Annotated in this window: 84 protein-coding genes; 49 read left to right on the top strand and 35 right to left on the bottom strand. The window is 67.4% G+C overall.

Annotated features, from left to right (window positions below; translation table 11 throughout):
- The first annotated feature begins 455 nt into the window (after positions 1–455).
- The 13 genes from F0Q34_RS16855 (at position 456) to mnhG (ending at position 13,145) form a co-directional block, all read left to right on the top strand.
- Positions 456–1,268, top strand: coding sequence for an alpha/beta fold hydrolase (locus tag F0Q34_RS16855; protein ID WP_161600919.1), 813 nt, complete (start codon positions 456–458; stop codon positions 1,266–1,268).
- A gap of 394 nt (positions 1,269–1,662) precedes the next feature.
- Positions 1,663–2,235, top strand: a complete 573-nt coding sequence (locus tag F0Q34_RS16850) for a carboxymuconolactone decarboxylase family protein (protein ID WP_149813409.1) — start codon at positions 1,663–1,665, stop codon at positions 2,233–2,235.
- An 11-nt stretch (positions 2,236–2,246) separates the two neighbouring features.
- Complete coding sequence (locus F0Q34_RS16845) at positions 2,247–3,335, top strand: acyl-CoA dehydrogenase family protein (RefSeq protein WP_149813408.1); 1,089 nt, start codon at positions 2,247–2,249, stop codon at positions 3,333–3,335.
- Positions 3,332–4,096, top strand: a complete 765-nt coding sequence (locus tag F0Q34_RS16840) for an ABC transporter ATP-binding protein (RefSeq protein WP_149813407.1) — start codon at positions 3,332–3,334, stop codon at positions 4,094–4,096. Before F0Q34_RS16845 ends, F0Q34_RS16840 begins: the two co-directional genes overlap by 4 nt.
- 13 nt (positions 4,097–4,109) lie before the next feature.
- A complete protein-coding gene (locus F0Q34_RS16835) occupies positions 4,110–5,303 on the top strand; it encodes an ABC transporter substrate-binding protein (protein ID WP_149813406.1) in 1,194 nt (397 codons plus the stop codon).
- A complete protein-coding gene (locus F0Q34_RS16830; protein WP_149813405.1) occupies positions 5,300–6,127 on the top strand; it encodes an ABC transporter permease in 828 nt (275 codons plus the stop codon). The genes F0Q34_RS16835 and F0Q34_RS16830 overlap by 4 nt, the downstream gene beginning before the upstream one ends.
- Before the next feature lie 514 nt (positions 6,128–6,641).
- Positions 6,642–7,118, top strand: coding sequence for a PTS sugar transporter subunit IIA (locus F0Q34_RS16825; RefSeq protein WP_149813404.1), 477 nt, complete (start codon positions 6,642–6,644; stop codon positions 7,116–7,118).
- Between the two features lie 62 nt (positions 7,119–7,180).
- Entirely contained in the window at positions 7,181–10,069 is a 2,889-nt protein-coding gene (locus F0Q34_RS16820; RefSeq protein ID WP_149813403.1) for a monovalent cation/H+ antiporter subunit A, read from the top strand.
- Positions 10,069–10,413: a Na+/H+ antiporter subunit C gene (locus F0Q34_RS16815; protein ID WP_149813402.1), complete on the top strand. Its 345-nt coding sequence runs from the start codon at positions 10,069–10,071 to the stop codon at positions 10,411–10,413. Before F0Q34_RS16820 ends, F0Q34_RS16815 begins: the two co-directional genes overlap by 1 nt.
- 8 nt (positions 10,414–10,421) lie before the next feature.
- Positions 10,422–12,023 carry a monovalent cation/H+ antiporter subunit D gene (locus F0Q34_RS16810; RefSeq protein WP_149813401.1) on the top strand — a complete coding sequence of 534 codons (1,602 nt, stop codon included), beginning with the start codon at positions 10,422–10,424 and terminating at the stop codon, positions 12,021–12,023.
- Positions 12,020–12,505, top strand: coding sequence for a Na+/H+ antiporter subunit E (locus F0Q34_RS16805; RefSeq protein WP_149813400.1), 486 nt, complete (start codon positions 12,020–12,022; stop codon positions 12,503–12,505). The genes F0Q34_RS16810 and F0Q34_RS16805 overlap by 4 nt, the downstream gene beginning before the upstream one ends.
- Positions 12,502–12,783: a K+/H+ antiporter subunit F gene (locus F0Q34_RS16800; RefSeq protein ID WP_149813399.1), complete on the top strand. Its 282-nt coding sequence runs from the start codon at positions 12,502–12,504 to the stop codon at positions 12,781–12,783. Before F0Q34_RS16805 ends, F0Q34_RS16800 begins: the two co-directional genes overlap by 4 nt.
- Positions 12,780–13,145, top strand: a complete 366-nt coding sequence (gene mnhG, locus F0Q34_RS16795) for a monovalent cation/H(+) antiporter subunit G (protein WP_149813398.1) — start codon at positions 12,780–12,782, stop codon at positions 13,143–13,145. Before F0Q34_RS16800 ends, mnhG begins: the two co-directional genes overlap by 4 nt.
- Positions 13,146–13,179: 34 nt before the next feature.
- Here the strand turns inward: mnhG and F0Q34_RS16790 are convergent, their stop codons facing one another.
- From F0Q34_RS16790 to F0Q34_RS16755, 8 genes are all read right to left on the bottom strand, one after another.
- Entirely contained in the window at positions 13,180–13,830 is a 651-nt protein-coding gene (locus F0Q34_RS16790; RefSeq protein WP_149813397.1) for a 2-dehydro-3-deoxy-6-phosphogalactonate aldolase, read from the bottom strand.
- Positions 13,827–14,801 (bottom strand): 2-dehydro-3-deoxygalactonokinase, encoded by a 975-nt coding sequence (locus tag F0Q34_RS16785; protein ID WP_149813396.1) that lies wholly within the window; start codon positions 14,799–14,801, stop codon positions 13,827–13,829. Before F0Q34_RS16785 ends, F0Q34_RS16790 begins: the two co-directional genes overlap by 4 nt.
- Positions 14,802–14,841: 40 nt before the next feature.
- Complete coding sequence (gene ade, locus F0Q34_RS16780) at positions 14,842–16,590, bottom strand: adenine deaminase (protein WP_241665544.1); 1,749 nt, start codon at positions 16,588–16,590, stop codon at positions 14,842–14,844.
- Between the two features lie 265 nt (positions 16,591–16,855).
- The gene (locus F0Q34_RS16775) at positions 16,856–17,644 is read right to left on the bottom strand and encodes an ABC transporter ATP-binding protein (protein WP_149813395.1); all 789 of its coding nucleotides are present in this window, start codon (positions 17,642–17,644) and stop codon (positions 16,856–16,858) included.
- Positions 17,641–18,507, bottom strand: a complete 867-nt coding sequence (locus F0Q34_RS16770; protein WP_149813394.1) for an ABC transporter ATP-binding protein — start codon at positions 18,505–18,507, stop codon at positions 17,641–17,643. The genes F0Q34_RS16775 and F0Q34_RS16770 overlap by 4 nt, the downstream gene beginning before the upstream one ends.
- Positions 18,500–19,405 carry a nickel transporter permease gene (gene nikC, locus F0Q34_RS16765; RefSeq protein WP_149813393.1) on the bottom strand — a complete coding sequence of 302 codons (906 nt, stop codon included), beginning with the start codon at positions 19,403–19,405 and terminating at the stop codon, positions 18,500–18,502. Before nikC ends, F0Q34_RS16770 begins: the two co-directional genes overlap by 8 nt.
- Entirely contained in the window at positions 19,405–20,397 is a 993-nt protein-coding gene (locus F0Q34_RS16760; RefSeq protein WP_241665543.1) for an ABC transporter permease, read from the bottom strand. Before F0Q34_RS16760 ends, nikC begins: the two co-directional genes overlap by 1 nt.
- A gap of 85 nt (positions 20,398–20,482) precedes the next feature.
- Entirely contained in the window at positions 20,483–22,093 is a 1,611-nt protein-coding gene (locus F0Q34_RS16755) for an ABC transporter substrate-binding protein (RefSeq protein WP_149813391.1), read from the bottom strand.
- 176 nt (positions 22,094–22,269) lie between these two features.
- On the opposite strand from F0Q34_RS16755, the gene F0Q34_RS16750 reads away from it, so the two are divergent.
- From F0Q34_RS16750 to F0Q34_RS16740, 3 genes are all read left to right on the top strand, one after another.
- A complete protein-coding gene (locus F0Q34_RS16750; protein WP_149813390.1) occupies positions 22,270–23,295 on the top strand; it encodes a serine hydrolase domain-containing protein in 1,026 nt (341 codons plus the stop codon).
- Between the two features lie 105 nt (positions 23,296–23,400).
- Complete coding sequence (locus F0Q34_RS16745) at positions 23,401–23,859, top strand: hypothetical protein (RefSeq protein ID WP_149813389.1); 459 nt, start codon at positions 23,401–23,403, stop codon at positions 23,857–23,859.
- Positions 23,860–24,383: 524 nt separating this feature from the next.
- On the top strand, positions 24,384–27,932 hold the full coding sequence (locus tag F0Q34_RS16740; protein ID WP_149813418.1) for an indolepyruvate ferredoxin oxidoreductase family protein: 3,549 nt from the start codon (positions 24,384–24,386) through the stop codon (positions 27,930–27,932).
- A gap of 70 nt (positions 27,933–28,002) precedes the next feature.
- Here the strand turns inward: F0Q34_RS16740 and F0Q34_RS16735 are convergent, their stop codons facing one another.
- Positions 28,003–29,502, bottom strand: coding sequence for a serine hydrolase domain-containing protein (locus F0Q34_RS16735; RefSeq protein ID WP_149813388.1), 1,500 nt, complete (start codon positions 29,500–29,502; stop codon positions 28,003–28,005).
- A gap of 146 nt (positions 29,503–29,648) precedes the next feature.
- Between F0Q34_RS16735 and zwf the strand changes: the two genes are divergently transcribed.
- Positions 29,649–31,124: a glucose-6-phosphate dehydrogenase gene (gene zwf / locus F0Q34_RS16730; RefSeq protein ID WP_149813387.1), complete on the top strand. Its 1,476-nt coding sequence runs from the start codon at positions 29,649–29,651 to the stop codon at positions 31,122–31,124.
- A gap of 4 nt (positions 31,125–31,128) precedes the next feature.
- Here zwf and eutC read toward each other — a convergent pair whose 3' ends face one another.
- Complete coding sequence (eutC, locus tag F0Q34_RS16725; RefSeq protein WP_149813386.1) at positions 31,129–31,941, bottom strand: ethanolamine ammonia-lyase subunit EutC; 813 nt, start codon at positions 31,939–31,941, stop codon at positions 31,129–31,131.
- Positions 31,925–33,331 (bottom strand): ethanolamine ammonia-lyase subunit EutB, encoded by a 1,407-nt coding sequence (locus F0Q34_RS16720; protein ID WP_149813385.1) that lies wholly within the window; start codon positions 33,329–33,331, stop codon positions 31,925–31,927. The genes eutC and F0Q34_RS16720 overlap by 17 nt, the downstream gene beginning before the upstream one ends.
- Before the next feature lie 123 nt (positions 33,332–33,454).
- Between F0Q34_RS16720 and F0Q34_RS16715 the strand changes: the two genes are divergently transcribed.
- A complete protein-coding gene (locus F0Q34_RS16715) occupies positions 33,455–34,144 on the top strand; it encodes a fumarylacetoacetate hydrolase family protein (RefSeq protein WP_149813384.1) in 690 nt (229 codons plus the stop codon).
- A gap of 42 nt (positions 34,145–34,186) precedes the next feature.
- On the opposite strand, the gene F0Q34_RS16710 is transcribed toward F0Q34_RS16715, so the two are convergent.
- The 5 genes from F0Q34_RS16710 to F0Q34_RS16690 form a co-directional block, all read right to left on the bottom strand.
- Positions 34,187–35,491, bottom strand: a complete 1,305-nt coding sequence (locus tag F0Q34_RS16710) for a TRAP transporter large permease (protein ID WP_149813383.1) — start codon at positions 35,489–35,491, stop codon at positions 34,187–34,189.
- Entirely contained in the window at positions 35,488–36,072 is a 585-nt protein-coding gene (locus F0Q34_RS16705) for a TRAP transporter small permease (RefSeq protein WP_161600918.1), read from the bottom strand. Before F0Q34_RS16705 ends, F0Q34_RS16710 begins: the two co-directional genes overlap by 4 nt.
- Before the next feature lies 1 nt (position 36,073).
- Complete coding sequence (locus tag F0Q34_RS16700) at positions 36,074–37,072, bottom strand: TRAP transporter substrate-binding protein (protein ID WP_149813381.1); 999 nt, start codon at positions 37,070–37,072, stop codon at positions 36,074–36,076.
- A 68-nt stretch (positions 37,073–37,140) separates the two neighbouring features.
- A complete protein-coding gene (locus tag F0Q34_RS16695) occupies positions 37,141–38,823 on the bottom strand; it encodes a hydantoinase B/oxoprolinase family protein (protein WP_241665542.1) in 1,683 nt (560 codons plus the stop codon).
- Positions 38,820–40,907, bottom strand: a complete 2,088-nt coding sequence (locus F0Q34_RS16690) for a hydantoinase/oxoprolinase family protein (RefSeq protein ID WP_149813380.1) — start codon at positions 40,905–40,907, stop codon at positions 38,820–38,822. The genes F0Q34_RS16695 and F0Q34_RS16690 overlap by 4 nt, the downstream gene beginning before the upstream one ends.
- Positions 40,908–41,075: 168 nt before the next feature.
- Between F0Q34_RS16690 and F0Q34_RS16685 the strand changes: the two genes are divergently transcribed.
- The 9 genes from F0Q34_RS16685 to F0Q34_RS16645 all read left to right on the top strand — a co-directional run bounded on the left by F0Q34_RS16685 (position 41,076) and on the right by F0Q34_RS16645 (position 49,984).
- Positions 41,076–42,086 (top strand): 2-hydroxyacid dehydrogenase, encoded by a 1,011-nt coding sequence (locus F0Q34_RS16685; RefSeq protein ID WP_149813379.1) that lies wholly within the window; start codon positions 41,076–41,078, stop codon positions 42,084–42,086.
- 116 nt (positions 42,087–42,202) lie between these two features.
- Positions 42,203–42,580: a hypothetical protein gene (locus tag F0Q34_RS16680; protein ID WP_149813378.1), complete on the top strand. Its 378-nt coding sequence runs from the start codon at positions 42,203–42,205 to the stop codon at positions 42,578–42,580.
- 65 nt (positions 42,581–42,645) lie between these two features.
- Positions 42,646–42,897: a DUF3297 family protein gene (locus tag F0Q34_RS16675; protein WP_149813377.1), complete on the top strand. Its 252-nt coding sequence runs from the start codon at positions 42,646–42,648 to the stop codon at positions 42,895–42,897.
- 744 nt (positions 42,898–43,641) lie between these two features.
- Positions 43,642–44,085, top strand: a complete 444-nt coding sequence (locus F0Q34_RS16670; RefSeq protein ID WP_149813376.1) for a flagellar biosynthesis repressor FlbT — start codon at positions 43,642–43,644, stop codon at positions 44,083–44,085.
- A gap of 108 nt (positions 44,086–44,193) precedes the next feature.
- A complete protein-coding gene (locus F0Q34_RS16665; protein ID WP_149813375.1) occupies positions 44,194–44,970 on the top strand; it encodes a response regulator transcription factor in 777 nt (258 codons plus the stop codon).
- A gap of 328 nt (positions 44,971–45,298) precedes the next feature.
- On the top strand, positions 45,299–46,702 hold the full coding sequence (locus F0Q34_RS16660; protein WP_149813374.1) for a M20 family metallopeptidase: 1,404 nt from the start codon (positions 45,299–45,301) through the stop codon (positions 46,700–46,702).
- Positions 46,703–46,948: 246 nt separating this feature from the next.
- The gene (locus F0Q34_RS16655) at positions 46,949–47,218 is read left to right on the top strand and encodes a MoaD/ThiS family protein (protein WP_149813373.1); all 270 of its coding nucleotides are present in this window, start codon (positions 46,949–46,951) and stop codon (positions 47,216–47,218) included.
- 4 nt (positions 47,219–47,222) lie between these two features.
- Complete coding sequence (gene moeB / locus F0Q34_RS16650) at positions 47,223–48,428, top strand: molybdopterin-synthase adenylyltransferase MoeB (protein WP_149813372.1); 1,206 nt, start codon at positions 47,223–47,225, stop codon at positions 48,426–48,428.
- 59 nt (positions 48,429–48,487) lie between these two features.
- Complete coding sequence (locus tag F0Q34_RS16645; protein WP_149813371.1) at positions 48,488–49,984, top strand: polysaccharide biosynthesis protein; 1,497 nt, start codon at positions 48,488–48,490, stop codon at positions 49,982–49,984.
- 15 nt (positions 49,985–49,999) lie between these two features.
- Here F0Q34_RS16645 and F0Q34_RS16640 read toward each other — a convergent pair whose 3' ends face one another.
- The 4 genes from F0Q34_RS16640 to F0Q34_RS16625 form a co-directional block, all read right to left on the bottom strand.
- The gene (locus tag F0Q34_RS16640) at positions 50,000–50,980 is read right to left on the bottom strand and encodes a sterol desaturase family protein (RefSeq protein ID WP_149813370.1); all 981 of its coding nucleotides are present in this window, start codon (positions 50,978–50,980) and stop codon (positions 50,000–50,002) included.
- A gap of 13 nt (positions 50,981–50,993) precedes the next feature.
- The gene (locus F0Q34_RS16635) at positions 50,994–51,788 is read right to left on the bottom strand and encodes a polysaccharide deacetylase family protein (protein ID WP_149813369.1); all 795 of its coding nucleotides are present in this window, start codon (positions 51,786–51,788) and stop codon (positions 50,994–50,996) included.
- Positions 51,789–51,790: 2 nt separating this feature from the next.
- On the bottom strand, positions 51,791–52,774 hold the full coding sequence (locus F0Q34_RS16630) for a YncE family protein (protein WP_149813368.1): 984 nt from the start codon (positions 52,772–52,774) through the stop codon (positions 51,791–51,793).
- Between the two features lie 110 nt (positions 52,775–52,884).
- Positions 52,885–53,670 (bottom strand): SDR family NAD(P)-dependent oxidoreductase, encoded by a 786-nt coding sequence (locus F0Q34_RS16625; protein WP_149813367.1) that lies wholly within the window; start codon positions 53,668–53,670, stop codon positions 52,885–52,887.
- A 146-nt stretch (positions 53,671–53,816) separates the two neighbouring features.
- Between F0Q34_RS16625 and F0Q34_RS16620 the strand changes: the two genes are divergently transcribed.
- Entirely contained in the window at positions 53,817–54,947 is a 1,131-nt protein-coding gene (locus F0Q34_RS16620; protein WP_149813366.1) for an extracellular catalytic domain type 1 short-chain-length polyhydroxyalkanoate depolymerase, read from the top strand.
- 7 nt (positions 54,948–54,954) lie between these two features.
- On the opposite strand, the gene F0Q34_RS16615 is transcribed toward F0Q34_RS16620, so the two are convergent.
- From F0Q34_RS16615 to F0Q34_RS16600, 4 genes are all read right to left on the bottom strand, one after another.
- Positions 54,955–56,118, bottom strand: coding sequence for a M20 aminoacylase family protein (locus F0Q34_RS16615; RefSeq protein WP_149813365.1), 1,164 nt, complete (start codon positions 56,116–56,118; stop codon positions 54,955–54,957).
- A 14-nt stretch (positions 56,119–56,132) separates the two neighbouring features.
- Positions 56,133–57,713: an ABC transporter substrate-binding protein gene (locus tag F0Q34_RS16610; protein ID WP_149813364.1), complete on the bottom strand. Its 1,581-nt coding sequence runs from the start codon at positions 57,711–57,713 to the stop codon at positions 56,133–56,135.
- Between the two features lie 113 nt (positions 57,714–57,826).
- Positions 57,827–59,509, bottom strand: coding sequence for an alpha-glucosidase (locus F0Q34_RS16605; RefSeq protein ID WP_174242071.1), 1,683 nt, complete (start codon positions 59,507–59,509; stop codon positions 57,827–57,829).
- 79 nt (positions 59,510–59,588) lie between these two features.
- Positions 59,589–59,798 carry a hypothetical protein gene (locus tag F0Q34_RS16600; protein WP_149813363.1) on the bottom strand — a complete coding sequence of 70 codons (210 nt, stop codon included), beginning with the start codon at positions 59,796–59,798 and terminating at the stop codon, positions 59,589–59,591.
- 175 nt (positions 59,799–59,973) lie between these two features.
- Here F0Q34_RS16600 and F0Q34_RS16595 point away from each other — a divergent pair, with 175 nt between their 5' ends.
- Together F0Q34_RS16595 and F0Q34_RS16590 are read left to right on the top strand one after the other, a co-directional pair.
- Positions 59,974–61,071 carry a sensor histidine kinase gene (locus tag F0Q34_RS16595; protein ID WP_149813362.1) on the top strand — a complete coding sequence of 366 codons (1,098 nt, stop codon included), beginning with the start codon at positions 59,974–59,976 and terminating at the stop codon, positions 61,069–61,071.
- 205 nt (positions 61,072–61,276) lie between these two features.
- Positions 61,277–63,370, top strand: a complete 2,094-nt coding sequence (locus F0Q34_RS16590; RefSeq protein WP_161600916.1) for an amylo-alpha-1,6-glucosidase — start codon at positions 61,277–61,279, stop codon at positions 63,368–63,370.
- 4 nt (positions 63,371–63,374) lie between these two features.
- On the opposite strand, the gene F0Q34_RS16585 is transcribed toward F0Q34_RS16590, so the two are convergent.
- The 3 genes from F0Q34_RS16585 to F0Q34_RS16575 form a co-directional block, all read right to left on the bottom strand.
- Positions 63,375–63,887 carry a cupin domain-containing protein gene (locus F0Q34_RS16585; protein ID WP_149813360.1) on the bottom strand — a complete coding sequence of 171 codons (513 nt, stop codon included), beginning with the start codon at positions 63,885–63,887 and terminating at the stop codon, positions 63,375–63,377.
- Positions 63,888–63,975: 88 nt separating this feature from the next.
- The gene (locus F0Q34_RS16580) at positions 63,976–64,335 is read right to left on the bottom strand and encodes a hypothetical protein (RefSeq protein WP_241665541.1); all 360 of its coding nucleotides are present in this window, start codon (positions 64,333–64,335) and stop codon (positions 63,976–63,978) included.
- Between the two features lie 95 nt (positions 64,336–64,430).
- Complete coding sequence (locus F0Q34_RS16575; RefSeq protein ID WP_149813358.1) at positions 64,431–65,153, bottom strand: DUF7168 domain-containing protein; 723 nt, start codon at positions 65,151–65,153, stop codon at positions 64,431–64,433.
- 145 nt (positions 65,154–65,298) lie between these two features.
- On the opposite strand from F0Q34_RS16575, the gene F0Q34_RS16570 reads away from it, so the two are divergent.
- Both F0Q34_RS16570 and F0Q34_RS16565 read left to right on the top strand, forming a co-directional pair.
- Positions 65,299–66,486: an AAA family ATPase gene (locus F0Q34_RS16570; RefSeq protein WP_149813357.1), complete on the top strand. Its 1,188-nt coding sequence runs from the start codon at positions 65,299–65,301 to the stop codon at positions 66,484–66,486.
- Between the two features lie 134 nt (positions 66,487–66,620).
- Positions 66,621–67,559 (top strand): ParB/RepB/Spo0J family partition protein, encoded by a 939-nt coding sequence (locus F0Q34_RS16565; protein WP_241665540.1) that lies wholly within the window; start codon positions 66,621–66,623, stop codon positions 67,557–67,559.
- Positions 67,560–67,607: 48 nt separating this feature from the next.
- Here F0Q34_RS16565 and F0Q34_RS16560 read toward each other — a convergent pair whose 3' ends face one another.
- The gene (locus tag F0Q34_RS16560) at positions 67,608–68,648 is read right to left on the bottom strand and encodes a replication protein RepA (protein WP_149813355.1); all 1,041 of its coding nucleotides are present in this window, start codon (positions 68,646–68,648) and stop codon (positions 67,608–67,610) included.
- A 980-nt stretch (positions 68,649–69,628) separates the two neighbouring features.
- Between F0Q34_RS16560 and rpoD the strand changes: the two genes are divergently transcribed.
- On the top strand, positions 69,629–71,461 hold the full coding sequence (rpoD, locus tag F0Q34_RS16555; RefSeq protein WP_149813354.1) for an RNA polymerase sigma factor RpoD: 1,833 nt from the start codon (positions 69,629–69,631) through the stop codon (positions 71,459–71,461).
- Between the two features lie 44 nt (positions 71,462–71,505).
- Here rpoD and F0Q34_RS16550 read toward each other — a convergent pair whose 3' ends face one another.
- Entirely contained in the window at positions 71,506–72,258 is a 753-nt protein-coding gene (locus tag F0Q34_RS16550) for a 2-keto-4-pentenoate hydratase (RefSeq protein ID WP_149813353.1), read from the bottom strand.
- Between the two features lie 107 nt (positions 72,259–72,365).
- Between F0Q34_RS16550 and F0Q34_RS16545 the strand changes: the two genes are divergently transcribed.
- From F0Q34_RS16545 to F0Q34_RS16510, 8 genes are read left to right on the top strand one after another with little or no spacing between them, the layout of a single operon-like run.
- The gene (locus tag F0Q34_RS16545) at positions 72,366–72,914 is read left to right on the top strand and encodes a chemotaxis protein CheW (RefSeq protein WP_149813352.1); all 549 of its coding nucleotides are present in this window, start codon (positions 72,366–72,368) and stop codon (positions 72,912–72,914) included.
- 5 nt (positions 72,915–72,919) lie between these two features.
- On the top strand, positions 72,920–74,347 hold the full coding sequence (locus F0Q34_RS16540; RefSeq protein ID WP_241665539.1) for a CheR family methyltransferase: 1,428 nt from the start codon (positions 72,920–72,922) through the stop codon (positions 74,345–74,347).
- Positions 74,347–74,898, top strand: coding sequence for a chemotaxis protein CheW (locus F0Q34_RS16535; protein ID WP_149813351.1), 552 nt, complete (start codon positions 74,347–74,349; stop codon positions 74,896–74,898). The genes F0Q34_RS16540 and F0Q34_RS16535 overlap by 1 nt, the downstream gene beginning before the upstream one ends.
- A 4-nt stretch (positions 74,899–74,902) precedes the next feature.
- Positions 74,903–76,573, top strand: a complete 1,671-nt coding sequence (locus tag F0Q34_RS16530; protein ID WP_174242070.1) for a methyl-accepting chemotaxis protein — start codon at positions 74,903–74,905, stop codon at positions 76,571–76,573.
- Positions 76,574–76,588: 15 nt separating this feature from the next.
- The gene (locus F0Q34_RS16525; RefSeq protein ID WP_149813350.1) at positions 76,589–78,676 is read left to right on the top strand and encodes a hybrid sensor histidine kinase/response regulator; all 2,088 of its coding nucleotides are present in this window, start codon (positions 76,589–76,591) and stop codon (positions 78,674–78,676) included.
- 38 nt (positions 78,677–78,714) lie between these two features.
- Positions 78,715–79,746, top strand: a complete 1,032-nt coding sequence (cheB, locus tag F0Q34_RS16520; protein WP_149813413.1) for a chemotaxis-specific protein-glutamate methyltransferase CheB — start codon at positions 78,715–78,717, stop codon at positions 79,744–79,746.
- Positions 79,743–81,479, top strand: coding sequence for a response regulator (locus F0Q34_RS16515; RefSeq protein ID WP_149813349.1), 1,737 nt, complete (start codon positions 79,743–79,745; stop codon positions 81,477–81,479). Before cheB ends, F0Q34_RS16515 begins: the two co-directional genes overlap by 4 nt.
- Positions 81,480–83,336, top strand: a complete 1,857-nt coding sequence (locus tag F0Q34_RS16510; protein WP_149813348.1) for a response regulator — start codon at positions 81,480–81,482, stop codon at positions 83,334–83,336.
- 11 nt (positions 83,337–83,347) lie between these two features.
- On the opposite strand, the gene F0Q34_RS16505 is transcribed toward F0Q34_RS16510, so the two are convergent.
- The gene (locus F0Q34_RS16505; RefSeq protein ID WP_149813347.1) at positions 83,348–83,662 is read right to left on the bottom strand and encodes an HU family DNA-binding protein; all 315 of its coding nucleotides are present in this window, start codon (positions 83,660–83,662) and stop codon (positions 83,348–83,350) included.
- 282 nt (positions 83,663–83,944) lie between these two features.
- On the opposite strand from F0Q34_RS16505, the gene F0Q34_RS16500 reads away from it, so the two are divergent.
- The 6 genes from F0Q34_RS16500 (at position 83,945) to F0Q34_RS16475 (ending at position 89,031) form a co-directional block, all read left to right on the top strand.
- Positions 83,945–84,418: a PRC-barrel domain-containing protein gene (locus F0Q34_RS16500; RefSeq protein WP_149813346.1), complete on the top strand. Its 474-nt coding sequence runs from the start codon at positions 83,945–83,947 to the stop codon at positions 84,416–84,418.
- A gap of 7 nt (positions 84,419–84,425) precedes the next feature.
- On the top strand, positions 84,426–85,622 hold the full coding sequence (locus F0Q34_RS16495; RefSeq protein WP_149813345.1) for an MFS transporter: 1,197 nt from the start codon (positions 84,426–84,428) through the stop codon (positions 85,620–85,622).
- Between the two features lie 275 nt (positions 85,623–85,897).
- Positions 85,898–86,104, top strand: a complete 207-nt coding sequence (locus tag F0Q34_RS16490; protein WP_149813344.1) for a hypothetical protein — start codon at positions 85,898–85,900, stop codon at positions 86,102–86,104.
- An 11-nt stretch (positions 86,105–86,115) separates the two neighbouring features.
- Positions 86,116–87,114: a Bug family tripartite tricarboxylate transporter substrate binding protein gene (locus F0Q34_RS16485; protein ID WP_174242069.1), complete on the top strand. Its 999-nt coding sequence runs from the start codon at positions 86,116–86,118 to the stop codon at positions 87,112–87,114.
- Positions 87,115–87,334: 220 nt separating this feature from the next.
- Positions 87,335–87,802, top strand: a complete 468-nt coding sequence (locus tag F0Q34_RS16480; protein ID WP_149813343.1) for a YybH family protein — start codon at positions 87,335–87,337, stop codon at positions 87,800–87,802.
- 44 nt (positions 87,803–87,846) lie between these two features.
- Positions 87,847–89,031, top strand: coding sequence for a trans-sulfuration enzyme family protein (locus tag F0Q34_RS16475; protein ID WP_149813342.1), 1,185 nt, complete (start codon positions 87,847–87,849; stop codon positions 89,029–89,031).
- A gap of 52 nt (positions 89,032–89,083) precedes the next feature.
- Here F0Q34_RS16475 and F0Q34_RS16470 read toward each other — a convergent pair whose 3' ends face one another.
- Complete coding sequence (locus F0Q34_RS16470; RefSeq protein WP_149813341.1) at positions 89,084–90,031, bottom strand: alpha/beta hydrolase fold domain-containing protein; 948 nt, start codon at positions 90,029–90,031, stop codon at positions 89,084–89,086.
- A 36-nt stretch (positions 90,032–90,067) separates the two neighbouring features.
- Positions 90,068–91,018, bottom strand: coding sequence for a LysR family transcriptional regulator (locus F0Q34_RS16465; protein ID WP_149813340.1), 951 nt, complete (start codon positions 91,016–91,018; stop codon positions 90,068–90,070).
- Between the two features lie 112 nt (positions 91,019–91,130).
- Between F0Q34_RS16465 and wrbA the strand changes: the two genes are divergently transcribed.
- A complete protein-coding gene (gene wrbA, locus F0Q34_RS16460) occupies positions 91,131–91,742 on the top strand; it encodes an NAD(P)H:quinone oxidoreductase (RefSeq protein ID WP_149813339.1) in 612 nt (203 codons plus the stop codon).
- 81 nt (positions 91,743–91,823) lie between these two features.
- Positions 91,824–92,768, top strand: coding sequence for a ring-cleaving dioxygenase (locus F0Q34_RS16455; protein ID WP_149813338.1), 945 nt, complete (start codon positions 91,824–91,826; stop codon positions 92,766–92,768).
- Between the two features lie 75 nt (positions 92,769–92,843).
- Here F0Q34_RS16455 and F0Q34_RS16450 read toward each other — a convergent pair whose 3' ends face one another.
- The 3 genes from F0Q34_RS16450 to F0Q34_RS16440 all read right to left on the bottom strand — a co-directional run.
- Positions 92,844–94,814, bottom strand: a complete 1,971-nt coding sequence (locus F0Q34_RS16450) for an HWE histidine kinase domain-containing protein (RefSeq protein WP_149813337.1) — start codon at positions 94,812–94,814, stop codon at positions 92,844–92,846.
- Positions 94,815–95,136: 322 nt separating this feature from the next.
- Positions 95,137–95,883, bottom strand: coding sequence for a pyridoxine 5'-phosphate synthase (locus F0Q34_RS16445; protein ID WP_241665538.1), 747 nt, complete (start codon positions 95,881–95,883; stop codon positions 95,137–95,139).
- The coding region (locus F0Q34_RS16440; protein WP_174242068.1) for a 4-hydroxythreonine-4-phosphate dehydrogenase PdxA at positions 95,880–96,246 on the bottom strand (367 nt) is incomplete at its 5' end. The genes F0Q34_RS16445 and F0Q34_RS16440, both read right to left, overlap by 4 nt.

Here is a 96,246-nt window from a genome sequence, read left to right as displayed (position 1 = left end):
GGCCGAGGCCAGCGGAGAGCATTATGCCGACGGCACGCCCAAGACCCGGCTGGCCCTGGTTTACGAGGCCGCTTTCGACGCGAAGGGGCAGGAACTGGGCGTGACCTCGCCGGAACAGTTCCGGGACGGCTGACCCCGCAGCGCCCAACAAGGCGCCGCAACATTTCCGCGTCCCGCCGTTCATGTCTGAGTGGCGGAAAAGCGGAAGGAGCGGCGGAATGCGGGATGCCATGCGGCGGATGGAAGCACGCCCGGCCGGGGAGCACCTGCGCCATCCGGGCCTCCCGGAAATCGGCCCACCCTCCGCGGGCCGGATGCGGACCTTCCAAATGCTAGGCGCGTGCGGTGCCGCGCTGGGGCTTCTGGCATGGGCGAATGCGCGTGCGGCGCGGCGGGCGGAGCGGAATTGGCCGCCCCGAGGACATGTTCTTAAGGTTCATGGCGTACCGCTGCATGTGCTGGAGCAGGGCGGCGGCACGCGAAGCATCGTGCTGCTGCACGGCAATGGCGCGATGGCCGAGGACTTCGCCATCAGCGGGGTGATGGAACGACTGGCGCGGCGGCATCATGTCCTGGCCTTTGACCGGCCAGGCTTCGGCCATAGCGGCCGGCCCTCCCGGATGTGCTGGGATGCGCCGCATCAGGCGGCGTTGTTGTGGGAGGCCCTCGGGCGCCTCGGCCTGTCCCGGCCGGTTCTGGTGGGACATTCCTGGGGCGCGCTCGTGGCGCTGCACATGGCCCTGCAGGCACCGGAGGGAACCGGTGCGCTGGTTCTTCTGTCTGGGTATGTGCGGCCCGAGCGGCGCCTGGATGCCGCCATGGCGTCGATCCCCGCCTTGCCGGGGCTCGGGAAGCTGCTGCGCCATACCGTGCTGCCGCCCCTGGCGCATCTGCTGGGAGGGTGCCTTGTTCGCCGGATCTTCGCCCCGCAAGCCGTGCCGCCGCGCTTCCGCCACGCCTTTCCCTGGCCGCTGTCCTTGCGTCCCTCGGCCCTGGGAGCCAGCGCCGCCGAAACGGCCTGCATGCACGCCGATGCCGCCCGGCTGGTGGGGCGGGAGGAAGCATTGAACATGCCGGTCATGATCCTGGCCGGGCTCGCAGACCGCATGGTGGCCGCCAGGCGCCATGCGGTGCGGCTGCACCACGCCCTCCCCGGCAGCAGGCTGCGCCTGTTCCCCGGCGGCGGGCACATGCTGCATCACAGCCATCCCGATGCGGTTGTGGACGCCATCGAGGCCGTGCTGGCGGAAGCCGGATCGCACGCCTGAAGCCCTGGCCGATACCATCGCGGCGATCGCCACGCTGAAGTCGCGCCGCCTGCGGGCAAGGGAAGCACAGGGCAAGGCGCCGGCTTGGCCACTGAAGCGTAACACCGCCAAGGAGGCCCAATTCTTCCCAACGAAATCGTGAAAATCATCAATAGCGGGACGCGGTACCGTCACGCAGGCCGACTGCCATGCTCAAGAGCGAGACTTCCTGGCAAAGCCTCAATCACGATCTGATTTGCTAAATTATTATTGAATGGCGCAGATCCAGCGAAAAAGAAGAAACTTGCCGATGGGCCGGCAGGACGTTAGATCAGCCGGACCAAAAATGCGCCAGGAAAACGTGCAAATGGATGAGCCGCGTTTCTGGTGGTGATTTTTCCGAGGAGTTTGCGCCATGTCTCGCTTGCCGCTCCGCTCGCATGACGATGCCCCGGCCGAGGCCAGGCCGACCCTGGCCGCCGCCGAGAAGAACAATGGCTTCCTGCCGAACCTGTTGCGCGTGCTGGCCAATGCACCGGTCGCGCTGGAAACCTATCTGACCGTTTCCGGCATCAATGCGCGGGCAAGCCTCACCCTGGCGGAGCGTGAAGTGGTGCAGATCACGGCGGCCGCCACCCATGGCTGCGGCTTCTGCGTTGCCGGGCACACCGCCATCGCCACCAAGAAGGCCGGCCTGGATGCCGACACCATCGAGGCGCTGCGGCAGCGGCAGCCGGTGGGCGATGCACGCCTCGCAGCCGTGGCGGCCTTCACCAGCGCCGTGATCGCGATGCGTGGCCAAGTGGCCGATGCCGATCTCGCCGCCTTCAAATCCGCCGGCTTCAACGACCAGCAGGCGCTGGAAGTGGTGCTGGGCGTCAGCCTGGCGACCTTGTGCAACTTCGCGAACAATCTCGGCCAGCCACCGCTGAACCCGCAGCTTGAGGCATTCCGCTGGGACGGCCCGGCCAGCGTCGCTGCGGAATAAAGGCCCTCGACATGCCTGTCCCGATCGGAAGCGCCCTCAACGAATGGCTGGACGGCAATGCGGCCGGCCTTGATGATGGCCGGGCGGACCCTGCCTCGCTGCTGCCCCGGCTCGCCGCGGCGGGCTTGTTCGGCATCGGCGTTCCCGCGGCCTGGGGCGGGCAGGGCGGCGAGGTCGCCGAGGCGGTGGAGGCCATTGCCGCCATTTCCAGCAGGTCCCTGGCCGCCGGCTTCGTGTTCTGGAGCCAACGGACCTATATCGAGTTCCTGTTGCAAAGCCCGAATGAAGGGCTGCGGTCGCGGCTGCTGCCGGATCTCCTGACCGGCGCCCTGGCCGGCGCAACCGGCCTTTCCAACGCCATGAAGTTCCTGGCGGGGCTGGAAGCGCTGCAGATCACGGCCGCCCCGCAAGGGGCGGGATACAGCCTGGATGGCCGGATGCCGTGGGTGACCAATCTGCGGCCGCAGGGCTTCCACGTCGCCGCCGCCATCGCGCATGCGGATGGAAGCGGGGCCATGGTCGCGTCCCTGCCATCCGATGCGCCCGGATTGCGCCGCACTGAGGATTTGTCGCTGCTGGGCCTGCGCGGCACCAACACCGCCGCCATCGACCTGCATGGCGTGAAGCTTTCGCCGGACGACATCATCCATCCCCAGGCGGGCCTGTGGCTGCCCCAGGTGCGCCCGGCGTTTCTGGGCCTGCAATGCGGCATGTCCATTGGCCTGGCGCGGCGGGCGTTGCAGGAGGCGACGGAACGGGGCGGTGCCGCGCGGGAGGTGCTGCGCCTGCCGCTCGGAGAATTGTCCGCCCGCCTTGCCGCCGAGGAGAAGGCGCTGCGCGACGGCTTGCGGGCGCTGCATTTCCAGGCCCGGCCCGCGCCGCTTTTCGAGTTGCGCATCCGCCTCGCCGACATCGTCGCCGAAGCGGTGGGGCTGGAGTTGCAGGCATCCGGCGGCCGCGCCTATCTCCAGCCGCAGGGCGAGGATTTCGCCCGGCGCTGGCGGGAAGCCGCTTTTATCCCGGTGATCACGCCGAGCCTCGTGCAGTTGAAGGCGGTCCTGGCGGCGCGGCCCGAAGCTGTCGCCGGCTGCGCCGCATGAGCGCCAGCTTCTCCGCCCGTCACCTGACGCTGCGCTTCCCCGGGGCGGCGCAGCCGGTGCTGGCCGGTTTCGACATCGACCTGCATCCGGGGGAGGTCGTCGCGCTGCTGGGCCCGAGCGGCGTCGGCAAGTCCAGCCTGTTGCGGACGCTGGCCGGGCTGGAAACCCCCAGCGGCGGCGAGATCCGCATCCATGGCGCCCCGCTCAGCGGCACCCATCCCCGGATCGCGCTGGCCTTTCAGGACCCGGCGCTGCTGCCATGGCTGACCTTGGAAAAGAATGTCGGCTTTGGGCTGGATTTCCGCCATCAGCCGGCGCTGTCACCGGCGGAGCGGCAGGCGCGGGTGGATGATGCCATCGCCGCGGTCGGGTTGCGCCATGCGCGGCAACTGCATCCGGCCCAGCTTTCCGGCGGCATGGCCAGCCGGGCGGGGCTGGCGCGCTGTCTGGCACGGCGGCCCGAGGTGCTGCTGCTGGACGAGCCCTTCGGCGCGCTGGACGAGGTGACACGGGCCGAGATGCAGCGCCTGCTGCTGCAGGTGGTGGCGGAGCGCCGCCCGGCCACCCTGCTGATCACCCACGACATCGACGAGGCGCTGCTTCTGGCGCACCGCGTGGTTCTGCTCGGCGGCAGCCCCGCCGGACTGGTCGGGGACTGGCGCATCGACCTGCCGCATCCCCGCCACGACCTGCTGGCGGAACTGGGCGCGCTACGCGTCGAGATCCTGCAGGCCCTGCACGCCACCTTGCGCCGCCACTGACGGAGCCGTCCCCATGGACAGCGAGTTCTTCTCCCGCCGCGACACCTTGCGCCTGGCCGGCCTGTTCACAGCCGCCGGCGCGGCGCCGTTGCTGCGGGCCCGTGCCGCCCGCGCGCAACCCGGGCCGGATGCCCCCGTCCGCATCGGCTACCTGCCCATCACCGACGCCACGCCGCTGCTGGTGGCCCATGCGCGCGGCATGTTCGAGGCCGAGGGGCTGCGCGCGGAGAAGCCGGTGCTGCTGCGCTCCTGGGCGCAGGTGATCGAGGCCTTTCTGTCCGGCCAGGTGGATGTGGTGCATCTGCTTTCGCCGATGACCATCTGGGCCCGTTTCGGCGGCCAGGCGCCGCTGAAGGTCGTGGCGTGGAACCATCTCGACGGCTCGGGGCTGACGGTGCAGCCCGGGATCCAGGATGTGCGCGCGCTGGGCGGCCAGACCGTGGCCATTCCGTTCTGGTATTCCATCCACAACGTGGTGCTGGGCGCCCTGCTGCGGGCCAATGGGCTGAAGCCCGTGGTGACGCGCGGCGGCGCGGCGCCGGCGGCGGACGAGGTGGCGCTGGTGGTGATGCCGCCGGCCGACATGGTGCCCGCCCTCGCCACGAAGCGCATCGCCGGATACATCGTGGCCGAGCCCTTCAACGCCGCCGCCGAGGCGCAGGGCGTCGGCAAGGTCCTGCGCTTCACCGGCGATGTGTGGCGCGACCACGCCTGCTGCGTGGTGGCGATGCAGGAAAGCGATTTGCAGCGCCGCCCCGAATGGTCGCAGAAGGTGGTCAACGCGGTGGTCAAGGCACAGGCCTGGATCCGCGACAACCGCGCCGAAACGGCGCAGATCCTGTCCCGCGAGAACCCCAACCGCTACACGCCGCATCCGGCCGCCGTGCTGGCCAAGGTGCTGGCCCCCGCCGAGGCCGACCGCGCCACCTATCTGGCCTCGGGCGCCATCCGGCACGCGGAATGGAGCAATCGGCGCATCGACTTCCAGCCCTATCCCTTTCCTTCCTACACGGAGGAACTGGTGCGGCTGCTGAAGCACACGCTCATCGAGGGCAACCGCGCCTTCCTCGACGCGCTGGACCCGGCCCGGGCCGCGCGGGAACTGGTGGATGACCGCTTCGTGCGGGCCGCCATCGCATCCGCCGGCGGGCCTGGCATGTTCGGCATCCCCGACAGCTTTACCCGCAGCGAGGTGGTTTCGGCATGAGCATCACCACCAGCCCGCCTTCCCTGGCCGCCCACCTGGGGGCGCGGCCTGCCGCCGGGGGCTTCGGCTGGCAGCGTGGCGCGCTGGGGGCCGCCGGCCTGCTGCTGCTGCTGGCCTTGTGGTGGCTGGGCACAGGCCCGCTGGCCGAGCCGGATGGCTTCGCCCGCCGCTTCGCGCCCGGTGCGGCGCTGGGCAGCCTGGTGGAGCTGACGCGGCATGGCGACCTGTTCCTGCATGTCTGGCTCAGCCTGAAGCGCGTCCTGGTGGGGCTGGGCGCGGCATTGCTGGTGGGCGTGCCGCTGGGGCTGGCGGTCGGCGGCCTGCGGGTGGTGGAGGCCGCGACCTCCCCCGCCTTCCAGTTCCTGCGGATGATCTCGCCCCTGTCCTGGATGCCGCTGGCGGTGATGCTGTTCGGCGTCGGCGATGCGCCCATCTATTTCCTGCTGGCCTTCGCGGCGGTGTGGCCGGTGCTGCTCAGCACCGCCGAAGGCGTGCGGCGGCTGGACCGGCGCTGGCTGCTGCTGGCCCGTAGCCTCGCGGCGACGCGGTGGGAAACCCTCAGCCGCATCATCCTGCCCGGCATCCTGGCACCGGTCCTGACCGGCACGCGTCTGGCCATTGGCATCCTCTGGATCGTGCTGGTACCGGCCGAGATGCTGGGCGTTTCCGGGGGCCTTGGCTATCTGGTGCTCGATACACGCGACCGGCTGGCTTATTCCGAGCTGATGGGCGTCGTTGTGCTGATCGGGCTTCTGGGCTTCCTGCTCGATGCCCTGGCGCGTGCGCTGTATCGCTGGCACGCGGCGGAAGCGCCATCCCGCTGACAGGGGCGGAGGCGGAATGTCCGCCTCCACCGCCTGAAGGCGCGGCCCAGGAGCCATCGTCAGCTCGCTTCTTGCCGGTGTGAGCTTCCTTGCATCATGGAACCGCTTCAGGTTCTGGGCGCGACAAATGCTTCGGAAGCCTGAAGCCAGCAATGTGGCGCAAGAAGGCGGCTTTGATCGACTTGTCAGCCAAAAGAAGAAGAACAGGCCTTTGACAAGGGCGATTTGTACGATGTTTTGCCCAATCTCCGAGCCATTACATCCGAAACAATCTTTCTGGTTCGGGCCAGGATCAGTGTCCAGGAAGTCCGTTAATTTCCTTCCGCAGTGTTGGAAAGCAGGAAATATTAAAATATATACCCCGTGGTCCGGAAATGGCCCGGCAGGCGCCGCGGTGCCTCCAAAGCGCCTCTTCCGGCGTTGTGCTCGCATCCCGGACAGGGCAGGCATGGCGATCATCGGGGACGCTGCGCCCTGAGCAAGGCGTGCCCGGAGCAAATGGTTGGAGGAGCAGATGGCACTAGCGGACCTGTTTCCACGCGAGGAAGGCGTTCTCAGGCTTCATCCGGCGGACAAGGCCGAGCTGCTCGAAATGCTGGCCACGGAAGCGGCTGAGCGCCTCAACCATCCCGGCAAGGATATCCTGGAAGCGTTGCAAGGGCGGGAGAAACTCGGCTCCACCGCGCTGGGCCGGGGCATCGCCCTGCCGCATGCGCGGATGGCAGGGCTGGAGCAGCCCCTGGCCATCCTGGCCCGCCTGGAAACCCCCATCGAATTCGAGGCGCGGGACGGGGAAAGGGTCGACCTGGTCTTTCTGGTGCTTTGGCCGGAGGAAACCTCGGAAGGCTTCCTGCCCGCCTTGTCGGATATCTGCCGCTCCCTCCGTGGCAGCCAGCTTCCGCGCCGGCTCCGCAAGGCCGCTTCCGCCAGCGAGGCGCTGGCGCTGTTGCAGGGCGCCAATCAGGACAATGACGAGCCCGAAGAGTTCTGACACACGCGAGCGCCCCGCCGGGGTGCGGCCCCTTCACGACCTGACGGAGAGCACGGCGCCTGATGCCTGACGCCCTTTACCTCTCGGCCGCGATCCTTCTTCCCTATCTGGGTGCCGCCATTGCCGCGCTGTTGCCGAACAATGCCCGCCACCTGGAAGCCTGGCTGGCCGGCGGCGTTGCGCTGTTGTCGCTGTGCATGGTGTGGCTCTGCTACGCCTCCATCGCCAATGGCGCCGTGCCGCGCTTCGAAATTCCCTGGGTGCCGGAACTTGGCCTCAATCTGATCCTGCGGATGGACGGCTTCGCCTCCGTCTTCGCCGTGATGATCGCTGGCATCGGCTTCCTGGTGGTGCTCTACGCCCGCTACTACATGTCGCAGGAAGATCCGATCCCGCGGTTCTTCGCCTTTCTGTTGGCTTTCATGGGCTCGATGATGGGGTTGGTGCTGTCGGGCAACCTGATCCAGCTCGTTTTCTTCTGGGAACTGACCAGCCTCTTCTCTTTCCTGTTGATCGGTTATTGGCAGCATTCGGCGTCGGCGCGGGACGGCGCGCGCATGGCGTTGACCGTCACCTCGGCGGGCGGGCTCGCATTGCTGGCGGGCATGCTGCTGCTCGGCCACATCGTCGGTTCCTATGATCTGGAGCGGGTGCTGGCCTCGGGGGATGTCATCCGTTCGCATTCCCTCTACCTGCCGACGCTGATCCTGATCCTGATGGGCGCCCTGACGAAAAGTGCCCAGTTCCCTTTCCATTTCTGGCTGCCGCAGGCGATGGCGGCGCCGACGCCGGTTTCCGCTTATCTTCATTCGGCGACGCTGGTGAAGGCCGGAATCTTCCTGATGGCGCGGCTGTGGCCGGTGATGGCGGGCACGGAGGCGTGGTTCTGGATCCTGGGCGCCTCAGGGATGATCACGCTGCTGGTGGGCGCCTATGTTGCCATCTTCCAGCATGACCTGAAGGGATTGCTGGCCTACTCCACCATCAGCCATCTCGGGCTGATCACCTTGCTGCTCAGCCTGAGCAGCCCGTTGGCGATGGTGGCGGCCATCTTCCACACCATGAACCACGCCACCTTCAAGGCGTCGCTGTTCATGGCCGCCGGCATCATCGACCATGAAACGGGCACGCGCGACATCCGGCGCCTCAGCGGCCTCAACGAAAGCATGCCCTTCACCGCGCGCCTCGCCCTTGTGGCGGCGGCGGCCATGGCCGGCGTGCCGCTGCTCAACGGCTTCATCTCCAAGGAAATGTTCTTCACAGAGGCGCTGACCGCCGCCAGCGCCCCGACCCTGATGCACAGCATGCTGCCGCTGGTGGCCACCGTGGCCGGCATCTTCGCCGTGACCTATTCGCTCCGCTTCATCCATGGCGCCTTCTTCGGCCCGCCGACCGACGACCTGCCGCGCAAGCCGCATGAGCCACCGCAATGGATGCGCGTGCCGGTCGAGATCCTGGTGTTGGGCTGCATGGTGGTGGGCGTGCTGCCCGCGGCGACGATCGGCCCCTATCTCGATGTCGCCGTGCGCTCGGTGCTGGGCGACGCGACGCCGGAATACAGCCTGGCGGTGTGGCACGGCTTCAACCTGCCGCTGGTGATGAGCCTGTTCGCCCTGGCCGGCGGCGTGCTGCTCTACCATCTGCTGCAGCCCCATCTGAGGAGCGGTGTCGAGGGCACGCCCTTGCTGCGCGGCCTCGATGGTCGACGCATCTTCGATCAGGCGATGGTGTTCCTGTCCTGGCGCTTCGCCCGCACGCTGGAACGGCTGATGGGCACCAGCCGGCTGCAGATGCAGCTGCGCCTGATGGTGTGCGTGACCATTCTCGCCGCCACCCTGGCCCTGCTTCCTTATGGCCTTTCCCCCGGCGAGGTGGCCCTGACCAGCATCGACCCGGTGGTGGCGCTGATCTGGATCGTTGGCGGCGGCTGCGCCATCGGGGCCGCCTACCAAGCGAAATACCATCGTCTGGCGGCGCTGATCCTGCTGGGCGGCGCGGGCCTGGTCACCTGCATGACCTTTGTCTGGTTCTCCGCGCCGGACTTGGCATTGACGCAGCTCATGGTGGAGGTCGTGACCACCGTTCTGCTGCTGCTGGGCCTGCGCTGGCTGCCGAAGCGCATGGAGGAGCGTGGCTCGGGCAGCTTCAAGGCACGGGCGCGGCGCCTGCGCGACCTGGGCGTCGCGGTAGCTGCCGGCGCCGGGCTGACTGCCCTGTCCTACGCCACCATGACCCGCGTCTCACCCGACGGCATTTCCCGTCATTTCCTGGAGCGGGCCTATACGGAAGGCGGCGGAACCAATGTGGTGAACGTGATCCTGGTGGATTTCCGCGGCTTCGACACGATGGGCGAGATCGCCGTTCTCGGCATCGTGGCGCTGACGGTTTATGCCTTGCTGCGCCGCTTCCGCCCCGCGGCCGAGAGCATCGGCGTGCCGGAGCAGCAGCAGGGCGATGCCGGCGCCTGGCTGCTGGCCCCGGGCGTGCTGATGCGGCTGATGTTTCCGGTGATCGGCGTGGTTTCCATCTTCCTGCTGCTGCGCGGCCATGACCTGCCGGGCGGCGGCTTCGCGGCCGGCCTGATGATGTCCGTGGCCATCCTGCTGCAATACATGGTGGCCGGCACGCGCTGGGTGGAGGACCATCTGCGGGTCCGCCCGCTGCGCTGGATGGGCGGCGGGCTGCTTCTGGCCGCCGGAACCGGCCTTGGCGCCATGGTGGTGGGGCGGCCCTTCCTGACCTCCTACTTCGCCTATGCCGATCTTGGCTGGCTGGGGAAGCTGCCGATGGCCAGCGCGATGCTGTTCGACCTCGGCGTCTTCTGCCTGGTCTTCGGTGCCACGGTGCTGATGCTCATCGCCATTGCGCACCAGTCGGTGCGCAGCCAGCGCGCCGCGCCTCCACCCGTTGTGTCCCCCAGCCTTCCCGCCATGGCCGCCGGAGACGATTGATGGAACTGATCCTTGCCCTCGCCATCGGCGTGCTCGGCGGCTCCGGCGTATGGCTGCTGATGCGGCCGCGCACCTTCCAGGTCATCATCGGCCTGTCGCTGCTGTCCTATGCCGTCAACCTGTTCATCTTCAGCATGGGCCGCTTCCCCGTCGGCCGCCCGCCGGTGCTGGAGCCCGGCACCATGGGCGACCCGGCGGTGTTCGCCGATCCGCTGCCGCAGGCGCTGGTGCTGACCGCCATCGTGATCGGCTTCGCCACCACCGCCCTGTTCCTGGTGGTGATGATGGCGGCCCGCGGCCTGACCGGCGGCGACCATGTGGATGGCCGGGCGCGCGACCGGTGAGCGGGTTGATGCAACATCTGGCCATCCTGCCGATCCTGCTGCCGCTGCTGGCGGGCGCCGCGATGATCCCGCTGGAGGAGAAGCGGTCGCGCCTCCGCGCCACCATCGGCATCGGCTCCACCCTGCTGCTGCTGGCGATCGCCATTTCCCTCGCCGTCCAGGCGCATGCCGATGGCGGCGCCGGCGTTGTCACCGTGTACCGGCTGGGCGACTGGCCCGCGAGCTTCGGCATCGTGCTGGTGGCCGACCGGCTGGCGGCATTGATGCTGCTGGTGACGGCGCTGCTGGGGCTCGCCGCCCTGGTGTTCTCGCTCACGCGCTGGCAGCGGATGGGGGTGCACTTCCACGCCCTGTTCCAGTTCCAGCTGATGGGCCTGAACGGCGCCTTCCTGACCGGCGACCTGTTCAACCTGTTCGTCTTCTTCGAGGTCCTGCTGGCGGCCTCCTATGGCCTGGCGCTGCACGGCTCCGGGGTCGCGCGCGTCAAGGCGGGGCTGCACTACATCGCCATCAACCTGGCGGCCTCCCTTCTGTTCCTGATCGGCGTTTCCATGATCTATGGTGTCGCCGGAACGCTGAACATGGCCGACCTCGCCGAGCGGATCGCGGCGGTGCCGGCGGAGAACCGGTCGATCCTGGAGGCCGGGGCGGCGATCCTCGGCATGGCCTTCCTGGTGAAGGCGGCCATGTGGCCGGTCGGCTTCTGGCTGGCGCCGACCTATTCCGTGGTCAGCCCGCCAGCGGCGGCCATCTTCTCCATGATGAGCAAGGTCGGCATCTATGCCGTGATGCGGCTGTGGCTGCTTCTGTTCGGCGCGGAGGCGGGGATTTCGGAAGGCTTCGGTGGCGACTGGCTGCTGGCCGGAGGCATCGTCACCATCGCTTTCGGCGCCGTTTCGGTGCTGGCCACCCAGGATCTGGCGCGGCTGGCCGGTGCCAGCGTGCTTATCTCCTCCGGCACGCTGCTGGCGGCGGTGGGGGCGGGACAGTTGCCTGTCACCGGTGGAGCCCTGTTCTACCTGGCCAGCTCGGCACTCGGCATTGGCGCCCTGTTCCTGTTGATCGAGCTGATCGAGCGGGAGCGCGATGTTGGCGCCGACGTTCTGGCCGTGACCCTGGAAGCCTTCGGCGATGGCGAGGATGACGATGACCAGCTGGATGACGAGATCGGCGTGGCGATCCCCGCCACCATGGCGGTGCTGGGACTCTGCTTCCTGTGCTGTGCCCTTGTGCTGGCCGGGCTGCCGCCGCTTTCCGGTTTCATCGCCAAATTCGCCATGCTGACCGGCATCCTCAATCCGGCCGGGCTGGGGGAAGGACCGGTGGAGGTTTCCACGGCCGGCTGGGCACTGCTGGCCGCGCTGGTGCTGTCGGGCTTCGCGACCGTGCTGGCGATGACGCGCGCCGGCATCCGCAGCCTTTGGGCCACCACGGGCCGGACCGTGCCGCGGGTCGGAATCATCGAGATCGCCCCGGTGATCCTGCTGCTGGCCACCTGCCTTGCCATGACGGCGGCGGCGGGGCCGGTGATGCGCTACATGCAGGCCACGGCCGCTGAGCTGCATGCCCCGCAGGGCTACATGATGCAGGTTATCGGGCGCGCGCCATGAGCCGGATCCTGCCCCATCCCGTTGTTTCGGCCGCCCTGTTCATCATGTGGCTGCTGATGAACCAGACTGTTTCACCCGGTCCCGCGCTGGTGGGGGCGGTGCTGGCGCTGCTCGGTGGCTGGGCGCTGGCCTTGTTGCGGCCGGGCCGGCCCCGCCTGGGCCCGGCTCGGGCCGTGCTGCGCCTCACAGGCGTTGTGCTGGTTGACATTGCCCGGTCCAACCTCGCCGTGGCCAGGGTGATCCTGAGCCGGCAGAAGAGCCATTATTCCAGCTTTGTGCATGTTCAGCTGCGGCTTCGCAATCCGCAGGCTCTGGCCATCCTGGCCTGCATTCTGACGGCGGCGCCCGGCACGGCCTGGATCGAGTTCGACCCGGAGGAAGGCTGGCTGCTGTTGCATGTGCTTGACCTGCCCGACCAGGATAGCTGGGCCCACATCATCCAGAACCGGTACGAGAAGCCGCTGATGGAGATCTTTCCATGACGGAAGCCCTGCTGTCCTGGTCACTGCTGGCCGCGCAGATCCTTCTGGGTCTGGCGATGTTCTGCGCCGCCTGGCGGGTGCTGCGCGGCCCGCGCGCGCAGGACCGCGTCATTGGCCTGGATACGCTCTACGTCAACGGCATGATGCTGTTGCTGACCTTCGGTATGCGCTCAGGCACCGCCCTTTATTTCGAGGCGGCGCTGGTCATCGCGCTGCTGGGCTTTGTCAGCACTGCGGCGCTGGCCAAGTTCCTGATGCGTGGGGAAGTGATCGAATGAGCCATGCCGCCGACCTTCCGTTGTTTGTGGCCATTCCGGTCGCGCTGCTGGTGCTGGCCGGGGCGGTGCTGACGCTGATCGGCTCGCTTGGGCTGATCCGGCTGAAAAGCTTCTATGAGCGGCTGCATGCGCCCACCCTGGGCACCTCCTTCGGCATCGCCTGCACCTTGCTGGCCTCGATCCTGTTCTTTTCCGTGCAACAGTCGCGGCTGGTGGTGCATGAGGTGCTGATCGGCATCCTTGTGGTGATCACCACCCCGGTGACGCTGATGCTGGTCGGGCGGGCGGCGCTGCATCGCGACCGGCAGGAAGGCCAGCAGGAGGTGCCGCCCTCCGCTGCTCCAACCTCTCCGCCGGAATGAGTCGGGCCGTGGCCAAAGCCTTGCGGGGCAGGGATCAGCCTTGCGACAGGGCAGCCCAGGCGGCCGTGAAGTCGCGGGCGCGCCCGGCCACTTCCATGGCCGACATGCCAGGCTTGTAGAGGGCGGAGCCCAGGCCGAAGCCAGCGGCGCCCGCCGCCCGGAATGGTGCCATGCCGTCCGGCGCGATGCCGCCCACCGGCAGCAGCCGCGTGCCGCGCGGCAGCACGGCGAGAAGCGCCTTGACCACCGGCGGCCCCACCATCTCGGCCGGAAAGATCTTCAGCGCAGCGGCGCCGGCCGCCAGTGCAGCGAATGCCTCGGTTGGCGTCGCGACACCGGGCACGCAAAGCAGCCCCGCCTGCGCGGCCGCCCGGATCACGGCGGCATCGGCATGCGGCATGACCACCAGCTCGGCACCGATGGCGGCGAGGCGGTCCACATCCTCCGGACGCAGCACCGTGCCGGCGCCCACAAGCGCATCCTGCGGCAACAGGCGCCGGATGGCGGCGATGCTTTGGAAAGGCTCCGGCGAGTTCAGCGGCACCTCGATCAGCCGGAACCCGGCCTCGTACAGCGCCGAAGCGATCGGTTCCGCATCGCCGGGCGGCAGGCCGCGCAGAATGGCCACCAGCGGCAAGCGGGCGAAGGCGGCTTCGAGCCGTGGCGCATGGGAAGACGAAGTCATCGGGGAAACTCCTGTGGCGGGGCGAGCAGTCCCGCCTCGACCGCGAAATGAAACAGCCCGGGCGGCGCCGTGTTGCCCAGTTGCAGAAAGGCAGCATGGCCCAGGGCCTGCAGGACGCCGGCATAGCGGCGGCACAGGCCTTCTTCCCCGATCAGCGCCAGGCGCGCGCCATCGGCGGCACCATCCAGTGCGGAAATCACCTCCTGCCCGATCAGCAGGCCGGACAGGAAATCCTGCAGCGCAGAACCAGGCACTTCCCCGGTCAGGCCCAGTGTCCGGGCGGCAAAAATCCGGTGCGCCAGATCGCCGGCCCGGGCCTCCTGCGCCATGGCGACGCCGCGCGCGAAGCCGGCCTCCGCCTGATCCGGCGCGGCGGCTGGGTCGGTCATCAGCCGGCCCAGCAGTGAGTGGCGGCTGAGCACGGCAAACAACTCGCCGGTCATGTAGGTGCGGAAGCCGATGATGCAGCCTTCCCGCACCTCGACCCATTTGGAATGCGTCCCCGGCATCAGGAACAGACTGCGGACGGACAGTTCGGGATGCAGGATCAGGGCGCCGGCGATCTGGATCTCCTCGCCACGCATCACGTCCGGCGCGGCGCCGGGAGGCCTGGACAGGACGCCGGGCGCGATCAGGACTCGCACGCCCCGCCGCGTCACCACCTCCACCGCTGCGGCCGCAAGCCGGCGCGCATCGGCGGGACATGGCGCATAGGGTGCCTCGCGCCAGCCCTGGGCACTGCCGACCATGCCGCCGGCCACCACCGGCAGTTCCTGCCACTGCTCGAGCCAGGCGCCGCAGAGTGCCTCAAAGGCGGCCTCGAATCCGGCCGGGCCCGGCTCGGGCAGGTTGGTGATGCCCTGCCTGCTGCCGCGCTGTTCCAGCACCCGTCCCGCGGCATCCATCAGGAAGCCCCGGAGGCTCGACGTTCCCCAGTCCAGGGCGATCAGGGCAGGCTTCACGCCGTTCATTCCTCCATTCGCATCACATGATGCCCGCGCCCCTATTGCCCTACAGGAGCGGAGTGGCGCCGGCCCCGAAACCCGGGGCACCGCCAGGATTCGGCAGGAGGGCCATGCGGTCCACATCCAGCATGCCGCGGTCGGTGATCTTCAGATGGGGTATCACCGGCAATGGCAGGAAAGCCAGCTGAAGGAAGGGGTCCGCGAGCGCGCTGCCAAGGGCCAGCGCCGCATCGCGAAGATCCTGCAGCCCGTCGGCCACCTCCTCGAAGGAGCGGTCGCTCATCAAGCCGGCGATCGGCAAGGGAAGCTCGGCGAGGACCGCTCCCTCCGCGACCACGGCGAAGCCGCCGCCGATGGCGCCGAGCCGGTTGACGGCCAGCGCCATGTCGTCATCGTTCTGCCCCACGACGCAGATGTTGTGGCTGTCATGACCGACCGAGGACGCGATCGCTCCCCGCGTCATGCCGAAGCCCCGTACGAAGCCGCGGCCGATGTTGTTGTTCCTGCCATGCCGCGCGACGACGCAGACCTTGCAAACATCCTGGGCCGGATCGGCGAGAACCTCGCCGGCGCGGCAAGGCAGGGTGAGGTTCAGGTGGTCGGTGATGATCTTGCCGGGAATGACGCCGATCACCGGCTGCTCGGCCCCGCCCCGCACGGCCATGTCGCCGCCTTGCACCCTTGCCGCCTTCATGCTGTCCAGGCCCACGGCCGGAACCAAGCTGCGCGCGGCGAACAGCGCTTCGTTCACCGGCCTTCCGCCCACCATCACCTGCGCAACGGCACAGCGTTCCAGATCATCCAGCAGCACGATATCCGCCCGCCTGCCCGGCGCGATCATGCCCCTGTCCCGGAGCCCGAAGGCCTGGGCCGCGCTGAGGGAGGCCGCGCGATAGGCCGCCAGCGGCTCCACGCCCTGTGCGATGGCGCTGCGGATCATGAAATCAAGATGCCCCTCATGCGCGATCTCCAGCGGATTCCGGTCATCGGTGCAGAAGGCCAGGAAGGATGATGCCGCGGGCGTCAGCAGGGGCGCCAGCGCCGCCAGGTCCTTGCACACGGAGCCCTCGCGGATCAGCACGGTGACGCCCTTCCGGATCTTCTCCAGGGCCTCCTCCGCGCTTGTCGCCTCATGCTCGGTGGCAATCCCGGCGGAAAGATAGCCGTTCAGCGCCTTGCCGCGCAGCAATGGGGCATGGCCGTCGATGTGGCGGCCGGCAAAGGCTTCCAGCTTGTCCAGGCAGTGCGGATCATTGGCCAGCACGCCCGGGAAGTTCATGAACTCGGCCAGGCCGATCACCTTGGGATGGCCGGCATAGGGAAGAAGGTCGGCCGCCGAAAGCCGCGCCCCCGCTGTTTCGAGATCGGTCGCGGGCACGCAGGAGGACAGGTTGACGCGGAGATCCATCACCATGTTCCCGGCCGAGGCCAGAAAATAATCGAAGGCCTCCGTGCCCAGCACATTGGCCATTTCGTGCGGATCGCAAATGGCCGTGGTGACGCCGTGCGGCAGCACGCAGCGTTCGAATTCCTGCGGCGAGATCAGGGAGGATTCCACGTGCAGATGCGTGTCGATGAAGCCGGGCACCGCGATGCGCCCTTGTCCGTCCAGGATCTCGGCGCCCTCATATCGCCCATAGGTGCCGACGACGCGGCTCCCGCAGATGGCGATATCCGTCCGCTCCAGGGCGCCGGTCACAAGGTCCAGCAGCCTGACGTCGCGCAGCACGAGATCCGCCGCCTCGGCGCCCTGGCCCTGCGCCACGCTCCGCTCGATCTGGCGTCTGGTCATCATGGCCGGCTGTCCTGCTTGCCCAAGCCGCCAGATTGCGGCCGATGCCAGGGCCGGATCAAGCCATGCGCTCCAGTTCCGCGCCGCCGGCCTCCGCCATCATCCCAAAACCGGCACACCGGTCGCGGCATCGCCCTTCCTCACGCCGGTGCGCCGGGAGGCAGGCATCCTGGCGGCGAGGCCGCTTTCATCCACAGAATTGGTGGATGAAGCTGTGGATAAGAGAGGGGGCAATCCACGAGGTTCCAGATCTGCCCGCATGGCCTTCTCAGACGGTGACTTCCTCCGGCGAGGCCGGCCGGTAATGCGTGGCGGCCAGAAGAGCCTGGCTATAGGGCTGCGTGGCCCGGCCGGCCCGCAAATCCCCGACGCTCAGCTCCTCGACGAATTTTCCGCCATTCATGATGGCGATGCGTTCGCAAAGATGGGCGACAACCGCGAGGTCATGGCTCACCATGACATAGGTCAGGCGGCGCTCCGACCTCAGGCGGTGCAGCAGATTCAGGATCTCCGCCTGCACCGACACATCCAGCGCACTGGTCGGCTCATCCAGCAGAAGGATTTCCGGCTCCAGGATCAGGCAGCGGGCGATGGCCACCCGCTGGCGCTGCCCGCCGGACAGCTGATGCGGATAGCGGAAGCGGAAGCTGGGATCGAGGCCCACGGCGTCCAGCACCTCGTCCACGCGCTGCTGCGGGCGGCCCAGCTTGTGAATGATCAGGGGTTCCAGCAGGACTTGGTTGACCATCTTGCGCGGATGCAGCGACGCATACGGGTCCTGGAACACCATCTGGGTGCGGCGGAAGAAGCCCTTGTCGCGCACGGGCGGCAGAACCTGCCGATGCAGCAGGATGTCCCCATGATAATGGGTGTTGAGGCCGGAAACGGCACGGAGCACGGTGGATTTGCCGGAACCGGATTCGCCGATCAGCCCGAAGGCGCCGCCGCTCTCGACGCGGAACGACACGTCCTGAACGGCATGATTGGCCTTGGCGCCATGGCCGAAGATGATGTCCAGGCCGGCCACTTCCAGCGCCGGCGGCGCGACCATCTTCATGACGATGCTTCCAGGCGATAGGTGGGTCCGTCACGCCACGCGGGATCACGCGTCGGCACCGCGAGCTGCGATACGGGCGCCTCCAGGCGCGGCAGGCTGCGCAGCAGGGCCTGGGTGTAGGGATGACGCGCAGCATGCAGGTCGCGGGCATGCAACTCCTCGACGATCCGGCCGGCATACATCACCAGCACCCGGTCGCAGAATTCGGCAACCAGGTTGAGGTCGTGGCTGATGAAGATCAGCCCGGCGCCCTGTTGCGTCACCAGCTCGTCCAGGATCGACAGCACCTGGCGCCGCACCGTCACATCCAGTGCCGATGTCGGCTCATCGGCGATGATCAGGTCGGGGCCGGTGACCAGCATCATGGCGATCATGATGCGCTGTCCCATGCCGCCCGAAACCTCATGCGGGTAAAGGTCGAACACCCGCTTCGGCTCACGGATATGGACGGCTTCCAGCATGGCGAGGGACTTGGCCGCGGCTTCGCGCGCGCCCACCCGCTGATGCAGCCGGCATGCCTCCGCGATCTGTGAGCCCACGCGCATCAGCGGATTCAACGAATATTTCGGGTCCTGCATGATCATGGAGATGCGGCCGCCGCGAATGCCGCGCATCCGGCGCTCCGAAGCGGCATTCAGGTCGATGCCGGCGAAATCGAGCCGCGCCGCCGTTACCTGCGCCGCCTTGGGAGTGAGCTTCAGCAAGGCGCGCCCGGTCATCGATTTGCCGGAACCGCTTTCCCCGACAATGCCGAGCTTCTCCCGCCCCACATTGAAGGACACGCCGCGCACCGCCTCGACCAGCCCGGCGGGGGAAGGGAATGCGATGCGCAGGTCCCGCACGCTCAACAATGGTTCAGCCATGCCGCGGATCCAGCACGTCGCGGAGTCCGTCGCCGAACAGGTTGAAGGCCAGGCTGGTCAGCAGGATGGCTGTGCCGGGAATGGCGGCGATCCACCAGCTGGTCATCACGAATTGCCGTCCGGTGGACAGCATGGCGCCCCATTCGGGGCTTGGCGGCTGCGCGCCCAGGCCAAGGAAGCCGAGGCCGGCCGCCGTCAGGATGATGGCCGCCATGTTCAGCGTGATGCGGACCACCACGGAAGGAATGCACATGGGCATGACGTGATGCACGATGATCCGCATCCGCGATGCGCCCTGCAGCCGCACGGCGGCGATGTAGTCGGATTTGCGCACGGTGAGCGTTTCGGCCCTGGCCAGCCTCGCGATCGGCGGCCAGGCCGCGAGCGAGATGGCGATGATGGCGTTCTCGATGCCGGGACCAAGCGCCGCGACGAAGGCAAGGGCCAGGATCAGGCTGGGGAAGGACAGGAAGATGTCCACCAGCCGCATCAGCACCGTATCCGTCCAGCCGCCGAGATAGCCGGCCGTCGCGCCGATGACGAGCCCGAGCGGCGCGGCGATCAGCGCGGCCAGAAAGGCGATGTAGAGGGTGATGCGGGCGCCGAACACAAGGCGGCTGTAGATATCGCGCCCAAGATCATCGGTGCCAAGCCAGTGTGCCGCCGAGGGAGGCTGCAGGCGGGAAGAAAGATCCTGCGCATAGATGTCATGCGTAGCGATCAGCGGCGCGAAGAGGGCGATCGCGATCAGCAGCAGCAGCATGACGGCGCCGGCCAAGGCGGGCGGGTTGCCGCGCAGCCGCCGCCAGCCCAGCCAGAATGCCTGCATCCGTGCCTGGAAGGGCGAGTTGGGAACCGGCGCGCGCAGCCACGCACCCAGGGATGTCGCGCCGGGCATCAGCGGGTCCGCGGATCAAAGATGCGGTAAAGCAGGTCTGACAGCAGGTTCAGCCCGACAAAGATGATGCCCACCACCAGCGTGCATCCCACCACGGCGTTCATGTCGCCGCCGAGCAGCGCATTGGTGAGATACCGGCCGAAGCCGGGCCAGGCGAACACCGTTTCCGTCAGCACCGCGCCTTCCAACAGGAAGGCGTAGGCGAGCGCCACAACGGTGACCACCTGCACGGCGACATTGCGGAAGGCATGCACCCAAACCGTGCGCCCCCAGGAAAGGCCCTTGACCCGCGCGGCGATCACATATTCCTGCGCCAGCTGCTCCAGCATGAAGGACCGCGTCATGCGGCTAATATAGGCCATCGCGCCGAAGCCGAGAATGGACGCCGGCAGGATGATGTGGCCGAACGCGTTCCAGAAGATGTCCCACTGGCCCGCCATCGCTGTGTCCAGCAACAGAAGATCCGTGACCGGCTCGATATCCCATTGGTAAGCCGTGTCGATGCGCCCGGGGCCCTCGACCCAGCCGAGCGTGGCATAGAACAACACCAATCCCATCAGGCCCAGCCAGAAATTCGGCATCGAGTAGCCCAGCAGGCCGAAGATCCGCACGAAGTAATCAATGGCGGTGTCGCGATAGGCCGCCGCGAGCACGCCAAGCGGGATGCCCAGTCCGGTTCCGATCACGATGCCCACGGTCGCGAGCTCGATCGTGGCGGGGAAGACCCGGCGGATATCCTCCAGCACAGGTTTTCCGGTCATCAGCGCGGTGCCGAAATCCAGCCGCACGATGTCGTACACATAGCGCAGGAACTGGATGTGGAGCGGCTGGTCGAGGCCCAGCTGCCGTTGCATCGCCTCATAGGCTTCCTGGCTCGCATTGTCGCCGAGAATGGCGGCAACCGGGTCCAGCGGCAGCAAGCGGCCAATAAAGAACGTCAGTGCCATCAGGCCGAACAGGGTCACGGCGATCGAGACAACCAGCCGTACCATTGTGCTTACCCGGCCGGGCAGCGCGGCGGCTCTGCCGCGCCCGCTCCGGCTGACCGGAATCGCCGCCACATCTGCCATGCAGGCGTTACTCCTTGTAAGCCAGTTCGTAGTAGCTTCCGAACCCGTGCCAAGTCCAGTTCTTGACCGTGTTGCGGACCCCTGCCAGATGCACGCTCTGGAACATGATCGCGGTCGGCCCGCTTTGCATCATGTCCCGCTGCAATTGCTTATAAAGGGCGACGCGCCTGTCCTCGTCCCGCTCCAGCAGCGCCTCGGCGGCGATCCTGTTGGCGGCCTCGGACGCAAAGGAATGCCGCCATGATGGATACTGCGTCAGCTTCGCTTCAGCGCGATTGTCCGGGTTCAGGATCAGGCGCGCGGCATTGCCCTGGGCATCGGGCACGCTGGTCTGCCAGGCCGCGATGACGGACTCAAACTCGCGCCCGCGATGCCGCGCGAAAAGCTGCGCATTCGCCATCTGCTCGAGCCGCAGGCGCACGCCAACCTTGGCGGCATTGGCCTGGATGTGCTGCGCGATGGGCGCCGCATAGGGCAGGGTGGAGAAGATCATGCTTGCCTCGAAGCCATCGGGGTATCCCCCCTCGGCCAGCAATTGCTTCGCCTTGGCCAGGTCGAGGCTGAAGGGCTGCCCTTCCTTGGCGTCCAGCGCACCAAAGGCGCCGAGCTGCACGAAGCTGGCGCGCGGCACGCCATTATAGGCCATCACCGTCTTGCCGAGGGCTTCGTAGTCAATGAGGTAGCGCATCGCCAGCCGCACCTTCTCATTGGCGAAGGCGGGATGGGCATTGTTGAAGCCCCAGTAGACGAGTTGCGGCTTCAGGGTGCGCGCCAGGGTGATGCCGGGCATCTTCTCGATGGCCTGCATGTCTTCCGGCGTCAGGTCGCGCGCCACGTCCACATCGCCTTTTTCCAGCAGCAGGCGCTGCGTTCCGGCCTCGGCGACGTGGCGGATGATGACGCGCCGCAACTTTGGCTGGCCGCCCCAGTATTTCTCATTGGCCTCCAGCACCACGGCCTCGCCGGAATTCCATTGCCGCAGCCGGTAGGGACCGATGCAGGCGGTGTTGGTGGCGAGATACCGGTTGCCGAGGTCGCCATTGACCTCATGCGCCATGATGGTCTTGCGGTCCTGCATCGTCGCCACGCGATTGGCGGCAATGGCCTGCAGGATCAGGCTGGTCGGATAGGGCTTGTCCAGCTTCAGGACCAACGTCCGGTCATCGGGGGCGCTGATCATCTGCTCCACATTGGCCTTGGTGAAGCCGTATTCCGTCAATGTCGCCGCATTGCCGAGGCCGAGCCGCACCACGCGCTGCATCGACCAGGCCAGATCCTTGGCCGAGCCAGGGTTGCCGGAGGGAAACACCAGCTTGTCGCGCAGACGGAAGGTGATCTGCCGGCCATCCTCCGCGACATCCCAGCCTTCGGCCAAGGCCGGCACCACCTTGGCTTCGTCCTTGGGGTCGAAGCTGACCAGGGCGTCGCAGGTGTTCTGGATCAGTTCGCTGGTCACCACTTCGCCGATCTGGGCCGGGTCGAAGGTGCTGATCGCATCGATGTTCCAGGCCATGACAAGCGCATTGCCCGGGGTCGCCGCCTGCGCCGCGCCGCCCAGGGCAGACCCCGCCAGCAAGGCCAGGGCAAGGCGCCATGTTTGGCCGCGTCGATATGTCATGTCCCTGGTTCCCCCTCCGGTGACGATCCACGGCATGGTAAGCAACAGATGTGCCATCTGTCTCCCCTTTGCCGGGCATCCATCGGCCCGATTGTTGCGGCGGGAGGAGCCTGCGGGCCCTGGCGCGCAGCACGGGCCGGGCTTAAGCCAGGCCGGGTGAAGGAGAACCGGACGCCATGCCCACCGATCTGCTGAGCAACATCCTGCCTACCGGCGCCCCGGGTGAGGCCGAACCCGGCGACTGGCCCGGCTGGGACAGCCCCGAAGCCGCCGGCTGGTCTTCATCCCGACTGCGGGATGCGCTGGCATTCGCCGCGGGAATGGACAGCGCGGCATTGATGGTGGTGGTGCGCGGCCGGCTCCTGCTGTCCTCGGGACGGGTCGCCGCGCGCTTCAACACGCATTCCATCCGCAAAAGCATCCTGTCCGCGCTGATCGGCATCCATGAGGCCGAAGGCAGGATCGACCTCGATGCCACGCTGGAAGGCCTCGGCATCGACGACAAGCTTGGCCTGTCCGAGCGCGAGAAACTGGCCACGGTGTATGACCTGCTCTGCGCCCGCTCCGGCGTGTACCACCCGAGCGGCTATGAATCGCCTTGGATGATGTCGATCAAGCCGCAGCGCCACAGCGCGGGGCCTGGCACCACCTGGTGCTACAACAACTGGGACTTCAACGCCCTGGGCACCATCTTCCGGCGGGTGACGGGCGCGGACATCTTCGCCGATTTCGCGGCGCGCATCGCGGGCCCCTGCGGCATGCAGGATTTCCGCGCCGGGCAGGATGGCAGCTATGTGGCGTTGCCGGAATCCCGGCACCCCGCCTACCCCTTCCGCATGACGGCGCGCGACCTGGCGCGGTTTGGCCAGATGTTCCTCGATGGCGGCCGGGCGGGAGGGCGGCAGGTCGTGCCGGAGGATTGGGTGCGTCTCAGCACATCGCCGCATTCGGAAGCGGGCCATCGCGGCGCCTATGGGTATATGTGGTGGCTGGAACGGGCAGGGGTTATGTTCCCCGGCGTGCTCACCCCGCCGGGCAGCTACGCCGCCTTCGGCACGCGTGGCCACAAGGTGCTTGTTATGCCGACCCTGGAAACCGTGGTGGTGCACCGGGTGGATACCGACCAGCCGGATACCGCGGTGTCGAACCTGCAATTCGGCCGGTTGCTCAACCGCCTGCTGCAGGCCGCGCCCCGGTCCTGAGGCCGCTTCTTTGGTTCCGGCATGGATGGCGCATGGCCATCCATGCATAATGCCCGTGGCTTGGCCGTTTCGAGCGACGGCGCCTGATTTTGAAAGCTGACCACCGTGCAGATCAATTCCGAGCAGATCCGCCACGCCGAAGCTCACGGCTGCCGCTTCCAGCCGGCCTCCGACACCCAGGTGCAGGCCCTGTCCATGCAGCGCCGCATCTTCTGGCACGGCACGCAGGCGCTGGTGGCGCTGCGGGAGGATGGCTTCCTGGAAACCGCGGCAACCCTGCAGCAATTGCTGGAGCAGGCGGCGGATGTCCCGCAAGGCAGCCCACCGGCCGCCCCCGCCGCCATGCCGGAGCCGGCCCCCTTGCCGAAAGAACCGGTTCCCATGGAAGCCGCAGATGCTCCATCCGCGAACCCCGCGCCATCTGGCACCATCATGACGGCCACGGCACAGCTTGTGGCCGCGATTGCCGCCGCCCGCGCCCTGGATGCAAACGAGTTGCCGGATCTGATCCGCAGCGTTCATGCCAGTGTCAGCCGCCTCAAACAGACGGCCAGGGACTCCTGAAGGCGGCAATACGCTTCCGCATCGCCCCGGCACCCACGAAAATGTGTATCCCGTCTCAGCGGAGCTTCGCCGGTGCGGCATGCCGCACCCTCCCGGACCAGGGTGATGAAAGCCCGTGCGAAGATGGCGCGGCGGGAGCTCTGAACATCGCGAACATGTCCCAGGATGCTGCTTCCGCATTCCAGGGCTGTTGAAGCTGCCGCATCGCCGGACAGGGCATCCTTTCCGGATCACGATGGACGCGGGCGACCCCTCCCGGGACAGGCCATGGGAACAGCCTTCCGCGTTGATTGAGCGCTTTTCTTCCCGTGCCGGACACGGCTTGATGGCGATCGGCCGGCTGGCCAGACGCCTGTCCGGGGAGAGCACAACAGTGACAAACACCCTCCACCGCGTCCTCCACGCCCTTAATGGCACGCGGCGCCGCGGCCTCCCGCCATTCAACGGCCGAACGTCCGGCCCTGGCCGTTCTGGCTCCGGTCGCTGCTGATCCCGCAAGCCTGCAGGAGATGATCGTGGCGGACATGTCCCGGCTTCCCCCCTCCGCAGAATTTCATTTCGACGGCGCGCCCAGCTTCCTGTCCGGCATCCAGGCGCTGGTGCGGCTTCCGATGTTGCAGCAAATCCGCGACGCGGCCGCCGGGCTGAACACTGCCGGCTTCATCTCCGGCTATCGCGGCTCGCCTTTGGGTGGCTTCGACCAGGCCTTGTGGAAGGCGCGCGAGGAGCTGGCCTCCCACCGCATCCACTTCCAGCCGGGCCTGAACGAGGAACTGGCCGCAACGGCCGTGTGGGGCACGCAGCAGGTCAACCTGTTCCCCCGCGCGCGGCATGATGGTGTCTTCGCCCTCTGGTACGGCAAGGGCCCCGGCGCGGATCGCAGCGTCGATGTGTTCAAGCATGCGAATGCCGCCGGCACGTCGCGGCATGGCGGCGTGCTCGCCATTGTCGGGGATGATCACGGCGCCAAATCTTCCTCGCTGCCGCATCAAAGCGATCATGTCTTCGCCGCTTCGATGATCCCGGTGCTGAACCCCTCGGGCGTGCAGGAGTTCATCGATTTCGGACTGCATGGCTGGGCGATGTCGCGCTTCTCCGGCTGCTGGATTGGTATCCGGGCCATCGCGGACACGGTGGAAACCTCCTCCGCCGTGGTGCTGGACCCGCATCGCATCGAGAGCCGGCTTCCCGCGGATTTCATCATGCCGCCGGATGGGCTGTCGATCCGCTGGCCGGACCCGCCCCTGGCGCAGGAAAGGCGCCTGCAGCAGTTCAAGGTCTATGCCGCCATGGCGTATGCGCACGCCAACGGCCTGAACCGGATCGTGCTGGACAGCGACAAGGCGCGCCTCGGCATCATCACCACGGGCAAGTCTTACCTGGACCTGCGCCAGGCGCTTGCCTCCCTGGGCATTGACGAGGCCAAGGCACACCGGATCGGGCTCCGCATCTTCAAGGTGGGCATGACCTGGCCCCTGGACGCGGAAGGCGTCCGGCATTTCGCCGAGGGGCTGGAAGAAATCCTGGTGGTCGAGGAAAAGCGCCAGGTCATCGAGTATCAGCTGAAGGAGCAGCTCTACAACTGGCGCGAGGACGTTCGGCCACGCGTCACCGGCAAATATGACGAAACCGGCGAATGGGAGCTTCGGGCGCATCACTGGCAATTGCCGGCCGCCGGGGAGCTGACCCCGGCCATGATCGCCCGCGTGCTGGCCCGACGCATCCGGCGTTTCCACCAGGACCCGCAGATCGATGAACGGCTTGCCTTCCTGGACGCACGCGAGGCCGCGGCGGCGCCCACCCTGCCGGGCCTGATGCTGCGCGTGCCGCATTACTGTTCCGGCTGCCCGCACAACACGTCCACGCGGGTGCCCGAGGGCAGCCGTGCCCTGGCCGGAATCGGCTGCCACTACATGGCCCTGTGGCTGAACCCGGAGCAGACCCAGACCTTCAGCCAGATGGGCGGGGAGGGGGTGGCCTGGATCGGCCAGGCACCCTTCACCGACACGCCGCATGTCTTCGCCAATCTTGGCGACGGCACCTATTCGCATTCCGGCATCCTGGCCATCCGCCAGGCCGTGGCCGCCGGGGTGCCGATCACCTACAAGATCCTGTTCAACGACGCTGTGGCGATGACCGGCGGCCAGCCCGTGGAAGGCACGCTCACCGTGCTGCAAATCGTCCGGCAGGTTCTGGCGGAAGGGGTGGAGCGCGTGGTGGTGGTGGCGGACGATCCCGCCCGCCATGCTTCCACGGCCTTTCCGTCCGGCGTGGCGCTGCGGCACCGCCGGGAGCTGGATGCGGTGCAGCGGGAGCTGCGCGAGATCGGCGGCGTCACCGTCCTGGTTTACGACCAGACCTGCGCCGCCGAGAAACGGCGCCGCCGGAAGCGGGGTTTGATGCCTGATCCGCCCCGCCGCGTGGTGATCAATGACCGGGTCTGCGAAGGCTGCGGCGATTGCAGCGACAAATCCAACTGCATGTCCGTGGTGCCGCTGGAAACCGAGTTCGGGCGCAAGCGCGCCATCGACCAGTCATCCTGCAACAAGGATTTCTCCTGCCTGGAAGGCTTCTGTCCCAGCTTCGTCACCGTTGAAGGCGGCAGCCTGCGCAAAAGCGTTGCGGCCACGATGTTTCCGGCGGATGCCGATGCACTGCCGGAGCCACCCCGGCCCAGCACCGCCAGCCCCTATGGCATCCTCGTCACCGGCGTGGGCGGCACCGGCGTGGTGACGATCGGCGCCCTGCTCGGCACGGCGGCCACGCTGGAAGGGAAAGGGGCGCTGGTGCTGGACATGGCCGGGCTGGCGCAGAAGGGAGGGCCTGTCTGGTCGCATGTGCGGATCGCCGATCGGCAGGACATGCTGCATGCCTCGCGCATCGCCACGGGCGAGGCGAATCTGCTTCTTGCCTGCGACATGGTGGTGGCCGCCGCAGAGGACAGCCTGTCGAAGCTGAACCTCGGAACATCCCGGGCTGTGGTGAACAGCGACGTCGCCGTCACCAGCGACGTGGTGCGTGCCCTGGCGGCGCAGGCGCGCAGTGGGGATATCGGGCATTCCCCGGATCCTTCCGTTCCCGTGCCGGCCATGGCGGCACGCATCGCGAAGGCGGTGGGGGCGGAGGGCATCAGCCTGGTGGAAGCCAGCCGGCTGGCCACGGCCCTGCTCGGCGACTCCATCGCCACCAATCTGTTCATGGTGGGCTATGCAAGCCAGAAGGGCTGGCTGCCTGTTGCGCCCCGCTCGATCCTGCAGGCCATCGAGATGAACGGGGCCGCGGTGCGCATGAACCAGGACGCGTTCTACTGGGGCCGCAAGGCGGCGCTGGACCTGGCCTCGGTGGAACAGGCCGCCGCTCCGGCGCAGCCGCGGCCGCCACACCACCGGCTTTCGACCTCCCTGGACGAGACCGTCGCGCGGCGGGTCGAGGAGCTGACAGCCTATCAGAACCGCCGCTACGCCGAGCGCTATGCCAGCCTTCTGCGCCGCATCCAGGAGGCGGAGCTCCGTCAGGTGCCGCAACAATCGGCGCTGACCGAGGCGGTCGCACACGGCTATTACAAGCTGCTGGCCGTCAAGGACGAGTACGAGGTGGCGCGCCTATTCTGTGAAACCGGCTTCCTGGACCGCCTTTCGGCCCAGTTCGAGGGCGATTACCGGCTGGTGCTGCATCTGGCGCCGCCACTCTGGGCGAAGGCCGGGCCTGGCAGGGATGCGCCCCGCAAGCGTCCCTATGGGCCATGGGCGTTGCGGGCCATGGCGGTTCTGGCGAAGCTGCGGCCGCTTCGCGGAACGGTCCTGGACCCCTTCCGCTTCAGCGAGGACCGCCGCCTCGACCGGGCCCTGCTGGCCGAATACGAGACGGCGCTCGAGGAAGTCGCGACAGGGCTGACGCCGGCCAACCATGCCGTGGCGGTGGAGATCGCCCGGCTGCCGGACCATGTTCGCGGCTACGGCCCCATCCGCCAGCGCCATGCGCGCCATGCCAGACGCAGAGGCGAGAGTCTGTTGGCGGCGTTCCGGAAGGGAGAGGCTGCCGAACCGGCTTCGCGCATGGTGGAACTGTCCTGACGAGCCACACCGAAGGGAGCCATCGCCACCGGAATACTTTTCGTATAAGTATTATTATGTAAAATATTTGTCATGCACGTTGGAACCGCAGCATCCGACTGCGCTGTGAAACCAGCACCAGCGAGTTGGGCTGTTCCAGCCAGATCGCGAAGCGGTAGGCACCCGGCGGGTTCGGGCGCTCGGCCAGGGCCTTCCCGGGGCCCAGTGAACGCAGGGCGAGGCGCCGCGATGACACGCCCGGCAGATGCAGTTCCGGGCCATTCTCCCCGGATTTGATGTCAAGCCTTGCCATGTCTCCGAAGGCATGGCCCGTCCAGCTTCCCAGAAGCCTGCCATCCAGCGGAGCATCGGCGGCAACCGGCTCCAGCCGTGCGTGGCGGTGACCGAGGCGCCCTTCCAGCCCACCGGCCTCCACCCGCAGCCGGAATGGCAGATGCGGTTGCAGGCCCTGCACTGTGCCGTCCGGCGCGGCATGCAGCGGCTCCGGCGCCCCGAGCAGCTGAAGGGCATCCCCTGATGATTCAACCCAGAACGGTCCATCCTCCTCGGCGAAAACCCCGATGGGAAGCCGCCCGGCGGAGGGCAGGTCAAGGCCAGCCAAGGCCGCCATCACCTCCAGGCTCATCCGGTAGGCGCCAGTGTCTTCCCGGTTGCTGAGCACGATCACTCCGGCTCCGGCGCCAGGGAGCATCAGGATGTGGTCCTTGTAGCCTGGCAAGGAGCCGCCATGCCCCCATAGCGGAGGCCCAGGCAGCGGCGCGCGTGACAGGCCAAGGCCATAGCCGGTTTCGGTGCCGTCCCGCAGCCGGCCCTGGCAGGCCAGCGCTTCCCAAAGCCGTGCCGTTCCACCCTCGCCCGCCATCAGGCGCAGCGCCCAGCGCATCAGCGTGTCGGCGGAACAAGCAAGGCCACCGGAGGCCGAGAAGTTCAGCCCGTAGCGGCCACGCCGCCATCCCCGTGCGGGATCGCGCCAGTAACCCGTTGCAAGCCCGGGCACCGGCTCGGCTTCATCCTCGGGATAGGCAAATCCATGCTCCGGGAAATGCCGGGACAGCAGGTCGGGAAACGGCGCCTGCAAGGCGGATTCCGCGAGGCGGTAGCCGGTATTGGAATAAGCAATGCTGCTCCCCGGGGCGAAGTTGAGGCCCGGCAGGCTCCGTGCCAGATCCAGCAGCGTCGGACGGTCCAGGGATGCGCTGCCTGGTATCCCGATCAGGCCAAAGCTTTCACCCAGATCCGGCAGGCCGCCGGTCATGTCGAGCGCCCGCCGCATCGGCACCGCGGCGATGGGCGGGGCCAGTCCAGGAACCAGCGCGCCGAGCGGGGCCCGCAGATCCATCCCCTCCCGCAGCACCGCCGCGCAGAACACATGCTTGGTGATCGATGCAAGGCGTGTCGGGGTCGCTGTGGTGAAGGGCAGCCGATGCTCCAGGCTTGCCAGGCCGGCGGCATGGGCGAAGCGCGGGCCGCGCCGGTCGAAGCCCAGCACCACGCCGCCCGGCTCTCCGGCGTTCCAGCCGGCGACGAGGTCCGCCGCCTTCTCCGCCGCCTGTTGCCACGAAAGCTTCATCCTGGACCCGCCCTTGCCGCCGCCGCGGCCGAAGCGCCGCCCTTCCGCAGCACCGCATCCCGCCGCCGCTGTCAACCAGGCGCTCCGTTTGGAGGGGGCGGGGCGCCCGCGCTATGGTCCCGCCTCCGCGAGACAGGAGCGCCAGAATGGCCCGGATCCTCCCCGTAGCTTCCTTTGACGGCGTGGTGTTCGGCGCGACCGGCGACCTGACCATGCGGAAATTGCTGCCTGCCCTGTATCACCGCTTCCGGGACCGGCAGTTCCCCGCCAGCAGCCGCATCATCGCGGCGGCACGGACCGAACTGGACAGCGATGCCTTCCGCAGCCGCGCCGAGGCGGCGCTGCGCCAGCATGTGGACCCCGCCAGCCTGGACGGGGAATTGCTGCAGGACTTCCTGGGCCTGGTCCAGTACCAGACGGTGGACGCGCTCGGGCCCCAGGGCTGGCCGGAGCTGGTGGCAACCCTGCGGGAGCGGCCGGACCAGGTGCAGGCTTTCTATCTCGCCACATCGCCGGATCTGTACGGGCCCATCTGCCACAGGCTGGCGGAGCATGGCGGCTTGAACGCGCTGTCCCGCGTGGTCCTGGAAAAGCCGATCGGCCGCGACCTCGCCTCCGCGCGGGCCATCAACAATGCGGTCGGCGAGGTGCTGCCTGAACGGCAGATCTTCCGCATCGATCACTATCTCGGCAAGGAAACGGTGCAGAACCTGATGGCGCTGCGCTTCGCCAATCCGATTTTCGAGCGGTTGTGGCACGCGGACATCATCGACCATGTGCAGATCACCGTGGCCGAGACCGTCGGCGTCGAGGGCCGCGGCGGCTATTATGACCGGTCCGGCGCGCTGCGGGACATGGTGCAGAACCACATGCTGCAGCTCCTCTGCCTGCTGGCCATGGAAAGCCCGATCTCGCTCGACACGGATGCGGTGCGCGACGAGAAGCTGAAGGTCCTGCGGGCCCTGCAAAGGGTCGAGCCGCATGAGGTGAACGCTTGCACCGTGCGCGGCCAGTATGCCGCCGGCGTGGCGGAAGGGCGTCCGGTCGCTAGCTACCTGACCGATCTGGGTGCGCCGGAAAGCCTGACCGAAACCTTTGTTGCGCTGAAGATGCAGGTCAATTCCTGGCGCTGGGCGGGGGTTCCCTTCTATCTGCGCACCGGCAAGCGGCTGCCGCGCAAGATGAGCGAGATCGTGGTGCAGTTCCGCACCCCGCCCTTTTCCATCTTCCCGCGCGACCAGCACGACCTGCAGCCGAACCGCCTGTTGATCCGCCTGCAGCCGGCCGAGGGCATGCGGCTGGAGATGATGACCAAGGAGCCCGGCCCGGGTGGATTGCATCTCCGGCCAACCGGCCTCGACATCTCCTTCGAGAAGGCCTTCGGCCAGCGCTACCCGGACGCCTATGAACGCCTCCTCATGGATGTGGTGCGCGGCAACACCACCCTGTTCATGCGCCGCGACGAGGTGGAGGCCGCCTGGAACTGGGTGGAGCCGATCCTGCAGGGCTGGAGCGAGCGGCGCGACGCCCCTCGCCCTTATCTGGCCGGCAGCTGGGGCCCGACCGCCGCCATCGCCATGATCGAGCGCGACGGCCGCACCTGGTACGAAAGCTTCGATTGAAGGGTCAGCCCTCGATCACCGGCGGCGCCGGGGAAGGCAGGGCCGGCTGGTCATCCTTCAAGCCAGTCCCGGTGAGGCGCAGCCGCAGCGCCTCCGTCATCAGCCAGGCGAGCTTTTCCGCCGCCTGTTCCGGCGGTAGGCCGCCGGAACGATGAATGTTGGAGATGCAGTTGCGTTCCGCATCCCGCCGTCCGCGGCGTGGCGCATGGGTGAGGTAGACGCCCAGGCTATCGGCCACGGACAGGCCGGGCCGCTCCCCGATCAGCACGGCGCACAGGCTGGCGCCCAGCGCCTCGCCGATCTCGTCGCCCAGCGCGACCCGCGCCTGGGTGGCGATCACCACCGGAGCGATGCGCCAGCCCGGCAGCCGCCGCAATGTCGCGCGCAGCAGCGAGGCTGCATGGCGCTGCACCGCTGTGGCCGACAGCCCGTCGGCGAGCACGAACACGGCATCCCACATGCCAGGTGGCAGTTCCGCCCGGCAGTCAGGGTGCAGCCTGCGGCCCAGATCCGGGCGGCGCAGATAGGTGGCGCGGTCCGGCGCCTGGCTTCGGACGCGGCAAAGCGGCAAGCCTGCCAGATCGGCACGCAGCGCTTCCAAATCGAGAGGCGCGTGGACGGCATCGCGGGCCCGCGCATGCGCCAGCTGGAAATCCAGCACGGCGCCAAGGGGCGGCGCATCGCCGGTGCGGCCGAGGCCGATGCGCGCGGGGGTGAAACGGCGCAGGGACGCCCAAGGGTCCAAGAGCGGGTCGATGGAACGACCTCCGGCCGCGGGCTTCGCGTCAGTGTTCTGCGCGTCAGTGTTCACCGGCATCGCTCCCTTCCGCCAGGAGACGCCGCATCGTGGCATGCTGCGGAGCCAGCGCGCGGACCCGCCCCTGCCGGTCGGTCATCTCCATGCGTTCGAGCCATTCCTCGAATTCCGGCGCGGCCCGGAGGCCGAGGGTGGAGCGGAGATACAGCGCATCGTGGAAGGCGCCGCTCTGGTAGCCGAGCATCACGTCATCGGCGCCCGGCACGGTGATGATGAAGTTCACCCCGGCAACGCCCAGCAGGGTGAACAGCGTGTCCATGTCGTCCTGGTCCGCCTCCGCATGGTTGGTGTAGCAGACATCGACCCCCATCGGCACGCCGAGCAGCTTGGCGCAGAAATGGTCTTCCAGCCCGGCGCGGATGATCTGCTTGCCGTCATACAGGTATTCCGGCCCGATGAAGCCGACTACCGTGTTCACCAGCAGCGGCCGGAAGGCACGCGCCACGGCATAGGCGCGCGCCTCCACGGTCTGCTGGTCGATGCCGTGATGCGCATCCGCGGAAAGCGCGGCGCCCTGCCCCGTCTCGAAATACATCACATTGTCGCCGACCGTCCCCCGCCCAAGGGACAGCGCCGCCTCCTGCGCCTCGCGCAGCACGGAGAGGCTGACGCCGAAGCCGGCATTGGCGGCCTCCGTCCCGGCGATGGACTGGAAGACAAGGTCCACCGGCGCCCCGCGCTCGATCATGCGGATGGTGTTGGTCACATGCGCCAGCACACAGCTCTGGGCGGGAATGCCATGCCGCGCGCGCAGCCCATCCAGCATGTCCAGCAGCGCCATGCCATTGGCCACGCTGTCGGTCGCGGGATTGACCCCGATCACCGCATCCCCGGCCCCGTGCAGCAGGCCGTCCAGGGTGGCGGCGGCGATGCCGCGCAGATCATCGGCCGGATGGTTCGGCTGCAGGCGGGTGGAAAGCCGCCCCGGCAGGCCGATGGTGGAGCGGAAGCCGGTCACCACCCGGCAGCGCCGCGCAACCGAGATGAGGTCCTGGTTGCGCATCAGCTTGGAAATGGCGGCCACCATCTCTGGCGTCAGGCCAGGGGCGATGGCCGCCAGGGCGCCCGGCGTGGCGTCATAGGACAGGAGCCAGTCGCGGAAGCCGCCGACCGTCAGGTGGCGGAGCGGCGCGAAGGCGGCGGCGTCATGCGTGTCCTGGATCAGCCGCGTCACCTCGTCCGCTTCATAGGGAATGAGCGGCTCCTCCAGGAAGCGGGTGAGCGGCAGGTCGGCCAGCACGGCGCGCGCCGCCACGCGTTGCGCGTCGCTTTCCGCCGCCAGCCCGGCCAGTTCATCCCCGGAACGGCGGGGGGAGGCCTTGGCGAGCACCTCGCGCAGATCCGCGAAGCGATGGCGCTCGCCCTGGAAGTCGCTGTGGTACCGGCCCATGCCCAGCCTCCTGCCTTCCCGCGCCCTGGCCACCACGGCGCTTGACGGGTTCCTGCCCCCCTCCTACCCATTCCGGCGAACCATAACCGGCCCCGCCCGCGGGCCTGGGGGAGAGCGATCCGCATGCAGTATGTCATCGAGGCGCCGGAGCCGGCCACCGTGCCCGTGGAAGGGGAGGCTGGCGTTTTTCCCGTTCGCCGCATCTGGTGCGTCGGCCGCAACTATGCCGAACACGCCCGGGAAATGGGCCATGACCCGGATCGGGAGCCGCCCTTCTTCTTCGCCAAGCCGGCGACAGCCGTGGTGCCGGGCGGCGGCACCCTGCCCTTCCCCGTGCAGACGCAGGACCTGCATCACGAGATCGAGCTGGTGGTGGCGATCGGCAAGGGCGGCAAGGACATCGCCGAATCCGAGGCGCTGAACCATGTCTATGGCTATGCCATCGGCCTCGACATGACGCGGCGGGACATCCAGGCGGTGGCCAAGAAGATGGGCCGGCCCTGGGAGTTGTCGAAGGGCTTCGACCAGTCCGCGCCGATCAGCGCCATCGTGCCCGCGGCCAGGATCGGCCACCCGACCAAGGGCAAGATCGAGGTTTCGGTGAACGGCAAGGTGCAGCAGACCGGCGACATGAACCAGATGATCTGGTCCGTGCCGGAAAGCATCGCCTTTCTTTCCCGCTATGTGGAACTGCTGCCGGGCGACCTGATCATGACCGGCACGCCCGCCGGCGTCAGCGCCGTGAAGCCCGGCGACAGCCTGCACGGCACCTGCGAAGGCGTGGGCGAGATCCGCGTCACCTACACCGCCTGATGGAACGGGAGCGGCGGCAGGCCGCCGCTCCCCCCGGCTGGATCAGCCCAGCAGAACAGACGGCAACAGGCTGACAATGCCCGGCGCCATCACCAGCAGGAAGACGAACGCCACCATGATCAGCAGGTAGGGCAACGTCACCCGCGCGATGGTGCTGAGCGGTTCTCCCGTCAGGCCCTGGATCACGAACAGGTTGAAGCCCACCGGCGGCGTGATCTGCGCCATCTCCACCGCGATCACCAGGTAGATGCCGAACCACAGCTTGTCGAAGCCCGCCGCCAGCACCAGCGGCAGCACCACCGGCAGCGTCATGACGATCATCGAGAAGCCGTCCAGGAAGCAGCCCAGCACCAGGTAGAGCAGCGTCAGCGCCACGATCAGCATCAGCGGGGACAGGCCCCAGGAGGTGACGATTTCCGCCACCTGACGCGGCACGCCCAGGACGGCGGCGACATTGCCCAGGATCGAGGCGCCCAGGACGATCAGCCCGATCATGCCGCAGGTCTGCGCCGCGCCAAGCCCCACGGCGCGCAGGGTCGGCCAGTTCAGCTCCCCCTGCAATCCGCTGACCAGCACGGCGCCCAGCACGCCCACCGCCGCCGCCTCCGACGGCGTGGCGATGCCGGCATACATCGAGCCCAGCACGCACAGGATCAGGAACAGCGTCGGCGCCAGCTCGCGCAGCGCGGCGAGGCGCTGGCCGAAGGTCATGCCGCGCTCCTCCGCCGAGCGCGCGGGCAACAAGGCTGGATTGATGGTGCTGTGGATCATCACCCAGGCCATGAAGCAGGCCGCCAGCAGCAGGCCGGGCAGCACGCCGGCCGTGAACAGGCGCAGCACCGATTCATCGGCCAGCACGCCATAGATGATCATGACGCTGGAAGGCGGGATCAGGAAGCCCAGCGTTCCGGCGCCCGCCAGGCTGCCGATGGCGATCCGCTTGTCATAGCCGCGCGCGTTCAGCTCGTTGAGCGCGATGCGCCCGACCACCTGCGTGGTCGCCGCGGAGGAGCCGGAGATCGCCGCGAAGATGGTGCAGCCGACGACGTTGACATGCAGCAGCCGCCCCGGCAGCAGCGCCGCCCAGGGCGACAAGCCGTTGAACAGCGAGCGCGACAGCCGCGTGCGGAACAGGAACTCGCCCATCAGGATGAACAGGGGCAGGGCCACCAGCTCGGGCGTGGTCAGAATGTTGAAGGTGTACTGCGCCAGCAGCCGGTCAACCGGCAGGTTGCGGAAGGTGTAGAGCAGCACCAGCGAGGTGGCGATCAGCGCGATCCCCACCCAGGCTCCGACCGCCAGCATGCCGAACAATGCGCCGAACAAGGCGCCCATCACGCTGGTCATTCCGTGACGCTCCCGGCCTTGAGGCGTTCATCCTCGGTCGGCAGGCCCAGCATCAATCGCACCAGCCGCACCGCCATCTGCAGGGTCAGCAGGAATGCGCCGGCCGCCAGCAGCGCATCCGGGATCCATAGGGGCGTAAGGCTGCCGCTCGAGAGCTGGTCCGTGTTCCAGGCGCGCATGGTGAAGTTGAACAGCGACCATGTCAGGAAGCCGGACACCAGCAGGCCGATCAGGGTGGAGGCCGTCTCCAGCAGCAAGGTCATCCCGCGCCCGGCCCGGGCGAGCAGGATCGAGACACGCACATGCGACCCGGCGCGCAATCCGGCGGCGGCACCGAACATGAACACCGCGCCCATGAGGTATGCGCTGTATTCCCAGGCGATGGTGATCTCGCCGCCCCAATCGGGCGAGATCTTGCCCAGGATGCTGCGCCCGACCCCGGCCAGGATCAGGATCAGCAAGGTCACGAGGCAAAGGGTGGCAAAGACGCCGCTGAGGGCGGCGATGTGGTCGGAGGCCCGCAGCAGGGCGGCGGCGCCGCCCCGCTCAGTTCTGCCCGTGCTCAGGGCATGGCTGCGCAACTCAGGCCCTCCCGAGCTCGGCGAGATAGGCCTGGACGATCGGCCTGGCGGCCGGGACGCGCTTGATGAAGTCATCCTTCATGCTGGCTGTCCGCTTGCGCATCTCGGCCATGAGCGCGGGATCGACGTCCCGCACCTGCATGCCATTCTCGGTCAGCTTCTTGACGCTGTTGGTGTCGTCCATCTGCGCCACGTTCCAGAACTCGGGCTGCAGCTTCTTCGCCACGGCCTCGATCTTCTCGCGGTTGGCGGCGGACAGCTCGTTCCAGCTATCGAGATTGATGCTCACCAACTGGGAATTGTTGGTGTGGTTCGTCCGGTAGGCAACCTTCAGGAACTCCCAGAAGCGCCCATCCACCCCCGACGTGGCGGAGGTGCAGACGCCATCGATGCGTCCCGATGCCAACGCCGGCACCACCTCGCCCCATGGCATCATGGTGCCGGAAGCGCCCATCAGGTTGCACATGTCGGCGGTGTTCTTGTCGGAAGCGCGAATGCGAACGCCGCGGAGATCATCGATGGTGGAGATCGGATTCCGCAGATGCGTGTATTGCGTGGGCCAGGGCACGATGTAGAGGAACTTCTGGTTGTTCGCCTTCGCCACCCGCTCATATTCGGGCATGAGGTGCTTGTGCAGCACCTTCAGCTCGTCGAAAGAGCCAATCAGGAAGGAGATGCCCTCGATGGCCAGGGTCGGCGCGTCGCCGATCTGCTGGTTGTTGAGCACATCGGCCATCGGCACGAGCCCGTCGCGCACCGCGCGCAGCAGTTCCGGGCCCTTGAAGCCCAGCGCGCCGCCCGCATGGACGTTGATGGTGACGGCGTTGTCCGTGGCCTTGGCGACCTCGGCGGCGAAGCGCTTGGCATTCTGGGTGTGGAAATTGCCATCCGGCCAGACCGTCGCAAGGTCGAATTGCGTGGCGGCCCGCGCGGAGCGGATCAGGGCGGGGGCGGCGAGTGAGCCAAAGGCCGCCGTCATCAGGATGCGACGTGTCGTCATCGGGTTATCTCCTGTGAAACCATGGCGGCTGGGCCAGCGCGGCCCAGCCTTTCTGTTCCGATTATGGATTATTCCGCAGCCTGCGCCACGCCATACAGCCGCGTGGCGGCCTCGTCCGACACCAGCCCGTTGCGCCGGTCGGCCGCCAGCTTCGCGTCAGAGCGTGCCTGGGGATCGCCGAGGCCCCCGCCGCCGGGGGTCAGCACAACCAGCCTTTCCCCGGGGGGAATGGTTTGCAGGCCCTTCCCGCGCAACACCGCGCCCGAGGCCAGGCCGACATAGCCCGGCGCGCCATCGCTGCCGCCGTCGCGGCCGCGCGGCGGGAACTGGATGCGGTCAAAGGCCGCCAGCAACTCGAAGGGGGCATCGTCATTGTTGGCAATCTCCATGATCTGCCCCAGCCCGCCACGGCTCTGGCCCGCGCCGCCGCTGTCGGGACGGAGCTCCTTGCGCCAGAACATCAGCGGGGACTGGATCTCGGAGATCTCCACCGGCGTGCCCATGACGCCGGACGGGAAGGCGGTGGCCGAAAGCCCGTCCTGCCCCGGCCGCCCGCCGGTTCCGCCATTGGTGGTGATGGTCAGCGCGAAGACGGGATTGGCCTTGCCGGGGTTCCTGCGCTCGCCCCTGACGGTGATGTTCCAGAGGCAGGACGTGCCCTCGGCCGGCACGCGGTCGGGAAGCGCCTGGCGGAGGCAGCCAAACACCATGTCCGGCAGCATCTGCCCCAGCACATGGCGCGACGAGACCGGCGCCGGCTTCGGCGCGTTCAGCACCGATCCCAGAGGCGCCGAAACCGTCAGCGGCGCCAGGGAACCGGCATTGTTCGGGATGTCGGAGGCCACAACACAGCCCAGGCCGAACACGGTATAGGCGGTGGTGTAGGAGATCGGCACATTGATGCCGCGCCGCACCATCTCCGAGGTGCCGCTGTAGTCCACATGGATGCCGCTGTCGGAAATGGTCAGCGTGGCTTCCAGCGTCAGCGGGTGGTCATAGCCATCCACCGTCATGGCGTGGTGCCAGCTTCCCTTCGGCAGCTTCGCCACCTCGGCCAGCACCGCCGCGCGCGACTTCTCGATGATGTGCTCGGCCAGAGGATCCAGGCTGTCGATGCCGAACTCCTGCATCATCGCCGACAGGGCCTTGACGCCGACATCGTTGCAGGCGGCCAGCGAGTAGGTGTCGCCTTCGGTATCCACCGGCAGCCGGGTGTTGGCGCGGATCATCGCCATCAGCGTCTCGTTGACGCGGCCCTGGTCGATGAGCTTCAGCATCGGGATGTAGAGGCCTTCCATGTAGACGTCGGAAGCCTCGGGCCCGTTTCCCAGGCCGCCGATATCCATCAGGTGGCTGGTGCAGGAGAACAGGCCGACCAGCTTGCCCTTGTGGAAGGCGGGCGTGGTGATGACGAAGTCGTTCAGGTGGCCCGTGCCCATCCACGGATCGTTGGTGATGTAGGCGTCGCCTTCCTTCATCGTCTCGATGGGGAAGTGGCGGATGAAGTGCTTCACCGCCTCCGCCATGGAATTGACGTGGCCCGGCGTGCCGGTCACCGCCTGGGCCAGCATGCGGCCCTTCAGGTCGAAGATGCCGGCCGAGATGTCGCCGCATTCGCGCACGATCGGGCTGAAGGCGGTGCGGATCAGCACCTGCGCCTGCTCGCCGACCACGGCGATCAGGCGGTTCCACATGATCTGCAGGTCGATCAGGCCAACCTTGGGGCTGGTGTCGGTCATGTTGCTGCTCATGCCGCCTTCTGCTCCATCACGATGCAGCCGCTGCCATCGATATGGGCATCGAAGCTGCCAGAAATGTAGGTGGTTGTCTCGTCCTCGGCGATCAGCGCGGGGCCGGCGATGCGGGCGCCAGGTGGCATCGCCTCGCGGCGGTACAGCGGCACCTCGATCTTCTTCTCGGCGCGGCCGTCGAAGATCAGGCGCAAACCGGCGGGCTGTGGCGACGCGGCGGATGTCACGGGCGCCGCGGCTTCCGGATGGTGCGCATTGGTGGAAACCAGCACCGACCAGTTCAGCACCTCGATCGCCGCCGCGGGGATCGCACGGGCGAATTGCGCGGCGTATTCCGCTTCGAAGATGCGGCGCAGTTCCGCGACATCGGCCATGCCCAGTTCCTTGTTCGGCAGTTCCACGGTGATCTCGTGGCCCTGGCCGACATAGCGCATGAAGGCGGTGCGGCGCTCAAACAAAGGCGCGCCGCGCGCGCCGGGCTCCACAAGGGCGCGCGCCGCCTCGGTCATCTCCGCGAACAGGGCGGAAATCGAGGCTCCGTCGAAATCCTCGTCCAGGCGGGCGGGGCGGGACCGCACGATCTCGTAGGCGACGGGTGCGGCCAGGAATCCGACAGCCGAGCCGACGCCGGCATTGGGGGGCACCACGACGCGCGGCACCCCCACCTTCTCGGCCACGCGGGCGGCGTGCAATGGCGCCGCTCCGCCAAAGGCGATCATGGTGTGCTGCCCGATCACCGCGCCGCGCTCGGCCGCATGGACGCGGGCCGCGCTGGCCATGTTCTCGCAGACCATTTCATACACCGCATAGGCGGACATTTCCGGCGACAGGTGCAGCTTCTCGCCGATCTCGCGCCCCAGCGCGCGGAGCGACAATTCCGGCCTCAGGTCCATGCTGCCGCCCGCGAAGCCTTCCGGCTTGATCAGGCCCAGCGCCACATCGGCGTCCGTCACCGCCGGCCGCTCCCCGCCCAGCCCGTAGCAGGCAGGCCCTGGCACGGAGGACGCGCTTTCTGGCCCCACCGTGACACGTTGCAGCGCGTCAACCTGGGCGATGGAACCGCCGCCGGCGCCGATCTCGACCATTTCAATGACCGGGATACGCAGCGGCAGGCCCGAGCCTTTCAGGAAACGCGCCGTGCGGTCCACCTCGAAGAAGCGGGAGGTCGCGGGCTCGCCATTCTCGATCAGGCAGATCTTGGCCGTGGTGCCGCCCATGTCGAAGGACAGCACCTTCTGCTCGCCGGCACGCAGGGCCACCTGCGCGGCGAAGATGGCGCCGCCGGCCGGGCCGGACTCAACCAGCCGCACCGGGAATTTCTGCGCCGTCTCCAGCGAGGTCAGGCCGCCGCCCGAGGTCACCAGATAGGTCGCGCCGCGATACTGCCGTCCGCGCAGCGCGGCCGCCATGCGGCCGAGATAGCCTTCCATCTGGGGCTGCACATAGGCGTTGGCGACGGCGGTGGAGGTGCGCTCATATTCCCGCACCTCCGGGCAAACCTCGCTGGCCAGGGTGATGGACAGGTCCGGCATGGCCGCCTTCAGGATCGCGGCGGCACGCTGCTCATGGTCGGGGTTGGCGTAGCCGTGCAGGAAGGCGAAGGCGACGCTTTGCACCGCATGCTCGCGCAGCTGCGGAACCAGGGCGGCGACCGCGGCCTCGTCCAGCGGCAGGCGGACCTGGCCGGCCGCGTCCATGCGCTCGGGCACGGTGAAGCGCAACTCGCGCGGCACCAGTGGCACCGGCTTCTCCAGCGTCAGGTCATATTGGTCGTAGCGGCTTTCGGTGCCGATCTCCAGGACGTCGCGGAAGCCCTGCGTCGTGATGAGCGCCGTTTTCGCACCGCGCCGCTCGATGATGGCGTTGGTGGCCAAAGTCGTGCCATGGACGAACACATCGATATCGGAAAAGCGCAGCCCGGCATCGTCCAGCACCAGGCCAACGCCGGCGAGCACGCCTTCCTCCGGCGCGGCCGGGGTGGTCAGGACCTTGCGCGTGCGGCGCAGGCCACCGGCATCCAGCACAATATCCGTGAAAGTGCCGCCAATATCGGCCGCCAGCCGCACATCAGTCGTGGATAGCAAGTCAAGTGCTCCCTTCACCCAGGCACCGTGCCTGTGCAAATCATTGGTCCTCTGCGGCCATGGACGGGCCGCAAATCACGCCTGGCCAGCTGCCTGCCCCGGCGACCCGGCGGAGCCTCAGCAACAGCCGTGCCACATAGGCCGGCCGAACCGGTCTGGAGGACCAGAATGCGCGTCGCGGTATTCAGCGCCAAGCCCTACGACCGCCGTTTTCTCCAGATGGCGAACGAAGCCGTTGGATCGCCGTATCATTTCGAATGGATAGAGGCGCAGCTCGGCCCCCGCAGCGCGTTGCAGGCGGCAGGGGCGCGGGCGGCGTGCCTGTTCGTCAATGACCGTGCCGATGCCACAGCCCTGGCGGCCCTGCATGAGCAGGGCGTGCGGCTGGTGGCACTGCGTTGCGCGGGGTTCAACAATGTGGATCTGGCGGCGGCCTCACGCCTCGGAATCGCGGTGGCCCGCGTCCCGGCCTATGCACCGGAGGCTGTTGCCGAACACGCTGCGGCTCTTGTGCTGTCCCTCAGCCGGCGGATGCACAAGGCCTATGCCCGGGTGCGGGAAGGCAATTTCGCGCTTGATGGGCTGCTCGGCCTTGATCTGCACGGGCGGTGCGTCGGCATCATCGGTACGGGACAGATCGGGCTCGCTTTTGCCCGGATCATGCATGGCTTCGGCTGCCGGCTGCTGGCTCATGACCCGGCTCCGAGCCAGGATGCCATCCGCCGGCTGGGGATCGAATACCGGCCGCTTGCGGAATTGCTGGCCGACGCAGACATCATCAGCCTGCACTGCCCGCTGACCCCCGCCACCAACCGGCTGATCGACGCCGCGGCCCTGACCCGGATGAAGCGGGGCGCCATGCTGATCAACACCAGCCGGGGCGCCATGCTCGACACCACCGCCGTGATCGCGGCGCTGAAAAGCGGCCATCTCGGCCATCTCGGCCTCGACGTCTATGAGGAGGAAGCGGACCTGTTCTTCGAGGACCTGTCGGGCACAGTGCTGCAGGATGACGTTTTTGCCCGCCTGCTGACCTTTCCCAATGTTCTGATCACCGGCCATCAGGGCTTTTTCACCGAAGGCGCCATGCGGGCCATCGCCGCGACCACCCTGGCCAACCTGGATGCCTTCGCGGCGGGAAGGGCGCCGTTGCATGCCGTTCCGCTGCCGGAAGGCTGAACCACAACTATTACCCGATTTGTTCCTTGCCGCCTTTGCCGGTATGCGATCACTTCCACATACCGGCCTGACCGGAGCGTCCAGGGCCATGCCCTTCCCTCAGGAGGATCTCCCCCATGCGCAGCGCCTCGGCCCATCATGACACGTTCAACCACTCCCCGAGCCGCGCCCGCAGCCCCGCTTTGCTTCTGAAGGGCGTCCGGGTCCTGTTCTGGGGCCTCATCATCTTCGCGCTGACCTTTGTGGAACTGGTGGCGGAGCTGGCGGGGCCATTGCTCCTGATCGCGGGCGCCTTGTGGTGGCTCGGGCTGCATGTGCTGGCCGGCATCCAGCTGGAACCCGAACTGCAACAATATCTGAGCTACGTGCCCGGCACGCTGCGCGCCGGTGGCTACAGCTTCACCCCGGCCGGGATGATCCGGCAGGGGCTTCTGCTGCTCGCGGTTGTGGCCGCCTGCCGCACGATCAACGGCATCATCGCCCGCGAAAGCTGAGCCGCCTATTTGGCAAGCCGGGCCCATATGGCTATCACCCGCTCCTCCCGCAGCAGAGGCCGATCATGAGCGACACTCCGCCCGACCGCCTGTCGAGCAATCCCAAGAGTCCCTTTTACGATGCTGCCGCGCTGGAACGGGGCGTCGGGATCCGCTTCAAGGGCGTCGAGAAGACCAATGTGGACGAGTATTGCGTGAGCGAGGGATGGGTGCGCCTGACGGTGGGCACCACCCTGGACCGCAAGGGCAACCCGATGACCATGAAGGTGCAAGGCACGGTAGAGCCTTATTTCAAGGACACGGCGCCCCAGGGCTGAGCATAGAGCCGGGCCGGACGGCACCGAACCGCTCCGCGCCTGGCCCCCCCAGGCATCCACAGCCTGGCGGCGGCTCACGCAAGCCGCTTCCGCATGCCCCACCTGTGAAACAGCTTCGCCCGATCAGATGATGTCATCTGATCGGGCGAAGCTGTTTTGGCAGCTCCCGCAGGTTTCGTGGCCATGCCTTCCAGAACCGGGCGCCGGCATCATGGTGGGGTACCTCCAGCAAGGTGGTCGTTGGCACCACCTGCTCTTGGGGCGCGAGCCTTCTTCCAGTGTCACAAGCCCGCGCAGCAGCCCGCCATGGAATATCAACCTCTCCTGTCGGTCCGGCTCTGCCGTCAGATAACCAACAGGAAGGCAGTCCAGCCATGGAGAGGAGAATCCGGTACGGCTGAGAATGATCTCACAGGTAGATATATTTCAAGGATTCACACCCATTAATGTCACTGGTTTGTGATTCTCCTTGCGCATCTTCATCGCTGACACTGCCAAGTTCATGCTATAAACTCTTACGCGAAATTCCTATGTTAATTTTGCCGTAAACATTGAGTTAGCAAACCCCCACTAAGGAGATGATGCAGAGTTCAGAGAGCGCAGCACGATGCAGAAGGCCCCGGCAGAGCCACCCCAGCAGAGTTGTGCCGTCGCCTTTGAGGCACGGCAGATGAACCCTTGCGCTGACGGTTCCGCTTGCCGGAACGGCCCAGCCCCCTCCACCCTTCCATCCAAAGTCTTTCCATGAGCGCAGAAAAAGTCCGGCGCGGCAGCGGCCAGGGACGCCTGGTCATCGAGTTGCGGGCCGGCGACAAGCTGCTGGTGAATGGTGCGTCGCTGCAGTTCAAGACGCGCACCACCATGCTGGTGTCCAACCATGTCCGGTTCCTGTTCGGCCGCCAGATCATGGAAGCGGAGGATGCGACCACCCCGGCGCGGCGGATCTACCTGGCGATGCAAGGTGCCTATGTCTGCGAGGAGCAGGAGCGGGCCGCGCTGGTCCAGGCCGCCCGCGCCCTGACAGAAGCCTATATCGCCGCCACCACCACGGAAGCGGTGCGGCAGGTGCTGCGCCTCGCGCTGGCGGAAATGGAGGCCGGCGAGTTCTGGAATGCCATGCGGCGCGTGCGCACCCTGTTCGCCCATGATGATGCTTTGCTGCAACACTCCGAGGAGGAGGGGGCATAAGCGCCCCCTATTGTTGATAAAAGCTTGATTATCACGATCACGTGATCTACCCAGCCTGAACCACGAACCCTCCGGCCGTGTGGCCAGCGAAAATCGCAAGGACTGGGTATGCATATTCTTCTCGCAAGCAGCCTTGGTGCCGTTTCCACCCTGTTCGACACGCTGCGGCGGCACGGGCATGGCTGTGACTTGGCCGAGCCATTCCTGGACGCGCCGTCCATCGCGCAGCACAGCGGGGACTACGACTGCATCCTGGTCGAAACCGCCAATATCAGCCGTGATGGCGTGGGCATGGTGCGGGATATCCGGCGAAAGGGTGTGCGCTGCCCCGTGCTGGTGCTCGGCGCCCGCGTCAGCGCCGAGGAAGAACAGGCCGTTCTGGAAGCCGGCGCCGATCAGGTCCTGACCGGTCCGTTGCACATGCCGCTGCTGCAGGCCCGCATGCAGGCGGTGCTGCGCCGCTGCCTCGGCCATGCCAGCCCGGAACTGCGCTGTGGCAATGTGGTGCTGGATCAGGCACGCCGCACCGTCACCGTGGATGGCGCTCCCGTCAGGATCACCTGCCGCGAGTTTGACGTGCTGGAAATGCTGATGCTGCGGCCGGGCGCGATGCTCACCAAGGAGCATTTCATGGCGCGTGCCTACGGGCTGGAAGATGGGCCGGACCAGCGCATCCTGGACGTCTTCATCTGCAAGCTGCGGCGCAAGCTGGCGGCCGCGGGCTCGGCCGAGATCGTGCGCACCATCTGGGGCCGCGGCTATGTGCTGGAAGAGCCCGGCGCCAGCGAGGTCATCGCCGCCCGCGCCCGGCTGGCGGCGGCGCATCCCCGCATGCAGCGGGCGCATCTTGTGCGGCAGCCGCCGCATCTCGCCATCGCCGTTTGATTGTCGCAGCGGCGGGTGGTCTCCACCCGCCATGGATGACCGTGCCCTGCGCCATCTCCTTGTGGTCGCTCCTGGCCCGCTCCGGGCGCCGCCGCGACCTTGATCGTGGAGCGGAACCGCTGCCGGAGCACTGGGCTGAGGGAAAACGGCGCCGGAGCGGTTGCGCAGGGCGGCCATTGGGCGGAAACCCTGCCCTGTTGCCGTGCCTGACTGAGAGCCTGCCCGTGCCGGACCAACCGCCGCCGCCTTGTCGGCCCGCCCCGCGTCCTGCCTGCATGCCCCGGTGAGGGCGCGCGCGCCGCGACGTCTGGGAAGGAGCATTCCATACATGACCGACACTTCCACCCGTGAGGGCGTCATCGCCTCGGCCGTTGCGCTGATGGATGACGGCCGTTTCCGCGCCTTGATGGAGCGCCGCGTCGCCTTCCGGACCGAAAGCCAGGTTCCGGAACAGATGCCGGAACTGCACCGCTACCTGACGGAGGAAATCATCCCCGGCGTGGAAGCCATGGGCTTCTCCAGCCAGATCCTTGAGAACCCCGTTGCCGACAGGGGGCCCTTCCTGGTGGCGCGGCGGATCGAGGACGAGGCGCGGCCCACCGTGCTGATCTACGGCCATGGCGACGTGACGCGCGGCCAGGACAATGAATGGCGCGAAGGCCTGGCTCCCTTCCGCATCACCGAGGAAGGTGATCGCTGGTACGGCCGCGGCACGGCGGACAACAAAGGCCAGCACAGCATCAATCTTGCGGCGCTGGAGCAGGTGCTTCAGGCACGGGGCGGAAAGCTTGGCTTCAACACCGTGCTGCTGCTGGAAATGGGCGAGGAAACCGGCTCCCCCGGCTTGTCGGAGATCTGTGCGCGGCACCGGGATCTGCTGCGGGCCGATGTGCTGATTGCCTCGGACGGGCCGCGCCTCGCGGCGGACCGGCCGACCCTGTTCCTTGGCTCCCGCGGCGCCTTCAACGTGGAATTGCGCGTGGCGGCGCGCGAGCGCGGCTACCATTCCGGCAATTGGGGCGGCGTCATCAGCAATCCGGCGACCCTTCTCGCCAATGCCATCGCCTCCATGGTGGATGCGCGGGGCCGGCTGCTGGTCGAGGGCCTGCGCCCGCCAGCCATCCCGAACTCGGTGCGCGCGGTGCTGGCAGGGATCACAGTGGGCGGCGGCCCGACCGATCCGGCGGTGGATGAAGCCTGGGGCGAGCCGGGGCTGACGCCGGCGGAACGCCTTTTCGCCTGGAACACGCTGGAGGTTCTGGCCTTCAAGGCGGCCAATGCCGAGGCGCCGGTGAACGCCGTGCCACCCGCCGCCCTGGCCGTGATGCAGCTTCGATTCGTGGTTGGCACCGATCCCGTGCAGATCCTGCCGGCATTGCGGGCCCACCTGGACGCGCATGGCTTCGGCGCGGTCGAGGTGGTTTCCACCCGCCACGAGGCATCCCCCGCCACGCGGCTGGATCCCGACTCACCCTGGGTTCGCTGGGCCGCCGCCTCGATGCAACGAACCACCGGCACGCCCCCGGCCATCCTGCCCAACATCGGCGGCACATTGCCCAACCATGTATTCGCTGACCTGCTTGGCCTGCCGACCCTCTGGATCCCGCATTCCTACGCGGCCTGCGCCCAGCATGCTCCTGATGAACACATGCTTGTTCCATTGACGCGACAGGCCCTGGCTCTGATGGCCGGCATCTTCTGGGATCTCGGCGAGAGGCCTTCATCCAACTAATCGTTAATGTTCTCGTTAATGTGGCACCGCGCCGGTGCTTACCGGTTTCGGTGCCGCAATAATTTTTTCGCGAGATCGCGCGTTTATTGTTTGCCTGCGATGCATATCAATCAGACCGGATATTTGACGCGTAGTTGCACAATCGCGCGATCTGCATCAGCGCGTGAGGGATGTCTCTTTCTGCAATGAAAGACTGGGTTATGTTCGGCCATCCAGTTGGCGTGTCTTTCAGCGGAGGTTTATCCCATGCCTGTTGTTGTGGTTCCGAGTTCCCTGCGTCGCTATACGGAACAGCAGGCCAGGGTGAGTGTCTCCGGCGGCACAGTGTCTGATATTCTGGACAATCTGACGGGCGGCGCGCCGGAAATGCGCAGCCACCTTTTCGCGTCCGACAAGCTGCGGCATTTCGTGGTGATCTCCAAGAACGGCCAGGACATCCGCCTGCTGCAGGGGCTGGACACCCCCGTCGCAGCGAATGACGAGATCCGCATCCTGGCCAGCATCGCGGGAGGCTGAGGACATGCGTGACCTCAACGCCTGCCCCGAACTGAACGATGCGGAGATCCGCCGCTTCGGCCGCCACCTGATCATGCCAGAATTCGGCATCGAGGGTCAGCGGCGGTTGAAGGCCGGCAGCGTGCTGCTGATCGGCGCCGGCGGCCTCGGCTGCCCCGCCGCGCTCTACCTGGCTGCCGCCGGCGTGGGCCGCATTGGCCTGGTTGATCCCGACAAGGTCGAGGAAACCAACCTGCAGCGGCAGGTGGCGCATGGCTATTCCACCATCGGCGTGTCCAAGACGGAAAGCGCGGCACGGCGCATGCTGGACCTCAACCCCGATCTGGTGATCGAGCACCACAACGTTTTCCTGTCCGTGGAGAACGCGCTGGAGTTGATCTCCCGCTACGACGTGGTGATCGACGGAACGGACAATTTCCCGACCCGCTATCTGGTCAACGACGCCTGCACCAAGCTCGGCAAGCCCAATGTCTTCGGCGGCGTGCTGCGCTTCGACGGCCAGCTCAGCGTGTTCGATGCCCGCTTCGGCCCCTGCTACCGCTGCCTGTTCCCCGAGCCCCCGCCCGTGGAACTGGCGCCGAACTGCGCCGAGGCCGGCGTTCTGGGCGTTCTTCCCGGCACAATCGGCGCCCTGCAGGCGACCGAGGCGGTCAAGCTGTTGTCCGGCATCGGCCGCCCGATGATCGGTCGCATGCTGGTTTATGACGGCCTCGACATGTCGTTCGACACCATTTCGATCGCCAAGAATCCGGCCTGCCCCTGCTGCAGCAAGCCGGCTTCCGAGATTGTGCTGAAGACCGAGCAGATGGTTTGCTCCGCCCCCCAGGTCGGCAACAGCGTCACCGCCGAGGCCCTTCAGGCGCGGCTGGACGCCGGCGAGGATCTGGTGGTGATCGACGTGCGCAACCCGGCCGAATGGGCCGGCGGCGTGATCCCGGGTGCCCGCTTGCTGTCCAAGCCCGATATCGAGGCGGCATTGCGGGAGGTGACCCATGGATCCGCTCCCCCAGAAGGCTCGCCCTTGGCGGTGATCCCGCGGGCGGAGGAGGTGGTCATCTACTGCCAGGGCGGTGTTCGCAGCGCGGCAGTGATCCGTGCCCTCGCCGCGGCGGGCTATCCGGCCAGGAACCTGACCGATCTCACCGGCGGCTTTGCCGTTTGGCGTGGTCCGGTGGCCAGCCCATCCGTTCTCGCTGAGGTTCCTGGCTGATCAGCCCCTGCCCTTCCCTGGTCCTTCCCCTGAAGACTACCTGCAAGTGGGCCCCTGACATGCCGACTTTGACCAGCACCGACCTCATTCGCAGCATTGCGGACCTTTCGCACCCGCTGCCGGGACAAAGCAACGAGACCGAGCTGCGGCGCCTCACCCGCGCCTTGATCGGCACCATGCAGGCGGAAGGGCGGCTGGCGGAGAGCCCCATGGAGCTCGCCCTCACCCGCACGGTTGACCTCCACCGTGAATCTGCCGAACAGCGGCTGCGCGGCAGGCGGGTGCTGGTCACGGGTGGCTCCGGCTGCGTCGGCACCCGGCTGCGGGAATTGCTGGCGGGCTTCGCCCCCGCGGCCTTGCTCAATCTTGACCTGGTGCCGCATGACAGTGGCGAGGGGAGCTGGATCAAGGCCGATATCCGCGACATGGCCGCGCTGGATGCCGCCTTTGCGGCGGCGCGGCCGGAAGTCGTGTTCCACCTTGCCAGCATCCGCGAGCCCGGCAAGGCGGAACTGGTGGTGCATGAGGCGGTGGATACCAATGTCTTCGGCACGGCCAACATCATCGAGGCCTGCCGGGCCCATGGCGTCCGCCATGCCGTCTATTCATCCACCGGCAAGTGTTACGCCTATCTGACGGACCACGTTTACACCGCCAGCAAGAAGCTGGCCGAGGCGCAGTGGATGGCTGCCGCCCGCGAGGCGCGGGGCCCCACGGCCTTCGCCATGACGCGCTTCACCCATGTGCTGGAAAACGGCATCGTTGCCCGCGACATCGCTGATGGCATCGAACATGGCATGGTCGGCCTGCACGGGCCGGACCGTCATTTCAACATCCAGAATCTGCGTCAGGCAACGCATCTGCTGCTCAACGCCCTGGCCTTGTGCGGCACGGAGGCGCCGGACAGCTTCTGGAGCGCGGTGGATCTGGGCTGGCCGGTCAATACGCTGGAACTGGCGCTGTTCCAGATCGCGCGCAGCGGCCGCGATGTCGGGGTGTATTTCCTTGGCGTGCCCAAAGGCTATGACGAAAGCTTCTTCCGGGGCCAGTTCGACTGGAGCGGCGACCATGACTACCATCCGCTGGTCAACGCGCTGGAAGCGCCGGGGGTGTTCACTGACAGCACGGGCACCATGATCGGCGCCCGCATCCTGGCCTGCCCGCCCGAGGTGCTGCAACAGGAACTGCGCCAGCTGCGCGCCCGCCTGGATAGCGAGATCCAGGATGGGGCGGTGAAGCAGGCATTGCTGCACGCCGTGACGCAGGTGACGGCCGGCATCTTCAGCCAGGTGGAAGCCGGCAAGCTGCTCGACATCCTCTGGTGGGGAGCAGCCCCGGAATGGGCCGGCACGGGGGACGGTGCTTCCCGCTATCGCCAGCTCATGACCCTGCTGGCCGATCAGGTGCTGCCGAAGCTGGAACAGCCGGGCGTGGCGCTGGATAGCTCGGCGCGCGGCAAGTTCACCGATATCGCCGCGACCTTCGGGATCGTGCCGGGGCTGGAAGGGCGCGCGGCGCGCTTCTCTACCCTCGCCAAATCCCGTCAGGCGGCCTGAACCCTCGCCGGCGTGTCAATAGGCGCGCCGGCCCCGCCCGGCACCGCGCCGGAAGGGCCGCATCAGGGCGCGGCCTAGGCGGCGGAAGCCGGCAGATTGCTGTTGCAGCCAGCTTCCTGTCGCCATCTCCTCGGGCAGCCTCGGATCTCCGGTTTCCGGAAACAGGTCGCGGCGGAAATCGGCCGTGCCGAACAGCCAGTCCCAAACCGGCAGCAGCACGCCGTAATTCTTGCCGTCGCGCCCTGCACCCAGTTCGCCATGATGCAACCGGTGGAAACGGGGCGATACCAGAAGCCGCTCGCCGACCGGGCCGAAGGACAGGCGCACATTGGCGTGGCTCATGGCCTCGGCCACCCGCAGGATCACCACCACGATGGGAAACTGGCCAGGCGGAACGCCGATCAGCAGGGCGATGGCACCAAACCAGAAGGCGCCGATCAGGTCATCCAGGATGTGGTTGCGGTCATCGGTCCAGAAGGTCATCTGCCGCTGCGCATGATGGATCGCATGCAGCGACCACCACCAGGAAAAGCGGTGCTGGAAGCGGTGCCGCCAATATTCGCCGAAATCCAGCGCCACCACGTAAAGCGCGAGGGCCAGCAGCGGCCAGTCCCGCAAGATCGGGAACAGGGTTTCCAGCGTGGGCGGCACCCAGCCGCTGCCCGCGAGCAGGCCCGAAAGGCGCGATTCCAGTGCCGAGAAGGCAATAAAGGCCAGCAACGGCAACAAACCGAGGCGTGTCAGGCAGGTGTACAGGATGTCCGTACGGATACTGCGGGAATCGGTGCGCGGCTCAACCGGCTTCCAGGCCTCGAGCGGGCGGCAGATGACGTACACCACCAGCACCTGCAGCAGGCCGAACAGGGCGAAGTCGATCCATTCAAAGGCATCCTCCGCCCAGGCCATCAAGCCCAGCGCGTAAAGGGCCGGCTGCACCAGCATTTCGAAGATCCAGCCATTCATGCTGTCCCAGGCATCCTGCAGCCAGTTGATCATGCGCCCCGCTCCGTCATGCCCCGACACCTTGCGCCGGCAGCAGGGCAAAGCAGAAACCCTTGGCCTGCAGGCCGGCGATCAGTTCCTCGAAGACCATCCCGAAAGGTTCGCGCCGGCTGCGCACGCCCCAATGCATCATCAGCACCTCGCCATCGCTGATGCGCGTCAGGGCCCGGCGCAGCAATGCCGCATTGGAATGGGCGGCGCTGTCCAGTTCGTCACCCAGGAATCCCTGGGCCGTCCAGCCCTGGTGCCGCAGGCCGCAGGCCTCCGCCAGCTTCAAGGCATTCGGGGTAGTGCGGCCACCGGGCGCCCGCCAAAGCGGCAGGATGCGCGCATCCGGCACCAGGCTGCGCAAATGTTCCACTGGGCGGGCGAGTTCGTCGCAGAAGGCGTCCCCATCCAGCACCTCGGCGCCCTCGCCGCGGCGTGAAACATAGCGAAGTTTCCCCGCCCCTGGATCGGCGGCGAAATACCAGTGCCGCCAGGTGTGGCTGGCAAAGGCATGGCCCTCCGCGGCCCGCGCCAGCCAGAAGCTGGCCCATCCGGCGCCGAGGGAGGAATCGCCGCGATAGGTCGGCTCATTCGCCAGGAACAGGGTGGCCTTCACATCGCGGCGCCGCATGGCCGCGGCGATCGCCTCCGCCTCCCGGCCCCAGCCCGTGTCGATGGTGAGATAGAGCGTGCCGGTCCGGCATTGCGGCAGGCCCGGCGTCGTAGGGCGCGACGCCTGGGCCGGTTGGCCCGCCGGCGGCAGCAGGGTGCCAGTGGCGGCGGCCAGCAAGGCACGACGGCTTGGCCGGGCCATGCTCAGTTCGTCACGGCGGCTTGTGGTGGCGTGACGGCGAACAGGATTCCATGCGGTGAGCGGCCCACCCGCTGCGTTTCCATGGCGCCGGTGACCGGATCGACGATGCCGATCCGTCCCTTCCAGCGCAACGTCACCCAAAGGCGGCCCTGCGGATCAAAGGTCACGCAGTCCGGCCCCCCCGGCACGTTCAGGGTGCGGGTGGCCTCGAGGCTGTTCGGGTCCAGCAGGGTGATGCGGCTGTCCACCCGGCTGGTGACATAGATGGTCTTGCCATCCGGCGCCGGAAACAGGGCATGCGCGCCGCGCCCCACGGAAATCCGCCGCTCCACAGCCTGCGTGTCCGGGTCCAGCACCGCGACATGGTCACTGCCCATGATGCCCACCAGCAACCGGTCCTTGTGCCAGACGATGCCGGCAGGCTCGGGGCCCACATCGGCCGTCCAGAGCGGCTCCAGCGTTTCCAGGCTGATGGCCACCACCGTTCCGCTGGCCTGCAACGTGACATAAACCACCTTGTTGTCCGGGCGGTAGGCGAGATGGCTCGGCATGTCAGGCAGATCCAGCCGCTTGGCGAGCTGCAGCGCCTGCCCGTCCCAGCGATAAATATCCACCTGGTCGCGGCGCAGGCTGGTGATGGTCAGCGTGCGGCCATCCGGGCTGAAGCCGAGATGGTAGGGATTTGAAAGCGTTTCGCGCTTCAGCAACTCGCCAGTGGCGGGATTGATGAACAGCATCTCGTTGGCTCCGGAATCGCCGACCATCAAGGTCGAGCCATCCGGGGTCAGCGCCAGGTGATGCACTTCGCGCAGAACCGGAATGCGGGATTTCTGCTGCCGCGTGGATGCATCCAAGACCTGGATGTTGGCGTCGCCGGAGTTGAGGACATAAACCAGCCCCTGCCCCTCGGCCGCGCCCGCCAGCGGCAGCAACATCGCCAGGGCGCCCAGCAGAGGCCGCAGAATGGTCGCGGAACGAAGCTTCATGGGCGTTGCCTTCCAAGTCATGCCGCACCGATGCGGGCCGGGACCCGCCTTCTAGCAAACCCGCAGGCACCGCTTCCAGCATCCAGGGCATCTCGCCGGGCTGGCAAGGTTCACAAAGCTGATTTCTTCTCCTGGTGGACGAGGAGGCTGCCGATGGAATTGCCGCCATCGACCGCCAGCGACGTGCCAGTGACATAGGAGGCGGCGCTGCTGGCCAGGAACAGCGCCGCATGGCCGACATCCTCCGCGGAGGACACGCGGCCGAGCGGAATGCCGGCGGCAGTGGCCTGGACATGCGCCTCCGTCAGCGGGCTCGCCGTGCTGCCCGCCGCGAAACCCGGCTCCAGGGCATTCACCCGGATGCCGTATTCGGCCAGTTCCAGCGCGAAGCCCTTGGTCAGCCGGTCCAGCGCGGTCTTGGAGGTGCAGTAAGGCACGACACTGCGCCGCATCTTCCGTGAGGCCCCGGAGGATATGTTGATCACATTGCCCTTCACCCCTGCCGCGATCATCTGCCGGGCGATGCCACGGGTCAGCAGAAAGGGGCCGCGCAGATTGATGTCGAAGATGCGGTCCCATTCCTCGGCATCAATGTCGAGCAGAAAGCCGCTGGGATAGACACCAGCATTGTTCACCAGCACATCCGCCGCGCCCCAGCGGGCGCCGATCGCTGCCACCAGAGCATCGATGGATGCAGCGTCCCGCAGGTCGGCCGGCTCGGTGAAGCTGCCTTCCGGAAGGGCGGCGGACAGCCGCGCCAGCCCGGCGGCGTCCGCATCGGTCAGGCAGAGGCGAGCCCCGGCCTTGCCGAACGCTTCCGCCAGCCAGCCGCCGATAATGCCGCAGGCGCCGGTGATCACCACCCGCTTGCCTGCCAGATCTTGCGCAAGGTTCATGCCTCAGCCCTCCGAAAATGAAAGAAAAGCGCGGCCCGTCCTTCCAGGCCAGGACTTCCCGCGAAAGGATGACAATCCGGGCTGGCGCATCCATATATGCTGCACTGCAACATGAGCCGGCCCGCAGCCGGCAACAGGAGCGCGCCATGGGCAATACGCATCCAGGGCTGGATGAACTGGTGCGGCTCAGGCAGCGCTGGGGCCGCCTGCTGCGCCGTGATCGCCGGCCCTCGCCGGAAGATCGGGCGCGGCTGGCCGAAGCCCGGGCACGGCTCATAAAGATCCCGGACTTCGGGCCCAATCCAGGCGAGTTGCGGATGCTGTGCTTCGTGCCCTCCGGCCTGCCCGCCGGTGCCCCGCTGGTGGTGGCCCTGCATGGCTGCACGCAGGATGCCGCGGGCTATGACCTTGGCTGCGGATGGTCGGCCATGGCCGAGCGGCTGGGCTTCGTGCTGTTGCTGCCGGAGCAGCGGCGGGAGAACAATCCCAATCTTTGCTTCAACTGGTTCAACCCGGGTGACACGACGCGGAACAGCGGCGAGGTTGCCTCGATCCGCCAGATGATCGCCATCCTCCAGCGCGAGCACCGGCTCGACCCCACTCGCATCTTCATCAGCGGCCTGTCTGCCGGCGGCGGCATGAGTTCGGCCATGCTGGCCTGCTATCCGGAGGTTTTCGCGGGCGGCGCCATTCTCGCCGGCTTGCCCCATGGGGCCGCAGACACGGTGCGGGGAGCCTTTCAAGCCATGTACCACCCCGCCGCCCTTCCCGCGCGGGAGCGGGGCAATGCGGTGCGCACCGCCTCGGCCCATCAGGGTCCCTGGCCCCGCCTGTCGGTCTGGCAAGGCGATGCCGATGTAACGGTGAAGCCGCAGAATGCCGAGGAAATCCTGAAGCAATGGCTCGACCTCCACGGCCTGCGCCTCGACGCCCCTTCGGAACAGCGGCAGGCGGGTGCCGCCACGGTGCGGCGCTGGCGCAACGGCACCGGCGAGGTGGTGGTGGAAAGCCACAACATCCCCGGCCTGGACCACGGCGTGCCGCTCGCCCCCGGCGATGGCGATGGCCGGATCGGCCGTGCCGGGCCCTATCTGCTGGATGCCGGCCTTTCCTCGACCCATGGCATTCTGCGTTTCTGGGGCCTGGGCACCGACCAGCCCGACTTGCCACGGCGTTTCGTGGTCAACGGGCAAGGCTCGGCGCGGGAGGTCACCCCGCGCTTCATGGGGCTGGTGGACAAGGCCCTGCGAATGGCCGGGCTGCGTTCCCGCCGCTGAGAAAGGGTCACCCTGCCTTCAGGCTGCGTTCGGCGATGCGGGCATAAAGCGCCGCGCCATAGGGAATGGCCGCGTCATTGAAATTGTAGTGCGGGTTGTGCGGGGCGGCGCCGGGTCCGTTGCCGACATGGATATAGGCTCCGGTGGATCGCTCCAGCATGAAGGAGAAATCCTCCGAGCCCATCAGCGGCGCCCGGTCCCTGGTGACCCGCGCATCGCCCACCAGATCGGCCGCGGCATCGGCGATGGCAGTGCTGCATTCCGGATCATTCAGCAGCGGCGCGAAGATCAGCCGGTAATCCAGCTCCGCCGTGGCGCCGAAGCCGGCGGCCACACCCTCCGCCACGCGGCGCATCGCCGCCTCGATCTGCTCCGACACCTCGTTGGAGAAGAAGCGCGCCGTGCCCGACAATGTCGCCGATTGCGGAATGACGTTGTAGGCATCGCCGCCGGTGATCCGGGTGACGCTGACAACGGCGGTGTCGCGCGGCGACAGGTTGCGCGCCACGACGGATTGCAAGGCGCTGCCGATGTGGCAGGCGGTCAGAACAGGATCGATGCTGACTTCCGGCCGCGCGCCATGCGAGCCTTTCCCATGGATGGTGATGTCAAAGAAGGCGCCGCCCGCCATGAAGGCACCACTGCCGATCGCGTATTCGCCGATTTCGAGATCGGTCGCGTTGTGCATGCCGTACAGGGCATCACAGGGGAAGCGGTCCAGCAGCCCGTCCTCCAGCATCGCCAGCGCGCCGCCGCAGCCTTCCTCGCCCGGCTGGAAGATCAGGTGGACAGTGCCGTTGAAGTTGCGCGTTTCCGCGAGGTAGCGCGCGGCGCCGAGCAGCATGGTGGTGTGGCCGTCATGGCCGCAGGCATGCATCTTGCCCGGAATGGTGGAAGCATAGGGCAGCCCCGTCATCTCGCTCATCGGCAATGCGTCCATGTCGGCGCGCAGGCCGATGGCGCGGTTGCCGCTTCCTGCGCGCAGCACGCCGACCACCCCGGTGCGCCCCACGCCGCGATGCACCTCGTCCACCCCGTATTCCTCCAGCAGGCGCGCAACGATGCCAGCGGTGCGATGCTCCTCCAGGCCGAGTTCGGGATGGGCATGCAGGTCACGGCGGATGGCGGTCAGGCCATCATGGTAGCGACGGATATGGTCGAGGGCGGACATGGTCATTCCTTGATTCAGGCGCGGCGCGCATTCCAGAACACGAACAGGCCGCCCACGACGTCGCGCAGGTCCTGGCGATAGGCGGTCTTGTAGAAATACTGGCCAAGCGGCAGGAACGGCACTTCCCGGATGGCCACTGCCTGGATTTCCCGGGCGAGAAACCTTTGCGCGTCGAGATCCGGGGCATCGAGCCATTCCTCGCGCAGTTCCTCAAGGCGCGGAATGTCGGCCCAGCCGAAGAAGCCGCTTTCCCCGCCGGCACGCAGCACCTGGGCCGTCACCGGGTTGATCATGTCGAGGCCCGCCCAGGTCGTGTTGAACATGCTCCACCCGCCCTGATCCGGCGGCGCCTTGCTGGCGCGGCGCTGCACCAGCGAGCCCCAGTCGCTGACAACATAATCCACATTCATGCCAAGCTTCTTCAGCATGTCGTGGCAGACATCGCCAAGCGCCGCCAGCACGGGCTGGTCCGAAGGTGACAGCAGCACCACCTTCTCGCCCTTGTAGCCGGCTTCCCGCAGCGCCTGTCGGGAGCGCTCCAGCCCCGGCGGCGTGCCGAACACATCGAGCGAGGCGCGCGTGGCCATTGGCGTTTCCGGCGTGAAGATGCCGATGGGCGCGCGCCACAGGCTGCGATCCGTGCCGGCGGCGGCCGTCATGTAGTCCGCCTGGTTGACCGCGCCGAGCACGGCGCGGCGGATCGCCGGATTGTTGAAGGGCGGATGCAGGTGGTTGAACACGCCAGTGCCCACGGTGCCCAGCGGGGTGGCGCGCTGGGTGGCGATGCCACGATTGCCTTCCAGCAATGGCAGCAGGTCGTTTGGCGGGTTTTCCCACCAATCCACCTCGCCATTCTGCAGGGCCGCCGTCGCGGTGCCGGGGTCCGGCATGACGTGCCATTCCACGCGGTCGAACTGCGCGCGCTTCGGGCCCGCGGCCCAGGACACCGTGCCGCTGTCGCGCGGCCTGTAGCGGGCGAACTTCTCGTAAACCACGCGGGCCCCGACCACGCGCTCGTCGCCCTTCCAGCGGAACGGGCCGGAACCGATCATTTCCTGGATAGGTTGGTTCGGCGGCGTGTTGGCGAGGCGCTCCGGCATGATGAAAAGGGCGGAAGGGCCGACCTTGCCCAGGGCTTCCAGCATGGCCGCGAAAGGCCGCCTCAGGCGGATCGTGAAGGTGCGGTCATCCGGTGCCGCCATCTCCTCGATGCGGGCCAGCAAAGCCCGGCCGAGCGCGTCGCGCTGCGCCCATCGCCGGACGGAGGCGATGCAATCCCGGCCGCGGACCGGCTCACCGTCATGAAAAAGCAGGCCTTCCCGCAGGCGAAAGGTCCAGAGCCTGCCATCATCCCCGACGGCATGGCGTTCCACCATCTGCGGCTGCGGGCGCAACTCGGCATCCAGCCCATAAAGCTGGTCCCAGATCAGCAGCCCATGGGTCCGGGTGATGTAGGCGGTGGTCAGCACCGGATCGGTGACGGTGAGATCGGATTGCGGCACATATCTCAGCACGCGCCCTCTGGCCGGCTGCGCCAAGGAAGGCCGGGCCAGGGCGGAGGCCGCGGCGGCGGCCAGCAGGGTGCGGCGATGCATGGAACCTGTCTCCGATCAAGGGAACCAGGACTGGCGATGGCCTCTCCTGGGCCCTTTTTCCAGAGAACACGGCCATGGCTGGCCGGGCAAGGGTTTACCCAGCCCTTGCCGCCTCAGCCGTGCTGCAACTCCAGTGGCCGCACCGGAGCCTGGGCGGTATCCAGCTGCGCCAGCAAGGCGCCGAAGGGTGGCAGCATGGCAATGCCGCCGGCATCCTCCATCCCGATCCGGGCGCCCAGCCCGGCTACGTCCGGCAGCGGCGTCGCGCCCGACAATTCATGCAACTTCAGCCGCACCGGCTCGGCCGACAGGTTGAAGACCGCGAGCACGCTCTGGCCGGCATAGTCCCGCACCAGGCCCACCAGCGGCGCCGGAAGATCGAGCCGGCGCTGCGTGCCACGCACAAGGGCCGGGCAGGCCCGCCGCAAGCCAAGGGCACGGCGCCACATCTGCAACAAGCTACCGGCATCGGCCTCCTGGCGGTCCACCGCGAGGGCGCGATGCGCTTCCGGAACCGGAAGCCAGGGCTTTCCCGCGGAAAAGCCGGCATTCGGCATCGCGGCTTCCCATGGCATGGGCGTGCGGCTGCCGTCGCGGCCACGGAATTCAGGCCAGTAGGTCAGGCCAAAGGGATCCCGGATGTCCTCCAGCGCCAATTCGGCTTCCGGCAGGCCAAGCTCTTCGCCCTGGTAAAGGCAGACGCTGCCGCGGAGCGACAACAGCAGCATGGCGAGAAGCCGCAAGAAGCGCGGGTCGCGCTCCTTCGCTCCGACCGGCTTCCAGCGGCTCGCAGCCCGTTCCACGTCGTGGTTGGAGAAAGACCAGCAAGGCCACCCCTCCCCGGCCGTGTCGGCCGACGCAGCGTCGATCAGTCCTTCCACCGTGGCATGGTCGAAGCCGCCCCGCAGTGGCCGCAGGGTATAGGCCATGTGCAGCCGCCCTTCCCCCGATGTGTAGCGGCGGATGCGATCAAAGGCGCCGTCCTGGCTGGAGATCTCGCCGAGGGTGGCGGTTCCCGGATAGCGGTCGGTCAGTGCCCGGATGCGGCCCAGGATCGCCAGCGTATCCGGATGCATCATGTCGTGATCATGACTTTGCAGGCCGAACAGCTTGGCCGGCGTGCGGCCATCGGCCGTGGGACGTGCCGGGTTGTTGCGCAGCGCCGGATCGTGCGCCAGGAAATCGATGGCATCCAGGCGGAAACCATCCACGCCCCGCTTCAACCAGAACTCGCCCACCTCCAGCATCGCATCAAGCGCGCCGGGGCTGGCAAGGTTCAGACTGGGCTGGCTGTCGAGGAAATGGTGCAGGTAGTACTGGCGGCGAAGCGGGTCCCACTTCCAGGCGGGGCCGCCGAAAACGCTCAGCCAGTTGTTTGGTGGGGTTCCATCAGGCGATGGGTCCGCCCAGACATACCAATCGGCTTCAACCGAATCGCGCGACATCCGGCTGCGCTGGAACCAGGGGTGCCGATCCGAGGTGTGGCCGCCGACCAGGTCGAGCAGGACCCGCAGGCCCAGCCGGTGCGCCTTGGCAAGGACACGGTCGAAATCCTCCAGGGAGCCGAATTGCGGATCAATCGCCACATGATCGGAGATGTCGTACCCGAAATCCTTTCCCGGAGAAGCATAGAAAGGGCAGATCCAGATCGCGTCCACACCAAGGCCGGCCACATATTCCAGCCGGGCCTCGATGCCTTTCAGATCGCCGATCCCATCGCCATTGCTGTCCGCGAAGCTGCGCGGATAGATCTGATACAGCACTGCGCCGCGCCACCACTCCGCGCCAGTCACCATGTTGCGCCTCCTGTTCTTGGGTGATCAGGCGCCGTTTGACCGGCGATTCCCGATCGGGCATTTCTAGCCCTCGCAGCTATTACTCGCGCTTTTGTGATTTCAGGGCAACAGAAAAGCCTTGCGAGGTGGCTATTTCCGAAATGCAGCAGGCCAGATCTGCCTTCTCCGGAGTTGCACCAGGAAGCTTGCCCAGTCCTTTTCTTTTTGAATGCGCATCAATCCGCAACTCAAGATTGTGATGAAGCAAAAATTCAGAAAGTATGCCACCTAGATGCGCCGCTTCGCTCAACCCTGAAGTGTGTTCAGCGAACAAGCAGGCCTATTTGGAGTAAATCACCTTGGGCCAAGCCCTGCCGTTCGAGCAGCCTCGATCCGCTGCTCCGACCCCATTGCTCGCGCGAAGCTCGGATCTGGCGGTCCTCGGCATCCGCTCGGGTGGGAGCCGCCAGCGGCCGCGAACGGAAATGGGGCGGAGCATCGAGCAGGTGGCCGATCTGGCCTGCGCCGCCTTCGGCGTGACAACGGCCTTTGCCTGCCTCACATCGCCGTTGCCGCAGGGCCAGGAGGTGGGCTGGCCGCTGGAGGAGTGCGACAGGGCGGCATGGCGTTGGCTGGCCCGGCAGGAAAGGCCGATGGTGATAGAGGATAAGGGACACATCCCTGGCCAGGCCGCCGCGTTGCCGCGGCTGCGCGGCTTCACGACCCGCTTCTGTGCCTCGGCCCCTCTCATTGTTCGGGATGAGCAGCGCGGCGCCCTGATAATCCTGTCCGCGGAGCCACCTGCCCCCGGCTTCTCGGAAGATGACCACCAGAGGCTGCAATCCCTGGCCGGGATGCTGGCGGCCCATTGGGAGCTTCGGCTCCGGCAGGAGGAGCTGGCGGCACAGCAACAAAGCCTGCTGGCGGCACGGCGCGAAACAGACCGCATCCAGGCACGCTATCAGCGATTGCTGCGTGAACGGGACCAGGTGATCCAGATGATGGACCACCGGGTCGGGAACGGGCTGCAGATGGTCAATGACGCCCTGTGCCTCCAGGCCTTGGCCGTGGAAGACAAGGAGTTGGCGGACCGCCTGGCCGCCGCGGCGGGACGCATCCAGGCAGTGGCCGACCTCCACACCCGCCTTCGCGGCCAGCCGATGAGCCGGCGGATTTCCGCCGGGGATTATCTGGGAACCCTGGTGGACAGCTTTCGCCGGCTGTTGCCAGGAAACGCGCGGCGGGTCCGGGCCGATCTTGGCCCGTCTTTCATGTTGAGCGCCCTCGATGCGCCACGCCTTGGCATGGTTGTGTGGGAATTGTTGTCCAACGCCGTTCGGCACGGGGCCGGCGACGTGGCCCTTTCCCTGCAACATGACCCTGTGGCGGGTTCCCTCCGGGTGCTTGTCACGGATCAGGGCCCTGGCTTCAGACTGCCGGCTGAGGCCGCAAGGCGGAGCGGGGAGAACGGTCAGTCCGGCCTGGCCCTGATCCGCCTGATCGGCGGCGGCGAGCCGGTCGTGGTGGAATGCGGCCCACCGACCACCGTCAGCCTGACGTTGGATATTTCCCTGGAGAGTTGAAAGACCGAGTGGATTTTCCCGGCCGGCAATCCGGAAATCGCTTGAAGCGGAGGGCTCCAACTCTTTACGCATAATGAGGTTTCAAGAGGAACGGCCCCAGCATGCGCCATGATTTTCCGTTCGTTGGTGCACCGTCCCGATGATGGATGCCCCGGTCCCGATGGTGGCGGCGGAAGATAATACGGAGCCACAAAACAGCCATGCCATGACCCTCAAGCATGGCGAAAGCTTTGCCGTGTCAGGCCCGGATGGTGAGCTGGGCGGCGGTTCCCAGGGCTTTTTCCACCGCGATACCCGGCATTTGTCATTCCTTTGCCTGCGTCTGAACGGCGCCCGGCCAATGCAGCTCAGCGCCGGATTGCAGGCGGACAACTCCGTGCTCACCGCCGACCTGACCAACCCGGCGCTACCGGATAATGGCTTTGGCGCGCCCCTCGGCCGCGGGCAACTGCATCTGCGCCGCACGCGCTTTCTTTGGGGCGGCACCTGGCATGAGCGGCTAGCGATCCGCAATTTCTCCGGAGCGCCATGCCGGTTGCGGCTGGAATTCCACTTCGCTGCCGATTTCGCGGATCTGTTCGAGGTTCGTGGGCGCCGCCGAGCCCTGCATGGCGAGCATCACCGGCCTGACTTCAAGGACAATGGTGTTCATCTGTCCTATACGGGCCTCGACGGCATCCGGCGCCAGACCGCCCTGTGCTTCGATCCTCCGCCACGCCTTCTCGAAGCGCAGCGCGCGGTGCATGAGCTGGTCCTCGGAGCAAATGGCCGCACGACCCTTTTCCTGTCCGTGCGCTGCGGCGAAGGGCAGGAATTGCCGCCACGGCGTGGGTTCGGCGTGGCCTTGCACCAGTCACGCGCGGCCCGCCACCTGTCCAACGCGAAATTGGCAAGGGTGGACAGCAACGACACCCTGCTGAATGCGGTCTTGCGCCGCTCCGTGGCCGATCTTTCGATGTTGGTGACGGACACGCCGCATGGCCCCTACCCTTACGCCGGCACGCCCTGGTACAGCACGCCGTTCGGCCGTGACGCCTTGATCACGGCATGGCAGACCTTGTGGCTCGACCCCGGCCTGGCGCATGGCGTCCTGCACTTCCTTGCCGCGCATCAGGCGCGGGAAGTGAATGCTGAGAATGATGCCGAGCCCGGCAAGATCCTGCACGAGATGCGGCAGGGGGAGATGGCGCTGCTGGGGGAGATCCCGTTCCGCCATTATTACGGCAGCGTGGATTCCACGCCTCTCTTTATCATGCTGGCCGGTGCCTATCTGGACCGCACCGGCGACACTGACACCTTGCAGGGCTTGTGGCCCCATATCGAGGCGGCGCTGGGCTGGATCGATCAGCATGGTGACAGCGACGGCGACGGCTTTGTCGAGTACCTCCGCAAGACGCCGAACGGGCTGGTCAACCAGGGCTGGAAGGACAGCCACGACGCCATCTTCCATGATGATGGCAGCATCGCCGAGGGCCCGATCGCGCTGGTGGAATTGCAGGCCTATGTGCATGCGGCCTGGCTGGCCGCGGCCCGGATCGCCCGTGCCCTTGGTCAGGCTACGCGCGCCATTCAGCTCGAAACACGCGCGACGGAGCTTCAGGAGCGCTTCGACGCCGCTTTCTGGGATGCGGAGCTTGGCAGCTACGTGTTGGCGCTGGATGGGCGCAAGCGGCCCTGCCGCATACGCAGTTCCAATGCGGGCCATGCGCTGTTCGGCGGGATCGCGCGGCCGGATCGAGCGGCGCAAATGGTGCGGGCCCTTCTGGAGCCGGACGCGTTCTGTGGCTGGGGCATTCGCACCGTGACGTCCCGCGCGGCACGCTTCAACCCGATGAGCTACCACAACGGCTCCGTCTGGCCCCATGACAACGCACTGATCGCGGAAGGCTTCGCCCGCTACGGTTATCGCCAGGCCGCGATGCAGGTCTTCTCCGGCCTGTTGGGGGCAGCGGGACATGATCCCGCCCACCGCTTGCCGGAACTGTTCTGCGGCTTCCGGCGTCGCCAAGGCGAGGGACCGACGCTTTATCCGGTGGCCTGTTCGCCGCAGGCCTGGGCGGCGGGCACGCCGATCGCCCTGCTCGGCGTCTGCCTCGGACTTCGCTTTGATCCCGCTCGCCGCACCATCCTGCTGGATTCCCCGTTGTTGCCGCCCTCGGTGGATCACCTGGCTTTGCACAATCTGCAGCTGGGCGGCGGGCGAGCGGACATTCTGCTCCGACGCGGCGGCAATGGCGTGCAGATGGAGGTCCTGGAACAAACCGGCGGCGTTCAGGTGCGGATGCTGCCCGCCGCCTGATGGGTCAGCCGGCGGCGGGATCCTTGTGGATCGGGTCCACCCAGGCCACGTCCTCCGGCTTCTCCACCGGCTCGATGTCAAGGTTCACCACCACGGCCTCGTTGTCGCTGCGCACAAGGACGCATTCAAGCGTTTCATCGGAAGACGCGTTGATCTCCTGATGCGGCACAAAGGGCGGCACATAGATGAAGTCGCCCGGCCCCGCCTCGGCGGTGAATTCCAGCTTCTCGCCCCAGCGCATCCGGGCCTTGCCCTTGATGACATAGATCACGCTTTCCAGCGGTCCATGGTGATGCGCGCCGGTCTTGGCGTTGGCATGGATGTGAACTGTGCCAGCCCAGATCTTCTGGGCCCCGACGCGTGCCAGATTGATGGCGGCGGCCCGGTTCATCCCCTGCGTCTGGGCAGTTCCGGTATCGAAGCTCCCAGCGGGGATCACCCGCACACCGCTATGCTTCCAGCCATCCTCCGGCGCCGATGCAGGAAGATCATGGTGCTCATGGCCATCATGCGGCATGGCAATTTCCCCTTTTTTCTCGTGGTTCAAAAATTTTGCGAGCTACCTGCCTTACCGTCAAGCAGCGGTCATGACGGGCTGCCAAGGTTCACAAGGCCAGGTCCCACTTCTGCGAAGGATCGACGAAAAGCGGGCGTGCAGTCCTCTCATATCCAAGCTGCGCCTTTTCCATCGAGGCGAGCAGTTCTGCCGGGGGCCATCTCAGATAGCGTGCCAGCAGTTGCGCATACAATCCCATGAAAACCGCCCCGTGCCCATCGGTCTTGCCATCCGCTGTCGAGCTCAGGACATGCGCCAATTCGTGCAGCAGCACCCAGGAGGGAATCTCGGCCGCTACACGGATGCAAAGGCGGGATGCATCGGCGATCCGGCGGGAGAACCGGGGAGGCAGTCGTTCGACCTTAGGTGGGTATTCGAGCTCCAGTTCCAGCCAGATCGCGTCCACCATTGGCTGCAAGATCCCGAAGGACAGGAGAGTCAGGTCGCGGGGGGCAACTTCCCGATCCTCCCACTGGTAAACACGGCTCCGCTGCCGGTCAGGCGTCATCTAAGCAGTGAGGCATCTTGTTGCCTGAGAGGGCGGTTCAGGTTGACCCGATCTCCCGCTGCATAGCCATCCCTGTAGGCATGATCGGCCCGGATGACCTGCCCCCGCCCCTTCACCAGCCGGATAGTGGTGGCCTTGAACGCCGCTTCCACCGTCTGATCCTTGGCAAGAATCAGGGTCCTGCCCTGCGAATGCTGCCGGTGGAGTTCGTCATGAAGTGTTCGCCGCAATGCTTCCAGGCGCTCCGCAACGCGCGTTGCCATTCCCGCCTGATAGCGTCGCTGCGCTCCGGCCAAGGCCGCGCCCTGCAAGTGGCGATGATTTTTGCGAAACATCAGGCTCTCGCTGGTGATGCTGCGAAGGATCACATCGTGAAGGTAGAGCGCCAGGGAAACATCCTGCTCCATGCCAAAGAAGACATAGGCCGCCTTGCCATCCTCCCGCTGGATCCAGACCTTGCAATCGCAGAACCGGGCCAGTGCCGGAATGCAGCAATCAATCGGCCGCCGCCGGATGCCAGGCCAGGCCACGCTTTGCTGGACGCAAGGTGTCTGCCTCAGGGCTACCTCGTCCATGGTCAGGGCGTAATGCTGCAGCAGGCGGCCCACCATTTCCGCCGCCGCCAGCGCCTCGGCCTCCGTGCAGCCATTCTGGGTCGTTCTGGCAAGCAGGGCGCGGATGCGGGCCTTCACCCGCTCCCGCTCAGCAAGCTGCTTCATGCTGTCTCCTAGAAGTTGGATGCATCCAATCAGCGCCGCAGATGGGGGGGCATGGATTGGATGCATCCAATCGAGATTGACTATGAAGGGTAATTACGCGAAGGAAAACCTGTATGGCAATGTCTTAGGAACCCTCGGGAGCACGATGAGCACACATCGCATTTTTGGCCATGTGGCCGAGGTCCTGCAAGCCGCACAGCGAACCGCCATCGAAGTCGAGAACGCGCCCGACAAGCGCAAGCGCCTGCGCCAGTTTTCCGTTCAGGAAGCCGCCTCGCTGATGGGATTGACGCCCCGGCAGGTTCGCCAGGTGGCAAAACTGGAAAGCAGCGGCAAAGGCATCGCGCCAAGGGCGCGCATGAGTTTTCAGGAACTCCTGGATGCAAGGCAGGCCGCCGCCCTGAAGCTGAAACGGCTAGATCTTTGGCCAAAGCGCAGGGCCGATGAGCCTATGGCATCCATTGTGTTCACCAATTTCAAGGGCGGCTCCGCGAAGACGACCACCAGCGTGCATTTTGCCCAGTATCTTGCCCTCGCGGGCTACCATGTCCTGTTTATCGATCTGGATAGCCAGGGCAGTGCCACTGCCCAGTTCGGCCTTGATCCGGTGCATGAAGTTCAAGGAAAGGATTGCTTCACCGCTTGGCTTCAGCGGCCAACGCTGGATGCCCCGGAACTTCTGCAACGGCTTTGCCGAAGGACCTATTGGCCGTCGATCGACCTGCTCCCCGCAGGACCGGCCTTAGGTGAAGCGGAAGATATCCTCTCGAGCCGGGCCGCCAGCGGCAAGGCAGAGGGAACCCTGTATTTCGATGAGCTGGCCGCCCTGCGGGAACAGCTCCAGGAGCGCTATGATGTCATGGTGGTGGACACCCGCCCCGATGTGAACATGCTGATGACGACGGCACTGCATGCTGCGACAGGATTGGTGATTCCGACGCGGGCAACCATGACCGACCTTGCATCGACGGGTGCGTTCTTCTCGCATCTCGCTGGATATACGGCGGATTTCGAGGCCGCCTTCGGCCAAAGCCTCGGTTTTGGCTTTAGCCAAATTCTGCTCACGGATTTCGATCCTGCGGACCGGAGCCAGGAAGCCCTCGCTGCGCTGCTGCGGGACCGCTTCGGCGATCTGGTGCTGCCTGGGGCATTTCTTCATTCCCGTGTCGTCGGCACGGCGGGGTTCGGCAAGGAAACCTTGTACGAATACGAGCCGAGCACGGACCGGGCCGCCTATAACCGGGTGCTGGCCAGCGTGAACGGCGTCAATCAGGCGCTGGTGGAGCAGATGCGGCTGGGCTGGGGCCGCGCCATGAAGAAGGGATCGGCATGAGCAAGCGCAATTCCCGCTTTGGCGCCCTGGCCCAGGCCGTGCTCGAAAGCACGGCGCAGCTAGCGCCAGTTGCCGAGGCGGCGGAACCCACTCCGCACCGGCCAAGCTTGGCGCTTGGCCTTGCTTCGGAAAGCTTGAAGGAGCGCATCGCGAGGCTGGAAGCGGATCTGGCGGCTGCGGGCTCGGCCAACCAGGCTCTGGAAAAAGAGCTGACCCAGGCTCGCTCCGTGGCCGGGACAGCAGGCGACAGCGCGGACGAATTCCTTTTTCTTGATCCTGGGCTGGTGAACGACACGCTGCCACGTGACCGTTTGCCGGGCGCATTCGACGGGCCGGAATTCCTGGCGCTGCTGGAGGATATCCGCGCCAATGGCCAGAACGACGCCATCACTGTGCGTCACAACGGGCAGGGTTACGAGATTGCCGCGGGGCGGCGGCGTCTGGAAGCCTGTCGCCGCTTGGGCATTTCCGTGCTGGCGCGCCGGCGCGACCTCGATGAGGCCGCGATGCTGCGTGTGCAGTTCTCGGAAAATGAACGGCGGGAAGACATCTCGGCGCTAGAGCGGGCACGCTGGTTTGCCGAGGTTCGCACGCGGATGAAGCTTCAGGGACGGGATCTCGCGGCACAGTTTGGTCTGGATCCATCGACTTTCAGCCTTTACCTCCGGCTATCGCGCTTTCCGCCAGAGATCACGGAGCGCCTGCGCGCGCCTCGCAGGCTCGCCATGCTGCGTGCGCGGCGGGTCATGGAGGCCATTGACGCCGATGCCGGGATGCTGCCTCGCATCCTGGCGGCGCTCGACCGGCAAGCCCAAGCGGCAGGTCCGGAGGAGGGTGGGGTCGATCCGGATGAGCAGATCGCATTGCTGATGCGGGTCGCCGAGGGGAGGGGGGTCCCCTCGCCGGGACAATCCGGCAACCCGAAACGGCGCCACGTTGTTCACCAGGGGCAGCGCATCGGCACCCTGACGCGGAATGGCGGGCAGTGGGTGTTCCGCTTCGCGACATCCTTGCCGGACGGCACCGTCCAGCGTCTGGCCGATCGCCTGCCTTCCCTGCTGCAGGATGACTGACTTCCGTGGCGATGCGAACCTTGCAAGCCGGTCCGCCACGTCCGGCGGTCAGGGGCTGATGGGGGGTGGGGAAGGTTCCAGCAGGAGGCCACGATCCGTCACCCGGACGCGGGCATTCTTGTAGGCGGAAAGCGCCAGGTGCAGCGGCCCCTCGAACTGCGTCTTGAAATTCTTCAAGGCCCCCACGCGAGAACCGAATTGCCGCCACAGGCGGTCCCACCCGATCGGCGTCTCCTTGGGCAGGGAATGCAGGCGGTAGGCAAGCCAGAGATAAATGTCGATGGCCAGCGGAGATGTGGTCAGGTCACGAACGGCGGCCCGGTCCACGAGCACCGGGTGCCGTCGCAATTCGTTGAAGAAGGCCTCCGACAGCATCACGCGCTCAACCAGACGGGCGGTGCGCTTGGAGCGGGGGTCCCGCTCGCCGACATAGCTGAAAGCGTCCACAAGCCGCTGATTGACGATGACGCCCTTCTTGTCACTGCCAAAGCTAAAATCGACGGTGCAGGTCGCCAGCCGCTCAAGCTGGTCCGCGACCTTGCCATTGCTGGGACCGCCCCGGTTGATACCCAGCCTGGCCACCACCGCGCTGGCCGAGCGCCCCATATGGATCTCGCGGCTGCCGCGCTCCAGCGCCTCGGTCTGCCAGTCGATCATCAGCAGCCGGGCATAGCTGCCGAAGGGCGTGCCGATGAATTCCTGACTGTTGTCGTCGCGAAGGCGGACCCCTGGCCGGACAAGAAGGCGGGCGAAATCGGTCTCGATCAGCCAGTTCTGGTCCTTCGGCTGGTCCCGATGCGGCAGGCCCGCGAGGCACCAGGCCGAATAGCTGTAAGCGATCTCGCTGCCGCCCTCGAACTCCCGAACAATGGCCGATGAAGCCGTGTCCGCGATCTGCCGGCCCATGCGGCCGGCCAATACTTTGGGGAGGCTGGCGGCCTTGCCATCCAGCACTGCGACCTGGGCGGCCTGCACGGCGCCTCTGGCTCCCCGTGCCTCGACCACGTCATGCACAGTGGCCGCCGCTGGAAACAGCTCGCCCTGCTCCTGTGCCGTGCTGCCGGGAGATTTCGCTTTCGCGTCGACCATGGGGCGCACCCTGCACGGCAAAGATTGGCCCGTCGATGCGAACCTTGCCAGCGCCGCTGTGAACCTTGCCATCACCGGGCAATGCTTCAGGAATAAGGGTTATTGTTATTGTAAAGGGCTGGCAGGGTTCCTGTGAGTAACTGAATAGAGTGATGTTTTTAATCAGAAATAGGCCTGTGCTTCCTGCTGGCAAGGTTCACAGCGTCTAGGCTCTACCCTCGGCTATTTCGCTGGCAAGGTTCACAAGGTAGTTGTCCAAGGAGGCTGGCAAGGTTCACGAATCGGGGGCGGCGGAAGCTTTCCGGCTGCTGGCAAGGTTCACACCTGGATGTCAGGGCAAGAATGAAGCATTCCGGCTTCACGGCGGCATAGCTTTTGCCTGAGGTCATCATTGGGCGAGTCATTTGAAGCTTGGACCTGGCGCCCTGAAGAACCGGAAGCGGACGAGCCCAGCACTGCTCCTGGACAGTGCATCGTCCGGCCCGGCTGCCGGCAGGTACCTGAAACCCTTGAAGCAACGTCGCACCGCATCACAGCCAAGGAAGGCGCGTCCCATCGGTCCGCCACAACCAAAGCACCAGCCGACCATTGCATCCTTCGCATGCCAGACCAGCAGGCTGATGGAGGTCCGCCACTCGGATGACGGATCGTGACTGGGCGATGACGGTTTTTAAGCCGCTAGGTCATCTTCTGTGATGCAAAGATGCCCAACCTTCTGGCATATGGCGTCCCTTCGATCGAGGCGAGGCGCTTGGGCAAGGCTGTCATGACACAAAGGATGGTTGCCGAGGGGTGTTTCCGGTCGTTTGAAATTCCTATGTAACGCGTGGCCACACGCGAGTGGCATCCAGTCCCGTTCTGCGCCCCAGCCCGCATGTCCCTTGCGACGTGTCGGGCCGGTTCGTGTCAAAGGCGGAGCAGGGCCGGGTCCAGGGATCTTCCAGGTCCCCCAGAAGACGAAAGAAGCACGGGTGAATCGCATGGACGGGATGTTTAACTACGGCGCGCCGGATCAGGGTGAGAGCGAGAACGGCGCGAGCCTCAAGCCGCGTGTGGCGTTCGGCGGCATCCTGCGGCGTGACGGCCAGGAGAACGGCGACCGCATGGAGCAGGACCTGTCCGCCGATCCCGACTGGCGCCCCGAATTCGCCGAAGGCTTTGTTGATCCCGATCAGGAAGGGCATGCCCCCGCCTCGGCTTCCGATCAGGAGGAAGAGGAGCGGCCGGCCGAGGAGGAGGGTGAAACCTCCGGCGAAGAGCAGGGCGAGGAGGGCGGCAACGTCAACGAGGCCACCATGGCCCGTTCCGACGACCCCGTCCGCATGTTCCTGCGTGAGATGAGCGGCACCGACCTGCTGACCCGTGAGCAGGAAATCGCCCTCGCCCAGCGCATTGAGGCGGGCCGGGACGCCATGCTGGCGGGCCTTTGCGAAAGCCCGCTGAGCTTCAACCACCTTCGCGAGTGGCGCGCGGCTCTGGAACAGGGGCAGATGCCGCTGCGTGACGTGGTGGAGCTGGAAGCCATGGCGGCCGATGCCGCCAGCCCCGCCGCCGCCGAGGCGGAGGAGGTCGAGGAAGGCGAGCCGGCACCGCACGCCACCCTCGACGAAAAGATGAAGCCCGAGGTGCTGGCGGCCTTCACCGCGGCCATCGAGGCGCATGACGCCCTGCGCAAGCTGCCGATGAACAGCGAGGCCGCCCTGGCCTTCCGGGTCGAGATGGTGGGGCTTTTCGGGGCACTGCGGCTGCGCCCGGCGCGGCTCGACCTGCTGGTCGGGCAGATGCGGGACGTGAACCGCCGGCTTCTGAGCCTGGATGGCCGCGCCCTGCGCATGGCCACCGCGGCCCGCATGGATCGCGAGCTGGTGCTGCGCCTTTGGGATGGCAGCGAGAAGGGCATGCAGGCCCTGCTGGCCGCCGCCGCCGCGCAGAAGACCAGCTCCGCCCGCCGGGAGGCGGCCCTGGCCGAGCTGCGCGAAGGTTTGCCGCAACTGCGTGCCGCCATTGCCGGTCTGGAGCAGGAGGCCAGCCTTCCCGCCGCCGAACTGCGCCGCGTCTGCGCCGAGGTCGGTCAGGGCGAGCGCGACATGCGCAAGGCGAAGGAAGAGCTGACCCGGGCAAATCTGCGCCTCGTGGTGCACATCGCCAAGCGTTACCGCAACCGTGGCCTGATGTTCGGCGACCTGATCCAGGAAGGCAACATTGGCCTGATGCGCGCGGTCGACAAGTTCGACTGGCGGCGCGGCTTCAAATTCGCCACCTACGCCACCTGGTGGGTGCGCCAGGCGATCACCCGCTCGCTGGCCGATCAGGCACGCACCATCCGCGTTCCCGTCCACATGACGGAAACCGTGGGCAAGGTGGCGCGCATGAGCCGCCGCTTCGCCCAGAAGGCCGGCCGGGAGCCGACGCCGGAGGAACTGGCGGGCGAGCTCGGCATGTCCGTGGACAAGGTGCGCGCCGTGCAGCGCTTGGCGCGGGAGCCGGTGTCGCTGGAGAATCCGGTGGGCGAGGATGACGATGGCCGCCTCGGCGACTTCATCGAGGATGAGAACGCCGTGGTGCCGTTCGAGGCGGCGGCCCGTTCCTCGATGCGCGATGCCACCATGCGCATCCTGTCCGACCTGACCCCGCGCGAGGAGCGCATCCTGCGCATGCGCTTCGGCATCGGCGGCGAAAGCGACCATACGCTGGAGGAGGTCGGCAAGACCTTCAACGTGACGCGTGAGCGCATCCGCCAGATCGAGGCCAAGGCCCTGAAGAAGCTTCAGGTTTCGAAGCGCGGCAAGTCGTTGCGCTCCTTCCTGGCCTGACATGGGAATGGCGGGTGGCCCGTCACGGGCCGCCCGCCATTGCCTCACAGAACGGCGGTTTCCACCGCGCCGACCCCGGCGAACTCCGCGCGGGCCCGGATTCCGGGCTGCACCATCAGCATCCCCGTGCAACTGCCCGTCGTGATCACCATTCCTGCCTTGAGCCCGCCATGGGCGCGTGCGCCCTTGTTGGCCAGCCATTGAAGAAGCCTGATCGGCTCGCCGGCGGAATTGCCGCCCACATGCTCAACGACGACCTGGCCGTTGAAGCTGAGCCGGACCGGCAGGGCAGGGGGGGTGATGTGCCGCCATTCCGTGACCGCCGGCCCGATGACCAGGGCGCCATGGCTGCCCTGATCCGCCGCATGACTCAGCTTGTCAGGACCCATGGCCTTGAAGCGGCTATCCACGACCTCGATCGTCGGATGAAGCGTGGCGATCGCAGCCAGCACCTCCTCCCGCGTGTAAGGCGTCTCACGCGGCGGCAGGTCGGCGCCGAGGCTATAGCCGATCTCGGCCTCGATGCCGATCAGGTTGAACTCGGCGGCGTCGAACGGGGTGTTGTCCCAGCGCAAGGTGGCGGCGTGCAGGGGCGCGCCGGCCGGTTCGGCCTCGGGGCTGGCCGCGCCCACCTTCCAGCCCGCGACCGGTCCCAGTTCCGCGGCAACCGCGGCCTGGATGGCCGCGACATCCTCCAGGCTGTGTGGCCGCCCTTCCTCGGGCAAGGCATCCAGCCATTGGCGGCTGCGGCGCGCCTGCAGCAAAGCCTGGGCGGCGACGGCGATGTTGGTGGCCATTGGGCGATCGATCCTCCTCGCGAGGCATCCATCCTGCCGCGCGGGGATCGTGCCGTCGAGGCGATGGCTGGATGGCCGCCTGGCGGGATGATAACCAGGCCATCTTCATGCGAGGAGCATCCAAGCTGAGCCAGGCAGCCGGTTCATCCCCGTCCTTCGAGACCTACCTGTTGCTGCGCATCGGCACCCGCCGATGTGCCCTGCCGCGGGCCGCCGTGCGCGAGGTGCTGCCCTTGCCGCGCCTGTGGCGCCCCCCCGGCCTGCCCCGGCCCTTGGCTGGCTTCATCAATCTGGGCGGCGAGGCAATGCCGGTGCTGGATCTGGCACGCTTGTTCGGCCTCGGCAGCGAAGCGGGCGACGCCGAGGCCGCGCTGTACCGGCATGTGATCCTTGCCAGCCCGGCGCTGGGGACCTCCATGCCGGGATTGCTGGTGGATCGCGTGCTGGATCTGGTGCGCCTGTCCGTCGCGCAAGGCCGGCCCCTGCCGCCCGAGGCGACACTGAATGGCTGCGCCACGGCCGAACTGCCGCTCGATGACGGCTTCGCGCACCTTCTCGATCCCGGGCGCATCCTGCTGGCCCAGGAGCAGGCGGCGCTGGCCACGCTGCGGGATGCGGCACAGGCGCGGCTGAGCGAGTGGGCCGTGCCGGGGTGAGGGCCGTGGCGCGCCACGCCTCGATCCCGCCGGCCTCCCTGCCCGATGCGGAGTTCCCGGCGCTGAAGCGGCTCATCATGGCGCAGACCGGGCATTTCTATTACCAGGACAAGGATACGCTGCTGTGGGAGCGCCTGTGCCGCCGCTTCCGGCAGACCGGCCTCTCCGGCAGCGCCGCCTATCTGCAACGCCTGCGCGATCCATTGCTGTGCGAGGCCGAGTGGGATGCCCTGGCGGCGGAGATCACCGTCGGGGAAACATTCTTCTTTCGCTATGCTGAGCAGTTTGCCGCATTGCGCGAGACCATCCTGCCTGAGTTGCTGCGCCTGAACGGCTCCGCGAGGCAGCTTCGGCTGTGGAGCGCCGGCTGCGCCAATGGCGCGGAACCTTACTCCCTGGCCATCCTGCTGCGGCAGCTGCTGGGCGATGCCCTGCCGGAATGGCGGCTGGCCTTGCTGGGCACCGACCTGAATGAGGCGGCGCTGCAACAGGCGCGTCTGGGTATTTACAGCCGCTGGACCCTGCGCGGGCAGCCTGCGGATCTTCTGGAGCACGATTTCCATTCCGTGGATGGTGGCCGCCGCTGGCAGCTCCGTTCCCACCATCGGGCGCTGGCGCGGTTCAGGAGCCACAACCTGCTCAGCCTGCTGGATGGCAGCTCACCGCTGGAGCTGAACGATTTCGACCTGATCCTGTGCCGGAACGTGCTGATCTACTTCCATCCGGATGTGGTGCGGCAGGTGGTGCGGGCGCTTGCGGAGCGCCTGCGGCCGGGCGGATGGCTGCTGCTGGGCCATGCCGAGCCGAATCCGGCCTTCGCGGAATTCCTGCAATTGGTGGAACTGCCCGGCACCGTGGCCTATCGCCGCCCGGTGGAGGGCAAGGCGCCCCCGCTTCCCACCAATCCCCCGGATGCGCCGGTGCCCATGATGCCGCCGCCGCCCGCGACCCGGCTCCCTTTGCCGGCAATGCGGCACCGGCCGGCGCCGGAGCCGCTCCCGCAGCGGCCGGAGCCTGGAGCGGGGGCGGCCGGTTTCCTGCGGCAGGCACGCGAGGCCGCGGATCGCGATGACCTCGCCGCCGCCGCCGCGGCCTGCAATGCTGGACTCAAGGCCGCGCCCACCGATCCGCTGCTGCACCATCTCGATGGGCTGGTGGCCCGCGCGCAGGGCCAACCCGCAGCGGCCGAGGCGGCCTTCCGGCGGGCCATCTATCTGCGGCGTGACTTTGCCATGGCCCATTACCAGCTTGGCTTGTTGTTGCTAGACGAGGGCCGGCGCCTGGAAGGACGGCGCGCGCTGGCCAATGCGGCACGAATCGTCGCGGCCTGGCCCGGGGAGACTCTGGTGGAAGAAGGGGATGGCATGACCGCGCAACAACTGCGCGCCGGAATCCGGCTGCAGCTGAACGCGCCGGCTGGCCGCAGCACCTGATGCCGCAAAGCTCCTCCGCCTTCCACGTTCCACCAGCCCGCGCCCAGCGCATCCTGGAGCAGCGCACCCGCGATCTGGCGGAACGCGGCCAGGTCGTGGCGGAGCGGCCATTGCCGCCGATGCTGATCTGCGCCCTGGGCGAGGAGCTTTGTGGCCTGTCCCTGGAGGACGTGGCGCGGGTGGTGCCGGATGGCCCCTGCGCCCCCTTGCCAGGCGCCCCGCCGGCGCTGCTCGGCCTGATGGGTGCCCGGGGGCAGGCCTTTCTGCTGCTTGATCTCGCCCTGGCCCTTGGCCGGGGCCAGCCGGCCAGGCCCGGCGGCCATGTGCTGCTGTTGCGCCATGCGGCGCCTCGCTTCGCGATCCGGGTCGACCGCGTCACCGGCGTGCAGGCGCCGCAAAGCCTGCCGCCGGACCCCCATGCGGGTCCGGGCCCGCTTTCCGGCCATGCGCTGTTGCCATCCGCCGCGCCGCGGCCCGTCCTGCTGGGGCTGATCGACACCGCCCGCCTGCTGCACCCCTTCCTGCCCGCCGCCCAAACCCTCGGAGCGTGATGCCTTGACGATCGCCAACCGCATTCTCATCGGTTTCATGGCCATCACCCTGCTGCTGCTCGGGCTCGGCCTGTACGGGCTGAACCAGATCAGCGTGGTGACCGCGGCGACGGACACCATTGTCACGCGCGACACGAGCACCCTGCGCCAGCTGACGGATCTGCGCAAAACCGAGGCGGCGATGCAGGACAACCGCGCCCGCCACCTCATGCGCTTCATGCTGCGCAGCATCGCACCCGCCGGCAGCAGCCCTGATGAGATGGCCGTCCAGTGGTCGCGCGGGGCCGAGGCGCTGGAACGGCTGGAGCGGGAGATGCTGGCGGCGGCGCAGCAGAACCTGGCCACCGCCGTTTCGCCGGACCGGCGCCAGTCATGGCAGCGCATCGTCCGGCTTCTGGAAGGAACATCGGGCCAGCTGCAGCGCATCCGTGGTCAAACCCAGCTTCAGTTCGAGGCGGTCCGCAACCAGGATCTCACCGCGGCCCTCGCCGCGAGCGAGGCGGTCACGGCGGTCAGGGCCGAATTCGACCAGTCCAGCGAGGCCCTGCAGGAAGCGTTGAACGGCCTTCTTGTCGCCGGTCAGCAGCGCGGCCAGGAGATCTACGCCGAAAGCCGCTTGTCGGTCATCGCCGTGCTGCTCGGCGCCCTGACGCTGGGCATCGTCATCACCTTGCTTATCCGCCGTTCCATCACCGCGCCGCTCGCCACCTTCTCGGAATTTGTCGGGCGTGTCGGGCGCGGCGACCTCAGCGGCCCGCCCGCGGTCACCGGCCGGGATGAGCTGGGCCAGCTCGGCGTCACGCTGAATGCCATGGTGGAGGGCCTGCGGCAGCTCGCCCGGCAAAGCCGCGAGGCGACGGAGAACCTCAATGCCGCCGCCGCCGAGATCCGCGCCAGCACGCAGGAGCAGGCCGCCAGCGTCGAGGAACAGCTCGCCGCGGTGCAGGAAACCGCCGCCACGGTGGACGAAATCACCCATTCCGGCACCCAGATCGGCAAGCGCGCGCAGGAGGTGATCGCTTCCGCCCAGGCCACGGCGCAAACCTCCAATGCCGGGCTGAAGGCCGTGGATGAAACGGTGCGTGCCATGGACCTGATCCGGGAGCAGGGCGAGGCGGTCGCGGCCAACATCGTCAGCCTGTCGGAGAAGACCCAGGCGATCAGCGAGATCATCGCCTCCGTCAACGACATTTCCGAGCGCTCGCACCTCCTGGCGCTGAACGCCGCCATCGAGGCGGCTGCGGCAGGCGAGCAGGGCCGGTCCTTCGCCGTGGTGGCGGCGGAGATGAAGACCCTGGCGGACCAGGCCAAGGAGGCAACCTCCCAGGTGCGCTCCATCCTCGGCGACATCCAGCGCGGCATCAATTCCTCGGTGATGCTGACGGAGGAAGCTGTGAAGCGCGTCGCCGCCGGACGCGAGCGGACCGACACCACCCACGCCACGATCACGGAGATCACCAGCCGCATCCAGGAAAGCGTGCAAACCTTTCAGCAGATCGTCGCCTCCACCAACCAGCAGCAGCTCGGCATCGAGCAGGTGATGAGCGCGCTGCAGAACATCCGGCAGGCCAGCCAGCAGACGGCGGTCGGGACGCGGCAGCTCGACACGGCGGCGGTCAACCTGTCGCAATTGTCGCAGCAGCTGGTCACGCTCGCCGACCGTTACCGAATCTGAAGCGCCGCCGCGCCCATGAATGAATTGCGGCAGGAACTGCTCGCCGCCTTCGAGGTCGAGCATCGCGAGCATCTGGAGGCGATGCGCGCCGCGCTCGCGGCGGTGGAGGCCGGCAGGCCCTTCGAGCAGCGCGAAGCGTTTCGCCGCGCCCACAGCCTGAAGGGCGCCGCCCGCGCGGTGGACCTGCCGGCGGTCGAGGAACGGGCCCACCGGCTCGAAGCCACCTTTGCCCGCCTCGGCGAGGGGCAGGCCGCCCTTGACGCCGCCATGGTCGAGGCCCTCCGCCGCGAGCTGGACGGCATCGAGGATGAGGTGGCCGGCTTGTCCACGCCGCCCGCGGTCCAGGCCGAGGCTCCCTCGCCTGAGGCGCCTGCCGCTCCGGCAGCCGAATATCTCCGCGTGCAGACCCCGCAGGTGGAAGCCCTGGCCGAAGCGGCGCGGCTGGTTTCCGAGGCGCTGTTGCAGCAGAGCCGCCTCGGCGCCGGGATGCTGGAGGTGGAAGCGGCGCTGCGCGGCCTGCGCCGCCGCTGGCCGGCGCTGGGCCAGGCTGGCGCCGCAGGCCAGGGCTTCGCCGCCGACATGGATGGCCTGCTGCGGCAGGTCGGGCGGCTGGTGCGGGAGCAGCGTGCGGCCGCCGCGGGGTCGGATGCGGCGGTGGCCATGCTGCGGCAGCGGGTCGAGCGCATCACCCTGGTTCCCGCCGAAGCCGTGCTGGGCAGCCTGGCGCCGATGCTGCGCGAGCTGGTGCGGGAAGCCGGCCGCAGCGCGACGCTGGAGATCCAGGGGCTGGATGTGCAGGCCGACCGCGCCGTGCTGCAGGCGCTGAAGGACCCGGTGACCCATCTTCTGCGCAATGCCGTCAGCCACGGGCTGGAGCCCGCTTCCGAGCGGCTGGCGCGTGGCAAGCCGGCGGAAGGCACCATCGCACTTCGCCTTGCCACCAGCGGGGGGATGTTGCGCTTGTTTGTCGCCGATGATGGGCCGGGCCCAAGCCTTGACCGCATCGAGGCGACGGCCATCGCCCAGGGCCTGCTGCCGCCCCGCCGCCCGGACCAGCCGCCTCCGCCACAGGACCAGCTTCTGTCCCTGGTGTTCGAGCCGGGCTTCACGACCGCGGCGGCCGTGGATCGCCTGTCCGGGCGCGGCATCGGATTGTCCGTTGTGGCGGAAGCCGCGCGGCGGCTGCGCGGCAGCGTGGTGATGCGCCCGCGGCGCCCGGCCGGTACCGAGATCGAGCTCGCCGTCCCGCTGGCCGCGGCGCGGCAGCCCGTTTTGCTGGTGGAGGCCGCGGGGCAGAACTGGGGCCTGCCGGGCCGGGCGGTGGAACGGCTGATGCGCTTGCGGCCCGAAACGCTGGAAAGTGTCGAGGGGCGCCCGGTGCTGCGCATCGAAAGCGAAGGCCGCGACGTTATCGTGCCCGTGGTGAATCTGGCGTCCCTTCTTCAGCAAAGCGCGGCCCCGGCAGGCCGCTTCGTTCAGGCCGTGCTGCTGCGAAGCGACACGCGCCGGCTGGCATTGGTGGTGGACCGCCTGCGGGAGGTGCAGGTGCTTGATGTCGAGGCGGTGGAGGTGCCGCTGGCGGAGGCGGGGCTGGTTGTCGGCGCCGCTCCCCTGATGGGCGAGGCGCCGGCCGTGGTGCTGAGCCCGGAAGCCCTGGTCGGCCGCTGGCTGCGCCAGGAAGGGCAGCTGGCCGCCGCCGGCTTTGGCCTTGCCCCTCCGGCTGAAGCGGAGCAGGCGGCCACCATCCTGGTGGTGGATGATTCGATCACCACCCGAACGCTGGAAAAGAGCATCCTGGAGGCTCAGGGATTTCGCGTGCTGCTCAGCGTCGACGGGGTGGACGCCTTGAACCGCCTGCGCAGCGGGGATGTCCTGGTTGACCTGATCGTTGCCGATGTGGAGATGCCCCGCATGGATGGCTTCGCGCTGCTGCAGGCGCTGAAGAACGATTCGCGGCTGGCATCCATTCCGGTGATCCTGATGACCTCCCGCGCCGATCCGGAGGATGTGCGGCGTGGACTGGAGCTGGGTGCCGGCGCCTACATCACCAAGCAGAAATTCGACCAGCGGGAATTGCTGGCCACCATTGGGCAGTTGCTGTGAACCCTGCCAGCCGAGCCGTGCCCGAGGCGGTGCGCGTGATGATCGTCGAGGACTCCCTCGTGGTGCGCCGCCTTCTGGCCCATATCGTTTCGCGCGATCCGCGGCTGCAGCTGGTGGCGGCCGTGGCGTCCGCCGAGGACGCATTGCAGGAATTGCCGCGCATACGGCCCGATGTGATCTCGATGGATATCCGCCTACCTGGCATGGACGGGCTGGAGGCGACGCGCCGGATCATGGCCGAGCAGCCCACCCCGATCGTGGTGATCGCTGACAGCGTCGAGGATGCGGCGCTGCGCATTTCCATGAATGCGCTCCGAGCCGGCGCCCTTTCGGTTGTGGAAAAACCGGTCGGCACCGAGACCGGTGGCTATGACCGCATCGCCAAGACGATCTGCACGCAATTGTTCATCATGAGCCAGGTGCCGGTGATACGGCGCCGCGGCCCGGGAATCTCCCGCCCCGTCGCGTCCTCGCCCCTGCCGGCCGTGCCGCGCATGCCGCCCTCCATCCTCGCGATCGCCGCATCCACGGGAGGGCCGCCCGCCCTTGCGCAGGTGCTCGGCGCCCTGCCGGCGGATTTTCCGCTTCCGGTGCTGCTGGTGCAGCACATGGGAAGCCCCTTCATGGAAGGCTTCGCTTCCTGGCTTGATGGCCTGGTCCCGTTGCGGGTGGCGCTGGCGCAGGATGGCGAGCGCCCGCGTCCCGGCCGTGTCCATGTGGCGCCCGGCGATCGCCATCTGCTTCTCGCGCCCGGCGGCATCCTGCGCATCAGCGGCGAGCCGCCGCTTGGCAGCCAGCGCCCTTCCGCCACGCGCTTGTTCGAATCCGTCGCGGAAACGGCCGGGCCGCAGGGCCTCGGCGTGCTGCTGACCGGCATGGGCGAGGATGGTGCCGCTGGGCTGCTGGCCATGCGCAGGGCGGGCGCCGTGACCGTGACCGAGCATGAAAGCACCACCGTGGTGTACGGGATGCCCGCCGCCGCGGTCCGCATGGGCGGGTCCTCCATGAGCCTGCCCTTGCCGCTGATCGGGCCGAGGCTCCTCAGCCTGGCGCAGGAGGGTGGGCGATGACCGGGCCGCCCGTTCCGCCCGGCACCTCGCTGCTGCTGGTGGAGGATTCCGAAACCCAGGCCCTGCAGATGCGCCGCCTGCTGGAACGGGAAGGGTTCAGCGTCGCCTGCGCCGGCACGGCCGAACTGGCGCTGGAGGCCTTGAACGAGGCGCTGCCTGCCTTGGTGATCGTGGACTTCCACCTGCCGGGTATGAATGGGGATGAGTTAGCGCGGCAGATCCGGCTGAACAGCCGGACCCGCGCCATCCCGGTTCTGATGCTGACCGAGGCGCGGGAGGGCGATCTGGAACTGCAGGGGCTGGAAAGCGGCGCCGACGCCTATGTGCCGAAATCTGCTGACCGCGACCTGCTGCTGTTGCGCATCAAGGCCCTGCTGCGCCGCCGTGCCGCCACTTCGGCCGGGGAACATGGCGGCGGCAGCACGGCGTTCCGCCGCGCCAACATCCTGGTGATCGATGACAGCGCCACGTTCCGCGCCTATCTGACCGGCCTGCTGGCACGCGAAGGCTATGTGGTCCGTGCCGAGCCGGATGCGGAAGCGGGCCTGGAACTGGCTGGAGTCCGGCCGCTTGAATGGGACTGCGTGCTGGTCAACGTGCTGAGCACCACCTATGACGGAACGGCGGTTTGCGCCCGCCTAAACGCGTTGCGCGGCGCGACGGCGACGCTGGCCACCGGCTCGGCGGGTTTCCAGATCATCGCGATCGGCACTGACAGCGCGGCTGAGCGGGAAACCTTGTCGCACGTCTTCGAGGCCGGTGCCGATGACATGGTGCCCGGCGTCGCCGAGCCCAAATTGCTGACGATGCGCATCCGCGCCGCGCTGCGCCGCAAGATGCTGCAGGACGAGGATCGCCGTCTCGCGGAGGAGATCCGCGAACGCGAAAACTCCATTCAGCGGGCCCGGGCCGAGGCCGCGGCCGCGCAAGCCAAGGCCGCCCTGGCCGAGGCGCTGGCGCGGGCCAATGCCGAGCTGGAGGATGCCAATCGCCAGCTCCTCGATACCCAGACCAAGCTTGTGCAATCGGCCAAGATGGCCTCGCTGGGCGAACTGGTGGCCGGGATCGCGCATGAGATCAACAATCCCCTGGCTTTCATCCTGGCGCATCAACGCACCGTGGAGCGCCTGCTCGACCAGATGCAGTCGGTGCTGCCTTCCGAAGCGGCGGCGCAGCCCCTGCTCGACAAGGCACTGAACCGCTCACGGTCGATGAGGCTGGGCCTGCGGCGGATCGAGGAGCTGGTGGCGGGGCTGCGCAAATTCTCCCGCACCGATGACGTGTTCCAGCGGGTCAACGTCCCCGACGCGGTGGAAACGGTTCTGGCCCTGCTGGCCCACAAGATGGGCGAGCGCATCGTGGTGGAGCGCCGTTTCGAGGCTGTGGCCGACCTGCATTGCTCGCCCGCCCTGCTCAATCAGGTGGTGATGAACATCCTGAGCAACGCGGCCGACGCCATCGAAGGGCGTGGCCGGATCATCATCCACACCGAGAGCGATGCCGACACTTACCGGATCGCCATCAGCGACAGCGGCCCCGGGATTCCCGCCGAGATGCGGGACCGTGTCTTCGAGCCCTTCTTTACCACGAAGCCGGTGGGCGCGGGCACCGGCCTCGGCCTGGCCATTGCCTACAATGTCATTCAGGCCCATGGCGGCACCATTGCCGTGGGCGAGGGCGCTGACGGCGGTGCCTGTTTCATGATAACCATTCCCGTCAATCTGAAGATCTGAATGGTGCAGACCCTGTCCGACCACCGCGCGACGCTTTTGCTCGTCGATGACGAGGCGGAAATCCTGGTAGCTCTCGCGGATCTGCTGGAAGACGAGTTCCGCGTGCTGACCGCGCATTCGGGCGCCGAGGCGCTGGCGATGCTGCCTGGCGAGCCGCAGGTCGAGGTGATCATCTCCGACCAGCGCATGCCCGGCATGACGGGAGATGCCTTTCTGGCACAGGCGCGGGAGGTCTGCGCGGCCGAGGCGCTGCTGCTGACCGGCTATGCCGATCTGGAGGCGGTGATCAGCGCGGTGAACCGGGGCCGCATCGCGGGCTACGCGCCGAAGCCCTGGGAGCCGATGGCCCTGCTGAGCATGGTGCGCAGCGCTGTGCAACGCTTCCGCCTGGCCCGTGCGCTGGACATGGAACGGGCGCTGTTGCGCGGCCTGATGGATTCCACTAGCGACGTGGTGTTCTTCAAGGATCTGGAAGGCCGCTTCACACGCATGAACGCGGCCAAGGCGGCATTGCTGGGCGGCACCCCGGAAGCCCTCATGGGTCATGTCGAGGCGCTTTCGGCGGAGGAACAAGCGGCGGTCGATGAGGGCCGTCAGGTCGAGCAGGTGGAGCAACGTTCCCATGCTGGCGGCCTGCACTGGCTGCGCGTCGTGCGCATCCCGATCCGCGATGCCGGTGGCCGCATCACCCATCTCGCCACCCTTGAGCATGACATCACCGAACAGCGCCAGATGCAGGAAAGGCTGCATCAGGCGGAGAAGATGCAGGCCCTCGGCACCATGGCGGGCGGGGTGGCGCATGACTTCAACAACCTGCTCACCGCCATCCTGGGCAGCCTGGAATTGCTGGCGGCCAGCGATCTGCCGCATCCGCGCCAAAGCCGGATGATCAGCAACGCCGTGGCCGCGGCCGAGCGTGGCTCTGCGCTGACGAAGCGGCTGCTGAGTTTCAGCCGCAAGCGCCAGCTGCAGCCCCGCCCGAGCGATGTGAACCGGCTGGTCACCGAGATGGAGGATCTGCTGCTGCGCAGCCTGGGAGACCATGTTGTGCTGCATCAGCAGCTCGATCCCGGCCTTCATGCGGCCATGGCCGATCCCGAGCAACTCGGGCTTGCCTTGCTGAATCTGTGCATCAACAGCCGCGATGCCATGCCGGAGGGTGGCCGGATCACCCTGACCACCCGGAACCTGACGCTGGCGCAGGATGAGCTGCCGGACCTTCCCGCCGGCGACTATGTGGCCGTGGCCGTGGCCGACACCGGAACCGGCATGCCGCCCGAGGTCGTGTCGCAAGCCTTCGAGCCCTTCTTCACCACCAAGGAAGTCGGACGTGGGACGGGGCTGGGCCTGTCGATGGTCTATGGCCTGACACGGCAATCCGGCGGCACCACCATCATCCGCAGCCGCGAAGGCGAGGGAACCACGGTTGAGATGTTGCTGCCCCGCGCGCTGGCGCCAGCGGAAGCCACGCCGCCCATGCGGGAGCCGGCAAGGCAGCCTGCCCGGCCGTTGCAGATCCTGGTGGTGGATGACGACGCCGATGTTCGCGGGATCACCGTGACCATCCTGGGTGAACTGGGCCACCAGAGCCTTGCGGCGCCCGATGCGCAATCCGCCCTGGCTTTGCTGGAAGCGCAGCCCGGCATCGACCTGATGATCACTGATGTGATGATGCCAGGGATGGATGGACGGAAGCTGGCCGACCATGCCCGCATGCGGCGGCCCGGTTTGCCGATCCTGCTATTGAGCGGCTATGCCGATGCCGGCGGCCTGCCGGCGAACTATCCGCTGCTGCGCAAGCCGTTCCGGCGGGGTGAGCTGGCGGAACAGATTGCCCTGCTCCTGCCAGCCCGCTGAGGCCTGCCGGCTCAGCCGCCCTTCGCGGCCTTGCGCTTGCTCTTCTTCAGCGCGGCATGGGCGGCTTCACGCAGCGCAGGGGAAGGCTTGAAGCGCACCGTGGCGCCGGCCTTCACCGCCACCTTCTCGCCGGTGCGCGGGTTCATCGCCGTGCGCTTCGGGGTTTCCCGCACCGAGAAAGCGCCGAATTCCGGGATGGTGAAGCGACCGGTCTGAACGATCTCGGCTTTGATGGCCTCGATGATGTCGCCGGCCAGGGCGGTCGCGCCAACGCCGGTGATCTCGATGGACTTCTGGATGGTGTCGGCCAGGAACTTTTTCGACATGGTCTCGCCTTTCGGAGTCTGCGCCGTAGCCAAAGCACAGCCGGTGGCCGCCGTGAAGTCCTTCCTGAAGGCAAGCCCGTGGAAATTGCTTGCTGTGGCGAGAACGCATCGTCAGGCTTGCCGAGATCGCTGCACCCAGGCCGCATCGGCAGCATGCCTTGTCGCCGTAAACCCGCCAAACTTACCGGGATGCGGGCCGTTACGCCGGTGACGGGGAAGTTCGCCGCGACTGCGTTTCTGCACCGCAGCAAATCGCGCCACGGCCCTGCGGGAGTGCTGTTCATGATGACTTCGAATCGCCGCATGTCTGATATCCGGTGGCTGGCCCTGCTGGCCCTGCCGCTGGTGGCGGCGGCGCCAGCCCCGTCCACCGAGGAAGCGCCGGCGGAGGCTCCGCCGCCTGTGGAGGCACCGCCCGCCAGTGAGGCTCCGCTGCCGCCCGCGGGCCGCGAGATCGTGCCGCGCGATACAGTGCGGCGGATCCTGGGCGCGGATGTGAAGGGCGTCAGTGGCATGGTTGTCGGCCAGATCGTCAATGTTCTGGTGGATACCGAAGGCAAGGCGGTGGGCATCGTGCTGGACTATGGCGGCTTTCTCGGCGTCGGGAAGCGCCGCCTCGGCGTCTCCTGGTCCATGCTGAGCTTCAACAAGGGGAGCATCACCCTGGGCCTTACCCGGGATCAGCTCAAGAACTTCCCCGAGCACCGTGACGGGGAAGATGCCGTGCTGGCCACCGCGCCCGCGCCCCCTGGATGACAACCGCATGATTCCCTCCCGGCGCAGTCGCCGCAGCCTGGATTGGCTCAACTTCTTCGTGGCCGATGTGCAAACAGGCTTCGGCCCTTTTGTCGCGGTTTACCTCACCACGCAGGCCTGGACCGAGGTGCAGATCGGCTTCGCCCTCAGCCTCGGCACCCTGACCACCATGCTGAGCCAGGTGCCGGCCGGCATGCTGGTGGATGCGGTCCGCGACAAGCGCCGCATGGCGCTGCTGGCGCTGTCCGCCATCGCCCTGTCCGCCGTGCTTCTGGCGGCCTTTCCTTCCCGGCTGCCGGTGCTGGCCTCCGAGGTTCTGCATGGCTTTGCCAGCTGCGTGCTCAATCCTTCCATTGCGGCCATCAGCCTGGCGCTGGTGGGGCGGGAGGCGCTGGGCGAAAGGCTGGGGCGGAACGCCCGCTACGCTTCGCTGGGTGGCGCCGTCGCCGCCGGGGTGATGGGGCTGATCGGCACCTATGTCTCGCCGGCCTCGGTGTTCTGGCTGACGGCGGCCCTGACCTTGCCGAGCCTGGTCTCTTTGATGCGCATCCGGGCCGAGGACATGCATGTGGTGCGGCCGCAGAAGAAGGCCGTGGACGGACGGCTGCTCGACCTGCTGAAGGAGCGGGGCATTCTGGTGTTCGCAGGGTGCGCCATGCTGTTCACCCTTTCCAACGCCGCCATGCTGCCGCTCGCCGGGGTGGCCGTCACCCGTGCGGCGGGCGAGGAAGCCAATCTGATCATCGCCGCCTGCCTGGTTGTGCCGCAGCTGGTGGTGGCCACGATCTCGCCCTGGGTCGGGAGGCTCGCGCAACAGCGCGGGCGGCGTATCGTCCTGATCCTGGGCTTCAGCATGCTGCCGCTGCGCGGTGCGCTGCTGGCCCTGGTGGAGGAGCCTTACACCTTGATCCTGATCCAGGCGCTGGACGGGCTGAGCGCCGCCACGTTGAACGTCATGCTGCCACTGCTGGCTTCCGACCTGACGCGCCGCAACAACCGGTTCAATCTTTGCATGGGCCTGTTCGGGCTGGCCGTCGGTGTCGGCGCGACGATCAGCAACAGCCTGGCCGGGTTGGTGTCGTCCCTGAGCAGCCCTGCCGCGGCCTTTGCCTTGCTGGGCGGGATCGGCCTGCTTTGCACTCTGCTGGCGGCGTTTGCCATGCCCGAAACCCGCCTCGAACATGAGCAGAATGATAAACACTAGAATACACCGCGTTTATCCTTTTAAACCATGTCAAAACGTGCTGAATTGCCGTCTCCAAGACGAGTGATGGTCACTCCGCGGGGATTTGAATGATGCAGCTTGCACCGCGACACCAAACGCTAAAGCGCCATGGCCTGGTGCCTTGTCCGGCCGACGATGGGCCGGATGCTCCTTTCACGAACCGAATGCGGAACTGTTGATGCGCCCAGACACTCAGCATCCTCATTCAGATTGACGATTTGGCGGTGTAGAATGCCGCCTGGAGTATCCGGAACATGATCGCTTCCCGTCCCGTCGACATTGGCGGCCGCTTTGTCGGGGTTGCCGTGGCAGGCCCCCAGGGCTGGCACTTCAAGGCCATCGACCCTGTGGTGGATGATCTTGACGGCGCCAGCTTCCCCACCCCTGCCGAGGCCACGCGGGTGGCCCGGCTGGTGGTTGAGCGCGCCCGGCAGCACAACCAGATCCCTTCCACGCACTAGGCAGCGCCGCCATGAGCATCCGAACCGCCCTTCCGCTGCCGCGAAGGGCAGTGCTGCGCCTTGGCGCCACGGCCGCAACGCTTCTGGCCGCTCCCGCCCTGCATGCGGAAGCCGCCTGGCCGAACCGCCCCATCCGCATGGTGGTGCCCTACACGCCAGGGGCCGCGACCGATGCCATGGCGCGCCTCGCGGCCCAGGTGCTGCAGGAGCGGCTAGGGGTCACGGTTGTGGTCGAGAACCGCTCCGGCGGGTCCGGCACCGTGGGCGGGCACGCTGTGCTGCAGGCCCCAGCGGACGGTTATACCATCATGGGATCGGCCTCGATCCATCCGATGGCGCGGCAGGTCATGCGCTCGGTGCCCTATGATCCGGTGGCCGATTTCCTGCCCATTGCCCGCACCGCGCGCGGGCCTTGCGTTCTGGTGCTGGACAAGAGGCGGCCGCAGAACAGCGTCGCGGAGGTGATTGCCGCCGCCAAGGCCGATCCCCTGCGCTGGTCCTTCGCCACCTCCTCCCTGGGGGCGGCTGGCCATCTCGCATCCATCGAGTTCAACCGGCTGGCAGGCACGCAGATCGAGGTAGTGCCGTATCGCGGCTCCGCGCCGGCGTTGACCGACGTGGCCGCCGGCAATGTGCCCCTGATGTTCGATCCGGTCCTCGCAACGCTGCCGATGATCCGGGGCGGGCAGGTCAAGGGCCTCGGTATCGCGACCGCTAGGCGCAGCCCCTTGGCCCCGGAGCTTCCAACGCTGGCAGAATCCGGCCTGCCGGACTTCGCCTTTGAATCCTGGTATGGCGTCTGGGCGCCGCGCGGCGTGCCGCCGGACATCGCCGCCCGGCTGAACGCCGCCATTGTCGAGGGGCTGCACCAGCCGGCGGCGTTGCACCGCCTCGCCGATCAGGGCTTCGAGCCGGTGCGCGAAACCATTCCCGAGATCGAAAGCTTCATTGCCGCCGATGTGGCCCGCAACGCCGCGTTGCTGAAGCTGGCTAATTTCGAGCCGCAATAGACAGCACGACTGAGCCCGGCCGTGCCGCGAGCGGGCTGACGCGCTGTCGCCATGGTGGCGTCGGCCGTCAACGGCGCGCTCAACGACACGCCATCATGTCCCGGCCGGCGATCATGGCGGGGCATTCTTGTCCTGAGCGGCACGTCGTGCATGATCCGCCGGTGCAGCGCGGCCATTTGCCGCAATTCCTTTTCTTGCCCCCAGAACACAGGACTCCGTGATGAGCATCAAGGCCACAGCTTCCGTTGATCCCGCGGACCAGCAGAAGGTCGTGGACTGGTTCCGCGAGCTGGCGGAACATGTGCGGGCCGTCGACTTCGCCGCCGCGCGGCACCTGTTCGCCGAAGATTTCCTGGCCTTCGGCACCTTCAGCGACTTCGTGTATGGCCGCGAGCACACGGAACAGAATCAGTGGCGCAAGGTTTGGGGCACCATTGACGGCTTTACCTACCGCCTGGACGATGTGAAGGCGCTGGTATCGCCCGACCGGCTTTTCGCGGTCGGCCTCGCCATCTGGGACTCGACGGGCTTCACGCCCGATGGCAAGCCCTTTGACCGCAAGGGCCGCACCACCGTGTCGCTGGCCCGCACTGCCATCGGCGAGCCCTGGGTCGCGACCCATACCCACATGTCGCTGTTCCGCGGCACGCCCGACGTTTCGCATGGGAGCAAGCCGGCACGCAGCTGAAACGGCGTGGTGCAGCGGCTCTCCGAAGAATGAGAGGAGCAACGATGCGCCCCGCAACACAAGCCATCCACGCCGCCGCCCCGGAGCGGCGGCCTGGCGCGCCGCTGACGCCATCCCTGGTCGCCGCCACCAGCTTCCATACCGATCCGGATGCCATCGGCTTCTCGGCGGCGGATCTCGGAGCCGAGGCGCCCCCCTTCTACACGCGCTGGGGCAATCCCACCGTGGCGCTGCTGGAACAGCGCCTCGCGGCACTGGAAGGCGGGGAAGCGGGACTGGCCTTCGCCAGCGGCATGGCGGCGGCATCCGGGTTGATGCTGCACAGGCTTGGCGCCGGCGGTCACCTCGTGGTCAGCGATGTCTGCTACGCGGGCATCGCCGAGTTCGCGCATGACACCCTGCGGCGCTACGGCGTTGGCGTCACCGCGGTGGACATGTCCGATCCAGGTGCGGTGGCTGCCGCCATGCGGCCCGAAACTCGGCTTGTTCATGTGGAAACCCCGGCCAACCCGACCCTGCGCCTGGCCGACATCGCCGCCCTGGCCGAGATCGCCCATCGCGGCGGCGCCGAGCTTTCCGTCGATTCCACCATGGCGACACCGGTCGCCACGCGGCCCCTGGAGCTGGGCGCGGACTGGGTGATCCATTCCCTGACGAAATATGCCTGCGGCCATGGCGATGCGCTGGGCGGCGCGGTGATCGGCCGCGCGGCCGCCATTGCCGCGCTGCGCCAGGAAGCGCTGATCCATGTTGGCGGCGCGATCAATCCCTTTGCCGCCTGGCTGATCCTGCGCGGACTGGAAACCCTGCCGGCCCGCATGGCGCTGCATCAGCACAATGCCGGGGAGGTGGCGCGATATCTGGAAACGCATCCACGCATCCGGCGCGTCTACTGGCCCGGGCTCGCCAGCCATCCGCAGCATGATCTGGCGCGGCGCCAGATGCAGAACTTCTCCGGCATGGTTTCCTTTGTCGCCGATGGCAGCAAGGATCTGGCGCGGCAGCTGGCGCGCCGGCTGAAGGTGATCACCTACGCCGTGTCGCTCGGCAAGACGCAAAGCCTGGTCTTCCACATCCCCGCCGAGGACATCCTGCGCTCCTCCTTCCACCTGGAAGGCGCACAGGCGGAGGCCTATCGTGCCTGGACGGGGGAGGGGACGTTCCGCTTCTCGGTCGGCCTGGAAGATCCGGCCGACCTGATCGCCGATCTGGAGCAGGCCCTGGCCTGAGGCTTCCCGCGCCTTCCTGGCGGCCGCGCGGCCGCCCGGAAGGCGGAATGCTTCAGCGAAGCGCCCGCAGCAGGGCTGCCGTCAGTTCCACCCGTGCCGCCCGCGCCTTTGACAGAAAAGCGGTTTGGGCGATGAAGCCATGTGGCATGCCTTCATAAACGGTCAGGGCATGCGGCACTCCGGCCTGCTCCAGCCGTTCATCCAGCGCCAGGCTGTCATCCAGCAGCGGGTCGAGCGCCGCCGCCTGCAACAGCAGGGGTGGTAGGCCGGACAGCTCGGCATGCAGCGGCACCGCCTCCGCCGCCTGCCACAGCGCGGCATCGGGAAGGTAATGGCTCCAGAACCGCTCCAGCTTGGCGGTGGAAAGGCCAAAGGCGCCGCTGCCGAATTGCTGGTGGGACGACGTCTGGTGCCGCGCCGACAGCATGCCGTAGATGATGGCGCCCAGGCGCGGCATGGGCATGCCGGCGTCGCGCAGGCGCAGCAGGGCGCCCAGGGCCAGATTGCCGCCGGCGGAATCGCCCCCCACCGCCAGCCGCGTGCCATCCACGCCGAAGCTCGCCGCGTCCTCACGCAGCCAGCGCAGCGCCGCCATCACCTGTTCGATCGCGGCGGGATAAGGATGCTCCGGCGCCAGGGCGTATTCCAGGCCAACAACGATGATGCCGGCTTCGCTGGCGATCTCGCGTTTCCAGCGGTCCAGGGAATCCAGCTCGCCGAAGGCGAAGCCGCCGCCATGAATGTGCAGATAAGCCGGCAGCGGCCCTTCCCCGGGCGGGCGGTAGAGCCGCAGGCGCAATGCGGGCGTGGTGTCCAGGCGGTGCTCCACCACCGGCACCTCGGGGCCGCCTTCGTTCAGGAAGGCCTGATAGCGGCGCGTGGCGGCGCGTGCCTCGGAAAGGTCCGGCGCCAGGATGTCGCCATTGGCGACCCCTGCCTCGCGCAGGCGGGCCTGGGCGGCGAGCACCTCGGGATCCAGGGTGGGCGGCGTCTCGGGCATCGGCGAACTCCTTTGCGCGGGATTCAGAGGACGCCGTTACAGCGTCCCTGGCCGCTCCTGGAAAGGGGCGAAGGGCTCGTCCCACGCAAAAGGCTCGGAGATGCGCTCCGCCAGATGCTCGATCAGGGCGCGTGTCTTCAGCGGCAGGGACGGGGTGGGGGGATAGACCAGCTGGATGCTGTCCGGCACAGGCTCCCAGCCCGGAATGGAGATCGGGCGCAGCGTTCCGTCGCGCACGGCATGGGACAGCAGAAAGGTCGGCAGCACCACCAGCCCCAATCCGGCGCGCGCCGCATCCAGCAGAGCCTCGCCGCTATTCGCCGCCAGGCGCCCGCGCAGCGACAGTGAACGCTCCTCGCGCGTGCCGGTGCGGCCGAAGCGCCACAGATGTCCGCTGGTGGTGTTGGTGTAGCCAAGGCAGGAATGCCCGGGCAGCGCTTCCAGCCGGTCCGGCAGGCCGTGCCGCGCCGCATAGGCCGGGCTGCAGCACAGCGCCCTGCGGCTGGTGCCGAGGCGGCGGGCACGCAACTCTGAATCGCCGAGGCGGCCGCTGCGCAGCGCCAGGTCGTAGCTGCCGGACATCAGGTCCACATGCCGGTCATCGAAATCCAGTGTCACCTCCATCCGCTCATAGCGCTGCATGAAGTCGGCGATGACCGGACCGAGATAGCGGATGCCGAAGGAAAGCGGCGCCGCCAGGCGCACGACGCCCTGCAAGGCTCCTGAACGGGCCAGCACCTCGTCGGCGACGCTGTCGAGCTGTGCCAGCAGGGCCCGGGCACGCTCATACAACAGCGTGCCGCTTTCGGTGGGGGAGACATGGCGCGCCGCGCGGTGCAGCAACCGTGTGGCCAGCTGCGCCTCCAGCTGTGCCACCCGCTTGCTGACGGCCGATTTGGCGAGGCCAAGCCGGGCGGCGGCACCGGTGATGCTGCCGCTGTCCACAACCTGCACAAAGGTCGCCAGGGCCTCGGGATCTGGTCTCATTGTTCGCGATTAACGAACGCTCCGTTTCCGTGCAAGCCGTTGCCGATCACCGTAGCCGAACGCAACTTAGACGGTGACAGACGCCTTCTCTTTTTTTGCCAGGAGCCTCCGAATGCCTAAGATCCTTGTTCTTTATTACTCCTCCTATGGCCACATCGAGACCATGGCCAACGCCATTGCGGAGGGGGCCCGCTCCGTTCCCGGTGCCGAGGTGGCGGTGAAGCGCGTGCCGGAAACGGCGCCGTTGGAGGTCGCCAAGGCGGCTCATTTCAAGCTGGAGCAGGCGGCGCCGGTCGCGACGGTGCAGGAACTGCCGGAATATGATGCCATCATCATCGGCACGCCGACCCGTTATGGCCGCATGAGCTCGCAGATGGCCAGCTTCCTCGACCAGACCGGTGGGCTGTGGTTCCAGAACAAGCTGGTGGGCAAGGTCGGCTCGGTGTTTTCCTCCACCGCCAGCCAGCATGGCGGGCAGGAGACAACCATCACCTCCACCATCGTCAACCTCATGCATTTCGGCATGATCATCGTTGGCCTGCCTTATACCGAGAAGCGCCTGAGCGACATCAGCACGGTCAATGGGGGCACGCCCTATGGCGCCACCACCATCGCCAATGGCGACGGCTCGCGCCAGCCATCGGCGGATGAGCTGGAGATGGCGAAGTTCCAGGGCCGCCACGTGGCCGAGGTCACCGCCGCCCTGGTCAAGGGTCGCGGCTGAAGCCTGGAAAAGGGGGAGGGCGGGCGCCCGGCCCCCGCCGGCCTGGTTCCGCATGGCGCCCACGAGTTCAAGGAGGCCACGATGCAGTTGCATGGAATCCACCACCTGACCGCCGTGACGGCGAATGCCAGCGGCAATCACGATTTCTATACCCGCGCGCTGGGCATGCGGCTGGTGAAGAAAACGGTCAACCAGGACGATACCAGCGCCTACCATCTGTTCTACGCCGATGGACAGGGCAGCCCCGGCACGGACCTGACCTTCTTCGACTGGCCTGTGGAGCGTGAAACGCGCGGCACCCACAGCATCACCCGCACGGGACTGCGCGTTGCGGGACGGGAGGCGCTGGAGCACTGGGCCGCGCGGCTGGCCGAACACAAGATCGCAGCCCAGCCGATCCGCACGCTGGATGGGCGCCTGACGCTGGAATTCGAGGACCCGGAAGGCCAGCGCCTGGCGCTGGTGGATGATGGCGGTGCCGGCGAGGCGCATGCCTGGACGCGCAGCCCGGTTCCTCCCGCGATGCAGATCCGCGGCCTCGGCCCGATCACCATGAGCGTGCCGGATCTTCGCCGCACCGATGCCTTCGCCACGGAGGTCATGGCGATGCGGCGCGGCCGCCGCTACGAAACGGACGATGCCAAGCCCGTCCAGGTGCAGGTCTATGAGATGGGCGAGGGCGGCCCGGCGGCCGAGTTGCATGTGCGTGTCGAGCCACATCTGCCGCCCCACCGCCCTGGCGCGGGCAGCGTGCATCACGTCGCCTTCCGCATCCCGGATGAGGCCTATGGCGCCTGGGTGGACCGCTTCAACCAGTTCCGCCTGCGGTCCAGCGGCCCCGTGGACCGCTACTACTTCCGCTCCCTTTATGTGCGGGAGCCCGGCGGCATCCTGTTCGAGATCGCGACGGACGGACCCGGCTTCGCGGCTGACGAGCCCCAGGAAAGCCTTGGCGAACGCCTCGCCTTGCCGCCTTTCCTGGAGCCGAAGCGGGCGGAAATCGAGCGCGATCTGAAGCCGCTCTGACGCGCGCATCAGCAGGCCCCTGAGAAAAGCGGCATGGCCTGATTCTGGAGGCTGAGGAGCCTCGGATTCAGGCCATCAGGGACTTTGGCAAGGCTCGGGCCCTGCCATCCGGGCCGGCAGGGTGGGTAGCGGCCAGACCGGCTCCGGGGCGGCGCAGGCCTTGCCGTTCCGCAGCATCCGCTCCGGCAGCCGGATCGAGCAGCACAGGCCGTCCGCTCCCCATCGCAGCTCCACCGTGCCCGCCAGCTGCCAGCGCACGGTGTTCTCCACCACGCGAAGGCCGAAACCCGGGCGGGGCGGGGCATCCACTCCAGGACCGGCACTTTCGCGCCACAGCAGCGACAGGCCGCTGCCGTCCCGCCGCCACAGCAGGCTGGCATGGCCGTCCGGGCCGGACAGGGCGCCGTGCCGGCGGGCATTGTCCGCGATCTCGTGCAGCACCTGGGCCAAAGGCTGCACCGCGGCCATGGCGAGGGCCATTGGCGGACCTTGCAGCGTGACCAAGCCGGCGATTCCGTGCGGCCCAAGGGTTTCGGCCACCAGCTCATGCAGGTCAGCGCCGTTCCAGCGGTTGCGCGACAACAGCGTGTGTGCCCGCGCCAGCACATCCACCCGTCCCTTCACCGCGGCGAGGAAGGCTTCCGAATCTTCATTGCGGCTCAGGCGCAGCACCGACTGAACGACCGTCAGGATGTTGCGGGCGCGGTGATCGACCTCCCGCGTCAGGCGCCGCTCGCGCTCCGCGGCGTGCTGTGCCTGGGTGACATCCATCACCACACCGCTCAGCCTCGACGCGCTGCCGTCCGGGCCGCGGCGCACCACGGCCCCCTGGCTTTGCAGCCAGCGCTCACCGCCAGCCGGGTCCAACACCCGGAACTGGGCCTCATAGAGGCCGGGCCCGCAGGGATCGAGCGCGGCTTCCATGGCCGCGCGCACCTGGATGCGGTCTTCCGGCAGGATGACATTCATCACCGCGCCAAAGGTACGGAGGCTCCCCCTTGCCGCGTTGTACAGGTTTTCCCGCTCCGGCGAGCCACTCAGGCGATCCGTTCCGCAATCCCATTCCCAGGTCGCCATGCGCGCGGCGCTCACGGCACGGCTCAGCTGCGCCTCGCTGTCGGCCAATTCGCGGGCGCGGGCCTGCATCCTGCGTCCCGCCTCGGACAGGGCGGCGCTCACCGCCGACAATTCCCGCACCGGCGTCGCGAGAGGCGGCAGGCTTTCTCCCTGGCCCAGCCGCCGTGCCGCCAGGGCGGCCTGCCGCACGGAGTGGGCGATCCGCCGCGTGAAAAGAAAGGCGAGGCCGATTACCAGCGCCACCACCAGCGTGGAACCGATGCCGAAGCCCAGCAGGGACCGCCGCAAGGGTGCCTCGGCCACTCGGCTCGGCACCATAATGCCGACCCCCAGGCCGGAGGCAGGGGAGCGCGCATGGGCCAGGGCCACCTCCTCCCCCGCGCTGCCGAGCGTTTTCCAGAAGCTGGCGGAAGCGGCATCGGCCTGCCGGGCCACTTCCGACAGCTGCCGCTCCAGCAAGGTGTCGGCCGGCCCGGACAAGGCGATGACCTGGCGGTTGTCGTCGATCACCACCGCGGTCCAGCCTTCGGGAAGGCCGGCATCCAGCAGGCTGCGCTGAAGCACCTGGGGGCTCATGGTCAGGCTCAGCAACTGCGCCGCCATGCCGTTCCCGGCCACCGGCAAGGTAAGCCGCAACAACGGAGCCTGCCCGCGATCTTCCGGCTGAGCGGGGCCGGACAGAACGGAAACAGCGGGAGCCGGCTCGGCGCCCTGCGCGCGCTGCAATGTGATCTGGCCCTTGAGATGCGTCTCCGCCTGCCGGATCAGGCTTGTGAAATCGGCCGGCTTCAGGTCCTGGATCAGGGACATGGCGGCCAGCAGCTGCAGCATCGTGGAACGGCCACCGATTTCCTGGTCCACGGACCGCAGGATGCTTCGAGCATGCTGCAGGGCAAGGTCCTGCAGCGCTTCCCGCCGCGCCTCCACATAAGCAAGGGTCAGGGCGGCCGATAGCAGCAGGATCGGCAACAGGAGCGCGGTGCATAGCAGGGCAAGGTGAACAGCCAGGGGAGCATCCTCCCGCCGCCGCCAGCGCCGGAACCAGGCCTGCCACCTGCCGGGCAGAGCCCTCCAACCACGACCTGCCCGGACTGTTTTTGCGCGGGGATCGGGGATCTGCGCCAAACACGCCTCCTCATATCCACACAGCCGGGCAAGAACCGCCTGTGTCGTCAGCCTCCCCGCGCAGTTTCGAGCCAGCGGAATGCTTCCAATCTGTCTGACCGAAGCATCCCCGATGAGCCACCCGTAATGGTTGTTGTTCTCCAGGTCGTGATCGTTAAGAGAGCGATCAGACCGAAATACTCGCCCTTCCGGCCTGAATGGCCTCGCGCATCCGCCTGAGCGTGGCGGGCAGGCCCTCGAAAACCGCCTGGCTGATCAGGAAGTGGCCGATGCTGACCTCCACCACCTGCGGCAGGGCCGCGATGTCCTGCACCGTGGTGAAGTCGAGGCCATGCCCGGCATGGCAGGCAAGGCGCGCGGAAGCCGCGGCCCCCGCCGCATCCCGCAGCCGCGCGAGCAGGGGGGGGCGCATCTCCGGTAGGGCATCGGCGAAGCCGCCGGTGTGCAACTCGACGGCGTGGGCACCCAGCGCGGCGGCAGCCTCGATCTGCGCCGGGTCCGGCTCCACGAAGACCGAGACCTCGATGCCGGCGGCAGCCAGCCGGGCGATCGCATCGCGCAGATGCGGCCCGGCGCCGCGGACGTCGAGGCCCCCTTCGGTGGTCAGTTCCGCCCGCTTCTCGGGCACCAGGCAGCAGGCGGCGGGCCGCAGGGAGGTGGCGATGCCCACCATCTCCTCCGTGGCCGCCATCTCGAAGTTCAGGCGCAGCCCGGGTTCGGCGGCCATGCGCCGGACATCGGCATCACGGATATGCCGCCGGTCTTCCCGGAGATGCACCGTGATCCCGTCGGCGCCCGATCGCAGGCAAAGCCGCGCCGCCTCAAGCGGGTCCGGAAAATGGCCGCCGCGCGCGTTGCGCAGGGTGGCGACGTGATCGACATTGACCGAAAGGCGCATCGGGGGCGGGGTCATGGCGGCTCCTGGCGGGCTTGGTGGTGCCGCCGGTGCGCGGCAAGGGTGGCGGCGAGCCGCAGCGCGGCGACGAGGCTGCCGGGATCGGCCCGGCCCTGCCCGGCGATGTCGAGCGCGGTGCCATGGTCGGGGCTGGTGCGAACCAGCGAAAGGCCCAGGGTGACGTTGACGCCGCCGGCCATGTCCAGCGTCTTCACCGGGATCAGGGCCTGGTCGTGATACATGCCGAGGGCGACGTCGTAGCCTTGGCGGGCATGGGGCGTGAACAGCGTGTCGGCGGGGAAGGGGCCGCGGGCATCGATGCCTTCCTGGCGGAGAGCGGCGATGGCCGGAGCAATGATGTCACGCTCCTCGGTGCCCATG

The sequence above is a fragment of the Teichococcus oryzae genome (assembly GCF_008386565.1).
GTDB lineage: Bacteria > Pseudomonadota > Alphaproteobacteria > Acetobacterales > Acetobacteraceae > Pseudoroseomonas > Pseudoroseomonas oryzae.
Note: the sequence above shows the minus strand (reverse complement) of the source record. Positions and strands in the feature narration are given on the sequence as shown.

Bases quoted from the DNA above. Each gene is read 5' to 3' on its own strand.
- F0Q34_RS16850 (WP_149813409.1), top strand. From the start codon at position 1,663: ATGTCTCGCTTGCCGCTCCGCTCGCATGACGATGCCCCGGCCGAGGCC.
- F0Q34_RS16845 (WP_149813408.1), top strand. From the start codon at position 2,247: ATGCCTGTCCCGATCGGAAGCGCCCTCAACGAATGGCTGGACGGCAAT.
- F0Q34_RS16840 (WP_149813407.1), top strand. From the start codon at position 3,332: ATGAGCGCCAGCTTCTCCGCCCGTCACCTGACGCTGCGCTTCCCCGGG.
- F0Q34_RS16835 (WP_149813406.1), top strand. From the start codon at position 4,110: ATGGACAGCGAGTTCTTCTCCCGCCGCGACACCTTGCGCCTGGCCGGC.
- F0Q34_RS16830 (WP_149813405.1), top strand. From the start codon at position 5,300: ATGAGCATCACCACCAGCCCGCCTTCCCTGGCCGCCCACCTGGGGGCG.
- F0Q34_RS16825 (WP_149813404.1), top strand. From the start codon at position 6,642: ATGGCACTAGCGGACCTGTTTCCACGCGAGGAAGGCGTTCTCAGGCTT.
- F0Q34_RS16820 (WP_149813403.1), top strand. From the start codon at position 7,181: ATGCCTGACGCCCTTTACCTCTCGGCCGCGATCCTTCTTCCCTATCTG.
- F0Q34_RS16815 (WP_149813402.1), top strand. From the start codon at position 10,069: ATGGAACTGATCCTTGCCCTCGCCATCGGCGTGCTCGGCGGCTCCGGC.
- F0Q34_RS16810 (WP_149813401.1), top strand. From the start codon at position 10,422: ATGCAACATCTGGCCATCCTGCCGATCCTGCTGCCGCTGCTGGCGGGC.
- F0Q34_RS16805 (WP_149813400.1), top strand. From the start codon at position 12,020: ATGAGCCGGATCCTGCCCCATCCCGTTGTTTCGGCCGCCCTGTTCATC.
- F0Q34_RS16800 (WP_149813399.1), top strand. From the start codon at position 12,502: ATGACGGAAGCCCTGCTGTCCTGGTCACTGCTGGCCGCGCAGATCCTT.
- mnhG (WP_149813398.1), top strand. From the start codon at position 12,780: ATGAGCCATGCCGCCGACCTTCCGTTGTTTGTGGCCATTCCGGTCGCG.
- F0Q34_RS16790 (WP_149813397.1), bottom strand. From the start codon at position 13,830: ATGACTTCGTCTTCCCATGCGCCACGGCTCGAAGCCGCCTTCGCCCGC.
- F0Q34_RS16785 (WP_149813396.1), bottom strand. From the start codon at position 14,801: ATGAACGGCGTGAAGCCTGCCCTGATCGCCCTGGACTGGGGAACGTCG.
- ade (WP_241665544.1), bottom strand. From the start codon at position 16,590: ATGATGACCAGACGCCAGATCGAGCGGAGCGTGGCGCAGGGCCAGGGC.
- F0Q34_RS16775 (WP_149813395.1), bottom strand. From the start codon at position 17,644: ATGAAGATGGTCGCGCCGCCGGCGCTGGAAGTGGCCGGCCTGGACATC.
- F0Q34_RS16770 (WP_149813394.1), bottom strand. From the start codon at position 18,507: ATGGCTGAACCATTGTTGAGCGTGCGGGACCTGCGCATCGCATTCCCT.
- nikC (WP_149813393.1), bottom strand. From the start codon at position 19,405: ATGCCCGGCGCGACATCCCTGGGTGCGTGGCTGCGCGCGCCGGTTCCC.
- F0Q34_RS16760 (WP_241665543.1), bottom strand. From the start codon at position 20,397: ATGGTACGGCTGGTTGTCTCGATCGCCGTGACCCTGTTCGGCCTGATG.
- F0Q34_RS16755 (WP_149813391.1), bottom strand. From the start codon at position 22,093: ATGACATATCGACGCGGCCAAACATGGCGCCTTGCCCTGGCCTTGCTG.
- F0Q34_RS16750 (WP_149813390.1), top strand. From the start codon at position 22,270: ATGCCCACCGATCTGCTGAGCAACATCCTGCCTACCGGCGCCCCGGGT.
- F0Q34_RS16740 (WP_149813418.1), top strand. From the start codon at position 24,384: ATGTCCCGGCTTCCCCCCTCCGCAGAATTTCATTTCGACGGCGCGCCC.
- F0Q34_RS16735 (WP_149813388.1), bottom strand. From the start codon at position 29,502: ATGAAGCTTTCGTGGCAACAGGCGGCGGAGAAGGCGGCGGACCTCGTC.
- zwf (WP_149813387.1), top strand. From the start codon at position 29,649: ATGGCCCGGATCCTCCCCGTAGCTTCCTTTGACGGCGTGGTGTTCGGC.
- eutC (WP_149813386.1), bottom strand. From the start codon at position 31,941: ATGCCGGTGAACACTGACGCGCAGAACACTGACGCGAAGCCCGCGGCC.
- F0Q34_RS16720 (WP_149813385.1), bottom strand. From the start codon at position 33,331: ATGGGCCGGTACCACAGCGACTTCCAGGGCGAGCGCCATCGCTTCGCG.
- F0Q34_RS16715 (WP_149813384.1), top strand. From the start codon at position 33,455: ATGCAGTATGTCATCGAGGCGCCGGAGCCGGCCACCGTGCCCGTGGAA.
- F0Q34_RS16710 (WP_149813383.1), bottom strand. From the start codon at position 35,491: ATGACCAGCGTGATGGGCGCCTTGTTCGGCGCATTGTTCGGCATGCTG.
- F0Q34_RS16700 (WP_149813381.1), bottom strand. From the start codon at position 37,072: ATGACGACACGTCGCATCCTGATGACGGCGGCCTTTGGCTCACTCGCC.
- F0Q34_RS16695 (WP_241665542.1), bottom strand. From the start codon at position 38,823: ATGAGCAGCAACATGACCGACACCAGCCCCAAGGTTGGCCTGATCGAC.
- F0Q34_RS16685 (WP_149813379.1), top strand. From the start codon at position 41,076: ATGCGCGTCGCGGTATTCAGCGCCAAGCCCTACGACCGCCGTTTTCTC.
- F0Q34_RS16680 (WP_149813378.1), top strand. From the start codon at position 42,203: ATGCGCAGCGCCTCGGCCCATCATGACACGTTCAACCACTCCCCGAGC.
- F0Q34_RS16675 (WP_149813377.1), top strand. From the start codon at position 42,646: ATGAGCGACACTCCGCCCGACCGCCTGTCGAGCAATCCCAAGAGTCCC.
- F0Q34_RS16670 (WP_149813376.1), top strand. From the start codon at position 43,642: ATGAGCGCAGAAAAAGTCCGGCGCGGCAGCGGCCAGGGACGCCTGGTC.
- F0Q34_RS16665 (WP_149813375.1), top strand. From the start codon at position 44,194: ATGCATATTCTTCTCGCAAGCAGCCTTGGTGCCGTTTCCACCCTGTTC.
- F0Q34_RS16660 (WP_149813374.1), top strand. From the start codon at position 45,299: ATGACCGACACTTCCACCCGTGAGGGCGTCATCGCCTCGGCCGTTGCG.
- F0Q34_RS16655 (WP_149813373.1), top strand. From the start codon at position 46,949: ATGCCTGTTGTTGTGGTTCCGAGTTCCCTGCGTCGCTATACGGAACAG.
- moeB (WP_149813372.1), top strand. From the start codon at position 47,223: ATGCGTGACCTCAACGCCTGCCCCGAACTGAACGATGCGGAGATCCGC.
- F0Q34_RS16645 (WP_149813371.1), top strand. From the start codon at position 48,488: ATGCCGACTTTGACCAGCACCGACCTCATTCGCAGCATTGCGGACCTT.
- F0Q34_RS16640 (WP_149813370.1), bottom strand. From the start codon at position 50,980: ATGATCAACTGGCTGCAGGATGCCTGGGACAGCATGAATGGCTGGATC.
- F0Q34_RS16635 (WP_149813369.1), bottom strand. From the start codon at position 51,788: ATGGCCCGGCCAAGCCGTCGTGCCTTGCTGGCCGCCGCCACTGGCACC.
- F0Q34_RS16630 (WP_149813368.1), bottom strand. From the start codon at position 52,774: ATGAAGCTTCGTTCCGCGACCATTCTGCGGCCTCTGCTGGGCGCCCTG.
- F0Q34_RS16625 (WP_149813367.1), bottom strand. From the start codon at position 53,670: ATGAACCTTGCGCAAGATCTGGCAGGCAAGCGGGTGGTGATCACCGGC.
- F0Q34_RS16620 (WP_149813366.1), top strand. From the start codon at position 53,817: ATGGGCAATACGCATCCAGGGCTGGATGAACTGGTGCGGCTCAGGCAG.
- F0Q34_RS16615 (WP_149813365.1), bottom strand. From the start codon at position 56,118: ATGTCCGCCCTCGACCATATCCGTCGCTACCATGATGGCCTGACCGCC.
- F0Q34_RS16610 (WP_149813364.1), bottom strand. From the start codon at position 57,713: ATGCATCGCCGCACCCTGCTGGCCGCCGCCGCGGCCTCCGCCCTGGCC.
- F0Q34_RS16605 (WP_174242071.1), bottom strand. From the start codon at position 59,509: ATGGTGACTGGCGCGGAGTGGTGGCGCGGCGCAGTGCTGTATCAGATC.
- F0Q34_RS16595 (WP_149813362.1), top strand. From the start codon at position 59,974: ATGGGGCGGAGCATCGAGCAGGTGGCCGATCTGGCCTGCGCCGCCTTC.
- F0Q34_RS16590 (WP_161600916.1), top strand. From the start codon at position 61,277: ATGACCCTCAAGCATGGCGAAAGCTTTGCCGTGTCAGGCCCGGATGGT.
- F0Q34_RS16585 (WP_149813360.1), bottom strand. From the start codon at position 63,887: ATGCCGCATGATGGCCATGAGCACCATGATCTTCCTGCATCGGCGCCG.
- F0Q34_RS16580 (WP_241665541.1), bottom strand. From the start codon at position 64,335: ATGGTGGACGCGATCTGGCTGGAACTGGAGCTCGAATACCCACCTAAG.
- F0Q34_RS16575 (WP_149813358.1), bottom strand. From the start codon at position 65,153: ATGAAGCAGCTTGCTGAGCGGGAGCGGGTGAAGGCCCGCATCCGCGCC.
- F0Q34_RS16570 (WP_149813357.1), top strand. From the start codon at position 65,299: ATGAGCACACATCGCATTTTTGGCCATGTGGCCGAGGTCCTGCAAGCC.
- F0Q34_RS16560 (WP_149813355.1), bottom strand. From the start codon at position 68,648: ATGGTCGACGCGAAAGCGAAATCTCCCGGCAGCACGGCACAGGAGCAG.
- rpoD (WP_149813354.1), top strand. From the start codon at position 69,629: ATGGACGGGATGTTTAACTACGGCGCGCCGGATCAGGGTGAGAGCGAG.
- F0Q34_RS16550 (WP_149813353.1), bottom strand. From the start codon at position 72,258: ATGGCCACCAACATCGCCGTCGCCGCCCAGGCTTTGCTGCAGGCGCGC.
- F0Q34_RS16545 (WP_149813352.1), top strand. From the start codon at position 72,366: ATGCGAGGAGCATCCAAGCTGAGCCAGGCAGCCGGTTCATCCCCGTCC.
- F0Q34_RS16535 (WP_149813351.1), top strand. From the start codon at position 74,347: ATGCCGCAAAGCTCCTCCGCCTTCCACGTTCCACCAGCCCGCGCCCAG.
- F0Q34_RS16525 (WP_149813350.1), top strand. From the start codon at position 76,589: ATGAATGAATTGCGGCAGGAACTGCTCGCCGCCTTCGAGGTCGAGCAT.
- cheB (WP_149813413.1), top strand. From the start codon at position 78,715: ATGATCGTCGAGGACTCCCTCGTGGTGCGCCGCCTTCTGGCCCATATC.
- F0Q34_RS16515 (WP_149813349.1), top strand. From the start codon at position 79,743: ATGACCGGGCCGCCCGTTCCGCCCGGCACCTCGCTGCTGCTGGTGGAG.
- F0Q34_RS16510 (WP_149813348.1), top strand. From the start codon at position 81,480: ATGGTGCAGACCCTGTCCGACCACCGCGCGACGCTTTTGCTCGTCGAT.
- F0Q34_RS16505 (WP_149813347.1), bottom strand. From the start codon at position 83,662: ATGTCGAAAAAGTTCCTGGCCGACACCATCCAGAAGTCCATCGAGATC.
- F0Q34_RS16500 (WP_149813346.1), top strand. From the start codon at position 83,945: ATGATGACTTCGAATCGCCGCATGTCTGATATCCGGTGGCTGGCCCTG.
- F0Q34_RS16495 (WP_149813345.1), top strand. From the start codon at position 84,426: ATGATTCCCTCCCGGCGCAGTCGCCGCAGCCTGGATTGGCTCAACTTC.
- F0Q34_RS16490 (WP_149813344.1), top strand. From the start codon at position 85,898: ATGATCGCTTCCCGTCCCGTCGACATTGGCGGCCGCTTTGTCGGGGTT.
- F0Q34_RS16485 (WP_174242069.1), top strand. From the start codon at position 86,116: ATGAGCATCCGAACCGCCCTTCCGCTGCCGCGAAGGGCAGTGCTGCGC.
- F0Q34_RS16480 (WP_149813343.1), top strand. From the start codon at position 87,335: ATGAGCATCAAGGCCACAGCTTCCGTTGATCCCGCGGACCAGCAGAAG.
- F0Q34_RS16475 (WP_149813342.1), top strand. From the start codon at position 87,847: ATGCGCCCCGCAACACAAGCCATCCACGCCGCCGCCCCGGAGCGGCGG.
- F0Q34_RS16470 (WP_149813341.1), bottom strand. From the start codon at position 90,031: ATGCCCGAGACGCCGCCCACCCTGGATCCCGAGGTGCTCGCCGCCCAG.
- F0Q34_RS16465 (WP_149813340.1), bottom strand. From the start codon at position 91,018: ATGAGACCAGATCCCGAGGCCCTGGCGACCTTTGTGCAGGTTGTGGAC.
- wrbA (WP_149813339.1), top strand. From the start codon at position 91,131: ATGCCTAAGATCCTTGTTCTTTATTACTCCTCCTATGGCCACATCGAG.
- F0Q34_RS16455 (WP_149813338.1), top strand. From the start codon at position 91,824: ATGCAGTTGCATGGAATCCACCACCTGACCGCCGTGACGGCGAATGCC.
- F0Q34_RS16445 (WP_241665538.1), bottom strand. From the start codon at position 95,883: ATGACCCCGCCCCCGATGCGCCTTTCGGTCAATGTCGATCACGTCGCC.